Raw genomic sequence first — 115,343 nt, forward strand, 5'->3', positions numbered from 1 at the left:
GCCGAGCGCGGCCCCCAGGTGCTGGTTGATGTCGGCGTCCACCGCGACGACCGGCGACCCCGAGGCGGCGAGGTGACGGATGAAGAGGGAGGACAGGGTCGTCTTGCCGCTGCCGCCCTTTCCGACGAAAGCAATTTTCATGTTCACCAAGAGTAGTCGGATGATTGCTCTGGGTGTCCTGCTTACGTGAAGAAGACCACTCCTTCGTGGGGTGGGCCGTAGGGGTGCGTAATGTCGTACTCATGAGTACGACAGGCGCGACCGCCGATCCGCTCGCGGCCCTGGGTTCGCTTCCCGGAGTGGCCGAATCCGTGGAGTCCGTCCGCAAGGCTGTGGACCGGGTCTACGGCCACCGGATCATGCGGCGCCGTAGCAACGAGATCACGTCCGAGGCGGCGCTGCGCGGCGCGCGCGGTTCCGCGGCGCTGTCCGGTGCCGACTGGGCCCTCGAAGAGGTGCGCCGCCGCACCGATTTCAGCGGCGACGACGAGGCCCGTACGGTCGGCGCGGCCCTGCGGCTGACCGCGGAGGCGGGCCAACTCCTCTCCATCTGGCGGCAGTCGCCGCTTCGGGTACTGGCCCGGCTGCATCTGGTGGCGGCCGCGGACAAGGGCGACGAGGTCGGCCGGCCGCGGCTGAACGGCGAACCGGTCGACGAGCCCCTCGTCGAGCTGCCCCTGCCGGACGCGAACGAGGTGGCCGGCCGCCTCGAGGGCCTCTCGCAGCTGATCATCGCGGGAGGTTCGGCCCCCGCGCTGGTGACGGCGGCCGTCGTCCACGGCGAACTGCTCGCCCTGCGTCCCTTCGGCTCCCACAACGGCCTGGTCGCGCGCGCGGCCGAACGCATTGTTCTCATCGGCAGTGGACTCGACCCGAAGTCGATCTGTCCGGCGGAGGTCGGTCACGCCGAACTCGGCCGCGCGGCCTACGTGGCTGCCCTGGAGGGCTATGCCTCCGGCACTCCGGAGGGCATGGCGGCCTGGATCGCCCACTGCGGTAAGGCGGTTGAGCTGGGGGCCAGGGAATCGGCGGCCGTCTGCGAGGCGCTTCAGCGCGGGGCGGCGTAAGGGGCTCGAAAATCGCCCCCCCCACAAGGAAATCGCCCTCTACCTAAGAGGGCGAAAAACTGCCTGAACAGGGTTGCGGCGGTACGAGGTCTCGTACCGCCGCTGGCATGCTCACCGCGTTACCAAGCGTCCTCGAAATTTGCCCATCAGGTCGGGAACTGCTGCCCGTAACCTGGTGCGGCTGGCCCGTAATCGACGGGTCGACGTCGCGTGGGTGCCCAGTGTTCATGCTCGGTCCGTGGGGCCTTGGTTGCGGTTAAAGGTGATCCTCTCGGATGTCCTTGGTCTCGCGGGCCGTTAACTTCTTTGTACTCCAGGTCCGGAGGAAGCGGAACCCCTGACTGCACTTCTTTACTTTTAGGTTCAAACGTGAACCAACCGGGCGGAGGTGCGCCGCACACACAGGTGTGACGTGATCAGATCACCGCCGCGCGCCGCCGACTCGCGTACCAGACGAGCCCCGCCGTGGCCGCCGCCGCCCCTATCGCGGCCGCCGCGACGAGCGCCGGCCGGGGCGGTACCGACAGTGCGGGCAGCCGCTGCTTGAGCCGGACCGGGCGGTGGAAGTCCAGAATCGGCCACGAGCGGGCGAGTGCCTCGCGGCGCAGCGCGCGGTCCGGATTCACCGCGTGGGGGTACCCGACGGACTCCAGCATCGGCAGGTCGGTCGCCGAGTCGCTGTAGGCGTAGCAGCGCGAGAGGTCGTACCCCTCGGACGCGGCCAGCTCCTTGATCGCTTCCGCTTTCGTCGGCCCGTACGCGTAGTACTCCACTTCGCCCGTGAAGCAGCCGTCCTCGCCCACGATCATGCGGGTCGCCACCACGCGGTCCGCGCCGAGCAGTTCGCCGATCGGCTCGACCACCTCGGCTCCGGACGTGGACACGATCACGACGTCGCGCCCGGCGGTGTGGTGCTTCTCGATGAGGGATGCGGCCTCGTCGTAGATGATCGGGTCGATCAGATCGTGCAGCGTCTCGGCGACGATCTCCTTGACCTGCTGGACGTTCCAGCCGCGGCACATCGCGGACAGGTACTTGCGCATCCGCTCCATCTGGTCATGGTCGGCGCCGCCCGCCAGGAACACGAACTGGGCATATGCGGTACGCAAGGCGGCCCTGCGGTTGATCAGCCCGCCTTGGTAGAACGACTTGCTGAACGTGAGCGTGCTCGACTTCGCAATGACCGTCTTGTCCAGGTCAAAGAAGGCTGCTGTGCGAGGCAAGGAGTGGTTTTCCACGTGCCCGAGCATAGGCGGACACCATTCGGGCTAGTGTGGGGCGTGTGGGTTTGCCTGAGAGGGCTCTCGGGTACACCATGGAAGTCACGGATCGTTCGCGACCGTGCTAACCCGGTCTGGCTCCTCCCCCCCCGAGTCGGACCGTGGGGACGACCCCCGCTCTCCCCCCCGGCGGGGGTCGTCGCATGTCCGGATGGGTTTTTCCCCCCTCTTGCGCGGCCTCGGGGCCTCCTTGTCACCGCTGTGGCCGCCTTCTTCGCATACCCATGATCCGTCACTGTGTGTAGCCGTAGGGCTGCTCTGTGGAAGTCGCACAGGGGTCACCGGGATGAGTGAAGGCGATATTCACAACCACTGAGTTGTCCACAGTTATCGACCAAGATCCACACGATTTCCGGGTTCGCTGCACCGTGATTCCAGCGCGCTCCGCTCGCGGCGAGTTCCTCGCGGCAAGTTCATGGCCGGTTCCGTTTGTCGAGCGCGTTTGGCCGGTTCGTATCGGCCGTTCATATGGAGGCCGGTTGCCGGTTCTTCACACGAGCGGGAATCGCGGGTCCGCAGAGGACCCTGCGGGCCCCGCGCAGGAAGCAGCGAAGGGGGCTGGAGATCGTGGCGGGAGCCATCACGCATGACCGTCCGCCCGCCGCCGAGGGGCGGCAGGGCGGACCATTGATCGTCACGGAGGACGCCGAACTGCTGGACGACCTGCTGCGCCTGTGCGCGGCGGCGGGCGCCAGGCCGGAGGTCCACCACGGGGTGCCGGAGCGCAGGGGTAGCTGGGAGGCCGCACCTCTCGTACTGGTCGGCGACGATGCCGCGCGCCGTGTGCGCGGAGCCGCGCGCCGACGCGGAGTGGTGCTGGTTGGCCGGGATCAGGACGATTCCGGTGTCTGGCGGCGGGCCGTCGAGATCGGTGCCGACCATGTCCTGATGCTGCCCGACGGCGAGCAATGGCTGGTCGACCGCATCGCCGACGTGGCCGAAGGGGTCGGCAGGCCCGCCCTCACCGTCGGCGTGCTCGGCGGCCGTGGCGGGTCCGGAGCCTCCACGCTGGCCTGCGCGCTCGCCGTCACCTCGGCGCGCGAGGGACGGCGCACCCTGCTCGTGGACGCGGATCCGCTGGGTGGCGGACTCGACGTACTCCTCGGCGGAGAGGCGGCCGAAGGCCTGCGCTGGCCGGCGTTCGCCGCGTCCCGCGGCCGGGTCGGCGGCGGCGCCCTGGAGGAGTCCCTGCCCGAACTGCACGCGCTGCGGGTCCTGAGCTGGGATCGCGGTGACTCGGTCACCATTCCTCCGCAAGCCGTACGAGCGGTCCTGGCCGCCGCCAGACGACGCGGCGGCGCGGTGGTGGTGGACCTGCCCCGCCGCATCGACGAAGGCGTCGCCGAGGCCCTCGCCCAGCTCGACCTCGGACTTCTGGTGGTCCCCGCCGACCTGCGCTCGATCGCGGCCGCCGGACGGGTGGCGTCCGCGGTCGGCATGGTCCTGCGCGATCTCCGGGTCGCGGTGCGCGGCCCCTACGCGCCGGGACTCGACGACCGTGAGGTGGCCCGCCTGCTCGGGCTGCCCCTGGTGGGCGAAGTGCCCGCCGAACGCCCGCTGTTGGACGGTGGCCCGCCGCCCGGAGGAGCGGCGCGGGGGCCGCTCGCCCGGTTCTGCGCGGCGTTCTGGGAGCGGGTCCCGGTGGAAGGCGGGGGCGTATGAGCTGGGATCCCGCTACGGGGACGGACTGCGGCGCGGGGCTGGGAGGACGTACAGGTTCGTGGGACGCGCACGCGGGCTCGCCGGACGGGCCGACCGGACTGCTGGACGGCGTACGGCAATGGCTCGCCGAGAGCGGCTCCGAACCGACCCCCGCGCGCGTGGCGCAGGCTTTGCGCGAGCAGGGGCGCGTGCTCGGGGACGCCGAAGTCCTCGGTGCGGCCGAGCGGTTGCGCTCCGAGCTGGTCGGCAGCGGCCCGCTGGAACCGCTGCTCGCCGACCCTTGCGTGACCGATGTGCTGGTGTCCGCGCCGGACCGGGTGTGGGTGGACCGGGGCGGTGGCCTGGAGCTGACTGCCGTCTCCTTTCCGGACGCGGCAGCCGTACGACGCCTCGCGCAGCGCCTCGCCGCCGTGGCCGGACGACGGCTCGACGACGCCCGCCCCTGGGTGGACGCGCGGCTTCCGGACGGGACACGCCTGCACGCGGTGCTGCCCCCTGTCGCCGTCGGCTCCACCTGCCTGTCGCTGCGGGTCGTACGGCCGCGTGCGTTCACGCTCGACGAGTTGGTGGCGGCGGGGACGGTGCCGCCAGGCGGGGACCGGGTGCTGCGAGCCCTGCTGGACGCCCGGCTGTCCTTCCTGATCAGCGGGGGCACGGGCTCCGGCAAGACGACGCTGCTGAGTGCGTTGCTGGGGCTGGTCGGTCCCGGGGAGCGGATCGTGCTCGCCGAGGACTCGGCGGAACTGCGGCCGGACCATCCCCATGTGGTGCGCCTGGAGGGGCGCCCGGCCAATCAGGAGGGAGTCGGGCTGGTCGCGTTGCAGGACCTCGTCCGTCAGGCCCTGCGGATGAGACCGGACCGGCTGGTCGTCGGAGAGGTGCGCGGGCCGGAGGTCGTGTCCCTGCTGGCCGCGCTGAACACCGGCCATGAGGGCGGCTGCGGCACGGTGCACGCGAACGCGGCAGCGCAGGTCCCGGCCCGCCTGGAAGCACTGGGCACCGCCGCCGGGCTCGACCGGGCCGCCCTGCACAGCCAGTTGGCAGCGGCGTTGTCCGTGGTCCTGCATCTCGTACGCGACCGGGCGGGGCGGCGGCGGATCGCCGAGGTGCACGTGCTGGAGCGCGACCCGTCGGGGCTCGTGGTCACGGTGCCGGCGCTGCGGTGGGGCGCGGAGGCCTTCGCGTACGAGCGGGGATGGGAGCGGCTGCGGGGACTGCTTCGGGACGGGACCGAGGGAGGCCGGGGGCTGTGACGGGGATCGGACGGCGGGATGGAAACGGGGAGTGGCATGGCGATCGGTGAGATGTCTCAGATGCCGGTGGGGGCGGCCGTGGTGTGTGCCGGGATGGCCGCTTGGTGGCTGGGCGGCGGGGATTCGGGGGTACGCAGGGCGCGGTTGCTGTGCGCGGGCGGCGGGGTGGAGGCGAACGGTCCGCCGTCGTGGGAGCGGGCGCTCGTCGGCTGGCGGCGGGTGCGCGGGCGGCTGCGGGCCGAAGGGTGGTCTGTGGTCGCCGGGTTGGTGATCGCGCTGCTGGGTGCGTCCGTGGTGCCGCTGCTTCTAGGGGTGGCGGGAGTGCCGCTGTTCGGTCGGGTGCGGCGGGCCGGAGAGGCGCGGCGCGGACGGGAGCGCCGGGGCGATGCGGTGATCGCCCTGTGCGGAGCCCTGGCCGGGGAGGTGCGGGCCGGTCGGCAGCCCGGCGAGGCGCTGCTCAGGGCCGCGCGCGACTCGGGCGGGCTCGGCGAGGCACAGGCGGTGGTGCTCGCGGCGGCGAGGTTCGGCGGCGATGTGCCGGGCGCGCTCACCGAGGCGGCACGGCAGCCGGGGGCCGACGGACTGGTGGGACTCGCCGCGTGCTGGCGCGTGGCGGTGGACCGGGGTGCCGGGCTGGCGGCGGGACTCGACCGGCTGGAGGGGGCGTTGCGCGCGGAGCGCGACCAAAGAGCTGATCTGCGCGCCCAGTTGGCCGGATCACGGTCGACGGCGGTGATGCTCGCGGGCCTGCCGGTCCTGGGGCTGCTGCTCGGCACCGCGCTGGGCGCCGATCCGCTGCACGTGCTGCTGCACACCGGCGCCGGCCTGGGCTGTCTGCTGGTCGGCGGGGTGCTGGAGGGCATCGGGCTGTGGTGGGCGCTGCGGATCGTGCGGGGAGCGGAGGCGGCATGAGCGCCGAGGTTGTCCACAGGCTGGGGGCGGTGGTGTGCGGGGCGCTGGCGCTCGGGTGGCTGGTCCAGTCGCTCGGCGCGGTGCGGCGCGAGCGGCAGGCGCGCAGAAGGCTGGCGGAACTGCTGGCCTTGGAGGCGAGGCGTTCGGAGCGACGGCGCTTCGAGGTCCGGAGCGTGGTGCGGCGGTGGCTGCCGGTGGCGGGTGCGGGGTGCGCCGGCTGGGTGCTGGTCGGCGGTCCTGCCGGGGTTCTGGTGGGGGCGGCGGCCGGGTTCGGGGTCTGGCTGTGGCGCCGGCGGCGATCCACGCCGGTGGAGGAGTACGACACCGCGAGGGCCGCGCGGCAACTCCCGCTCGCCGCCGACCTGGTGGCCGCCTGTATCGCGGCCGGGGCGGGTCCCGTGGTGGCGGCCCGGGCCGTGGGCGAGGCCCTGGGCGGGCCGGTGGGAGAGCGGCTGGCGCGGGGCGCGGCGGAGGTGCGGCTCGGCGGTGAACCGGCCGAGGCGTGGCGGAGGTTGGCGTCGATACCGGGTGCGCGGGCGCTGGCGCGGCTGCTGGAGCGGGCGGGCGAGTCGGGCGTACCGGCGGCCGTGCCGGTCGGGCGGCTCGCCGCGGAGGCCCGCGCCGAGTGGGGGCGCACCGCGACGGCGCGGGCACGCCGCGCGGCCGTCATGGTCACCGCGCCCGTGGGGCTGTGTTTTCTGCCCGCCTTCATCGCGATCGGCGTACTGCCCGTGGTGATCGGGCTGGCGGACGGGTTGCTGGCGGGAGGAAGCGGATGACGGGCGACGGCGACGGCATGTGGTGAACGACAAGTGATCAACAGGGTTGAACCTTACGGGGGTTGAAATGCGCAGGACGGTACGAAGTGTGGTGCGAGGGCGTGCACGGACGCGGGCGTGGATGCTCGGTCTGGCGGCGCGGAGGGACGCGGGAATGGTCACCTCCGAGTACGCGGTGGGGGTCCTCGCGGCGGTGGCCTTCGCGGCCGCGCTCTACAAGGTGGTGACGAGCGGGCAGGTCGGCGAGGAGCTGCAGGGCATTGTCGGGCGGGCGCTCGATGTCCAGATGTGAACGGGCGCCCCGGCGCGAGGCTGCCTGTCGGGACCGTGGGTTCGTGACCGCCGAGGCCGCCGTGGTGCTGCCCTCGCTGGTGCTCGTCGGAATGGCGCTGGTCTGGGCCCTGCTCGCCGCGTCCGCGCAGATCCAGTGCGTGGACGCGGCGAGGGCGGGCGCCCGCGCGGCGGCACGCCAGGATCCGCCCGACACGGTCCTGGCGACGACCCGCCGGGCGGCACCGCGCGGCGCGAGGGTCACCGTGAGCCGGGAGGACGACCTGGTCCGGGTGACGGTCACCGCGCATGCGCCGGGCCCCGACGCGCTCTCCATGAAGCTGAGCGACGAGGCCGTCGCGCTGGCGGAGGAGACGGTGGGGGTGGTCGGCGGATGACGGGCTGGAGGCGCGGGCGCCTTGCGTGGAGGGCTCATTGGGGCAGGTGGCGTACCAGGCGGAACCTGTCCTCGGAAAGAGGTTCGGCGACCGTCTGGACCGTCGGGGCGATCGCCGTGCTGTGTGTCGTGTTCGGGGCGGTCCTGGCCATGGGGCAGGCGGTCGTGATCCGCCATCGCGCGGCGGGCGCGGCCGACTTGGCGGCACTCGCCGCGGCGGACCACTGGACGGACGGCGCGACCGCGGCCTGCGCCGAGGCGGACCGGGTGGCACGGGCCCAGCGCGCGCGGCTCGTGCGGTGCGCGGTCGAGGGCGAGATCTCGGACGTGACGGCGGCGTCTGGCAGGGGGCCGTTGGCCGCCGAGGTCAGGTCGAGGGCGGGACCTGCGGGGCCGGTCGAACCCGGCGGGACGGGAGTTACCGGTGCGGGAGCTACCGGGTCGGTCGATCCCAGCTCGGCGGGACTTACGGGTCCGCTTGAGGCCGGCTCGGCGGGACTTACGGATCCGGTTGATCCCGGCCCGCCCGCCGGTCCACCGTGGGCGGTCCCGGAGCCGCCATGAGCGCTCAGCTCACGGTGGCCGGACCAGGAGCCGTCATCAGCGCTCGGTCCACCGTGGGTGGACCCGGAGCCTGCACCGGCCTCAGTCCTCTGGCGCGGCCCGTAGCAACTCCGTGAGCAGCCGTACGGCTCCCCGCTTGTGCAACGGATCGTTCCCGTTGCCGCACTTGGGGGACTGGATGCAGGACGGGCAGCCGGCGTCGCACTCGCAGGAGGCGATGGCCTGACGGGTGGCGGTGAGCCAGGCGCGGGCGGTGTGGAAGGCGCGTTCGGCGAATCCGGCGCCGCCCGGGTGGCCGTCGTACACGAAGACGGTGGGCAGGAGCGTGTCCGGGTGGAGGGGGATGGAGACGCCGCCGATGTCCCAGCGGTCGCAGGTGGCGAAGAGCGGCAGCATGCCGATCGACGCATGCTCGGCGGCGTGCAGGGCGCCGCCGAGGATCTCCGGGTTGATCCGGGCCGCGTCCAGCTGGTCCTCGGTGACCGTCCACCACACGGCGCGCGTACGGAGCGTACGAGGAGGGAGGTCGAGTTTCGTCTCGCCCAGTACTTCACCGGTGATGACACGTCGACGCAGGAAGGAGACGACTTGGTTGGTGACTTCGACGGAGCCGTAGCACAACCGGCCCTCGCCCCAGGGGACTTCGGTGTCGGTCTCCAGGATGGAGATGGACGTCGTGTCGCGGGCGACCGTCGAATAGGGCGGGTTGGCCTCCTCGACCAGCGCGACCGAGTCCTCCAGGTCCAGGTGCCTCACCAGGTACGTACGGCCTTGATGCAGGTGGACCGCGCCCTCGTGGACCGTCGTGTGCGCGGCGCCGGCGTCGACCGTGCCGAGCAGCCGCCCGGTCCCGTCCTCGACGATCTGCACCGGGCTGCCGCCCTCGCCGCGGATGTCGGTCAGGTCGGCGGCCCGCTCCCGGCGCGTCCAGTGCCAGGCCTTCGTCCGGCGGCGCAGCAGCTTCGCGGCCTCCAGCTGCGGCAGCAGACCGGCGGTGGCCGGGCCGAAGAGCTCCAGGTCGTCGTCCGTGAGCGGGATCTCGGCGGCGGCGGCGCACAGGTGCGGGGCGAGGACGTACGGGTTGTCGGGGTCGAGGACGGTGGATTCCACCGGCTGGTCGAACAGGGCCTCGGGGTGGTGGACGAGGAACGTGTCCAGCGGGTCGTCGCGGGCGACGAGGATCGCCAGCGCGCCCTGCCCGGAGCGTCCCGCGCGGCCCGCCTGCTGCCACAGGGACGCGCGGGTGCCCGGGTAGCCGGCGATGACGACGGCGTCCAGCCCGGAGATGTCGACGCCGAGTTCGAGGGCGGTGGTGGCGGCGAGGCCGAGGAGTTCACCGGAGTGCAGGGCGCGTTCCAGAGCGCGGCGTTCCTCGGGGAGGTAGCCGCCGCGGTACGCGGCCACGCGCCGGGCCAGTGAGCGGTCGACCTCGGCGAGGCGTTCCTGGGCGATCACCGCGATGAGCTCGGCGCCGCGGCGGGACCGTACGAAGGCGATCGAGCGCATGCCCTGGACGGTCAGGTCGGTCAGCAGGTCGGCCGTCTCGGCGGTGGCGGTACGCCGAACGGGTGCACCCTTCTCGCCGTGCAGCTCGGTGAGTGGGGGCTCCCAGAGGGCGAACACCAGTTCCCCGCGTGGGGAGGCGTCGTCCGCGACCTCGACGACCGGGAGACCGGTCAGCCGGCGCGCGGCGACCGAGGGCTCGGCGGCGGTCGCGGAGGCCAGCAGGAAGACCGGGGAGGCGCCGTAGCGGGCGCACAGGCGGCGCAGACGGCGCAGCACCTGGGCGACGTGGGAGCCGAAGACACCGCGGTAGGTGTGGCACTCGTCGATGACGACGTACTTCAGGGCACGGAGGAAGGAGGACCAGCGGGGGTGGGAGGGCAATATCCCGCGGTGCAGCATGTCGGGGTTGGTCAGGACGTAGTTGGCGTACTGACGTACCCATTCGCGTTCCTCGAAGGGAGTGTCCCCGTCGTACACGGCTGGGCGTACGGCATTGCCCAGAGGTTGTGAAAGTTCCTTCACGGAGCGGCACTGGTCGGCTGCGAGGGCCTTTGTGGGGGCCAGGTACAGCGCGGTGGCCCCCCGGCCGTTCGCGGCCTCGGAGCCGTCCAGGAGGGCTGTCAGGACCGGGACGAGGTATGCCAGGGACTTGCCGGAGGCCGTGCCCGTGGCGACGACCACCGACTCGCCGTCCAGGGCGTGCTCGGCGGCCAGTGCCTGGTGGGCCCAGGGGTGCTCGATTCCCGCGGCCTGCACCGCGGCGATGACCTCCGGACGGATCCGGTCGGGCCACACGGCATGGCGACCCTCTCGCGGGGGCAAGTGCTCCGTATGAGTGATGCGCGAAGCCCGGCTCGGTCCCGAGGCGAGCCGGTCCAGGACCGTGCCCGGCGAGGGGCGGGAAGCGGTGTCCGTCGAGGGTCGATCGGATCGGTGATTCTTGGCCATCGGCATCGAGTGTGTCACTGGCGTGACGGACAATGGGCCCAAGGCGTCGTGCACGCCTGCCGGTAAGTGATTGAATGCCATCGCGGCTGGCGAACCGTCCAGGGGGCTCTGCCGAGGTGTCCCATGGGGCGACCGCTCGATAGCAAGGTGCTGGAGGATCCGTGGACCTGTCCCTGTCGACTCGCAATGTGTCTGGCCCTAACGGCGACCGTACGGTCGTCGAGGTCGGCGGCGAAATCGATGTATATACCGCGCCCAAGCTGCGCGAGCAGCTGGTCGAGCTGGTGAACGACGGCAGTTTCCACCTTGTCGTCGACATGGAGGGCGTGGACTTCCTCGACTCCACCGGGCTCGGCGTACTTGTGGGCGGCCTGAAGCGTGTACGTGCCCATGAGGGCTCGCTGCGACTGGTCTGCAACCAGGAGCGCATTCTGAAGATCTTCCGTATTACCGGTCTCACCAAGGTGTTCCCGATCCACACCTCGGTGGAGGAGGCGGTCAACGCCACCGACTGACCACCAGTCTCCCCGGGCCGTGGGCCCGGGTTCGCAGAAGTTGGGGGGACTGGGCTCACGGCCCGGTCCCCTGACAGCACGCCCGTTGTCTGAGGGGGATGCATGGCCACCGTTGAGCTCCGCTTCAGCGCGCTGCCCGAGCACGTCAGGACCGCCCGACTGGTGGCGGCGGCGGTGGCGCGCAGGGCCGGAGTGGACGAGGCCGTACTCGACGAGGTCAGACTCGCTGTCGGTGAGGCCTGCAGTCGTGCCGTCGGACTTCACCAGAGCAGCGGCACCTCGGCGCCGGTGCGGGTGACGCTGACCGAGGAGGAGAAGCAGTTCTCCATCGAGGTCGGCGACGAGGCGCCGCGAACGGCGCCGGGTGAGACGGTGTCCGGTTCCTCCCGAGGCGATTCGGACGCGGAGACCGAAGAGGACGAGATGGGCCTTGCGGTCATCAGCGGCCTCGTCGACGACGTGGAAGTCACGGCCGGGGAGAACGGCGGACTGATCAGGATGAGCTGGCCGACCACGCCGCCGGCCACGCTCGCTCCCTGACCGCGTCCCGACCTCATCCTCGCGAAAAACCAAAAGGGCCCTGCTCAGCAGGGCCCTTTTTGTGTGCGCCGCCCACGCGTCCGCCCTTTCGTGAATTGATTCACGATCAATCACGCGATTATTTGATCATGCGTCAACGCTTTTGGGGCATTACTTCTTTTGGGTTCCATGGACACCCGTCGATCATTTGCTGAAGAGCATGTGAAGGCTAATTCCGTTTACCGCGCACTGTTTTGATCAGGTTCCGGTACCTACAATCCGTCCACATCTTGAGCTCAGCACAGGCGTCAAGGAGGACGAATGGCGGGGCTTTCTACCCCTCATCAGTTTGACCAACCCACAACCTTCGCAGCCGCAGTACTGACGGACGACAACCGTCTCATCATCATGGTCATCGGAGTCGTCGCGCTGGCCGCGCTCGTGGTCGCCGGGGTCCTGGTGCGCCAGGTCCTCGCGGCGGGCGAGGGCACCGACAGCATGAAGAAGATCGCGACGGCGATCCAGGAGGGCGCGAATGCCTACCTGGGACGGCAGATGCGCACGCTCGCCGCATTCGCCGCCGTGGTGTTCTTCCTGCTCCTGCTGCTCCCCGCGGACGACTGGAATCAGCGCGCCGGCCGATCGATCTTCTTCTTGATCGGCGCGGTGTTCTCGGCGACCACCGGCTATATCGGTATGTGGCTCGCCGTACGCAGCAATGTCCGCGTGGCCGCCGCGGCACGGGAAGCGACCCCGGCGGAGGGTGAGCCCGAAAAGGATCTCACCGCCGTCTCGCACAAAGCCATGAAGATCGCTTTCCGCACGGGCGGCGTCGTCGGCATGTTCACGGTGGGGCTCGGTCTGCTGGGCGCCTCCTGTGTGGTGCTGGTGTACGCGGCCAACGCGCCGAAGGTCCTGGAGGGCTTCGGTCTCGGCGCCGCGCTGATCGCCATGTTCATGCGTGTCGGCGGCGGCATCTTCACCAAGGCCGCCGACGTCGGCGCCGACCTGGTCGGCAAGGTCGAGCAGGGCATTCCGGAAGACGATCCGCGCAATGCCGCGACCATCGCCGACAACGTGGGCGACAACGTCGGCGACTGCGCGGGCATGGCGGCCGACCTCTTCGAGTCGTACGCCGTCACGCTCGTCGCCGCGCTGATCCTCGGCAAGGCGGCGTTCGGCGACTCCGGGCTCGCGTTCCCGCTGATCGTGCCCGCGATCGGCGTACTCACCGCGATGGTCGGCATCTTCGCGGTGGCGCCCCGGCGCTCCGACCGCAGCGGCATGTCCGCGATCAACCGCGGTTTCTTCATCTCCGCGGTGATCTCGCTGGCACTGGTGGCCGCGGCCGTCTACATCTACCTCCCGGCGACGTACGCCGATCTGGACGGTGTCACGGACGCGGCGATCAAGGCCAAGGACGGCGACCCGCGGATCCTCGCGTTGGTCGCTGTCGCGATCGGCATCGTGCTGGCCGCGCTGATCCAGCAGCTGACCGGCTATTTCACCGAGACCACCCGCCGTCCCGTACGGGACATCGGCAAGACCTCGCTCACCGGTGCGGCCACCGTCATCCTCGCCGGTATCTCCGTGGGTCTCGAATCGGCCGTCTACACCGCCCTGTTGATCGGCCTCGGCGTGTACGGGGCGTTTCTGCTCGGCGGTACGTCGATCATGCTGGCGCTCTTCGCGGTCGCCCTGGCCGGTACCGGCCTGCTCACCACGGTCGGTGTCATCGTCGCCATGGACACCTTCGGTCCGGTCTCCGACAACGCGCAGGGCATCGCGGAGATGTCCGGCGACGTCACGGGCGCGGGCGCTCAGGTCCTCACCGACCTGGACGCCGTCGGCAACACCACCAAGGCCATCACCAAGGGCATCGCCATCGCCACGGCCGTCCTCGCGGCCTCGGCGCTCTTCGGCTCGTACCGTGACGCGATCACCACGGCCGCGGACGACGTGGGCGAGAAGCTCTCCGGGGCGGGCGCGCCGATGAACCTGATGATGGACATCTCACAGCCCAACAACCTGGTGGGTCTCATCGCGGGCGCCGCGGTCGTCTTCCTCTTCTCAGGGCTCGCGATCAACGCGGTCTCGCGGTCCGCCGGGGCCGTGGTCTACGAGGTGCGGCGGCAGTTCCGCGAGCACCCCGGGATCATGGACTACACCGAGAAGCCCGAATACGGGCGCGTCGTCGACATCTGCACCAAGGACGCGCTGCGCGAACTCGCCACGCCCGGCCTGCTCGCCGTTCTCACCCCGATCGCGATCGGGTTCACGCTCGGGGTCGGCGCGCTCGGCTCGTTCCTCGCGGGTGCGATCGGCACCGGCACGCTGATGGCGGTCTTCCTCGCCAACTCCGGTGGCGCGTGGGACAACGCGAAGAAACTCGTCGAGGACGGCCACCATGGCGGCAAGGGCAGCGAGGCCCACGCCGCGACGGTGATCGGCGACACGGTCGGTGACCCGTTCAAGGACACCGCGGGACCCGCCATCAACCCGCTGCTGAAGGTGATGAACCTGGTGTCGTTGCTGATCGCGCCGGCGATCGTCAAGTTCTCGTACGGCGACGACAAGAACGTCGGTCTACGGGTGGTCATCGCCGTCCTCGCGATCCTCGTGATCGTGGGCGCGGTGTACATCTCCAAGCGGCGCGGGATCGCCGTGGGTGACGAGGACAACGCGGAAAGGGTGGCCAAGTCGGCTGACCCTGCGGTGGTTTCGTAGCTCTCGGGTTCCATGGCCGGCCAGGTGCCGGTCAACGGGCGGGCGTACGGCGTGTATTGATGCGTCGTGCGCCCGCCCTGTGTGTGTTCACACCCTCTTCGTGAGCCTTCTCTCGCTTGGTGCAAATGGCTTCAATAGTGGTCTTAATGGACATTCGGAATGCGGATGTCGCCCACTTGGCGTGTATGTTCCGGGGCCGAGAGCCATGGAAGGGACCAATCCGGTGAACAAGAAGCTCGCGGCCGCACTGTCCGGCGGTGCGGTACTGGTACTGGCGCTGTCGGGATGCAGCAGCGACAACGGCAACAGCGACAAGCTGAACTCCTGGGCCAAGGAGGTCTGCGGCGCGGTGCAGCCGCAGGCCAAGAAGATCGAGGCCGCCAACGCCGCGATCCAGAAGGAGACCTCGGACAACAGCACGCCGGAAGCCGTCCAGAAGACGGACGCACAGGCCTTTCAGGACATGTCCGACGCCTACAAGGCGATCGGCTCCGCCGTCGACAAGGCGGGCGCCCCGGACGTCACCGACGGCGAGACGAAGCAGACCAACGCGGTCAAGGAGCTCAACGACATCTCCGCGTCGTACGCCGACCTGAAGAAGCAGGTCGACGAGCTCGACACCAAGGACCAGGCCAAGTTCGCGGACGGCCTGAAGGGCATCGCGACCCAGCTCGACAAGCTGAGCCAGAGCGGGAACGACGCCCTGAAGAAGCTTGAGGAGGGGGATGTGGGCCAGGCTATGGCCCAGCAGGAGAGCTGCAAGTCCACGTCCAGTTCTCCGTCGGCCACCCAGGGTTGAGCCCTGGGAGAGCGATCCTTCGGCCAGCCGAAAAGGGCCCGGTACACGCGCGTGCCGGGCCCTCGGCGTTGCGCCGGAGGTGTGGCACGGCTCGCGGCGCGCGCCGTCCACAGGTGGCGGCCCTGTCCACAGGTGCACGTCGCTTTCGGCGGGAGCGGACACAATGGGAAGCGTGAGTCACACCAGCCTGTCACCGTTGCCCTCGTCCGACCGCGTCGACGTCGCCGCTCGGCTGCGGGACGCCCTGCTCGGCGCCTCCTTCACCGCCGACGGACTGCTCGATTTGCTCGGCGCCCCCGCGTACGCGGCGCTGGCGCGCAGTGAGACCGTGCCCGCGCTCCGGGCGACCCGCGGGGACACGCCGCTGGAGACGCTCGTACGGCTGTTCCTGCTCCAGCAGCCCGTGCCGCACGCGCGCGTGGTGGACGTGCTGCCGGTCGAGGACTGTCTGGCGGGCGGCTGGCTGACCCGGGTGGGCGAGGACGAGGTCGCCGCGACCGCGGACGTCCGGCCGTACGGCGGGCCCGGCGGCGAGGACTGGTTCATCGTGTCCGACCTGGGGTGCGCCGTCGGCGGCGCGGGCGGTATCGGCAGCCGGGAGGAAGGCGTCGTCCTCGGGGTGGGCGGGGCCTCCATGACCCTCGCCGGCATCACCGTCCGTACGCCCGTCTCCTCCGCCCTCGACCTCGGCACCGGCTCCGGGATCCAGGCCCTGCACGCCGCGCAGCACGCCACACGGGTGACCGCGACCGACCTGAACCCCCGCGCGCTGCACATCACCGCGCTCACCCTCGCGCTCTCCGGCGCCCCGGCCGCCGACCTGCGGGAGGGCTCCCTCTTCGAGCCGGTCGCGGACGACGAGACGTACGACCTGATCGTCTCGAACCCGCCCTTCGTGATCTCTCCCGGCGCCCGGCTCACCTACCGCGACGGCGGAATGGGCGGGGACGATCTGTGCCGCACGCTCGTTCAGGAGGCGGGGGACCGGCTGAACGAAGGGGGATACGCGCAGTTCCTGGCCAACTGGCAGCACGTGGAGGGCGAGGACTGGCAGGACCGGCTGCGCTCCTGGGTGCCGCGCGGCTGCGACGCGTGGATCGTGCAGCGCGAGGTCCAGGACGTCACGCAGTACGCCGAGTTGTGGCTGCGTGACGCGGGTGACCACCGCGACGACCCGGCGGCCTACCAGGCGCGGTACGACGCGTGGCTGGACGAGTTCGAGGCGCGCAAGGTGAAGGCGGTCGGCTTCGGCTGGATCACCCTGCGCAAGGCGGCGGCCGACCGGCCCTCGATCACGGTCGAGGAGTGGCCGCACCCCGTCGAGCAGCCGCTCGGCGAGACCGTGAGCGCGCACTTCGACCGCGTCGACTTTCTGCGGGCGCACGACGACGCGGCCCTGCTCGCCGGACACTTCAAGCTCGTGGCGGAGGTCGTCCAGGAGCAGGTCGGGCTGCCCGGCGCGGAGGACCCGGAGCACGTGGTGCTGCGCCAGAACCGCGGGATGCGCCGGGCCACCAAGGTGGACACGGTCGGCGCGGGCTTCGCGGGCGTGTGCGACGGCACGCTGAGCGCGGGCCGGATTCTCGACGCCATCGCCCAACTGGTCGGCGAGGATCCGGTGTTGCTGCGCGACCGGACGCCCGCGCAGATCCGCCTGCTGGTGGAGCAGGGGTTCCTCGAGCCCGCGGAATGAGGGGGGCGGGACCGGAGCGCTTGGACCGGGAGCGTGCGGGCGCCCCGGGGCCGTCCTGACGGCGTAGCTCCTGAGGCGTATCCGTACCGCTGAGCCGCATGTGCCCGTTCTGGCGGGATTGGAAAGGATTGCTCCGCAAAAGGGCTCCTGTCAGTGGCAGGTGCGAAGCTACCTTCAAGAGACAAGTTCCACGCGTCCTCGGGGGAGGCGCGCTGTCTCGGGGGAGGCGTGATGGCGGGGGAGACGCCGGATCAGGGCGAGGGCAGGCTCATCAGTGGCCGATATCGGCTGCTGCGGACGCTCGGCGCGGGCGGCATGGGGCGCGTATGGCTCGCGTACGACGAGGAGTTGGCCTGCGAGGTCTCCATGAAGGAGGTCGCGCTGCCGGACACGCCGATGGACGCCGGAGAGACGGCGCAGCGCATCGCGCGGGCACGCAGCGAAGCCCGGCACGCGGCGCGCTTACGGGGACATCCCCATGTGGCCACCGTGCACGACGTGGTGGTGCACGAGGGGCTGCCGTGGATCGTCATGGAGTATGTGCCGGACGCGGTCGACCTCCAGGCGGTCGTACGGCGGTCGGGGCCGCTGTCGCCCGCGGGGACCGCCCGGATCGGCCTCGCCGTCCTCGACGCGCTCACCGCGGGACACCGGATCGGCATCCTCCACAGGGATGTGAAACCGGCCAACATCCTTCTGGCGCCGGACGCTTCGGGCGACCCCTACGCGCGCGTGCTGCTCACCGACTACGGCATCGCGCTCCAGCCCGAGTCCCGCGAGCCACGCCTCACCGCCACCGCCGGCATCCTCGGCACACCCGGCTATCTCGCCCCCGAGCGCGCCCGCGGCGAGCCGCCCACCCCCGCCGCCGACCTCTTCTCCCTGGGCGCCACGCTGTACGCCGCGGTGGAGGGCCGCGGCCCCTTCGACCGCCACGGCAGCTACGCGACGCTGACGGCCCTGCTCGGCGAAGAGCCCACACCGCCGGTCCGCGCCGGCGAACTGGCGCCCGTGCTGCACGGGTTGCTCGTCAAAGACCCCGTCCGCCGGTTCTCGCCGGAGGCGGTCGCGCGGGGGCTGGAGCAGGTGGTGCGGGGAGCGGCAGGCGCGGGGTCCGGGTCACCGCCGGGATGGGGGGCCTCGCCCGCGCAGGGTTCGGCACCGGGCGGATTCGGGCCGCCACCGGGCGCGTTCGGGGCGACGCCCGCCGGATTCGGTCCGGCGCCGGAGGGCTTCGGGGCCGTACCCGGCGGCCCGTCCGCGAGCGTGCCCTCGGACGAGGTCGCGGGGGCACCTCCGGGCTATGTGGCAGGCGCGCCTCCCGGGTATGCCGCGGGCCCGCCCCCGGGACAGGCGGGGACTCCGTCGCAGGGGCCGTACGGCGGCCCGTACGCGGACCGGGCCGGCGGATCGACGCCGGGCACCCCACAGCGGCCGGGCACCCCACAGACCCCTGGCGCGCCTCCCACTCCGAACACCCCGCACACGCCGGGCGGTCCGGCCACCCCGAGGACGGGCGCCGCGGCCGACACCCCCGCAGCGGGCGGCCCCGCCACACCGGCCGCCGGTCCCCCGTCGCCGTACGCCCCATGGGGTTCAGCGGCCCCACAGAGTGCGTACGATTTCCGCAACCCCTACGCGAGCGCCCCGGACTCGCCCTACGCGGCGAGCGGCGCGCCGCCGCCCCACGAGGGTGGTCCGCCCCTGCCGACCCACCCGTACGTGGGCAGCCCATCCGTGCCGCTGCCGTACACGGGCGGTCCGCCCGGACCGCCACCCCCGCCCACGAGCGGCAAGAGGCGCGGTGCCGTGATCGCCCTCGTCGTGGCCGTCGTCCTGGTGATCGCCGGCGGTGCCTGGGCCGCCGTCTCGCTGTCGTCCGGTGGTGACGGCGGCAAGAAGGACAACGCGGCGAAGAAGTCGCCGTCGGCCTCGGCGAGTACGCCGACGGCGGCGGAGCCGACGGGGCCTGTGTATCCGTACGGCGAGCAGGCGGGCCTCAGCAACCCGTTGCAGGCGGGCGACTGCGTGAAGGCGGTCTGGTCGGGCACCCCCTTCAAGTCGGTGCCGAACCTCGGTGTCGTGGACTGCGCCGACGACTGGCCGGACGGCCAGGTGGTGGCCGTCGATACGGCGACCGACTACGCCGACGCCCAGGCCCGGGGCGCGCAGCGCTGCGCGCGGCAGGCCGAGCCGATGGCGACCGCCCTGCCCGACGCGGGCGCCTACGCCCTTCTCCCGACGAAGGCGGGGTTCGACGCGGCCTCCGGCGGTACGGCATGTCTCGTACTGGGACGGCATGTTCCCATCGGGGGCGAGGTGGGATGGCTCCGGGACAAGGGCATGGACCTGTACGCCGCGCAGATGGCCGTGGGCGACTGCTGGACGTACGTCGACAAGGGGGGCGACTCGTTCCAGTCCCTGCTGACCGATTGCTCCAAACCGCACACCGACCAGGTCGTCGGCTTCGCCGCCGCGCCCGGGAGCATGGACTACAAGAAGGGGATCGACAACGGAGGAAAGCTCTGCAGCAACAAATTCGAGTCGAGTTGGGCGCCCGGATCGGAGCTGAAGACCTACGGCTGGCTGGGCGACAGGGAAGACTGGAACGACGGATTCACCACAGTCGTGTGCACGGTGGGCCACACCGACAACAGCAGAACGACCGGGAAGATACCGACGCCCGGCACGGTCTGAGTGCCCCCACGGTGTGCCGGTTGCCTCGTGTTCACCGCAGGTTCGCATGTGCGCTTCCGGGGCGTGCCAGCCTCCCGACCCTGAGGACTCGGGGCGGAAGGACACACCCATGGAAAGCGGACCGGCGATCTTTGTGGGGACGGTGTTCGCCCTGTTCGGAGGCGGACTGCTGGCCTGGACCGCGGTCCGGCTGCGGCAGGGCGAGCCCGTCGCCCACGGTGTGAGCCGCGTCGCATCGGCGACGGTCGCGAGCGTCGCCGGAACTGGTGCGCTGGTACTCGGGATGTGGTGTTTCACGCGCGCGTGAAGGCCGGTACTCCGGTAACTGGGAGGTCACGCTCCGGATAGACCCGAAAAAGGGCTGGTGGGTACTCCGGGCGGCAGGAATGGCGGTAGTCGGGTTACCGTTCGAGTGGCCGTTGCGGGCTTTTCCCGTTTGACACGGGGGCGGGATGTACCGTCACACTCCGCAGCGTCAGCACGACCCGACCCCCGGGACCAAGGCCCGTGGGGAGATCCCCGCGTCGACCGGAGAGAAGAGCGAAGTTGTCCCCGACCAGCGACACCGCACACGGCGGCCGCCGACTCGTCATCGTCGAGTCGCCTGCCAAGGCGAAGACGATCAAGGGCTATCTCGGCCCCGGCTATGTCGTCGAAGCGAGCGTCGGGCACATCCGCGACCTCCCCAACGGCGCCGCGGAGGTGCCCGAGAAGTACACCGGCGAGGTGCGCCGCCTCGGCGTGGACGTCGAGCACGACTTCCAGCCGATCTACGTGGTCAACGCTGACAAGAGGGCCCAGGTCAAGAAGCTCAAGGACCTGCTGAAGGACTCCGACGAACTCTTCCTCGCCACCGATGAGGACCGCGAGGGCGAGGCCATCGCGTGGCACCTCCTGGAGGTCCTCAAGCCCAAGGTTCCCGTCCACCGGATGGTCTTCCACGAGATCACCAAGGAGGCGATCCGCGAGGCTGTCGCCAACCCGCGCGAGCTCAACACGCGCATGGTCGACGCCCAGGAGACCCGCCGCATCCTCGACCGCCTCTACGGCTACGAGGTCTCGCCGGTCCTGTGGAAGAAGGTCATGCCGCGGCTGTCGGCGGGCCGCGTGCAGTCCGTGGCGACCCGCCTCGTCGTCGAGCGGGAGCGCGAGCGCATCGCCTTCCGCTCCGCCGAGTACTGGGACCTGACCGGCACCTTCGGCACCGGCCGCGCCGGTGACAACAGCGACCCGTCCAACCTGGTCGCCCGCCTCACCGCGGTCGACGGCAAGCGCGTCGCCCAGGGCCGCGACTTCGACTCGCTGGGCCAGATCAAGGGCGCCAACACGCTCCACCTGGACGAGGCGAACGCCCGCGCGCTCGCCGCCGCCCTGGAGAACACGAACTTCTCGGTCCGCTCGGTCGAGTCCAAGCCGTACCGCCGCTCGCCGTACGCGCCGTTCCGTACGACGACGCTCCAGCAGGAGGCCTCGCGCAAGCTCGGCTTCGGTGCGAAGGCGACCATGCAGGTGGCACAGAAGCTGTACGAGAACGGCTTCATCACCTACATGCGTACGGACTCCACGACCCTGTCGGACACGGCGATCACCGCCGCCCGCGCCCAGGTCACGCAGCTGTACGGCGCCGACTACCTGCCGGACAAGCCGCGCGTGTACGCCGGGAGGGTCAAGAACGCGCAGGAGGCGCACGAGGCGATCCGCCCCTCGGGTGATCGTTTCCGCACCCCGGCCGAGACGGGTCTGACCGGCGACCAGTTCAAGCTCTACGAGCTGATCTGGAAGCGGACCGTCGCCTCCCAGATGAAGGACGCGGTCGGAAACTCCGTCACCGTGAAGATCGCCGGTGCGGCCGCCGACGGCCGTGACGCCGAGTTCAGCGCCTCCGGCAAGACGATCACCTTCCACGGCTTCCTGAAGGCGTACGTCGAGGGCGCGGACGACCCGAACGCCGAGCTCGACGACCGCGAGCGCCGTCTCCCGCAGGTCGGCGAGGGCGACCCGCTGTCCGCCGAGGAGATCACCGTCGACGGGCACGCCACCAAGCCCCCGGCCCGCTACACCGAGGCCAGCCTGGTCAAGGAGCTCGAAGAGCGCGAGATCGGCCGCCCGTCGACGTACGCGTCGATCATCGGCACGATCCTCGACCGCGGCTATGTCTTCAAGAAGGGCACGGCACTCGTCCCGTCCTTCCTGTCCTTCGCCGTGGTCAACCTCCTGGAGAAGCACTTCGGCCGGCTCGTCGACTACGACTTCACCGCCAAGATGGAGGACGACCTCGACCGCATCGCGCGGGGCGAGGCGCAGGCCGTGCCGTGGCTGAAGCGGTTCTACTTCGGCGAGGGCGAGGCGACCGGTGCCGCCGAGGCCGGCAACGGCGACGGCGACCACCTGGGCGGCCTCAAGGAGCTCGTCACCGACCTGGGCGCCATCGACGCCCGCGAGGTGTCGTCCTTCCCGGTCGGCAACGACATCGTGCTCCGCGTGGGCCGCTACGGCCCCTACGTCGAGCGCGGCGAGAAGGACGCCGAGAACCACCAGCGCGCCGACGTGCCCGAGGACCTGGCCCCGGACGAGCTGACGGTCGACCTCGCGGAGGAACTGCTCGCCAAGCCGAGCGGTGACTTCGAGCTCGGCGCCGACCCGGCGACGGGCCACCAGATCATCGCCAGGGACGGCCGCTACGGCCCCTACGTCACCGAGGTGCTCCCCGAGGGCACCCCGAAGACGGGCAAGAACGCCGTCAAGCCGCGTACGGCCTCGCTGTTCAAGTCGATGTCGCTCGACACGGTGACCCTTGAGGACGCCCTCAAGCTGATGTCCCTGCCGCGCGTCGTCGGCAAGGACGCCGAGGGCGTGGAGATCACCGCGCAGAACGGGCGCTACGGGCCGTACCTGAAGAAGGGCACGGACTCGCGATCGCTCACCGCCGAGGACCAGCTCTTCACCATCACGCTCGAAGAGGCGCTGGAGATCTACTCGCAGCCCAAGCAGCGTGGCCGTGCGGCCGCCAAGCCGCCGCTGAAGGAGCTGGGCACCGACCCGGTCAGCGAGAAGCCTGTCGTCGTCAAGGACGGCCGTTTCGGGCCGTACGTGACCGACGGCGAGACCAACGCGACCCTGCGCTCCGGCGACAGCGTCGAGGACATCACCCCCGAGCGCGGCTACGAGCTGCTCGCCGAGAAGCGCGCCAAGGCACCGGCCAAGAAGACCGCGAAGAAGGCTGTGGCCAAGAAGGCACCCGCCAAGAAGGCCCCGGCCAAGAAAACGGCCGCAAAGAAGACGACGACTTCGAAGACGGCCGCCAAGAAGGCACCCGCCAAGAAGACCGCCGCCAAGAAGACGGCGGCTTCGGAGGGCTGAGGCCGCAGGACGACGGCCGCTTCCGAGGGCCGGATCCCGTGTGCCTGAGCGTGTGCCTGAGGTGCCCGGCACGTGTACGCCCCTACACCTTTTGGTGTGGGGGCGTCCGTATGTTCGGCCACCCCTTCGGGGAGTCAGTGGGTCCGGATAGGCTTGCAGGATGACGCGAGCCGAGCAGCCAACGGCCCACACCCCGGCCCCCGACGACGCCCTGGTCGCAGATTCCCGCGAGCGTGCCGTCCGCGCTCTGCTGCGCCAGCCGCAATTGAAGCGGCTGTGGAGCGCACAGCTCGTGGGGGGTGTCGCCGACGCGCTGGCTTTGCTCGTGCTGGTCGTCCTCGCCCTCCAGGCGGCGATCTTCGAGGGTTCCTTCGGCGGTGGCTACCGCGGAGTGGCCTTCGCCGTGGCCACTGTCTTCGGGGCACGCGTCTTCGCGACGCTGCTCTTCGGAGCCGTACTCCTCGGGCCGCTCACGTCGCTGACGTCCCAGGAGGGGCCGCTCGACCGGCGCTGGACCATGGTCGGGGCCGACGGTCTGCGGGCCGCGCTCCTCATCGTCGCGCCCCTGTGGATCGACTGGACCCCGGACAATGCGCTCGCCGTCCTCCTGGTCACCGCCTTCGTCGCCGGCGTCGCCGAGCGGTTCTGGACGGTGTGCCGGGAGAGCGCGGCGCCCGCGCTGCTGCCCGCGCCGCCCCTGGAGGGCGCCACGGTGCGCCCGCTTCCGGACCACATGGACGCGCTGCGGCGCCTGTCGCTGCGTACGGCGTTCATGGCGGTGCCGCTCGCCGCCGCCACGCTCGTCGTGGTGTCGCTCGTCAACAATCTGCTGGGCGCCGGGATCGCCTGGTTCGACCTGCACCAGGCGGCGCTCGCCTCGTACGTCGCTGCCGGACTGTTCGCCGCCTCGCTGTCGGTGCTCACGTTCCTCGAACTGCCCGACGCACGCACCCCGCGCGCGCGGTCGCCCCTTGAAGGACTGCGCCGCCCCAAGACGGGCACCGGCGTCGACAAGGGCCGTACCGGCGCGATTCCGCTGCTGGTCCTCGCCTGCGCGGCGGTCGCCGGGGCGATCTCCGCCGCCGTCGCCGTCTCCGTGCTGCACGCCAAGGACCTGGGCGGCGGACCGGTGACGTACGGGCTGCTGGTGCTGGCCCTCACCGGGGGCGTCGTCATCGGTATCCGTACGGCCCCCTCGGTGCTGCCGTCGCTGTCGCGGCGCAGGCTGCTCTCGCTGGCCATCGCCTTCACCGGGGTCGCGCTGCTGGCCGCCGGGCTGGTCCCGGACGTCACCACCGTGCTGCTGATCGTCGCCCTCGCGGGCATCGGCGCGGGCGTCGCCGCGAACACCGGGCACGCGCTGCTCGACCAGGAGACCGAGGAATACCGGCGGGCGCGTACGACCGAACACCTGCACGCGGTCGTACGGGTCTCCGTGGCGCTCGGCGCGCTGGTGGCGCCGGTGGTGGCCGCCGCGATCGGTCCGCACCGGCTGGAAAACGGCAAGTTCGTCTTCGCGCACGGAGGCGCCGCTTTCACACTGATGCTGGTCGGCGCGCTGCTCCTGCCGGTCGCCGCGCTGGTGCTCGCCAAGGCCGACGACCGCTCCGGCGTACCGCTGCGGCACGACCTGCTGGACGCGCTGCGCGGCGGCGACGACCCCGTGCAGACCTCCGCCTCCAGCGGCTTCTTCATCGCCCTGGAGGGCGGCGACGGGGCCGGCAAGTCCACCCAGGCGACGGCGCTCGCCGAGTGGATCCGCGGCAAGGGCCACGAGGTCGTGGTGACCCGGGAGCCGGGCGCCACGCCGGTCGGCAAGCGGCTGCGGTCGATCCTGCTGGACGTGTCCTCGGCAGGGCTCTCGCACCGCGCGGAGGCGCTGCTGTACGCCGCCGACCGCGCGGAGCACGTGGACACGGTGGTGCGGCCCGCGCTGGAGCGGGGTGCGGTCGTCATCTCCGACCGGTACATCGACTCCTCGGTGGCCTACCAGGGCGCGGGCCGTGACCTGTCCCCGACGGAGATCGCCCGCATCAACCGCTGGGCTACAGATGGCCTCGTACCGCACCTGACGGTCTTGCTGGACGTGTCGCCCGAGGCCGCCCGTGAGCGGTTCACGGAGGCGCCCGACCGGCTGGAGTCGGAGCCCGTCGAGTTCCACACGCGCGTGCGGTCCGGTTTCCTGACGCTGGCCGCCGCCGACCCGGGCCGGTACCTGGTCGTCGACGCCGCGCAGGAACCCGAGGCGGTCACCACGGTCGTCCGGCACCGGCTCGACGTGATGCTGCCCCTCTCCGAGGCCGAGGTGAAGGCCCAGGAGGAGGCGCGCAAGGCGGCTGAGGAGGAGGCCCGGCGCAAGGCCGAGGAAGAGGCCGCCCGCAAGGCCGAGGAGGAGCGGCTGGAGCGCGAGCGCCAGGAGCAGCTCGCGAAGCTCCGTGCCGAGGAGGAGGAGCGCAAGCAGCGCGAGCTGGAGGAGGCCCAGCGTCGCGAGGCCGAGCGCCAGGCGGAGGAGGCCCGGCAGCGCGCCGAGGAGGCCCGCCGCCGCGCCGAGGAGGAGCGGGTCAGGCGTCTCGCCGAGGAGAAGGCGCGGGCCGCCGAGGAGGAGCGCCGGCGCAAGCAGGCCGAGGAGGAGGCGCGGCTGCGGGCCGAGGCCGAGGAGCGCCGCCTGGAGAAGCAGCGGAAGGCCGAGGAAGCGTTGCTGCGGGCCGAGGAGGCTCGACGGGCGGCCGCGGAGGCCGCGGCGGCGTCGGCGGCTGCGGTGGCTTCCGCTGAGGCCGCGGTGTCGACTGCGTCGGCGACGACGCCGCCGACGACGCCGCCGACGACGACGGCGGCGAGTGCGGCTGGGACTGGGGCCCCGACTGCGAGGGTTTCCGCGCCCGACAACGAGACGACGGTGCCTACGCCGGTTGTGACGCCGTCGAACGCGTCGGGTGGGCGGGCCGTGGACGAGACGGCGGTGTTGCCGCCGGTGCGCGCGGACGAGGGCCTTGCCGGTTCTCGGCCCGGCTCCCGTTCCCGTTCCCGTTCCGAGTCCCGGACCGACGTGGAGGAGACGGCGAAGCTGCCGAAGCCGCCGGTGCCGGGGGCGGCGGACGAGACGGCTGTGCTGCCGCCGGTGGTTTCTGGTGCGGCCGATGAGACGGCGGTGCTTCCTCCGGTACGGGATGGGGGCGCGGGTGCTCCCACGCAAGGAGCTTCCGCGGGTGATCCGGCGGACCGGGTGCCGCCGGGCTTCTTCCGGGACGAGCGGTCGGCGCCGCAGCAGGACGGTCCCAGCGACCGTACGCGCGAGCTGCCCCAGGTCGATGACACCGGCGCCCCGCGGCGTCGGCCCCGCTCCGACTGGGCCGAGGAGACTCCGCTGGACGACCTCCCGACCCTGGCGGACGAACTGCTGGGCCCGCGCGAGGACGATGACTGGGACGAGGGGCGGGGCCGCCGCCGCTGAATTCTGGCGGCGATGCCGCTGATCCTGGTGGCTGTGGCTGTGGCTGTGGCTGTGGCTGTGGTTTGCGGTTGCTGGGATCGGCGGCCGGAGCTGTTGGAACGGCGGCGGAAGGCGCTGGAACGGCGGCCGGCGCCGATTGTCAGTGGCGGCCCGCACAATGGACGCGGCAAGGCAAAGTGCGACGAAAGGGCGGTGCCCCATGCCCGTGTGGGACGACCTGGTGGGCCAGGAGAAGGTGAGCGAGCAGCTCGCCGCCGCTGCCCGGGACGCTGACGCCCTCGTCACGGCGGTCGCGGCGGACACCCCGCTCCCCGAGGCGTCCAAGATGACGCACGCATGGCTGTTCACGGGCCCGCCCGGCTCGGGCCGTTCCACCGCGGCGCGGGCGTTCGCGGCGGCGCTCCAGTGCGTGAGCCCCGACCGGGCCCTCGGCGGAGTCCCCGGCTGCGGCTTCTGCGACGGCTGTCATACGAGCCTGGTGGGCACCCACGCCGATGTGCAGATCGTCCGCACCGACCTCCTCAGCATCGGCGTGAAGGAGACCCGTGACCTGGTCCGCCGCGCCCAGTTGTCCCCGGCGACCGGACGCTGGCAGGTCATCGTCCTGGAGGACGCCGACCGCCTCACGGAGGGCGCGGGCAACGTCCTGCTGAAGGCCGTCGAGGAACCGGCCCCCCGCACGGTCTGGCTCCTGTGCGCCCCGTCCATCGAGGACGTTCTGCCCACCATCCGCTCCCGCTGCCGCCTCCTCACCCTCCGCACCCCGCCCGTGGACGCGGTCGCCGACATCCTCGTACGCCGTGACGGCATCGAGCCCGGCGTCGCGGCGGCCGCCGCCCGCGCGACGCAGGGGCACATCGGCCGGGCCCTGCGCCTCGCCACGGACCCGCGTGCTCGTGAGCGCCGGGCCGCCGTCCTCAAGCTCCCGCTGCGGGTCGACGACATCGGCGGCTGCCTCAAGGCGGCCCAGGAGCTGATCGACACGGCCTCCGAGGACGCCAAGCAGCTCGCCGAGGAAGTCGACGTGAAGGAGACCGAGGACCTGAAGGCGGCCCTCGGCGCGGTTCAGGGCGGCCGGATGCCGCGCGGCACCGCGGGTGTCATGAAGGAGCTGGAGGACCGGCAGAAGCGCCGAAGAACGCGTACGCAGCGCGACAGCCTGGACCTGGCCCTGATCGACCTCACCGGGTTCTACCGCGACGTCCTCGCCCTCCAGCTCGGTTCCCGTCTGGCCATCGCCAACATGGAGGCCGAGGACACCCTGGAGCGGCTGGCCCGCGGCAGCTCACCCGAGGCGACCCTGCGCCGCATCGACGCCATCGCCGCGTGCCGCGAGGCCCTCGATCGCAATGTGGCACCGCTGCTCGCGGTCGAGGCGATGACGATGGCGCTGCGGGCGGGCTGACCGGCGTCCGGCGCGCGTAACGTCGTTGGTGACGTCGTGCGCGACGCCGACGTCGTACGTGACGGGGTGCGTGACATCGACGTCGTACGTGAAGGGGTGCGCGACGCAGGGCGCGAGGAGTTGACCGAGTCACTCGTACGAGGGCGCATAGGCGACTGAAGGTGATCAAGTGATCGCGCAAGGTTACGCTCGCCAGATGCACATCAGGCGTCCCCTTCGGCCGACCCGGCCCCTCCGTACGAGTGGCGTGCTGCTGGCCGCCGCCGTGCTGCTCATCTCGGCCTGCTCCGCCGGGAGTTCGTCGTCCACGACGACGTCCACGACGACGTCCACGGCGACGTCCATGGCGGACGCCGCGCTGGCCGCGCTGCCGCGCTCCACGCCGTCGACGCTGTCGCCGTACTACGGGCAGAAGCTGAACTGGCGCACCTGCGGGGTCCCCAGCTTCGAGTGCGCCACGATGAAGGCGCCGCTCGACTACGCGAAGCCGGGCTCCGGCGACATCAGGCTGGCGGTCGCCCGCAAGAAGGCGACGGGGTCGGGCAAGCGCCTGGGCTCGCTGCTGGTCAACCCGGGCGGACCGGGCGGATCGGCGGTCGGCTATCTGCAGGCGTACGCCGGCATCGGCTACCCGGCGGAGGTCCGCGCCCGCTACGACATGGTCGCCGTCGACCCCCGCGGGGTGGCCCGCAGCGAGCCGGTCGAGTGCCTCACCGGCCGCCAGATGGACACGTACACGCAGACGGACACGACGCCGGACGACACGAAGGAGAGGGGGCAACTGGTCGACTCGTACAAGAAGTTCGCCGAGGGCTGCGGCCGGCGCTCGCCCGAGCTGCTGAGGCATGTCTCCACGGTCGAGGCGGCCCGTGACATGGACATCCTGCGCGCGGTGCTGGGCGACCAGAAACTGTCGTATGTCGGGGCGTCGTACGGGACGTTCCTGGGGGCGACGTACGCCGGTCTCTTCCCGGAGCGGGTGGGCCGACTGGTCCTGGACGGAGCGATGGACCCGTCCCTGTCCGCCCGCAAGCTGAACGAGGATCAGACGGCGGGCTTCGAGACGGCCTTCCAGTCCTTCGCGAAGGACTGCGTGCAGCAGAGCGACTGCCCGCTGGGCGGCGCGGGCACGAGCACGGAGCAGGTGGGCAAGAACCTGAAGGCGTTCTTCCAGCAGCTGGACCGGGCGCCCATCCCGGCCGGCGACGCGGACGGCCGCAAACTCGGCGAGGCGCTCGCGACGACGGGGGTGATCGCGGCGATGTACGACGAGGCGTCCTGGTCACAGCTGCGGGAGGCGCTCACCTCGGCGATGAAGGAGAAGGACGGCGCGGGTCTGCTCGCCCTGTCCGACAGCTACTACGAGCGTGACGCCGACGGCAGGTACGCGAACCTGATGTACGCCAACGCTGCCGTGAACTGCCTCGACCTCCCGGCCGCCTTCTCCACCCCCGACCAGGTGGAGAAAGCCCTCCCCGCCTTCGAGAAGGCGTCCCCCGTCTTCGGCGAGGGCCTCGCCTGGGCCTCCCTGAACTGCGCGTACTGGCCCGTACGGCCCACCGGCGAAGCCCACCGCATCGAGGCGAAGGGCGCGGCCCCGATCCTCGTGGTCGGCACCACCCGCGACCCTGCGACCCCGTACCCCTGGGCCCAGGCCCTCGCCTCCCAGCTCTCCTCCGCCCGCCTCCTCACCTACGTCGGCGACGGCCACACCGCCTACGGCCGCGGCAGCGACTGCATCGACTCCACGATCGACCGCTACCTCCTCCAGGGCACCCCTCCGACCAAGGAAAAGCGCTGCCCATAGCCCTGCCGCACGCCCCGGGAGCGGGTGCCCCGGGGTGTGTACGGAGCACCCCCGGAAACTGTGTAGACTTACCGACGTTGCTGATCGCACCATAGTGCGGACAGCGCGCCGCCTTAGCTCAGATGGCCAGAGCAACGCACTCGTAATGCGTAGGTCTCGGGTTCGAATCCCGAAGGCGGCTCTGTGGAAGCCCCAGAACTCACTCGCCGTGATCTGGGGCTTTTGCTTTTTTCGGAAGGCATCTCCCGCGCGGAGGATCTCCATGATGGTCGGCATGTCTACGCCCGGCTCATTCAGGATCGAGCCTGCGGTGTGCCGACTGCCGTCGTAGAGACGGCGGTCGTCGATGCCCGCCTCGGCAAGCGGTTCCCGTCAGCGCTTCTTACGACATGTCCCCGCTACGCGGCTTCGGCTCCGCGTGGAACGTCTGAGGCACCAGCCTGTGTGACGGCCAACCTCGCGGCCCGCGCCAGAACCTCGACCAGGTGCTCGGCCAGCAGCCCGACGTGGGGATCAGGCTGAACAAGGGCTGGTGGGCAGGTTTCCCGGCGATCTCGCCCCTGCCCCTCCTCCGAGCCCTCGAAGTCAGTGCGCGCAGGTACGGAAATCGCGCAGCTGCGTCCCCGCAGCCGCATTGGCGCAGGAAGGCAAGGATGCCGCCGCGGCGCACATCACGGCCGCTCGGCTCCATGCGCTGCCCGCACTGTACAAAGGCCGCCACCGACGGCCTGCCCACCCTGGCGGACGCACACTCGGCGAGCACACCGCCGCCGAGCTGAAAGAACGCCGGCCCCCTACGCGCCTCGTTCCGGCGTCCCCGTCGGCTGTGGGGCTGTCCAGCTGGTGAGGAGTTGCAAGGCTCGGGTGGTGTCGGAGGCGGGTTCGACGTTGTAGACGCACAGCGTCTGGTCCGTGTCGCCAGGCACTTGGAAGGACTCGTAGGAGAAGTGCAGTTCGCCGACCAGGGGGTGATGGTAGTGCTTGGCGCCGTGGGTCCGGCGCAGCACCCTGTGATCGTTCCACCATGTGGAGAACTCCGGTGACTTCAGCGTGAGTTCGCCGACGAGATCGGCGAGCTGGCGGTCATGGGGGCTTCGGCCGGCTTCCAGCCGGAGGATGGCGACGGTTTCGGCGGCGATCTGTTCCCAGTCGCCGACCCGTTCACGGGCGTCGGGGTCCAGGAGGTAGTAGCGGGCCAGGTTTCGGCGGGGTGCGGGCAGTGCGTCGAAGTCGGTGAGAACCTCGCGGGCCAGGCGGTTGGAGGCCAGGACGTCGGTGCGTCGGCCGAGGATGAACGCGGGCACGTGGTCGAGGGTCTGCAGCATCAGGTGGAGTCCGGGGCGCACGCGCTGGGGGCTGGTCGGAGCTCGGCGGGCCGGTGCTGGACGTGCCAGGAGGTCGGTGAGGTGCTCGCGCTCGGAGGGGTCCAGCCTCAGCGTGCCGGCGAGGGCTTCGAGGACTTCGGGGGAGGGGTTCTGTGCCCGGCCCTGCTCGATGCGGGTGTAGTACTCGGTACTGACTCCGGCCAGTCTGGCGACCTCGTCGCGGCGCAAGCCGGGCACGCGGCGGGCCCGGCCGTCCTCGGGCAGCCCTGCTTGGTCGGGGGTGACCCGGGCACGGCGGGTGCGCAGGAAGTCAGCGAGCTCGTTACTGCGGTCATCCATATCCCCCAGTGTGGCGGGCGAGAGGGGGACATGTCCCGGGCCGGGTGGTACTGCCAGTACCTTCCTTGTGGATACCTGCCTGGTCAGGGCCTTTTCCGGCGCCCCGTGAGGCGTCCGTGGGTGGTGTCCTTGTGGAGGAGCCGATGGCGACAGGCCGCGGCCCCAGGCCCCTCATCTCACTCACCTTGAAAGGTGTGTCTCATGACCACGCAGACTTCCGCCCGTCCCCTCTCTGGCCGCGTCGCGGTCGTCACCGGTGCCTCCAGTGGTATCGGCGAGGCGTCGGCCGAGCACCTGGCCGGACTCGGTGCTCGTGTCGTCGTCCTGGCCCGGCGTGCGGACCGGCTGGAGCAGTTGGTGGTCCGGATCGGGAAGAACGGCGGTCAGGCCCTGGCCCTGGCTGCCGACGTGACCGACGCGGCGGCGGTACGGGCGGCGGCGGACCGGGTCGCGGCCGAGTTCGGCGGTGCCGACCTGCTGCTCAACAACGCGGGCGTCATGCTTCCCGCCCCGATCGAGGAGTTGGCCGCCGAGCAGTGGCAGCACCAGATCGACCTCAACATCACCGGCCTGATGAACGTCATCGGCGCGTTCACGCCGCAGCTGGTGAAGGCCGCTGAGGAGCGCGGTGTCGCGGACCTGATCAACACGTCGTCGATCGCGGCGCAGAACATCTTCCCGAACTTCGCTGTCTACTCCGCGACGAAGGCATACGTCACCCATCTCTCCCGGCACCTGCGGGTCGAGCTGGGTGCGAAGAAGGTGCGTGTCTCGGCGATCGAGCCCGGCATCGTCGGTACCGAGCTGCAGAGCCACGTCACCGACGAAGGCGCTCGTGCGTGGCTGGAGGGATCGAAGGAAGCCATGGAGTGGCTCGCGCCCGAGGACATCGCGCAGACCGTCGGGTTCGTCGCGTCCCTCCCGCCGCGGGTCAACCTCCAGCAGGTCACCATCATGCCGACCGCCCAGGCCAGTTGACCATTCGCTGCTGGACCTGCTGAGGGTCGAGGTCCGACGCCATCAACTGGCTTCGTTCAGCGTCTCGTCCGGATCGGTGAGCGCCGCCGGCCCGACCGGGCCGGCGGCGCTCACCGAGTTCTTCGCCTGCATCGAGACCTTCCGCGACCGCAGGCGTCTACGGAAGCAACCCAGCCGGGGCTGTCTCACCTCGTTGCAGATGCGGCAGCGACACGAACAAGGACACGCCCTCGCGGCGCAGGCGTCGAGTTTCGTGAGGGGAGAACTTCACACTACCGAGGTTGGTCGGTCGCGGCGGGCGTGGGTGCGGGGTTTGGCTGCGATCGGCTTTCGGCGCGGGTCTTGAGGGCCTGGTTGAGGGCGGCGAAGTTCTGCAGGGTGGCGGAGATGGTCTTGGCGGTGAAGGGGACGAGAAGGCCGGAGAACTTCTCGGCTTGCAGGAGCTCGGTGCCGCCGGTCGCGGTGGTGGTGAGCGTGAAGCGGTGCTCGCCGTCGAAGATGCCGGGCAGGACGAAGTGGCCGATCCAGCGCAGCTCCACGCCGGGGTCGGCAGCCAGGACGCGCGGGCGGAACGTCATCGGCTTCCCGTCGGCGGGGAACATCCTCAGCGTGAGCCGCCGGCCGACTGTGACGTCGCCGGATGCCTCGCGGATGAAGGGATTCCAGTCCGAGTAGGCGGTCAGGTCAGTGAGCACCTTCCAGACTTCTGCGGCCGGAGCGTTGATCTCGATCGAGTGGGAGATCGTCTTCATCGTGCGCCTTCCTTGCGAGAATTGGAGGCAATATATTTTCTTCTGATCCGATATATTGAGTGTCGGGAAGGGTGATGTCAATGGAGGATCCAGCGGAGATCGTGGGCCGGACACTGGCCGCGAACCTGCGGGCGATGCGACGGTTGAGGGGCTGGCGGCTGGATGACCTGGCTTCACGATCGGGGGTCAGCCGGGGGATGTTGCAGCAGATCGAGACCTGCCGCACCAACCCCAGCGTCGCCACGCTCGCCCGGATCAGCGCCACTCTGGGTACCTCGATCGGCCGTCTCGTCGAGCCGCCCGAGGAACTCGGCCAGGTGGTGCGTGCGGCCGACGCCGAGGTTCACCGCGCTGGACAGCACAGTGTGGGGCGGCTGCTCATCAACGACGGCCAGGCCCCGTTCATCGAGTTCTGGGACTTTCTCATCGCCGAGCACGACGAGATGGGCTCCCCCGCGCATCCGCCAGGAACACGGGAACTGCTCCACCTCTACGAGGGGCGGCTCGAGGTCGAGGTCGGCGGCGCCGACTTCACCCTCGAAGCAGGCGACGCCCTGCGCATGCGCGGCGATCGCGACCACGTCTACCGCAACGCGGGCCCCGGTCCCGCCCGGCTGACCATGGCCGTCACCTACTCCGGCGACCGCGACCCCCGCTACGCGCCCCCTCCAGCCCCATGACCGCAAGCCAGTCCGGGGTGTGTGGGGCGGGATGAAGCTGTCGGCCCAGTAGTCCGGTGCCCCGGCGTCGGAAGGGAGGAAGTCGCCGAGCATCTCCGACGGAGCTGGTCACGTTCTCGCGCCGCGCTCCGTCATCGAGTTGAAAGCCCACCCATCGAGTTGAAAGCCCACCATCGGAACTGTCCACGGAAGGTAGCCATCATGCAGAAGTCCACCAGGATCGCCGTCGTCGGAGCGACGGGCCGTGTCGGCAGGCACGTTGCGCAGGTGCTTGAGGAACGCGACCAGCAAGTCGTGCCCATCTCACGATCCTTGGGCGTGGACGTGGTCACCGGGGAGGGCCTGGCCGAAGCCCTGCACGGCGTCGAAGTGATCATTGACGTGTCCAGCACACCCTCGCCCGAGCAGGCGGCGGCCACCGAGTTCTTCACCACCACCGCTCGCAACCTGCACCAGGCCGGACACAAGACCGGTGTCCGCCGGATGGTGGTGGTGTCGATCATCGGCATCGACGGCTCCGCCACCGGCTACAACGCAGCCAAACTGGCCCACGAGCAAGCAGCGCTGGCCGGCCCGCTCCCCACCCGGATCGTGCGGGCCGCGCAGTTCCACGAGTTCGTTGAACAACTGCTCGGTTGGGGCACCCAGGGCGAGGTCGCCTATGTGCCCAACATGCGCACCCAACTCGTCGCCGCCCGCACCGTCGCCGAGAAACTGGTCGAGGTCGCCACCGATGCGGATCCGGCGCCCACAGGCGCGCCGTACCCGGAGATCGCCGGCCCCCGAGCCGAGAACCTGGCCGACGCGGCACGCCTGCTGGCCGCTCGGCGGGGCAGCCCGTCCCGCATCGAGGAAGTGAGTGACCCGGCCAACCCCGACCGGGACCTGTTCGAGAACGGCGGCCTGCTCCCCGGCCCGCACGCGACCCTTGCCGGACCGACTTACGCGGACTGGCTCGACCAACCCACCCCCTGAAGCGCAGCCCAGGAAGTTGCCCCCTGCGACTGGTTTGTCGATGTCCGACAACTGCCATGTGTTCGGCATGAGTTACGCGTGCTCAACATGGGGCATGTGGTCTGAGCAGGCACGATGGCATGCGGTGTCATGAGCCGTCACGAGGCGACATGATCGCTCGTGTTCTCGGAATGCATAGGTCAGAGGTTTCACTGTCTGTGTTCAGTCATGCGTCTCTGATGCCGTGTATCGGTGCTGGCCTGCTGTTTCTTAGGGGGCGGCTGATGCGCGAGTCAGTCTGGGCGAGACGTGGGGTGGTCAAGGGGTGGCCATCTGTGCATCGGTCGTGCACGGAAGCAGGCTGCGGAGCTGCGTGATTCGTCCGCTCGTATCGCTTGAAAGTGATCCCGGAGACAGCGGTCGACGACGACCTCCTTCGCAGTCCGTGCCAAAACCGACGGCGTCGACGAGGAGGAGGCCGACAAGCGTCCCACCGCCACCGTCGAGCAGCGGATCTGCCGTGATTGACAACTGTCGCTGCTTTCATGACGCACGTCACCAGATCCCGAGCGCCACTCCTGCCGGGCATGGACTCAGCCATACGGTCAGGCATGCCCGGCAGCGCGGAGGCCGGCAAGTGAAGCAGGCAGGGAGGAGCAACGTGAGGGAACTGGAGCGACCTCGATGACGGCGGTTGTTGTGGAAGGTCTGCAGAAGACCTATGGAAGCCACGAGGTGTTGCGCGGAATCGACTTCACTGTGATGGAGGGGGAGATCTTCGCCCTGCTGGGACCCAATGGCGCGGGCAAGACGACGACGCTGGAGATCCTCGAGGGTTTCCGCGGCCGGGACAAGGGCCGGGTAGAGGTGCTCGGCCTGGACCCCGGGGTACCCGGCGACAGTCGTCAGTTGCGCGAACGGGTGGGTCTGGTCCTGCAGGACATAGCGGTGGAGCCGTATCTGTCCGTGCGCGAGACGATCGCACGCAACGCGGGCTATTACCGGGCTCCCCGCGATGTCGACGAGGTCATCGAACTCGTCGGTCTGCGCGAGAAGCGGGCCGCAAAGGTCAAGGACCTGTCAGGCGGGCAGAAGCGCCGTCTGGACCTGGCACTGGGGGTTGTCGGAGATCCTCGTCTGCTCTTTCTCGACGAGCCCACCACGGGCTTCGATCCCAGTGCCCGCCGCAGTGCCTGGGAGGTGGTGCAGGACCTAAGGGCTTCCGGCACCACTATCGTGCTGACGACCCATTACATGGACGAAGTGCAGGCGCTCGCCGACTCCGTGGCCGTCATCGCGGACGGACGGATCGTCGAGTCGGGCACACCGGCCACGCTCGGCGGGAGAGACAGCGCGTTCGCCAGGATTCGCTTTGAACTGCCGCCGGGGACGGAGGTGTCGGATCTGCCGGTGCGGGCGAGTACCGCCACCGAGGGTGCCCTGGTCACCATCGAGGTGGAGGAGCCGACAGCGGTGTTGCGCTCCCTCACCGACTGGGCCCTGCGCCGTGGCACGACGCTTCAGCGACTGACCGTCGAGCGGCCCTCCCTCGAGGACGTCTACCTCGAGATCACCCGTTCCTTCGAACGCGAGCCGTCCCAGCAGTCCGTCACCGCACGAGGGCATCGACCGCATCGGAGCCGTTCATGACCGCCTTGTCCCCGGCGTCCACGGCCGACGCGCCGCACACGTCACCGGATCAGGAGCGCGGCCTCCGTCGTGGCGACTCTCCCAGTCGTGGCCGTGTCGGCCTCTTGATCCATCAGATCCGCTACGAGCAACTCTCCTTCTGGCGCAACCCGCAAGCCGTGGTCTTCACCTTTCTTCTGCCCGTAGTCGTCGTCACGATCTTCGGAGCGGTCTTCGGGGGTGACAAGAAGCAGGACTTCTTCTTCGGAATGTCCAGCATGCAGTACTACACGCCGACGATCGCCGCGGTATCCGTACTCGGCGCCTGCTACGGCCAGTTGGCGATCGTGCTGTCGACACGGCGTCAGACCGGCCTGCTCAAGCGGCTGCGTGCGACTCCCTTGCCTGCCTGGGTCTACTTCGTCGGCCTGTTGGCGCACTGCGTGCTGGTCAGCCTCATCGACGTCGTCTTGGTCATCGGTGTGGGAACGCTCTACGGGGTGGCACTGCCCACTCACTGGACGGCGCTTGCGCTGACGCTGGTACTGGGTGCTGCGAGCTTCTGCGCCCTCGGCGCCGGCGTCGCGTCGTTGGTCAGAAGCGCCGAAGCAGCCCCCGCGCTCGTGCAGTTCATCCAGTTTCCGCTGGTGTTCATCTCCGGCAGCTACTTCCCCATACATGCCGGCGTGCTGAACACCATCGCGGGTCTGCTTCCGGTCAAGCCCTTCAACGAGGCCATGATGGCTCCCTTCACGCACGGGGGCGGGTACCAGTGGAAGGAGCTGGGGGTGCTGGCTGCCTGGGGCGTCCTCGGCGCAGTGGTGGCTGTCCGACGTTTCCGCTGGGACCCCAGGCCCGAATAACTGCCTCCCCGAACAACGGCCTTTGGATTGACATGGCGCGGGGCGGGATCGCAATTACGCGATCCCGCCCCGCGCTCGGCCGTACCGGAGGGTCAGCAGTCAGTGCCCGGTCAGAGCGTTGATCGACCGCATGGCGTCTCCGTAGAGCCAGTCGAGGTGTGCGAGATCCCGCTGTTCCGCCAGCGCGGCATCGCGTTCGGCCTGAAGCGGTCCGTCCGAGAGGTGGAAGGTGCGGGAGCGCAGCCGTGACTGCCGGTGGACCTCGGTCGTACGGGGCATCCGGATCGCTTCATATCTGCCCAGCGCACCCGGCACGTCGGTCATGTACTCGGTGAGGCTGTCCGCCAGTACGACGGCATCCTCCAGCGCCTGGCTCGCCCCTTGCGACAGGAAGGGAAGCATGGGGTGAGCGGCGTCACCGACCAGAGCCACGCGACCAGTGCGGTACCGGTCGGACAGGTTCCGGTCGAACAGTCCCCAGCGGGTCACCGATCCTGCTGCGCGCACGACCTGCATGACGTCTTCGTGCCAGCCGTCGAACTCCGCCAACAGGCCCCTGACGTCGGCGGGCGAGCTGCGCGGAGCGGTGCCCGAGGACGGATCGGCACACACCGCACTGAAATGGACCGTCCGTCCGGACGAGACGGGGTAGTAGGTGACATGACGGCCGGGGCCGAACCAGAACATCACCCGCGGATCGTCCTCGAAGGACGGCACGGCGGAGGCCGGTACCAGCCCCCGATACACCGAATACCCCGAGAACACCGGCCTGTCGTCCACCACCGCAGTGCGCAGGGCGGAGTGCACACCGTCCGCACCGATCACCACGTCAGCCGTCGCCGAGCCACCGTCGGAGAAGCGCAGCTCCACCCGGTCGTCGTGCTCCACCACACCGCTCACCGCCCGCCCGAGATGTATTTGCCCCGGCGGCAGCAGGTCGACGAGACAGGCCTGCAGATCGGCACGGTGAACTAGGTAGTAGGGCGCCCGAAACCGGTCCTCGCAGACGTTTCCGTGCGCGACACGGGACAGGAGCGTTCCGTCGTTCCAGCGTCGCGTCTCGATCGCGCGCGCTGTGCTGCCCCTTCGGCGAATGGACGGCTCGGCACCGAGTTCATGGAGAATGCGAGCACCGTTGGGAGACAGCTGGATTCCCGCGCCCACCGTGCCGAGCGCGTCCGACTTCTCGTACACGTCGCAGCGCACACCGCGTCGGCGCAGCAGGATGGCGACGGCGAGTCCCGACACCCCCGCTCCGACCACGGCCACACGCATGCCGGCGGCTGTCATGACACCACTCCCGTTCCTGCCTGGTCCGTACGACGTTGCGCCCCCGCTTCATGGCCGTAGAGCCATGCGCGCTCGCGCAGTCCGGCCAGACCGGCGGCCCTGCGCATCGCCCGGTCCCGTTCGCGTTGCTGCGGGCCGTCGGCCAGATGCATGGTGTTCGCATGACCTCGTGAGCCCTGCTGGATGGCTGCCGTACGCGGTGCGCGGGCCTTCTCGTACTTGGCGAGCAGCTCGGGCACCTCGTCGCGACAGGCACCGGCCAGCAGCGAGGCCAGTTCCACCGCGTCCTCGACGGCCTGGTTCGCGCCCTGCGCCATGAAGGGAAGCATCGGGTGCGCTGCATCGCCGAGCACCGTGAGCCGGTCGGCAGACCAGGTACGCAGCTCAGGCCGGTCGTACAGGGCCCAGCGGCGCACCATGTCGGTGGCGTGGGTGATGTCCGAGACCAGTCCGTGCCAGCCGTCGAAGGCCGCCACCAGTTCTGCGGGGTCGCCGGCCGCCGACCAGGACTCCGCCCCGGCTTCGGCGAGCGGGGCGATCGCGGCGAAGCTCATCAGCCGTCCACCGGCCACCGGGTAACACACGAAGTGCCGACCCGGACCCAGCCACATTCTGATCAGCGGTTCGCGTGCCGGGGCCGGCAACCGGCCGACCGGAACGAGGCCCCGGAAGACGCCGAGACCGGAGAACACCGGTGCGTCGCGGACGAGGGCCTCCCGGACCACGGAGTGAATGCCGTCGGCCCCCACGACGAGGTCCGCGCGATGCGTGGTTCCGCCCGCGAAGGTGAGCACCATGTCCTCGCCGTCCCGGGAGACGCCCTGCAGTTTGTGCCCGAGCCGCAGCGGTTCCGGCCCGACCAGCCGGAGCAGAGCCCCTTGAAGGTCCGCGCGGTGTACGGCGTAGTAGGGCGCCCCGTACAGCTTCTCGCACGCGACTCCGAACGGAGTGCCGGCGATCAGTCCGCCCGCCCAGCGGTACACGCGCATCTCCTCGATGGCCACGGCCCGCTCCCGCAGCGCGGGCTGGAGCCCGAGCCGGCGAAGGTGGCGGGCGGCGTTCGGGGCGAGTTGTACCCCCGCTCCGATCTCCGCCATGGAGCGGGTCTGTTCGAACACCTCGCACCGTGTGCCCGACGCGGCGAGGGCCGCCGCCAGGGTCAGTCCTCCGATGCCTGAACCGATCACGGCGATACGCGGTTGGTCGGTCATCAGCGGGCTCCGTGAGCCGGTTCGGAGGCCGGGAAGGCGTCCGCCAGCCAGGCGTAGGTGCGCAGTTCGTCGAAGAGGGTCCGGCCGAGGCGGTTGTGGAGCATGTGCACGTGTGAGACGAGGATCTGTCCGGGGACGGTCGTGGTGGTGGTGCGGATCTCCCCGACAAGCTCCGACAGGGCCGCGTGCCAGGCGTCGAAGGGGCCGTGCTGCGCGGGATCGAGCGGCTTCGCGGTCGTCCTGGTGATACGGCACAGCTGGTCCAACTGCTCCTGGGTGCAGCCGAATCCGGCCGCCCAGGAACGCCAGGCCAGCAGACTGTTGGCATAGAAAGCGGCCTGCTCCGCCTCGTCGCCGAGCGCGGCGGCCGCGGAGACCGTGGCGCGCAGGGCCAGGACGGAACGCGCCTGGGGAGTCGACACATGCGGCAGCAGAGCCAGCACCAGCTCGCTCGACATCTGGAACAGCCGCTCCGTGCGCGACATCAGCTGCGGGCCGCCGTAGCGTGCGGTCTCCGGCTCGTAGACGGCGCGGTGCACGCCCGGAGCGTGAAGTGCCGCCACGTCCGCGTCGTCGCCGTACTCGCTGCGCGCGAGGAGGCGTGCCTCGGTCCGGTACGCGTCCTCGCCGAACGGACTCTCTCCGGTAGCCGGTTGTCCCGCGCTCTCCAGCCGCTCCCGCAGCAGCCCTTCCACCCGGTCGAATTCCGCCGGGCTCAAGTTGCCCACGCGCAGCCTGAGATGGGGGCCGCCCTGCCAGTAGCGGATGAAGAACCAGGGTGCGCCGTCGAGCGATTGCACTGTCGGCGCGACGACGTCGTTCACCACCCGGTCCAGCAGCGACTGTGCGTTGGAGGCCAGATGTAGATGCCATGAACTCCACTGCGTACGCGACGTCGTGTCGCCGTCGGACTCCAGGTGGCCGGGCGCTGTCTGCTGTATCAAGGCGTTCTCCTCCATCAGACTCTGATGTCCAGCAGCTCGTGGGTCGCGTGCCTGGGGGCGCCGGCCACCGCGGCCAGGGCGACCATCTCGTCCGGTTCCAGCCCGAGGATGCGCTGCGTGGGTATCTCGTTGAAGGCGCGGACCGGGCGGGCGAACATCCCGTGCGCCGTGGCGGACAGGCACAGGCCGTGCAGGGCCCAGCCGCAGTAGTACTGCGCCGCGCTCCACCCGCCCGGCCCGAAGCGGGTGAACAGCTCGCGCGGTTTCACCGACAGGAACCAGATCGCCGCGGCGTTGCGGATGTCGCAGCCGGCGTCCGTGCTGAGGCCGTACCCGTACTCCGCCTCCAGCCGGGCCGCCGCGGTCCGGTCCGCGGACAGCAGGACCGCCTCGCTGTCGCGGGCGCGGTGGATGCCGTCCTCGTGGCCTTCGACGTCCTGGACCACGGCGGTGACCGTCACCAGCTCGGACACGGCCCGCAGGGTCGGTCCGGGCGGCGGTACGCCGAGCCAGCGGATCGCGTCCCGCACGGAGCCGGCGGGCATCCGGGTGCGCCGGCCGCTCATGCCGAGCAGACCGCGCGGCATACGGCCGGAGTTGCGCTGCCACATCAGTTCCGCCCAGTCCTCGGACGCTCCGGGCGCGGACGGGAGACGCGCCGGAACGGCCGGGGTGACGGGGGTCGCGGGGTCGGTGAACGCCTGGGCGCGATTGACGCGCACCAGATCCCTGAGCGCCGCGTCCTGTGGGCGGTCCTCGGGCACCCCGGACGGCTCCGGCTCGTCAGCGGACCGGGCGGCATCGTCCGGCCCGAGCTCGATCACGAGGGGCAGCGACCATTCCCAGCTCGGCGTCAGCCCGAGTTCGTCCAGCAGGTCTGCCGAGCCCTCGTGCGGCAGCACCAGCCGGCCCGACAGCCCGAACAGTTCGAGGGCCAGCGCCAGGGAGCGCAGGGTGATGCCGAGTTCCAGGTTCACCAGCGAGCCGCGGAACCACTTGTAGCCGCGGGGGATACGCGTGTACCTCCCGGTCAGCGCGATCCGCCGGTGCCGCCCGCGGTGGCGGCCCGAGGTGAGCGCGGTGAGCGCGTGCCGCTCGGGTTCGAGCAGGTGCCAGCGCTCACCGTCGTCGACGAAGACCTGCACCGGGTAGAGGCAGCGCGGTGAGGCGTAGCCGCGGTGCGGGTTGTAGACGTTCTCCGGGTCGGACCACTGCACCCCGAAGGCCGCGACGAGCGCATGGGCCAGGGCCTCGTCCGGGTCGGACGGGGCCGCCCGGCCGTGCGGGAAGGGCAGCGTGCCGAGCAACTCCGCGGTGCCCCGGGGCAGTTCCGTACGCCGTCCACCTCGGACGCACGCGGGCGGGGGCGGGGCCACGTGCGACGTCATGGGCGGCTCCGGCACCCAGGTCCAGGATGGTACGGATGGTTCATCGCAGCCGGCGCCGAACTCGTACCATAGGGGCTCGCGTTCGATGTTGTTGTCGCCGAACGGCGGCGGCAGGTCCACGGGGGCCCGCCGGACCGTACCGGTCGTCGTCTCGCTCATGCGTCTCTCCTCGGGACGCGACCGCACGTCGGGCCGCTCACGGGAACGGGTGCGGGTCATAGGGGATTTCCCGGTTCTCCTCCGGCGTCCCGGCCAGCGCGGCCGTCAGACGCGGGAGGTTCTTCAGACGCTGCTGCGCGTGGCCGAAGCACATCGGGAGGATGCCGGGGACGACGGCCTTGGCGACCGCGACGCCGACGTCGGCGTGCTCGCGGGTGGTCTGGTTCACCAGCACGATCCGGTCGAGCCCGGCGTCCGCGTACAGCCCGCGCACATGGTCCAGGGCGCCGCGCACCGTGCCGCCGGAGGCCCGGCGCAGGGCGTCCGGCCAGCCGGGGAAGGCCTCCCGCAGGGTGATCTCCGGGCCGCCGAGGACCTCGGTGACCCGGGACAGCTTCTCGGGGAGGGTGTACAGCTGCGGATGTTGTTCGAGCTCCACCAGCTTCCAGGGGTCGTCGAGCATCCCCTCGGCCTCCTCGCGGTTCCACTGCACCTTGTTGGTGACGAGCTGGGCGACCTCGCGCAGTGCGCCGCGGATCGCGGTGTCCGGGTTGGCTCCCGAGCCTCCGGACGAGTACGTGGCGGGGAACGGGTTCCGGCGGTTCACGACGAGCACCCAGACGATCGGCAGGTCGATGTCCTGCCGCGCCACGAGAACGTGCACGTCGAAGCCGCGGGTCTGGATCAGGTCGATGAGGCTCCGGTTCTCCGGGTCCGTGATCGACTCGTTCGTGATGCGGGGCAGCGGTGTCCGGCGGTGCCAGGACAGCAGGAAGGCGTCGCGTTCGGCGAGTTCGAGCAGGGAGTGCAGGGCGGCCTCTTCGAGGCTCGCTCCGGCCGCGCAGCCGCTCGAAGAGTCGTGGAAGTACTTGCGCAGGGTGCCAGGTTCGGGCGTACGGCCCTCCGCGCGTGCCTGCCGTGCGGTCACGCGCGCCGCCCGGGCCGCGTGCCGGGCGAGCTTGAACCGCTGCTCGTACTGGTAGAAACCGGCCTCGGCGGGGACCAGTTGAGGCGCGCCGGAGGCCAGGTCGTGACCCCACACCCAGTCCATGGGCGTGTCCGCCGTGTGCGGAAGCACCTGGCAGCTCGGGTGGGTCAGCTGCTGCTCGGTGTGCTCGCCCAGGGTGGCCGGATCCAGGGCGTGCTCGGACACCTCGCGATAGCTGCGCTCCAGCAGGAGCGGGGTGTCGAAGGGAAAGCTGCCGAGCCGCTCGTAGGTTTCGATGATCCCGACCGGGTCGGCCTCGGCGAACGTTCCCGCACGGCCGTGCCCCGGAGCGGCGGCGTCGGGGGCCAGGCACATGCTCATGGCGAAGGGGACGTTCGATTCGCGCATGACGACCTGGATCGGCCCGTAGCGGGCGTCGAGCAGACGGTCGCGCAGGGCGCCGGGCTCCACCAGACGCGCGCCACCGGTCCCGCGCGTCGGGTCGTGGGGGGAGAGGGGTTCGGCGCGAAGCGTCAGGGGGGCGGGCTGCCAGTCGTCGTCGAGCACCCTTCCGGGTGCGGCGCACGCCTGGCAGAAGAAGCTGCGCGGGATGCGGTGCCGTCGCACGTACTGACTGCCGACCGCGTACAACTCGCCCGGCTGCAGGGGGTGATCGGCCAGGTTCTCCAGGGCGGCGTCGAGCAGATCGGGCAGCAGGGGCCGGGACGCGCGCGGAACGACGCGCGGTGCTTGCAGGGTGTCCGCCAGGGGATGCTCGGCGGTGTTGCGTTCCCGCACCTCGGCGCAGCCCGCGCAGCCGGAGTCCGTGCCGGGCACCCACCGCGGACCGACGATCACCTCGTCGTCGTAGACCCGGACCGAGACGAGTTCCTCGCCGTTCGCGGCGCTCTTCTCCCACTGCGCCCGCTCCCAGGCCAGGTCCCAGCCGCGGTTCAGCGCGACCACGGCGCCCACCGCGCCGCCGATCCGCCGCAGCGTCTCCTCCCAGGAGGTGTCGCGGAGCGCCGTCATGCCGGGGCCGTACTGCTGTTCATCGCGCATGGCGGAGCTCCTGGGTGAGCTGACGGGCGCGGACAGGGCCGGCCCAGAAGGGGATCTCGCCGAGCGCGAGGTCCGCCCGCAGGGGACGCCCCGTGTAGCGGACGCCCCGTGCCGCGGCGAGCCGGCCGGCCTGCTCGCGCAGCGAGCGGATCTCTTCCTCGTCCGCGGAGTTGACGGAGTCCGTGCGCAGCGCGGGCACACCAGCCCCGGCGCCACGGGTGGCGTTCACCTGGGCCCGGGCCAGGGCCGTACTCAGCGCCTCGCGCACCGCGGTGTCGCCATCGGGGGCCCAGGCCGCTCCCAAATCCGCGCCGTCGGCGGTGAGTTCGACGCGGGCCAGCCGCCAGTCGAGGCCGGGAACGTGCAGCAGGCGTACGGTGAGCGGCTCCGGCTGCCGGTCCTGCAGGATCCGCCGGATACGGGCCGTCTCCTCGCTCTCCACGGGAGCCGTGTGCGAGGCCTCCGCCTCGTCGGCGAGCAGCCGCAACACCCCGTCCAGGAGCCAGCGTTCCACCGTCTGCCCGGCGGCAGCCGCTTCACCCTCGGCCGTCGTGCCGGAGCGCCGCAGCGCCTCGAGGGCGGCCCCTACCGTCGCGGACCGCTGGTCGGGCGCCCATACGGTGACCTGCCCCGGGGTATCGGACCGCAACTCCATCTCCCGTACAGCCAAGGGCATTTGAGGGAGAATCTGCTCCGCGCGCGCCGGAGTGAACAGGCCCTTCCACCGAGCAGTGAGGGCGTTGACCCGCTCGATCGCCTGGTCGGGGTCGGGGAGCGGTTCGGCGGGTGCGTCATCGAGCGTCCGGGGCTCTTCGTCCACCATGTCGGCGGCGCCGAGGAGGACGCGTTCCGCGACGAGTTCGGCGCCGTGCACCACGTGTGTCGCGCCGCCCTCCTCGATCCCCGCCAGGACATCGAACATCAGCTGGCCGGCGATCGCGCCGATCATCGCGTCCGCGACAGGCCGGGCGGCCGGCCCGAGCCCCTCGCCCCGCGCCCATCCGAGCACCCTGCCGCGGACAGCCGACAACACCGGATACCCGTCGGCGTCCCGGACGACCGGGCCCGCCTGCAGCACACGGTCGTCGAGCACGACCGGTACGACCGGCACGCCGTCCGGTATCCGCCCGGCACCGTGGATCCCGAACCCTCCGGCCCGCAGCTCCTCGTCGGTGCCGCACCACAGCACGGCGTCCACCTCGCCGAACTCGGCGACGTCCGGCGTGAGCACCTGGCCGACCCCAGCACGAGCGAGGCCCCGGGAAGCCGGACGTACCGCGTCCGACGGTCCGAACAGGGCGACCCGAGCGGCGCGGACCCCGGCGAAGACCGCATACGGATCGGCGCACACCGATTCCAGATAGGCGAGCGAGCCCGCGTACCGCTCCCGGTCCTCGGCGCTTGGTCCGGCCCCGCTCAGGACGTCCTCGTCCAGCAGCATGCCGTGCGCGCGCAGCCCGCCCGTCAGTCGGCGCACCACGGGCCGCGCCCGTTCCGTGCCCAGCGCCGCCACCAACTCGTCCTCGGTCGTGCCCCGTTCGAGCAGCGGGACACACACGTCCGCGACCTTGAACAGCCCGTCCCAGCCCTTGAGGACGAACTGGGCCCGCGCGCCACTGAAGTACACCCCGCCCGGCACCGGGGCGCAGTGCAGATACGGCCTTGCTCTCATCCTCATCGGTTGTCTCCTTCGTACTGGAACAGGCCGCCCGGGGTGCGTCCGATCTCCACCACCCACTCCTGCGCGTGCGTCCCGTCGACCACCGAAGGCAGCGCCTCCTCCAGGTAGTTGACGGCCTCTTCCTCCGTTGCCCGGCGGTCCAGCATCTTCGGCAGCACCCGGGTGCTCAGCGCACTGGAGAAGTCCACGTACTGCGGCTTGTGCTGGAGCCGGCGGGGCAGTACGTCGGCCGGGTCGAGAGTCCGGGGCGAGTCCTGCCCGAACGCCGTCTTGACGACGACCTCTTCGGGAACGCCGTGGTGTGCGCGCCAGGCGGTCAGCGCCAGCAGCCGCTCGTGCTCCGCGGGCCCGGCGCCCACGGCTGAGGCCAACTCCCCGCCGCCGTACCAGCGGCGCCTGGCCAGGACGACCTCGCCGATCGAGATCCTGGGGCACATCAGCGTGTGCCGCCGGTCGCGGGGCTGTGCCCGGTGCCAGCCGTCGAGCAGGTCGTTGTTGAGCCGGCCCCCGGTGGACAGGGACGTGGCCAGGGACAGCGGTGGCGGGAAGAGCCCCGGGTGGCCTGTGCCCAGCGGAAGCACGCGGATGCGCCGTCCGTCGGCGTCCTCGACAGCGAGCGTGTCGGACTCCGTGTCGTGCACCAGGCGCAGTGAGAACCAGTCGTCGGGCCGCAGCCCCTCCGGCAGGATGCTTGGATGGGCGTTCACGTTGAGGCGGTGCAGCCCGAGGTCCTCCACCACGCGGGCGCCGTCCCACGCGTACCGGTCGAGGAGCCGCCGCGCCAGGTGGGGGAGGGAATCGCCGCCCAGCTTCCGGTCGGCGTCCAGGAACCGGGCGTACAGCATGCCGTGTCCGGGCAGCCCGTCGTTGAACACCAGCCGCTCGCCCGCGGCCTGCACCATGACCCCGTAGCTCATCGGATCCTGGCGGATGCGCCGCGGCAGGTCTGCGGTCAGTTCGACGGCCTCCTGCGCGGACAGCGCGATGTCGGGCTCACCGCCGTCCACTGCCTTCGTGATGCGGGACTGGGTCTCCTCGATCACCCGGCGGCGCAGGGCGAACAGCTGCTCCAGGCTGCCGTCCGCGGTACCGAGACCGCGCAGCGCGTCGGCGTCGCCCCGGGCGTACGACTCGCCCATCACGGCCGCCCGCCGGGAGACCTCCTGGACCAGGGACTCGGCGTGCTCGGTGAGTGGTACGGACGCTCCGGCACCGAAGCGCTGTACGAACGTGGCCGTCGTGATCACGCGGACATCGTGCAGCCAGTCGAACACCGACAACAGCTCCACCGTCGCGCCGACGTCGGCCAGCGGACGCCGCCAGCGGCTGGAGTCGACGGTGAGCGGGGACAGGACGTAGTCCTCCTCGACCGTGACCCGTGCGGGCCGCCGGGCCTGTTGGCTGAGCTGCTCGAAGTCCCCCTCGATCGCCCGGAGTTCGGCCCTGCGGTCCGCGGCGGGCCCGGTCGCGAAGCGCGGCAGCCGGGACCTGACGTCGTCCAGCAGCGCGGAGCCCGGGGTCCCGGGCCGGGTGAGCAGCGCCGACAGCTCGGCGGCCCCGTCCTCCGGCTCGTCGTAGCTGCACAGGATGCCCTGGTGGACCGCCTGCAGTACGGCCTTCGCGGCGTCCTGCGCCGCACACCCCGTCTGCGCGGAGATGTGCGCCACCACCGAGCGCACCGGCCTGGGGCCCATGACGGTCGCGTCGACCAGCGCCCGTACTACGCCCTTGACCGGGGCCGACAGCCGCTGGAAGCCGGATTCGGTGGGCCGCAGGAAGTACAGCGTGTCCCGGCCCTCGTTGAGGGCGGAGGTGGGGGACAGGGCCACCCAGGCGTTCAGCAGCGCGGCGCCGGTGGCCGGGCTGAGGCCGCCGAGGACGTAGGCCAGCATGACGCGGTCCAGGCCTGGAAAGGCGGTGGCGCCTTCGAAGCGCACCTCGCCTGGGTCGACTCCGCCGGGCCCGGGCCGGGCGATGCCGACGGCGGTGAAGCGGGCGAGCGGGCTGGTGCGCACCATGGCCCGCGTGACGTACTGGATCAGTCCCCGCTCCGACTTGCGGCTGCGCGCGGAGAGTCGGTCCGGACCCGCGACCGCGGCGCGGTAGCGCTCCGACTCCTCGTACACCTCGGGGGAGACGAGGGCCAGCGACCGTCGCAGGTGCTCGTCGCCGAGTAGCTTCGCGAGCGTCCGGCGCTCCCGGTCCGCCGCCTGCTCGTAGCGGCGGGCCACCTCCTCGCGCAGTCCGCGACGCAGCTCCGTGGCGCGCAGCCAGCCGGACACCGAGGGCGCCGTCGGCGGGACGTCCTTGACGGGCCGGTCGTTGTGGACGGCACGGCGTACGGCGATGAGCCGACCGCGCTCGCCGTCGTCGGCCGTGATGCCGATGAGGGCGTAGAGCTCCTCGGAGCACTGTTCGGCTGCCGACCGCACCGCGCGTTCGGCCTCCGCGAGCCGGGCCAGGAGGTCCCTGAGGTCGGGATCCCCGAGACGGCTGCGGAGCAGCGGGTTGATGCGCAGGAGCCACAGGGGCTCCTGGTGCGGGGCCGGTCGGGCCGGCTGCGGTGCGGTGACGGCGGGCGTCTCGAGTGCGGTCATCGGGTGGCCTCCTGGGCCCTTGCCCACCGCACCTGCCCCTTGGCCAGCCGCTCCTGCCAGGTCTCGCCGACGACCTCGTCGATCGTCTCGGCGAGGGCGTAGCACATGTAGTACCGCTGGATCGGGGAGACGGTGAGCAGGGGCAGCTGCTGGTAGAAGAGGTTGATCAGCATGCGGTACGCGGCGAACCACGGGGGCGGGTTGTCGATCACCCCGGATTCGACGGTGGCCCGGTGGAAAGCGGTGTCGGGGTGCTTGCCCTGGGGGACCACCTCGGGCGCGGTGGGCGGGCCCATGGCTGTGTTGTCCACGGAGGCGGTGACCGCGTCCAGCATCGCGGGCGTCAGCCGGCCCTCCGTCACCGCGCTGTCCAGGGCACCCGTGGAGTAGGCGAAGGCGGTACGCCACTCGGCCGCAGCCGGGCCGACCTCCCCCGCGAGCCGCTGCTCCACCACGGTGCGCAACAGGGGCGCCTCCGTGGCCAGGCGCGCGGCGAACACCGGGCGCACGTCCTTGCTGGGGGCCGCCCAGGCGAGGAAGGCCTCGGCGTGCGAGCGGAACGAGAAGGCGCCGTGGGCCAGCCCCAGGAAGTAGGAGTCGCCCAGCGCGACGAAGGCCTCGGCGAGACGGGTGGTGGCCAGGGACGGATCCCGGGTCAGTTCCTCGATCGTGTTCATCAGCGGCGGGCACAGCACACCGTGCACGACCTCGGCCTCCCGCAGGCCGTGCAGCAGCGGGTCGCCCGGGGCCACGTCGTCCGAGCCGAGGAATTCGACCTCCCCGTGCTCGCGCATCGGAAGATACGGCGGCGGCACCGCTTCCAGCCGGCCGAACTCCCGTGCCTGCGCGAGATAGGTTTCCTCGTCCAGCGCCCGGTCCCCGGGCAGGGGACCGGCGTCCAGCTGCCGTGCGAGGCTCTCCCAGGGGAGTTCCTGACCCAGCGCACCCCGGCCGATGATGTCCACGTGCGGGCCGTGCAGCCATCCCCGGCGCAGCCGTACGACGACGCCCCCGCTGTCGCGCACGGCGCGGGCGAGGGGCACCACGGACCTGGAGAGCCACCCCAGCGTCACCGGCGCTCTGGTGAAGAGCCGGACTCCTGCGGGGTGGTCTTCTGGCGCATTGGCACTCATGGGCACTCATCTTTCAAGAATCGAATGCGATCAGAAAAGGACTGCCGATTACTTCCTGACAAGCGTCATATGCTTCATGACACCTGTACTGCATTTCGGGATGAAGCGCTGCGGTAGGCTGGGCCGGTGATCAATGAATCCGGCAGCCGAAAATTGAGCGAAAACCGGCCCGTGCAAGGCGCGGTCATCATGTCCGTTTTCGCATCGATGTGGGAAATCCTGGGGGTGTCCGGACTGATACCTCGGGTGTCCGCGCCGGCGTTGTTCTGCATAGTCGCGCTGGCGGCGGCCGTGGCGGTCACGGCGGTGACCCTCGCCATCCGGTTCGGCGCGCTGCCGGGCCAAAGGCGTATGCGCCGGGTGGCGCCGAACAGCTTCCGGGTTTTCGGCCAGGTGAATATCGGTCAGACCGTGGCGGTCGTCGCGGCGATCCTGCTCCTCGGCCGGCTCGGCCTGTGGCCCTACGTTCCCGCCGCGGTGTGCCTGATCGTCGGGCTGCACTTCCTCCCGCTCGCGCGGTCCTTTGCGCAGCCGCAGTACTGGTGGACCGGTGCGCTGCTCATGGCCCTGGCGCTGGCCGCGGTCCTGATGCTGGCCGGCGGCATCGACGCCGCGAACGTCCGTGTCCTGCTGGGATTCGGGGCCGCCGCCGTCCTGTGGGTCACCGCGCTGCACGTCGCCCGCCGGGGCTGATCCACGGGCCCGGTCCCGGACGGACGGCGGTGTTCACCCCCTCGGGGGTGAACACCGCCGTCCGTCTCACCGGATCAGACGATCGGCCTTCGTCAGCAGGTGGACGAAGAGCAGGTCGACGAGGACGACGACGTGCCGCCGCTGCCGCCGGAGGCGCCCATCTCGGGCAGGGCCACGCCCTGCGAGACCTCCAGGACCTCCAGTTCGGTCACGTCGAACGAGGCGAAGACCTGCTCGATGTCGGCAGAGTTGACCGAGACGGTGTTCATTGAGAACTCCTCAACAGTGTCCTTGTACGACCGGACGGCCGCACAAGGAAACTATTTCGAATTTCCTGGCCGGAAACCAGTGTGTGGCGCCTTCGATTGACACTTGTCACGTGCGCGATTACTGATATCACGAGAAGGTAAGTGGAATTTCGAGTTCCGTCGAATGGAAAAGTGAATACCCCCACCTATTCGGTGGGGGCTCAATTCTTGATGTCTTTCCGTGTGCTCAGTCCCGGCGCAGCTCCGAGCCGGCCCATGCAGCCCACTCCGGGTCGTTGACCCACTCCCAGCCCTGTTCCCGGTCCCAGATGCCGGGGTCGCCCGGCGGCCGGCTGCCCAGGATGAAATCGCCCACGGACGACTCCTGCAGATAGTCGAGGCCGAGGACACGCGCCGACATGTCGGCGTTCCCGATGCCCAGACCGCACGGCGCCATCCCCATCGCCGTCGCCACCAGGTACATGGTTTGGTACAGCACGCCGGTGTGCCGCAGGGTCGTCGCGTAGGCCATACCGCTGTACTTCCAGGACAGCCGCTGGAAACGGGAGGTCATCGTGAGCAGGACGTCAGGGTCGGCCTCCCTGGACGTCGCCGCGGACGCCACTTCCAGCATCGCCCTGCGGTCGAGGGGATCGTCGTTCACCAGGACGAGCCGGTGCCCGACCGGGTCGTAGTAGTAGATGCCCTCATCGATGCCCGTACACCGCTGGATGGTCAGGTACAGCTCCAGCTCGAAGGCCGAGCCGCCGGTGGGATAAGGGCGCGAGACGATCTCGCCGCCCGGTTCGTCGCCCTCGGACGGGACGAAGTGGGTCCTGACCCGGCCCACCCGGTAAAGGAACTCGCCGATCTGCTCGGCGGTGAGCGGCTGTTCGCCGTAGCTGCGGAACGACCTGCGGCCTTCCAGCGCCGCGGTCAGGCCGGGGTCGCGCCGGGTGACGTCTTCCAGCGAGGGGCGGTGCAGTGCGATCGAGGGCCCGTCGGGCGGCGGCTTGACCGCGGGGCGCGGGGCGAGCTTCCCCTTGTGCGGGAACACGCCGCCCAGCGGTTCGTCGAACCGTCCGCTGCGGATGCGCGAGTGGAACAGCAGGTCGTGGAAGTCCCATTGCCGCAGGGTCGGGTCCTCCTCCCGGTCGAAGCCCTCCTCGAAGTCCCCGCCGAACTCCTCGCCGGGTGAAAGGACTTCGACGAATCCGGCGCCGACCAGCAGGCCCAGCAGTGCGCCCGCCTCATCCGCCGTCAGGTCGCCGCCGGCCGACTCGGCGAGATCGCCGACGCGCGCAGCGGCCGCGAGCGACGCGACGAGCGCCCGGGCGGCCCGGTGGACCAGCAGCACCCTGACCTTGGCCAGCGGCGACTCCAGCACCAACGTCCCGGACCTGGTGCGGCACAAGGCGAACCGGGACAACCTCACCAGGCTGTCCGGTCGTACGTCCGCGGCCTCGGGAGCGGCGTCGTACGCGGTGTGCTCGAGTCGGATCAGCTCTCGCCCATCGATCCGTACGCCCCGCACGAGCAGACGTCCGATACGGCCCAACAGGCGCTGGAACTGGACGCGTTCGGCGGGACCGAGTTCGTCGAGGGCCTTGTCCATGGGGACGAGGTCACCGGCGAGCCGGGCGAGGGCGTCCCGGACGCCCCCCTCGGGGAGCCGGACGGCGAAGGTGTTCACGGGTGTGGCGAGGCTGACCGACGTGGCGTCGAACCCGACCCGGACGTCGTCCCGGAAGCCTACGAGGTACTCGACTTCGGGCCACGGGTTACCAGGTCGCATACTGACCTCCGAAATCGTGGATACGGATCTCCTATGGTCGTGCGGCGGCCATCACCCGTGGCAAGAGACCGATGACGAGGATCAGTTGGTCCATGACATTGGTCATGGGGCCGCCAGAATTGCTTCAAGTGGCCGTCGAATTACCTTTGTTTCACGGCTGATGATGATTGTCATCCGCCTCGGCGGGACGCTTGCGCGTGCCGTCCCGCCCTTCCAGGATTGTTGCTGATCACTCGATGTGCCGCGACGGAAGATGGGACGGGAATGTCTACGGGGCAGACGCTGAACAGCCACACGACACAGACCCGGCACTATGTTCTGCGCATTCTGGAGTGGCTGGAGAAGGACCCGGAGAGAATCGCCGTGCATTCCTGGAACGGCGACGTCACCGCCGCCGATTTCCACCGGTCCGTGGCGAGCGCCGCGACTTCCCTCGCACGGGCCGGAATCGGCCCCGGCGACACGGTGGCCGTCCTCACCGAGCCGAACTGCGCGGCCATGCTCGCCGCGCGCTACGGCGTCCACTTGCTCGGCGCCGCCGTGACCCATATCCGCTCCATGAACGCCCGGTCCGACGCGGACGAACTGCCGGCGGCCGAGCAGGCCCGGCTGCTGCGGGCCACCGGCGCGCGAGCGCTGGTGGTCGACGGCCCCAACGTCCGCCGTGGCCGCGCTCTGTGCGAGAACCGTGACGGCACCGCACTCGTCACGCTCACCGGTGACGACGCCGTACCGGGCACCGTGGACCTGCCCCCGGCCGCCCGCTACGCGCCGGACGACCCCGCGGTCGTGGATCTGACCAGCGGCACCACCGGCCGGCCCAAGCTCGTGCGCCGCTCCTTCGGGGCGCGGGGCCGGCTCGTCGACCTGTCCTTCGGCGTCTCCGCACCGGACCACCGGCCCACACTCCTGTCGGTCACGCCGGTCAGCCACGCCACGGCGACGATGGCGGACGCGGCGCTCGCCGCGGGCGGCACGGTGGTGCTGCACAACGGCTTCGACGTCGACGACGTGCTGCACGCGCTGACCGAGCAGCAGGTGACCGACGTGTACCTCGCGGTGCCCCACCTCTACCGGCTCATCGAGCAGCCCGGCATCGAGGACGCCGTCTTCCCGGCGCTGCGCCAGGTCCTCTACAGCGGTACGGCCGCCGCCCCGTCCCGCATCGCCCGGGCGGCACGCGTCTTCGGACCGGCTCTGGCCCAGCTCTACGGCAGCACCGAGGCCGGCGGCATGTGCACCCTGACTCCGCTGGACCACTGCGAACCAGAACTCCTGTCCAGCGTCGGCCGCCCCTTTCCCTGGGTGGAGATGGAAATCCGAGACCTCGACTCCGACGCGGCGGTCGAGCGCGGAGCGACCGGCGAAATATGCGTCAGGTCGCCCACCCTCATGGACGGTTACGTCGGCGAGGAGGAACTCGTCGGCCCCGCGATGCGTGACGGCTGGCTCCGCACCGGAGATCTCGGCCACTGGGACAAGTACGGATACCTCCATCTGCTCGGCCGAATCGGCAGTGTCGTCAAGGCGAACGGGATAAAGATCCATCCGTTGTCGGTCCAGGACGTCCTGCTCCGGCATGCCGACGTGGCGAATGCCGTGGTGTACGGAATCCGTAACACGGAGTACGCCGAGCACCTGGAAGCCGCCGTACAACTCCGCGCCGGTGCCCGCGGGAGCATCGACGAGCTGCGTGCCCATGTCGCCGCCTCGCTGTCGGCGGCCCACGTTCCGGAGAAATTCTCCTGGTGGGCGGAGATACCCCTCAATCTCTCAGGAAAGCCCGACTACGCAGTACTTGAAGGCCGAAAGGACGCGCAATGATTCCTCACGGGCATTTCGCGCGGTCGTTGCGCTTGCGGCGGCTGCACCACCACACCACGTCCGGGCTGATGATCACGCCCCTGGACCACTCGATCAGTGACGGTCCCGTAGTGCCGAGGAACAGCTCCATCGATCTGCTCGCGGGTCAGCTCGCGGCGGGCGGCGTCGACGCGATCGTGGTGCACAAGGGCAGTGTCCGGCACATCCGCCCGGAGCGGTTCGCGGACATGTCGCTGATCATCCATCTCAACGCGAGCACCGGACAGGCCCCGGACCCGGACGCCAAGTACGTCGTCACGGAGGTCGAGGAGGCCCTGCGCCTGGGCGCGGACGCGGTGAGCGTGCACGTCAACCTGGGCTGCGACGACGAGCGCCGGCAGATCGCCGACCTCGGCCGGATCTCCGACGCCTGCGACCGCTGGAACCTGCCGCTCATGGCCATGGTGTATCCGCGCGGACCGCGCATCGCCGACCCGCAGGACCCCGCGCTCGTGGCCCACGCGGTGACGATCGCGGCCGATCTGGGGGTCGACCTGATCAAGACGTCCTTCCCGGGCTCCCTGCCCGACCTGATGGCGCTCACCGAGGCCTGCCCGGTCCCGGTCCTCATTGCCGGCGGCCCTCCGCGGGCCACGGAGGACGGCGTCCTCGACTTCGTCGGCGAGGTTCTCGCGGGCGGTGCGCTGGGCGTCGCGATGGGGCGCAACATCTTCCAGTCCGGCGACCCGCAGCGTACAGCCGCGCGGGTGGCGCGGCTCGTGCACCGGCGGACGGCCGGCGAACCGGCAGCAGAATTCGACGACATGACGAGGGGACACCAGCGTGACGGACAGCAAGCTGTGCTGGCTTGACATACGCAAGGTCGGCGATCTTGCACCGGCGGTACTCGAAGAGGCGGTGCACCAGCGCATCGACGCCGTCGTCGCCGACGACGTGACGATGCTGGCCGATCTTCCCCCGACGGTCCGCAGGGTCCTCGTGCACGACGGCGGCGCGCCGGCGGACGGCTTCGCGGGCGCCGACCTGGTCCTGGTCTCCGGCAGCGCCGATGACCGCGCCAAGCTCGCCGAGGCGTACCCGGCAATCGAGTTCGGCCGCTACGTCGAGATCGTGGACGCGGACAGCCTGGAGACGGCCTGTCTGTCGGCCCGGACCGAGCGGTGGAGCCTCCTCGACTTCCGCGATCCCACGAAGATCCCGCTGGAGATCGTCATCGCGGCCGCGGCCGGGTGCGACGGGACCGTCGTGACGATGGCCGCCGACGTGGAGGAGGCCCGGATCATCTTCGGCGTGCTCGAACTGGGCTCCGACGGGGTGCTCATGCCCGCGCGGTCCGTCGGTGACGCCACCGCGCTGAAGCAGGCCGCCGGGACCACCACGGGGGAGATCCCGCTCGTCGAACTGGAGGTCACGGCGACCGCCCACATCGGCATGGGCGAGCGCGCCTGCGTCGACACCTGCAGCTACCTCGGCAAGGACGAGGGGATCCTGGTCGGTTCGCACTCGAAGGGCATGGTCCTCTGCGTCAGTGAGACCCATCCCCTTCCCTACATGCCGACGAGGCCGTTCCGGGTCAACGCGGGCGCGATCCACTCGTACACTGTCTCGCACCACGGCCGTACCCATTACCTCAGCGAACTCGTCGCAGGCAGCAAGGTGTTGGCTGTCGACACGAAGGGGCGCACCCGCGTGGTCAGCGTGGGACGAGTGAAGATCGAGACACGGCCTCTGATCTCCGTCGACGCGGTGGCGCCCAACGGGCAGACCGTGAACCTCATCCTCCAGGACGACTGGCACGTCAGAGTCCTCGGTCTGGGGGGTGCCGTGCTCAACAGCACGGAGCTTCGCCCCGGAGACAAGATCCTCGGCCATCTGCCGACGGCCGATCGCCATGTCGGCTATCCCATCGACGAGTTCTGTCGCGAGCAGTGACGCCCGTGCTGGTTCCCGGAGGCAGACTCGCCCCCGGGAACCAGCACATGTCTCTGCTGGTCAGCTGGTCAGATCCAACATCGTTCGCTCGCTATGCGCACAGCGTCGTAGCGGTTGCGCGCGTCGAGTTTTTTGATCGCTGCCGAGGCCAGGTTGCGGATCGTTCCCGCCGACAGATAGAGCTCCCCGGTCATCTCCTTGACCGACGCTCCCGACGCCGTGAGCCGCAGCACGTCCGCCTCGCGGTCGGTCAACGGGCCACCCTGTCCGCCCGCTGCAGGCAGCAGCCGCGGATCCATGATCACCTGTCCTGATGCGACGCCACGCACCGACTCGATCAGTCTCCGCAGTCCGGCGCTCTTGGGGACGATACTCAGTACTCCGGCTCTGAGAGCCCGGTCCACGAAGGCCCGCGTCGGAGCGTCCACGGTCAGCGCCACCCCACAAGCGGGACGCGCCTTGTGTATCTCGACGGCCGCAGTCACGCAGTCCCCGTCGACCCTGTCCGGGTCTATCAGCGCAACCTCCGCATCCGTGCGCTCAACGGCTTCGATCAGCTTGTGGTATTCGCTTACGACGGTCACCACATCAAGACCCTCTTCTCGGTTGAGCGACTCAGCCATCAGCTCGACGGTGAGAAGGGATCTGCCCACAATGACAACGCGACTTGCCATACCGCTCCCCGTTTTATCCCATGTGGCCTGTGTGGTCTCGCCGAAAGGCGCACAGGCCACTTGTGCATCACTCTAGAAAACACCTGTGCGACACGGCTGGACGTCTGAGGAAGATTTGAGCAAGACGTTCGGGTTTCTTGCCGTCCTCTTACTTCGCAACAGCAGCGCGTGGCCGCCATGGAGAGGCTGCCCGGGCGCCCCGCAAGTGGTCGACCCGTGTAGCTGGGGTTGTCGAGCAGTTACCAGGCCGATGGCCGGAAGTGCCATCGCGTTCACAACAGCCTGGGGTCCCTCATCGTGATCGGGTCCGCTGCCACTGCAACCATCGCCGCCCTGGACACCGGCAAAGAGCCGACCTGGCAGAGCGCTGCTCCGTAGGCGGGTCGGCGGCCGGCGGTTGCCCCCTCGGGCAGCCCTGTGCAGGTCCGACAACTGCTGTGTGTAGGTGCTGACGTGCAGCGCAGATGGCCCGAGGTGGCCAAGGGGTGGCCGGACGCCTTTGGACGGTGCAGCACGAGGTACCGGCGCTCAGCATGGCGCAGGTGGTTTGATCAGGCAAAACGGCATCCCGCAGCATCAGCCGTCACGCGACAACACGATCACTCGTGGCCTCGTAATGCGTAGGTCTCGGGTTCGAATCCCGAAGGCGGCTCTGTGGAAGCCCCAGAACTCACTCGCCGTGATCTGGGGCTTTGGCTTTTGCCGGACGCGACGATGGCGCCGTGCGCGTGCCGCCTCGCTGTGTCCGTGGCGGATCAGCGGTTCTGCCCTCCAGGGAATGGAGCGGAGCGCATGGTGGCGTGTCCTGGCCCGTGGGTTTCGCCGAGCTTCTGGTGTTGGTTCAGGTGGTCCCGTCCTGGCGTGTGTCGGGACAGTGAGGTGAAGGACACGAGGAGCAGTGTGGCGCAGAGCGGGATGAAGTCCTTGTTCGCCATCGGGAGGAGCAGGTCGCACAGGACGAGGAAGGGCGTCCATGCCTTAATGCGGCGCATCGCGGCGAGTTGGACCACGAGCGCGAGCATCCCTCCGCAGAAGAGGAAGGGGCCGGCCTGGTAGACGATCGGGGAGACCGCCGGTACCGCCGAAATCCGGGCGATGGCCTCGCTCATCATGTGATGGTCGCCGGTCAGTGCGCCGGCGACGACGTCGATGGTGAACTGTGCGATCAGGCACAGGGCTCCGGCCGTGGCGATTGCCGACAACGCGGTGGCGAGCCGGCCGTTCCCTGCCATGCGGCACAGCTGCCCGAACGCGACGGTGAACAGCGCCATGGCTGCGATGAAGGCCAGATGCCCGGTGGTCCAGGCGGTACCTGGGCCGCGTACCCCGTCGAGGCCGTCGACGATCCGGATCACTCCGTAGGTGAAGGTCAGCAGCGGGGCGCCGAGGAAGGCGGTGCGGGGGTTCACGGCAGGGGCTCCTTGAATGGTTCGGCGGAGTGCGTGGACGAGTCGGTTCGGCGCGGACGCCGGCCGGATGGGAACGTCGGCCATCCTGGTTCTGCGCTGCCCCGAAGTGATCGTCAGCGGGAGCGATCTTCCGCCTCGCTCGGGCGGGGTACGCCGGGGATCTACCTCGCGAGAGTGAGGACGATGATCACTCCGGTGAGCGATGTGGTGGACGGGTGTGGTCGGGGAGCCTGTGGTGGCGCTGGAAACCGGAAGTCCCGGGCGGCGCGGAGGAGGAGCGCCATGAAGCGCCGGTACGTGGTCGGGCTCGCCACCGCTTGTGTTCTGACCCTGGGGGCGGTGGGCGCGGGCTGGGCCGTCGGAGAGGTCGTGGCCCGGCAGCAGGGTCCTTGGCCGTGCGGGGAGTCCGGAGTGCTGGGCGGGTCGGACCGGCTGACGGCCGACCCTGTGAGCGATCCCGACAAGTTCCTGGAGCAGGCGAGGGATCTCTCGAAGGAGATCAAGAGGATGGCCGAGAAGACAGAGGATCGGGAGGTGAAGGAGGGGCTTGAGGAGACGTCCGCCGACTACGACCGGATGATCCGCCGGTTCGAGGGGGACGGCCTGGAGCTGTCCGACGTGTCCGCCCTGACGGGAGACATGACGCGGCTCGACAAGGACTCCCGAACCCTGGACGACGCCTGCGGTGTGTGAGCCACGACGCCTGAGGTGTGTGAGCCGACGCCCGCCACGTGCACGCCCGGCGAACACGGCCCCCGTACCGGATGGTTGCGTCGGATGATCTTCATCGGCCACGCTTCCCCCAGCTCAGCCGCCAGGAGGCCGTGACTTGTCCCCGTTCCCGCATGCGTCCGTGGCGTCCGTGGCATGGATCCGGTCGTTGTACCGGATCGCCACCAGCAACCCCTATCTGCTCGACACCGCATTGGCACTGACCGCGGCGACCGTGTCGGTGAGGCTGCTGATCGCCAGTCGGCAGCCCTCCGGTTCCCCGTGGCCATGGTGGATGTATCCGCTCGCGGTCGCGACAGCCGCGCCGCTGCCCTGGCGCCGCAGGGCCCCCGTCCTGTGCATGGTGCTGGTCTGGGCGGCCCTGGGCCCGTACAGCCATCTCGCCCACGCCATCCAGCCGCAGTTCCAGTTCGCCGCGCTGATCGCGCTCTACACCGCGGCCGCCCACACCATGCCCCGGACCCGGGCGGTGATCTCGGCGGCCACCGTGGTCATCGCCGTCCTGGGGACCCGGTCGCTGGGCGGCGCCTTCAGCAGCATCCTGACCTTCGGCTGCGCACTGATGCTCGGCTCGCTGGTCTGGACGCAGCGGCGTCTCAGCGAGGAACTCATGCGTAGGGCCGAGCAGTTGGAGCGTGAGCAGGAGGCCGAGGCGGAGATCGCTGCCGCCCTGGTGGTCAGCGAGCACACCGTGAAAACCCATGTGCGCAACCTGCTGGCCAAGTTGCAGCTGCGCGACCGGATCCACGCGGTGGTATTCGCGTACGAGACCGGACTCGTCTCGCCCGGCTGAGCCGTGCCGCGCGCAGGCGTGGCCGAAAAGGGCTCTCGCTCGCATCGGGCACGAACATTTGACCTAATGTCAAAGGTGCCTGCGCCGATGCCTGTTGTGCGGTCGCAGTGGCCGCGGGCGGGAGCGCCGAGGGGGATACGGTGCCTTGGACCGATCCGTACGTGAGGAACGACGGTGCACAACTCCGGGGGCAGTGGTGAGCCGCCGGCCGCCGGTGCGGCGGACTCGTAGGTCTCCAAAGCGTGTCCCGACCTTGACGAAGCCCAGCGGGCCCCGGCCGTTGGTGCTCGCCATAGCGGCTGCCGCGGGCGTCGGGCTCTGCGTCGCCGCGGGGCAGTGGCTGCTGCTGGACAACTGGTGGCTGCTGGCCGTGCTCGCCGCCGTCGTGGGTGGGGCCGGCGGTCTCTGGCTCACGCAGTGGGCGGTGAGCGCGCGCTGGGAGCGGGTGCACGTGCGGAGGTTGAGGTACAAGCTCCCCCAGCTCGACGGGCTCCACCACGAGGACTTCGAGTTCGCGGTACGGGACCTGATGTGCCGTGACGGCTGTGCGGATGCCGTACAGGTGGGCGGGGCCGGAGACAACGGCGCGGATGTGACAGCGACCGATCCGCTCGGCAGGCGCTGGGTGATTCAGTGCAAGCACCGGCAGGACGGGGCCTCGGGATCGCCGGTGGGTACCCCGGATCTGCATGTCCTCAACGGCACCGGCCGCCAGCTGCATGGCGGGGACGTGGTGGTTCTGGTGACGAACGGACGCTTCACCTCGGGGTGTGCGCCGCTGGCGAAGTCCCAGAAGCTGCATCTGGTCGACCGCGGAATGCTGGGGGAGTGGGCGGCGGGCTCACGGCCGCTCTGGGAGCTGCTTCAGCGGCTGCCCCCGCCGGGTAAGCGGTCGGCGTTGTCCTGATCCCGTTGTCGTACTGATCACGGGCCGGCGCCCGCCTCGGCGTACCCCTCCCGCAGCTCACCCAGTCCGCACCGTCAGCCGGAGGAGTACGCTCGGGACACCGAGGGTATTTCGCGCACCGGCCTCCATGCCGGTGTCGTTTTCGGCGATTGATGACGCCGGGCCGGTTGCGACCGGTCCGGAGCAGGGTTCGCATCATGACTGCGACCGTTTCGTACGCGCCGACACCTGAGGACCATCCCTCCGCTCCGTCTCTCCGTATGTCGTCGGCTCCCACTGGTGAACTGGGGCCGGAACGTCCCTCGTTGAGAGCCGTGCTCGATCCGTTGCCCAGCCCTTCCGACTGACTGGCGATACCAGCAGCGTCCGCACCGCTGAGTCCGCACCGCTGAGTCCGCACCGCACCGCTCAGCGATGCGCGCAACCCGCAGCATGCCGTGTGTTTCCCGGACCGCTCGGGTTTCGGGGACACCGTCGACGTAAGGAATGTGAGAACCATGGGTGTTCTGATCACTGTGCTGGTGGTGTGCGCCGCGGCCGGACTGGTCCTGCTCGCCATGAGCCTGCGCAGCGTCCAGCAGTACGAGAAGGGCGTGGTGTTCCGCTTCGGGAGGCTGCTGCCGGACATCCGTGGGCCCGGCCTGCGCGTCATCCGGCCGATCGGGGACCGGATGCAGAAGGTGTCCGTCCAGACCGAGGTCCTCGGCATCCCGCCGCAGGGATCCATCACCGCCGACAACGTGACGCTCACCGTCGACGCGGTCGTCTACTTCAAGGTCATCGACCCGGTCAAGGCTCTGGTGAACGTCCGCAACTACCCCAGCGCCGTCTCCCAGATCGCCCAGACCTCGCTGCGCGCGGTCATCGGCAGGGCTGACCTGGACACGCTTCTCTCCGACCGCGACCACATCAACGCGGAGCTCAAGAAGGTGATGGACGCCCCCACCGAGGAACCCTGGGGACTGCGCATCGAACGCGTGGAGATCAAGGACATCGCCCTTCCGGAGTCGATGATGCGCTCCATGTCCAAGCAGGCCGAGGCGGAGCGTGAGCGCCGTGCCCGGGTCATCGCCGCCGACGGTGAGTTCCAGGCGTCCCAGCGGCTGAGTGACGCCGCGGCGACCATGGCAGATACTCCGGGCGCGCTCCAACTGCGCCTGCTGCAGACCGTGGTGGACGTCTCCGCGGAGAAGAACAGCACCCTGGTCATGCCGTTCCCGGTGGAGATGCTCCGCTTCTTCGAGCACCAGAGCCGGGAAACCGATGGCGAGTCCGCGCGCCGGAGCATCCCGCGCCCCACGCCCCCCGAGCTCCCGGAACTCCCCGAACTCCCCGAACTGACCATCCCTGCACCGCCCACCGCGCCCGCCTTCTCTCTGAGCGGAGAACGGGTCGGCTCCGGCGGAGAGCGGATCGGCAGTCGTACGGCGGTGGCGCGGGAACGGCGGGACAACTGGCCGGCACGGGCGGATTCCGACCTCGGCGCGTCACATGACGGCGGCTGATCCCCGCCCGGTCCCGGGCGGTCGGTTCGGATGTGCCGCCGCCTGGCGCACGGTCTGGGCGGGGAGCCGGCGGATCTGTACGTGGTGGAGTCACGCGATACGCCACCCCGGGGGGCATGCCTCCGTCCCGGCTGCCGGCACTCTCCGAACCGTCCAGCTTCCGACATGCGTCGGCCGGGGTTCGCCATGGTTGCCCCTCGGCGCCACGATGACGTGGTGGCCCGGGTGAGGTCCAACGGCCGGTCGGCCCGTGTCCGGGTGCTGGTCGCCGAGCAGGCGGTCCGACGCGGTGGCCGGGTCGGCGTGCTGGACGTGTGCACCGCGGCCGTGGCCGCGCTCCCGGTCGGCGGGGCCGGGCTGTCCGCGATGTCCAAGGCCGCGGCGAGCCATCCGCTGTGCAGCACCGACGACATCAGCGGGCAGTTGGAGGAGCTGCAACTCACCCTGGGCGAGGGGCCCTGCGTGGACGCCTTCACGCAGGGCTCGGCCGTCCTGACACCCGATCTGCTGACCGGTGAACTGCAGGACCACTGGGCCGTGTTCGCCGATGCGGCCCTGGAAGCCGGGGCACGCGCCGTCTTCGCGCTGCCCCTGCAGATAGGGGCGATCAGCCTGGGGGTCCTGGATCTGTACGCCAACGTGCCGACCGTGCTGGACGCCGGGGAACTGGCCGACGCGCTGGCGTTCGCCGATCTCGCGACGCTGCTCCTGCTCGATACAGAGGTCGACGAGACGGGCCCGCCGGCCGGCGGACCGCTGCCGGACCGCGGCTTCGAGGACCTGGGCGCCTACCGGGCGGAGATCGACCAGGCCACCGGCATCCTCACCGTCCAACTCGGTGTCGGCATCGAAGAAGCCTTCGTCCGGCTCCGTGCCCACGCCTACATGCGGGGACGTCGGCTCGCCGACGTGGCCGCCGACGTGGTGGCCCACCGGCTCCGCTTCTCCCCGGACACGGAACCCACACGGACCGACGAGGAAACCTGACGCACCGGCGCCGACCGACGAACTGGCTGCACTTCCCTCCCCCTCCCGGCGGGAATAGTCTCAATCGAGGGTGACACGATGAATCAGCAGCTCCTGGCCAAGACCTTCGTCGAGCTGGCGGACAACCTGGTCGCCGACTTCGACCTGATCGACTTTCTGCGTCTGCTCACCGACCGCTGTGTAGGGATGCTCGGCGCCGACGCGGCCGGAGTACTGCTCGCGGACCGGGACGGCGAACTGCGCGTGATGGCCGCCTCCGACGAACGGGTGCGGCTGCTGGAACTCTTCCAGCTCCAGAGTGATGAAGGCCCCTGCCTGGAGTGCTGCCGCACCGGCACACCCGTGATCGTCGCCGACCTGACCCGGGAGATCGGCCGCTGGCCGCGCTTCGCCACGGCGGCCCACCGCAGCGGGTTCGGGGCGGTTCAGGCGCTGCCCATGTGCCTGCGGGACGAGGTCGTCGGCGCCCTGAACCTCTTCCGCGCCGCCCCCGGCCCCTTCGACCCGGCGGGCACACTCATCGCCCAGGCCCTGGCCGACGTCGCCACCATCAGCCTCCTGCAACAACGCTCCACCCACCGCAGCACGATCCTCAACGAGCAACTGCAGACCGCGTTGAACAGCCGCGTGCTGATCGAACAGGCCAAAGGCAAACTCGCCGAACGCCGAGGCATCGACATGGAACAGGCCTTCACCGCCCTGCGCGCCCATGCACGTTCCCACAACCGGCGGCTGTCCGATGTGGCCCGCGCCTTCATCGACGACTCCGAACCCCTCCCCGGACTGGGCGCCTGACCACCAGCCCCACCCCCTCAACCGTGGTCTACGGCCGCGGCCTTTCGGCGCCGTCCTCGAGCAAACGGCTGTGGAGTTCCGTGGTCATGGCGTGGATCGCACGGGTCAGCTCGGTGTTGGTCTTGAGTTCCAACTCCTGCTCGACGAAGTCGTGATCGGCCTTGATCTGCTGGAAGGCGGCCTGACGATTCTGGCCGATCATGACGAACGTCGACAGGAAGATCGCCTCCAGTGACACCACCAGCGTCAGTGTGGGCCAGGGGGCGGCCTCGAAGAACAGCATCCACAACGCGAAGGAGACCGCGTGGATGTAGACGAACGGCATCGAACCGGCGAACTTGGTGATCGCGTCGGCGATACGCAGTTGGACGTCCGCGGCACGGCTCTGGTGGTGCGCAACCACCGCGGGATGGTGCATGGCCTGGTTGTCCTGCTTGCTCATCGCAGCGTGCCTCTCGCAGATCGGAGTGCCCCCGGGACGTCATCATGACGCCTTGCTCAGATCACGGGCGTCGGACATCACCTGGTCGCGCAGGCGGGCACAGGTACGGGTGATCAGACGGGAGACGTGCATCTGAGAGACCCCGAACTGCAAGCCGATGCGGGCCTGCGTCATCCCGCAGAAGAACCTCAAGTACAGGATCTGGCGCTCGCGTTCGGGCAGTGCCCGCAGCAGAGGCCGGAGCGCCTCACGGTTGACGACCCGCTCGAAGCCGGGCTCCGTGCCACCGAGGGTGTCGGTCAGCGGGTAGCTGTCCGCGGAGCTGCCGGGCATGGCGTCCAAGGACCGGGCGGTGAAGCTCTCCAGCGCCCCTTGGCCCAGCCGTACCTCGGCCTCGGTCAGCCCGGTGTGTGCGGCGATCTCGTGGACCGCGGGTATCGCTCCGCCCAGCGAAACACTCAGCTCATGGTCGGCGGAGCGGACCTGGCCACGCAGCTCCTGTACGCGCCGCGGCACATGCACGACCCAGAGTTCGTCACGGAAGTGCCGCTTCACCTCGCCCAGGATCGTCGGTATGGCAAAGGCCGGGAAGGCGGTGCCGAAACCCGGGTCGAAGCGGGACACCGCCTTGACCAGGCCCAGTTGGGCGACCTGTTTGAGGTCCTCGAAGGTCTCACCGCGATGGCGGAAGCGCCGGGCCAGCCGTACGGCCATCGGCATCCAGGCGCACACCACCTCCTGGCGCAGCGCGGACCTCTCCGGGCCGTCCGGCAGAGCGGCGATACGGCGGAACGCCGCGTCGGTGTCCGGTGCGTCGTCGTAGGGGCGTGCGCTGCGTGGATGCTGCGTGCGTTCGGCCGGCATGGGCACGTGTCTCCCTGATCGGTGGCGTCACTCACCGTGGGAGCCGGCAGACCGCAGCACACAGGGGAGCAGCGAAAACCGCTCCCACGGGTGTGCCTCCGGTCCGAAGCACATCGGACGGCTTCCCGGACAGCCCGCTTTCAAACCCTCGACAAGCCGGCCGGCACACTCACCGGTCGGCTGCCTTCGCCACAGTGGCCCCGTGCCCCCAACGGGCCCCGGCGCGGCGCCGATCCGGGGCTATGCTGCTGTACAGACGTCCCGGACCCAGGCGCCGCACCGCCCATCGGCCACGATGGCACGCCCGTACATCTCCCGGTCTCCTGAACCGAGGCGCCCCATGCACACCCCGCGGCAACCGCATGAACCCGAAGGCCCAGAGCGTCCCGTCCTGGACACGGTGCGTCTGCGCCGACTGAACCGCTGGCAGGCCGAGGGCCTGCGGGAGGACCTGGCGGATCTGTACGTGGAGTCGTCCGCCGCCTCGCCCGGTGAGGAGTTCCACGACCGGCAGAAGTTCCTGCAGCGCCTGGCGGGCGACGTACAGCTGCCGGGATTCGACATGCTGGTCGCCGAGGCGGAGGCTCTGACCGGCTGTGTCTCAGGGTTCCCCGTGCCGCGCGACGGCTCCTGGTGGCAGGGGTTCGACGGACCGCTGCCGCAGAACCTGGAGCAACTCACCGCGTCCGGGCATGTCTTCGCGATCCTCGAAACCGTCGTCCATCCGCACCAGCACGCCCGTGGGCTCGCCCGCCGGCTCCAGGAGCGTCTGCTCGCCGACCACCAGTCCTCGCTCGGCGTCACGTTGGTGGACCAGTTGGCCCGTTCGGCCTGTGCCGCCTTCAAGGACTGGGGCTGGCAGGAGGCGGGGCAGATCCACCGCCTGCCCGGCCAGGCGGCCCTGCGGGTACTGGTTCTTCCTCTTGGCGAGCGCACGGAGGACCATCCGGACGGCCTGGCCCACAACGACCGGACCCAGCGGCCCGAATAGCCGCCCACAACGACCGGACCCAACGGCCCGAACAGCCGCCCGCACCGGCCGGACACGGCGCGTGCGGAGGCGTGGAGGAGCGGGTGGAGCTGTCTCCGGAGCAGGAGGCGCGGCGGATCGCGGCAGTGCGTCGTTACGACATCCTGGACACTCCGCCCGACGGGGCCTTCGACCGGATCGCCGCACTGGCCGCCCGCCTGTTCCACGCGCCGGCCGCGACGGTGACGATCGTGGACGCCGACCGGGTCTGGTTCAAGGCCGCGTACGGTCTGGCGGGGGTCACGCAGATCGGCCGGGACCCGGGGCTGTGCACCTCGGCGATCCTCACCGGCAGTCCTCTGGTCGTCCCCGACACCCTCGACGACCCGGTCGCCCGCGACCACTCCCTGGTGACCGGTCCGGCTCGGGTGCGCTTCTACGCCGCCGCCCCGATCACCACCAGCGACGGTCACCGCCTGGGCACCGTGGACGTCCTGGACACCAAGCCGCGCCGGATCACACCGGACCAGGCCACCGCCCTGACCGATCTGGCCGCGCTCGTGATGGACGAACTCGAACTGCGGCTGTCCGCCCTGCGCATGCTCCGTGTGGAACGGGAACTGGTGGAGGTCGAGCACGCGGCACGGGAGCGCGCCGAGCGGGACAGGTCGGAGATCGCCGCGTACGCCTCCACCCTGCAGCGCACCCTGCTGCCCCCGGCACTGCCGGAAGTGCCGGGCCTGGACGCCGCCTGCCACTACACCACCGCTTCGGTCCACGACGTCGGCGGCGACTTCTACGACGTCTTCCCGCTCGGCGCCGGGCGGTGGGCGTTCTTTCTCGGCGACGTCAGCGGCCGGGGCGCACCCGCCGCCGCTCTCACCTCCCTGATCCGCTACACCTTGCGCTCCACCGCCCTGCTGGAGCACGACCCGTGTGCCGTACTGCGGGCGCTGAACTCCGCTCTACTGTCGGCATCGTCCGACGGCAGCGGCTTCTGCACCCTGGTCTTCGGCACCCTCGCCCCCGAGCCCGCGGGCGGTTTCGCCCTCACCCTGGCCGGAGGCGGCCATCTCCCGGCCCACCATCTGCGACCCGCCCGCCGCGACGGGCCCGACCGGGCGGTCGCCCGGACCGAGCCGGTGAGCCTCGCCGGAGGAATGCTCGTCGGCGCCCTGCGCCACGCGGACTTCGTCTCCCGGGCCGTTCAACTCCTGCCCGGCGAGGCGCTCTTCCTCTACAGCAACGGACTCACCGAGGCCCGTACCTCCCAAGGCGCCCGGTTCGGCGAGAGTGGACTGGCCGCTCACCTCACCCACCATGCCGCCACCGGCCGGGCCCTCGGGGCCGCCGCGATCATCAGCGACCTCACCTCGCTGCTGGACACCTTCCCCGCAGGACCCGCCGACGACGTCGCGCTCCTCGCACTCAGCGCGACCTCGGCGACACCCGCCACGGCACCCTCCGGCGCCTCGGGCACCGCGCACACCAGCCTGCCCTTCCCACCCCCCGACAGCACGTGACCTGGCCGAACGGGCGAAGGGGCGAGGGCGGGTGTTTAGGTTCCACGAGGCGGGCTACACAGCAAAGGCGTCCGACGGCCGTCCTGGACGAAGGCACCGGAGGGTTGAGCTCACAGCTCCCGGTGCCGTCCGACGGGCGCGCACTCGGTCACCCCCGGTCCGCAGCGTGAAGGCGCCGCAGCGCCCGGCGCAGTTCCCGCTGTATCGGTTCCGGGAGCGTCTCGTTCTCCGTCGTGGCGACCAGGGCCGTAGCCACGTCCCGGAGCTTGATATTGCAGTTCTGCGACACACACACCAGCAGATCCCACGCCCTCTCGCTGGAACACGGGGCCAGGACCATCACCATGCCGCGCGCCTGATCGATCACCGCGCGGGTCGCCAGCGCCCGCCCCAACTGCTCGCTCCTGGCCCGCAGTTCGACGACCTCGGCCAGCAGAGCCGCATGGCCGGCCGAGGGCACAGCCGTCAACAGCGGCCGCTCTTCACATGCCGGTGCCGCGTGGGCAGCCCGGTCCGAACGGTGGCCATGGCCGGCTCATCAGTGGTGGTGTCCACATAGACCGCCTCCAGCACACCGATCTTGTGCGACTCGCTGTCGACGACGTCGCGTTCGCGCCACTCCCGGAGATAGGCAGCGTGAATCATGACCTTCCCCTTCCGGATGTCATCCGGCGGGCGTGCACCACACCCCCCGGTCTTCGCCTCACCTGCCGTGTTCGCGGTCCCGCCGGTCCTCGCGCCGCCAGCGTGCCCGGTGCTGGCGGCTGTAGCGACGGTCCCAGCGTTCCTGACGATCCCGGCGCTCTTGGTAGTCCCGGTACTGCCCCAGATCGGAGCTGCGGCCGCGGCCCCCGCCACCATCGCGGCCGTACCGCGCGGTTCCGAAGACCAACACGGCTGCGACCACCCACCAGATGGGGTTGAGGAAGCCGAATCCGAACAGGAACAAGGTGAGGATGAGAAGCAGGGCGAACACCACGGGCCTCCCCGGGAGCTGGACACAGCATCGATACCGGGGACTGGGGCCTCGCTCAACAGCGTAGCCCTACCCAGAGGTTGCGGATACCGGCCGGCGTAGGCGCTTACCGTCCTGCCCGGCTCCCGGAACTCGCCAATGCCGACAGTGCGTTGACACAGGCGGCTGCCGGGCGTTGACTGAGCGAAGGCGTGGGGCTGAACCGCTCCGGGAATCTCCGGGCGAGGCCTTCCACCTTCCGCTTCGCCCGGACCCCGCGGAACGCAGGCACTGTCCCTGTGACCGTGTGGAGGCCCGGCCGTGCTCTGGATTCCTCTCCTTCTGCTGATCAGCCGCAGGCAGTTCACACCGGCCCCGATCCCTCCCGCGGGAACGGCGATCACGCGCCGGGGCCCACTCAGCAGACAAGTAGGAGGCCGGCCATGAGCGTCGGACAGACGATCAAGCACAAGACGCAGGCACTCAAGGGCCTGGTCACCGAACGCATAGGCCGGACCACCCGCAACAGGCGATTGCAGCGGCAAGGCAGGACCGACCGGGTCTCCGGAAACCTGAAGCAGGCCGGCGACAAGGTCAAGGGTGCCTTCAGGCACTGACCACAACACGCCCCGGGTGGTGCTCACGTCGTGTGGTTGCCACCCGGCCGGCCGCCTGACCCGCACGACACGCCCCGGCCGGAGGGGGAGCCCGGTTGCGTCGTGCTACGGGGAACCCCAGGTCAGGATTGACTGACCTGGGGTTCTCGGTGTTCTTGGTGGCTGGTTCCCGTGGGCGTGAGGACGGCATGGTCCTGCCCGGAGATCACGCCTCGTCGTTCACCCACGACATGAGCTTGCGGAGCTCCTTGCCGGTGGTCTCCAGGAGGCTCTTCTCGTCCTGGCTCTTGTACTCGTTGTACTTCTTCAGACCGCCGTGGTACTCGGCCATCCACTCACGGGCGAACGTCCCGTCCTGGATCTCGGCGAGGACCTTCTTCATCTCGGCCTTGGTGGCGTCCGTGATGATCCGCGGGCCCGTGACGTAGTCGCCCCACTCGGCGGTCTCGGAGACCGACCAGCGCATCTTCTCCAGGCCGCCCTCGTACATGAGGTCGACGATGAGCTTCAGCTCGTGGAGGCACTCGAAGTACGCGATCTCCGGCTGGTAGCCGGCCTCGGTCAGCGTCTCGAAGCCCGCCTTGACCAGCGCGGCCGTACCACCACAGAGGACGGCCTGCTCACCGAACAGGTCGGTCTCGGTCTCCTCGGTGAACGTCGTCTTGATGACGCCGGCACGGGTGCCGCCGATGCCCTTCGCGTACGACAGCGCCAGCGGGAACGCGGAACCGGTCGCGTCCTGCTCGACGGCCGCGATGCACGGAACGCCGCGGCCCTCCTCGTACTGGCGGCGGACCAGGTGACCCGGGCCCTTCGGGGCGACCATGCAGACGTCGATGCCGGCCGGGGGCTTGATGAAGCCGAAGCGGATGTTCAGGCCGTGGCCGAAGAACAGCGCGTCGCCGTCGTTGAGGTGCGGGGCGATGTGCTCCTCGTAGACCTGGGCCTGGATCGGGTCCGGGACGAGGATCATGATGACGTCGGCCTCGGCGGCGGCCTCCGACGGTGTCACCACGCGCAGGCCCTGTTCCTCGGCTTTCGCCTTGGACTTGGAGCCCTCGTGCAGACCGACGCGGACATCGGCGCCCGAGTCGCGCAGCGACAGCGCGTGGGCGTGGCCCTGGCTGCCGTAGCCGATGACCGCGACCTTGCGGCCCTGGATGATGGACAGGTCGGCGTCGGCGTCGTAGAACAGCTCGGCGGGCATGAGGGTTTCTCCTTGTAATCGGTAACTGGGTTGCTGGTAGCTGCTGTTATTGAGGGTCGGTCACTTCTGAGGAAGCTCGCGTTACGCGCTTTGTGCCTGCGACGCGGATGCGGATGTGGACGCGGATGTGGATGTGGACGCATTCGCCGTCGCCGTCAGGCGGAACGGGCGGGTGTCCCGTACGCCGCGTTCGGCCAGGGAGCGGGAGCCGCGGCCGATGGCTATCGCGCCGGACTGGACGAGTTCCTTGATGCCGAAGGGGGCCAGCATCCGGAGCATCGCGTCGAGTTTGTCGGCGGCGCCGGTGGCTTCCAGGGTGACGGCCTCGGGGGAGACGTCGACCGTCTTGGCGCGGAACAGTTCGGCGATCTGGACGATCTGGGAGCGGGTCTCGTTGCCGGCGCGGACCTTCACCAGGACCAGTTCGCGCTGGACCGCCGCGTCCGCCTCCAGCTCGACGACCTTGAGGACGTTGATGAGCTTGTTGAGCTGCTTGGTCACCTGCTCCAGGGACAGCGCGTCGTCGACCCTGACCACGATGGTGACGCGGGAGAGGTCGGGGTGCTCGGTGGTGCCGACCGCGAGCGAGTCGATGTTGAAGCCGCGGCGCGAGAACAGGGCGGCGATCCGGGCGAGGATGCCCGGGGTGTTCTCGACCAGGACGGAGAGTGTGTGCTTTGACATGTCAGTGGGTCCTCTCAGTCGTCCGCGGAGTCGCCGAAGTCGGGGCGGACGTCGCGGGCGGCCATGATGTCGTCGTTGGAAGTGCCGGCAGGGACCATCGGCCACACCATCGCGTCCTCGTGGACGATGAAGTCCACCACCACAGGGCGGTCGTTGATCGAGTTGGCCTTGTCGATGACCGCGTCCAGTTCCTCCGGGGTCTCGCAGCGCAGGCCCACGCAGCCCATCGCCTCGGAGAGCAGGACGAAGTCCGGGACGCGGGTGCCGCGGTTGGCGGCGGAGCCCAGGCCCCGCGTCGAACCGGTCTCGGCGTTGGTCGCGCCGTCGTGCAGCACGGTGTTGGAGAACCGGGCGCCGTAGAAGAGGTTCTGCCACTGGCGGACCATGCCGAGGGCGCCGTTGTTGATGATGGCGACCTTGATGGGGATGTTGTTCAGGGCGCAGGTGGTGAGTTCCTGGTTGGTCATCTGGAAGCAGCCGTCGCCGTCGATCGCCCAGACGGTCCGGTCCGGGCGGCCGGCCTTGGCGCCCATCGCGGCCGGCACCGAGTAGCCCATCGTTCCGGCGCCGCCCGAGTTGAACCAGGTGCCCGGCTCCTCGTGCGGGAGGAACTGCGCCGCCCACATCTGGTGCTGCCCGACCCCGGACGCGAACAGCGTGCCCTCGGGGGCGAGTTGGCCGATGCGCTCGATGACCAGCTGCGGGGAGAGGGTGCCGTCCGAGGGCAGGTCGTAGCCGCGCGGGTAGGTGGTGCGCCAGCGGTTGAGGTCCCGCCACCAGTTCGCGTAGTCACCCCGGTGGCCGTCCTCGTGCTCGGCGCGCACCGCTGCCGTCAGCGCGGCGATGACCTCGCGCGCGTCTCCGACGATCGGCACGTTCGCGAACCGGTTCTTGCCTATCTCGGCCGGGTCGATGTCGGCGTGCACGACCTTGGCGTACGGGGCGAAGGTGTCCAGCTTGCCGGTGACACGGTCGTCGAAGCGGGCGCCGAGGGCGACGATCAGATCGGCCTTCTGCAGTGCGGTGACGGCGGCCACGTCGCCGTGCATGCCCGGCATGCCCACGTGCTGCGGGTGGCTGCCGGGGAACGCGCCGAGCGCCATCAGGGTGGTGACGACGGGGGCGCCGGTCAGCTCGGCGAGGATCCGCAGCTCGTCGGTGGCCTTGGCCTTGAGGACGCCGCCGCCGACGTAGAGCACGGGGCGCTCGGACTGGTTCAGCAGCTTGGCCGCCTCGGCGATCCGGCGGGGATGCGGCCGGGTCACCGGGCGGTAGCCGGGCAGGTCCGCCCGGGGCGGCCAGCTGAAGGTGGTCTTTTCCTGGAGGGCGTCCTTGGTGATGTCGACCAGGACCGGGCCGGGGCGTCCCGTGGCGGCGATGTGGAAGGCCTCCGCGATCGTCTTCGGGATGTCCTCGGCCCTGGTGATGAGGAAGTTGTGCTTGGTGATCGGCATGGTGATGCCGACGATGTCCGCCTCCTGGAAGGCGTCCGTACCGATCGACTTGGAGGGAACCTGCCCGGTGATCGCCACGAGCGGCACCGAGTCCATGTGGGCGTCGGCGATCGGCGTCACCAGGTTGGTGGCACCCGGTCCCGAGGTCGCCATGCAGACGCCGACCTTGCCGGTGGCCTGCGCGTAGCCCGTGGCCGCGTGACCCGCGCCCTGCTCGTGCCGGACGAGCACATGCCGTACCCGCTCGGAGTCCATCAGCGGGTCGTACGCCGGCAGGATGCAGCCGCCGGGAATGCCGAACACGGTGTCCGCGCCCACCTCTTCGAGCGAGCGGACGAGAGACTGCGCGCCCGTGACGTGCTCGACGGCGACGGAGGAACGCTCGGTGGTGCGGGTCCGCACCTGCGGGAGGCGGGCCGCGGGGGCCTCTTGCACAGCGTTTGACATCGTCAGTTCCCAAGGGATGTAGGGGTGTTGGGGTTTTTCGGGAAACGTCCTTGTGATCAGTGGCCGCCCGGCGGCGGCCGAGTGGCGCGTGCCCTCGGCCGGCCGGGTGATCACCAAGTCGGTGCACCCGGTCGGCCCCGGGGCGGATCAGGGCGGGGTCCTTGCCGTCTGGAGGGCGTCGTGCGGCGTTCGTACGACGTCCGGACCGGAGGGCAGTTCCAGACCGGAGAGTTCGGTCGTGTACTCCACGACGTCCAGGACGGAGAGCCTGCTGACGGTGGGAGCGGTGACGTTCAGTTCACCGCGCACCGCCACCGCCGCCGCGTAGCCCCGGTCCACCGGAACGTCCAGCAGGGTCCAGCCGGATGGCGGATACGGGCCCTGCGGGCCCCCCGAGCCGACATAGTCGAGCGAGGGGTCGCGGCCCAGACCCGAGCCGAGGCCCTTGAGGTAGGCCTCTTTGCGGGTCCACAGGCGGGCCAGCGCGCGCGGGCGCAATTCCGGTTCCAGCGCGTCCAGTTCCGCCTGTTCGTCCACGTGCAGCATCGAGGCCAGTTCGGCGGTGGCCGTCTGGTCCGACACCAGGTCCACGTCGACTCCGATCGGAGCGACGGCCGTACCGACGAGCGCCAGGTCGCCCCGGTGGGACAGCGAGAAGAACAACTCGCGGCCCGCGCCGAGAACGGTCGGGCGGCCGTGCGGTCCGCCGCAGCAGGGACAGGTGTCCCGGCCGAAGTGGATCTCCTCGGGACGCAGACCCAAATACGTTCCGAGCAGCCGACGTAGTGCGACATGCGCGGCCGTGAACCGGGTTCGGTCGGCCGCGTGCATGAGGGCGGCGGCGCGCTGACGCTCGGTCGCGTCGAGCACCGCCTCGTCCAGGATGCCGGCGGGGACATCCGAGACCCTCAGGAGCCAGAGGTCCAGTGAGCCAGGGGGTGGCAGCTCACGAACGACCCACGGCAGGGTTGTTTCCACGGGGTCTCTCCTGTTCTTACTCAGGTGACAAGCCGGTCGGGCCTCATGCTGCGCGGGGCTCGACCGTCAGGTCGCGTCCGCCCGACGGGTCGGGTGCGGAAGGCAGGTCGCGCCTGCCGCGCATCGGCCCGATCAGGAGAATCAGGGGGGTCACCGCCAGGCCGGCGGTCAGCATCCACAGCGTCGGCCTGAGGCCGAGCGCGGTGCCGAGTGCGCCGCCGAGCAGTGAACCGAAGGGGATGGCACCGAAGTTGGCCACCGATATGCAGGAAGTGACACGGCCGAGGAGCTGCGGCGGGCAGTAGCGCTGCCGGAAGGCTCCCTGGATCACGTTGGCCAGCACCACGCCCAGGGCGAGGAGCGCGCTGCCAATCGCCAGGGTCACCAGCTGCCAGCCCTCCCCCGCCATGGGAATGAGCAGGCCGAAGGGAGCGGTGAACACCGTGGCGAGCTGGAGTCCGCGCGCGGTTCCGTGCCGGTCGGCGATGCGTTTGGCGAGGGTGGCGCCCAGGAGTCCGCCGATGCTGCTGGAGGCCAGCAGCCAGCCGACCGCGCCTTCCGCCACCATCAGCTGCCGGATCATGAAGACCGGAAGGATGGCCTGGTACGCCGTCAGGAGCAGGTTGGTGACGGTGCCGTACCCCGTCAGGATGCGCAGGTAGGGGTCCTTCACCGTGTACTGGAGGCCCTCCTTGATGTCCTGGCGCAGCGGGGTGCGCTCCTTGGGCTGCTCGGGTCGGGGTTCCTCGGCGCGGATGCGGGACAGGCACAGGGCCGAGAAGAGGAAGGTCAGCGCGTTGACCAGCAGTCCGGAAGCGGCGCCGAACGCCCCGGCGAGGAGGCCGCCGCCGCCAAGGCCGGCGACCTGCGCCACCGACTCGCTGCCCTGAAGCTTGGCGTTGGCCTCCTGGAGGTCCTTCCGCTCGACTATCGAGGGCACGTACACCTTGTAGGAGATGCCGAAGAACACCGCCGCCAGGCCGTTGAGCAGGGCGACGATCAGCATCTGGGTCATGGTGAGGACGTCGAGCCAGGCGGCTATGGGCACGCTGGCCAGGAGGAGCAGCGAGCCCACGTTGCAGGCCAGCATGAGGGGTCTGCGCCGCATGCGGTCCACCCAGGCGCCGGCCGGCAGGCCGATCAGCAGCCAGGGCAGCCAGGGCGCGGCGGCCAGCACACTCACGGCGAATGTGCTGGCGTTGAGCGTCACCACCGCCACCAGCGGCATTGCGACGGTGGTGATGTTGATGCCGACACGGTTGGTTGTCTCGCCGAGCCACAGCAGACGGAAGTCGCGCTGGTGCAGCAGGCCGCCGCGTTTGGGTTTCACGGTGATCTCCGGGGGTGGTTCGAGCGTCGGGGCAGTCATGTGTGTACCGCCTTCTGAACTGCTTCGGTGAGAAGCGATTCGGCGCCCGACCAGCGGATCCGCCGGGCGACCAACTCAGTGTGAAGCACACCGAGTTGCGTGGTGAGGGGCGGTAGCCCATCGCTGCCCGGTCCGCCGCCGTGGGCGCAGTCCCGGGCGACCCGGTCCGGGGCGAGATCGCCCGCGAAGTCGGCGGTGTCCGCGAGCGACCGGCCGGAGTCCAGCGCCGCGAGGACGGTCTCGCCCACCTGGTGGTGCGCCGCCCGGAACGGCGTGCCCTCCAGGACCAGTCGTTCCGCCAGGTATGTCGCCGAGGTGAACCCGTCCACGGCGCGCTGCTCCATCCGCTCCCGCTCCGGCTCGGTGCCCGCCACGACCAGGCGCAGCAGCGTGACCGCGTCGGTGGTGTCGCTCAGGCCCGGCCAGAGGTGGCGTACGGCCTCGGTGCCGACCGCGATGGCGTTGGTGTAGCCGCCGGTGGTCATCGCGGAGGCCGCGCTCATGAACGCGCCCAGGCTCGCGGTGGACCGGCCCTGGATGTGCTCCAGCAGGAACGGGTTGCGCTTCTGCGGCATCATCGAGCTCGAACCCACCAGCGTGTCGCCCACGCGCAGCAGCCCGGACTCCTCCGACGTCCAGGTGCTCAGATCGCGCGCGATACGGGCCAGCGCCACGCCGAGCACGGCGGACGCGGACAGCAGCTGGAGGACGAAGTCCCGGGAGGCCACGGCGTCCACCGAGTTGGGCGCGGCCGAGGTGAAGCCGAGGAGTTCTGCCGTGCGGGCGGGGTCGATCGGCACGGAGGTGCCGCCGATGGCGCCCGCGCCGAGCGGGTTGACGTCGATCTGGCGGCCCGCGTCGAGGAGCCCGCCGTACCCGCGCAGCACCGCGCCGGCGACACCCGCCAGGTAGTGCCCGTAGGTGATCGGCACGGCGGGCTGGCCGTGCGTGTACGCCGGCATCGTCACGTCCGCGTACTCCTCGGCCTTCGCCAGGAGCACCGCGGCGAGGGTGTCCACCGCGTCCAGCAGCGCCAGATAGGGGGTGCGGACCTTCAGCCGGGTGGTGGTGGCGTTGAGGTCGTTGCGGGAGCGGCCGGTGTGCAGGATGCCGCCGGTCTCGTCGCCCAACTGCTCGATGAGATGGCCCTCGTACGCCAGGTACAGGCCGCGCGGCATCGGCCTGCCGCGCACCGGCCCGAAGTTCTGCTTGCGCAACTCCTCGATCGCCCGCAGCAGTTGTGCGGCACGGGCGGCGTCCACGATGCCGCGCTCGGTCAGCATGACCAGATGCGCCCGGTCCACCTCGCTGATGCACCGCAGCTCCGCGCCGAGCCCGTCGTCCGCCCCGTCGTCCGGCAGGTATGAGGCGTAGACGATGCGGTGCGCCTCGGCGTCGAGGGCTGCCTTGAGCCGCCCGGTGTCGACACCCGATGCTGTCGCGGTGCTCATGCGAGGGCCTCCGTCGCGCTCAGGTGTGTGTACGACACGGCCTCGGCGAGCAGGGCGGCTCCCCGGTCGGCGGCCTCGGCGGCCGGGGCGGGGTGGTCGGCGACGGCGATGGTGTGGCCGATGCGGCCGCGGAAGTCCTCGGCGGGGCCCACGGGTTCGCCCGGGACGCGGTAGACGACGGCTTCCACGACGTTCGGGACGGCGCGGGCGCGGGCGATGGTCTCGTCGAGCGCGCCGGCGTGGGTGAGGATGCCGTCGCGCTCGGCGGTCAGGAAGCGGATCGAGGCGCGGGCGTAGACGCCGCGCTCCAGTTCGGGAGTCTCGCCGAGCGCGGACTGGACCTGGGCGAGGACCAGGTCGATACCGCAGGCCCTGCGCACGAGTTCGGGGATCATGCCGCCGGCGAGCCGCGGGTTGACCTCGATGACCTTGGCGCCGGTGCTCTCCAGACGCAGCTCCACATGGGCCGCGCCCCAGCCGAGCCCGAGCGCTTCCACGGCGCGCACAGCGGTCTCCCGCAGCGCGCGTTCCGCCTCGGCCGGCAGCGATGCCGGGACGTCGTGGCCGACCTCCACGAAGACGGGGAGCGGACCGACGTGCTTGGCGACCGTCACCACCGCCTGGGTGCCGAACACCTCGACGGAGAACTCCGGTCCGCTCAGGTACTCCTCGACCAGGATCCGGCGCGGTGCCGCGACACCCCGCTCGTTGACGGTGGCCGCCAGCAGCGTCCGGGCGTGCTCGGCCACCTCGCCGGCGTCCGCGCACAGCCGCACGCCGAGGCTCCCGGAGCCCTGCACCGGCTTCACCACCACCGGAAGTCGGCACGCCTCCGCGGCGGCCACGGCGCCGGCGACCTCGTCGACGACCGCGAAGCCCGGTACCCCGACGCCCGCCCCGGCGAGGATCCGCCGCTGCTCGGCCTTGTCGCGGCAGGCCCGTACAGCCTCGGCCGCAGGGCCCGGCAGACTGAGCCGCGCGGCGAGCGCGGCAGCGGTGGGGACGTAGTACTCGGAGCTGGTCAGCACGCCCGCGATGGGCGCCTCGCCGGCCAGTTCGGAGACCGCCGTCCACAGCGCGGCCTCGTCCGCGGTGTCCACGGTGACGGTCCGCAGCCCGTCCACGGCGGCGTACGGATAGCGGCCCGGGTCCGCGCACAGCAGGACCGGCTCCACTCCGCGCTGGGCAGCGCGGCGGGCGAACAGCCGCCCCGTTCCCGTGGTGTTGCTCTCGATCAGGAGCAGCAGCCGCCCGCTCATGAGTCGACCTCCGGCATGACCACGTCGTCGAAGCCGCGGCGCGCCCACAGCAGCCGGGACCAGGCGGCGGTCGCGTCCAGCGGGTGCTCGACGGTGACCGGGCCGCCCGGGGCGGGCGCCGGGACGATGCCCTGGTCGCTCAGCCAGGCGTCGTTGTAGACCGTGGACTGGTAGCGGTAGCCCTCGTCCGGCAGCACCATCACCACGGTGCTCCCCGGGTTGTGCTCCGCCCACCAGGACGCCACCTGGAAGGAGGCACCGCTGGTCGGTCCCATGAACAGGCCGTGCGCGCGGTAGAGCTCGTGCGTCGCGTGGAACGCCTCGGGGGCCGTCACCCAGTGGACCTCGTCGTACGCCGCGTGCTTGACGTTGCCCGGGTGGATGCTGCTGCCGAGTCCGCGCAGCGTCCGGGGCCCGTCGGGGGTGCCGAAGATGATGCTGCCGTGCGTGTCCACGCCGACCAGGTGCAGCGCCGGGTTCCCGGGCCGCAGCGACGCGGCGAGCCCGCCCGTCGAACCGCCCGAACCCACCGGGCCCACCAGGCAGTCGACGGAGCCGACGGTGTCGCCGATCAGGTCGGCGACGATGCTGTAGGCGCCCGGGTTGTCGGGGTTGTCGTACTGGCCGGGGACGAAGGCGTCGGGCTGGAGGCGGCGCAGCTCCTCCACCCGGGCCAGGCGTGCGCCCTGGATGCCGCCGGGCTGGCCGGTGTGCTCGACGATCTCCACCGTCGTGCCGAGCATTTCGAGGCGGGTGCGCAGATCCCGGTCGATGGCCGAGTCGCCGACGATGGTCAGCGGATAGCCGCGCAGCCCGCAGACCATGGCCAGGCCCAGGGCGAACGTCCCGGACGAGGTCTCGATGACCGGGGTGCCCGGGGAGAGCAGCCCGTCGGCCTCGGCGCGGTCGATGATGTGGCGGGCGGGCAGCAGCTTCATCAGGCTGAAGGCCGCCGCGTAGAGGTTGTCGCTCACCTTGATGATGCGTGGGAGCTCGGTGGCCTCCACGATCGAGGAGTGAGCCTTCGGCAGAGTCGTCGTCGTCATGTCAGTCACCCGTCAGTCACCGGTCGTGTAGTTCCACTGCTCGTCGATACCGATCTCTTGCAGGAGGCGCTGGGCCAGCGCGGCGCGGGCGTCGACGTCCGGGTCGTCCCGGTCGAAGAGGAGGCCCGCGATGTCTCCGCTGTGCGCCGCCTGCACGCCCAGCGCGCCGGAGGTCCGGGCGATGTCCCGGATCCGGTCGAGCCCGGGTATCGGCAGATGACGCTGGTTGATCTCCGTACTCGCCGTCGCCACCGAACCCAGCAGCGCGACGTCCTTCATCTGGATGGCCTCCCGGAGCATGTCCCGCAGCCGGGCGAAGAGGTCGATCTCCTCCTGGCCGTAGCTCGCCGGCGCGAACGCCAGCGTGTCCACGCCCCGCCCGCCGCCCTCGGGGCGGGAGCCGAAGCCCAGCACCCGGACCGGCGGCATCCGGTAGCCGAAGTCCTCGATCACCGCGCCCTCGCGCTGGGCGAACAGCACAGTGGACTCCTCGAACATCAGGGAGTCGGAGGCGGTCTCGGCGCGCACGGCCAGCCGGGCCACCTCCTGCGGCGGCAACGGGCTGACGAACGCGTCCTTCACCGCCCAGATGGCGGCCAGCACATCGCTCGTCGACGAGCCGAACCCGCGGCACAGCGGCACATCCCCGGTCAGTTCGAGATGGCCGCCCCAAGGCCCGGCGTCCGGCGGCGTCACGGCCCGGACGGCGAGTTCCGCCGCGCGCCGCGCCTTGCCCTTCCACTCGGGTGAGACGGTGACCTCGGGACCGGGGGCGGGGATGAAGGTGGCTCTGGTCGTGTGGATGGTGCAGGGAAGGGTGACGAGACCCCTGGTGAGTCCTCCCTCACCGGTGAACACGCCTTGCAGAATCTCGCCGTGATGGACGGGGGCCGAAGCGACCCCGACACGCCAGTCGGAATGATCCACCATCATGTCCTTGACCTTCTGTTGCCGGTGAAGCCGTGACCTGCGGACAACATCACGCTATGCAGGCCGGAACCCGTAGCCCGGCGGCAAGAGCGGCAGGCTGCGGGCAATTGCCCAGGCGGACCGGCGAGGGGAACACGTCAGAGCGCCCGGGCCCACCCTTGTGAGGTGGACCCGGGCGCCCAGGTGGCCCGGTGGTGCCAGACGCTAGTGGTGGACCGCCCGCAGGTGCTCGGACACGACCTTGCCGATCTCCCTCAGGGGCTCGGCGCCGGTCATGTCCCAGTGCTCGCAGTCGATGTCGTGCTCCTCGACATGGCCGAGAACATACGGTGCCCAGGACTCGGCGCCGGTCATGGCGGCGGGTGTGCGGCGCGCGTTGAAGAACACCATGTCGCCGCTGAACTGCCGCCCTGGAACGTACCGGTAGCGCATCTCCAGGTTCCCCGCGGTGGCCTCGACGACCGCGGCGGCCTGCGCCGGCTCCAGCGCACCCAGGATCGGGTCCTCGGCGCGCAGCACCTCCGCCAGTTCGGCGGCATCCGGCGCACTGTCCGCGCACGCCACGGCAAGTTCGGCGCCGCGGGTGCCGAGCAGCGCGGTCAGCACCTCGTGCCCGGTGATGGCGGGCGCCTCGAAGCCGTCGGGCAGCGGATAGGAGTCGAGCAGTCCGAGCAGGGCCACTTGCTCGCCCAGCTCCTCCAGGCGGGCGGCGACGGCGTGGGCGATCAGACCGCCGAACGACCAGCCCAGCAGGTGGTACGGGCCGTGCGGCTGGGCGGAGCGGATTTCGGCCACGTACGTGTCGGCCATCTCCTCCATGGAGGCGGGCCGCCCCGAGGGGTCCGTCAACTCCCGTGCCTGCAAGCCGATCAGCGGCCGCTCGTCGCCGATGTGCCGCAGCAGCCCGGCGTAGGACCAGCTCATCCCCGAGATGGGGTGCACACAGAACAGCGGGGCTTCCCCGCCCTCGCTCGCGGAGCGGATCGGCAGCAGGGTCTCCAGCGGGTTCCCGCCCGAGCCGGCGGCGATGTGCTCGCCGAGCAGCGCGGGTGTCGGGTACTGGAACAAGTCCCGGATGGTGACCGGGGTGTCCCAGACGGCACGGATGCGGCCGATGAGCCGGGTGGCGAGCAGGGAGTGCCCGCCCAGGTGGAAGAAGTGGTCGTCGATGGTGACCGACGGCAGTCCGAGCGTCGCCGCGTACAGCCCGCACAGGACTTCCTCGGCCGGGGTGCGCGGTGCGCGCCCGCCGGTCCGGCCGGCCTGCGGCGGCTCGGGCAGCGCCCGCCGGTCGAGCTTGCCGTTCACCGTCAGCGGCAGCGCGTCCAGCGGCACGATGGCGGCGGGCACCATGTACTCGGGCAGCGCCGCCACCGCGTGCCGGCGCAGCTCCGGGATGTCCGGCGCACCGCCGTCCACGGTCACCACGTACGCCACCAGACGCTTGTCGCCGGGCCGGTCCTCACGGATCATCACGGCGGCCTGCGCGACGGAGGCGTGCCGCAGCATCGCCGACTCGATCTCACCCGGCTCTATGCGAAAGCCGCGCAGCTTGATCTGCTGGTCGGCCCGGCCGAAATACTCCAGCGCACCGTCCTGGCTCCAGCGGGCCAGGTCCCCGGTCCGGTACATCCGCGAGCCGGGCGCCCCGTGCGGGTCGGCGACGAACCGCTCGGCGCTGAGCCCGGGCTGCCCGATGTAGCCGTGCGCGAGCCCGTGCCCGGCGACGTACAGCTCGCCGGGGACGCCCGGCGGCAGCAGACGCAGGTTCTCGTCGAGGACGTAGGCGTGCTTGCCGGTGATGGGCCGCCCGATGGGGATGGCCGGCGCGGGGGCGCTGATGGTGTGGGCGGTGGTGAACCCCATGCTCTCCGCGGGTCCGTAGCCGTTGACCAGGTGCAGATGGGGGTGGTCGGCCAGCGCCTTGGCGGCGTGCGCGGGCGAGGCCGCCTCACCGGCCGTCATGGCCTCCCGGAGCCGGGAGAACACCGCCGGGTGCTCGTCGAGCATGTGGTTGAACAGGCTCGCCGACATCTGGAGCGTGGTGATCCCGTGCCGCTCGACCAGCTCCGCGATCTGGTGCGGGTCGGTGTGCTGGCCGGGCTGAAGGACGCAGACCCCGCCGTGCAGCAGCGGTCCGAAGACCTCCAGGGCGAAGGCGTCCCACGACACGGGCGAGCTCTGCAGATACGTCTGCTCAGGGCCGAAGTGCAGATAGTCCGGGCCGATGAAGGTGGCCGCCAGCGCCCGGTGCGAGGCCGCGACGCCCTTGGGCACCCCGGTCGAGCCGGAGGTGAACATCACGCACGCCGTCGTCTCCGGGTGCCCGCCCGTCTCCACCGGCGCCCCCGGGAGACCGCTGATCGCGGGGGTGTCGACGGTCAGGTCGACCAGGGTGGCCGAGGTCGGCAGGGCCGTGAGGTGGCTCTGGGTGACCAGCGCCGACGGGTTGGTCTGCCCGAGGACGGTGGTCAGCCGGTCGGCCGGGAACTGCGGGTCCAGCAGCGTGTATCCGGCGCCGGCCTTCAGCGCCGCGAGCAGGGACGCGATCAGATGCGGCGAGCGCTCCAGGTGGATGGCCACGATGCTGCCGGGCTCGACGCCCCGCGAGGTCAGGTGCCGGGCCAGCCGGTTGGACCAGACGTCCAGCTCGGCGTACGTCACCTGCTGGTCCTCGAAGACCAGCGCCACCGAGTCCGGTGTCCGGGCCGCCTGCCCGGTGAACAGCCCGTCCAGACCGAGGACCGGCGCCGGCGCCTGGGGGCCGCTCCAGTCCCGTACCCGTACGCGCTCGTCGTCGGAGAGCAACTCGATGTCGCCGACAGGGAGTTCGGGGTGGTTGACGGCAGTGGTGAGGAGGCGGACGAGGCGGTCGGCGGTGGCCTGGATGGTGCGGGCGTCGTAGAGGTCGGTGGCGTACTCGATGGTGATGTCGAGGCCGCCGGGCTGTCCGTCCGCCGTCCGGTGCTCCGCGAACGCGAAGGTCAGGTCGAACTTGGCGATGGAGGCGGAGGGGAACGCGAACTCGCTCTCCAGGCCCGGGAGTTCGGGTGCCCGGGTGCTGGTGTCGCCGACGGTGAGCATGACCTGGAAGAGGGGGTGCCGGGCGGCGGTGCGCTCGGGGTTGAGGGCTTCGACGAGCCGGTCGAAGGGCAGGTCCTCGTGGGCCCAGGCGGAGAGGTCGGTCTCCCGGACGCGGGTGAGGAGGTCGCGGAAGGTCGGGTTGCCCGACAGATCCGTGCGCAGGACAAGGGTGTTGACGAAGAAGCCGATGAGGTCGTCGAGCTTCTGGTCGGTGCGGCCGGCGACGGGGGAGCCGAGCGGGATGTCGAACCCGGCGCCGGAGCGGGCGAGGAGGGTGGACACGGCCGCCTGGGCGACCATGAAGAAGGTGGTGCCGGTGTCCTGGGCCAGCGAGGTCAGCGAGCCGTGCAGCTCGGCGGGGCAGTGGACGGTGTGGGTGGTGCCCTGGTTGGAGGCGGTGGCGGGGCGGGCGCGGTCGGTGGGAAGGGTCGCTTCCTCCGGGAGCTCGGCCAGAGCCTCGCGCCAGTAGTCGAGTTGGCGGTCCTCGCTGTCCTGGAGCAGCCTCTGCTGCCACAGGGCGTAGTCGGCGTACTGGACCGGCAGCGGCTCCCATTCCGGGGTCTCGCCCTGGACGCGGGCCTCGTAGGCGGCGGCCAGATCGCGGAAGAGGGGTCCGTTGGACCAGCCGTCGGAGGCGATGTGGTGGACGACCAGCATCAGGACGTGGTCCTCGGCGCCGAGCCGGAAAAGGCTGGCGCGGAAGGGGCGTTCGCCCGCCAGGTCGAAGGCGTGTCCGGCCTCGGCGCCCAGCAGCCCGTCGAGGGTGTCCTCGGTCGCGGGGATGATGGCCAGTGCGGTGGTGGCCGCGGGAAGGACGGCCTGGTAGGCCTTGTTCTCGTGGGTCGGGTAGACCGTGCGCAGGCTCTCGTGGCGGGTGACGAGGTCGGTGAGGGCGAGCTGGAGTGCGTCGGGGTCGAGGGTTCCCTTCAGGCGCAGGGCCATCGGGATGTTGTACGTAGCCGACGGGCCTTCCATCTGGTCGAGGAACCACAGCCGTTGCTGGGCCGACGACAGCGGCACCCGCTCCGGACGCTCCTCGGGCAGCAGCGCCGGACGCTGTTCCCCGCTGCTCTCGGCCGTGAGCCGCTCGGAGAGCAGCGCGACCGTCGCGTACTGGAACAGGTCCCGGATGGTGATCTGGGTGTCCCACACGGCGCGGATGCGGCTGATGAGCCGGGTGGCGAGCAGGGAGTGCCCGCCGCGGTGGAAGAAGTGGTCGTCGATGGTGACCGACGGCAGTCCGAGCACGGCGGCGAACAGACCGCAGAGCACTTCCTCGGCGGGGGTGCGGGGTGCGCGCCCGCCGGTGTCGCCGGTGTTCTGGGGCGCGGGCAGGGCACGCCGGTCGATCTTGCCGTTGGTGGTCAGCGGGATCGCGTCGAGGGTGACGAAGGCGGACGGGACCATGTACTCGGGCAGCGAGCCGGAGACCTCGCGCTGGACCGCCTTGGTGTCGAGCCGTGTGCCGTCGGCGGCGACGAGGTAGGCGACGAGACGCTTGTCGCCGGGCCGGTCCTCACGGATGACCACGGTCGCCTGGGCGACGGAGTCGCAGGCCGCGAGCGCGGTCTCGATCTCGCCGAGTTCGATGCGGAAGCCGCGCAGCTTGACCTGCTGGTCGGCCCGGCCGAGGTATTCGAGTGAGCCCTCGTGGTTCCAGGCGGCGAGGTCACCGGTGCGGTACATGCGGGTGCCGGCGGGACCGTACGGGTCGGCGACGAACCGCTCGGCCGTCATGCCCGGCCGGTTGAGGTAGCCCTGGGCGAGACCGGTTCCGGCGATGTAGAGCTCGCCCGGGGTGCCGGGCGCGACGAGCTGGAGGTGGTGGTCCAGGACGTAGAGGCGGTGGTTGTCGAGGGGCTCGCCGATCGGGACGGAGCCCGGGTAGTCGAGCGGGCGGTGGATGTGGTGGGTGGTGGCGAAGGTGGTGGTCTCGGTCGGGCCGTAGCCGTTGACGACGGTGGTGTCCGGGCAGTGCTCGTGGATCCGGCGTACGGCCTCCGGCGGTACGACGTCACCGCCGGCCCACACCTCGCGGACGCCCGCGAACGCGGCCGGTGCCTCCTCGGCCATGACCCGGAACAGGCCCGCCGTCATCCACAGGCTGGTGATCGACTGCTCGGCCAGCAGCCGCCCGTAGGCCGTGGGGTCGAGGTGGCCGGGGGGTGCGACGACGACGGTGCCGCCGTTCAGCCAGGGCACCCATATCTCGTAGGTGGACGCGTCGAACGCGGCCGGTGAGTGGAACAGGACCCGGCTGTGGTTGCCGTTCGCGTACATCGTCTGGGCGGCCAGGTCGGCCACATTGCGGTGGGTGACCGCCACGCCCTTCGGGACGCCGGTGGAGCCCGAGGTGAACATCGCGTACAGCGGCTGGTCGGGGTGGATCGTGCGCGCCGGTGCCGTGGCCGGCAGGTGGTCGAGCCCGGTGGTGCCGTCGAGGACGACGACTTGGGCGGTGGTCTCCGCGACGAGCGGGTGGTCGGACAGGGCCGCGTCGGTCAGCAGGACCGGAGCCCCGGTGTCGGCCAGGATCTGGGTGAGGCGGGAGTCCGGGTCGGTGGTGTTCAGCGGGGCGTACACCGCTCCGGCCTTGGTCACCGACAGCAGCGCGGTGAGCAGGTCGGCCGAGCGCTCCATCAGGACGGCGACCACGTCGTGCTGCTGGACACCGAGGTTGATGAGGTGGTGGGCCGCACGGTTGGTGGCCTCGTCGAGCTCGGCGTAGGTGACCTCGTGGACGTCGTCGACCAGGGCGATCGCGTCCGGGGTACGGGCGGCCTGCGCCGCGAACAGCTCGGCGAGACTCGCCTCGGGCGCCCCGGTGACCGCGCCGCTCCACTCCTCCAGGAGCAGCCGGCGCTCGTGCTCGCCGAGCAGGTCCAGCACGGACAGCGGGGTGTCGGGCGAGGTGAGCACCGCTTCCAGGAGCCGCCGCAGCCGGGCCATGAGCGCGTCGATCGTACGGGCGTCGTACAGGTCGGTGGCGTACTCGATGGTGATGTCCAGGCCGTTCGGCCGGCCGTCCCGGGTGCGGTGCTCGGCGAAGCCGAAGGTCAGGTCGAACTTGGCGATCTGCAGCGCGCTGTACTCGGTCCGGGCGTCGAGCCCAGGGAAGCCGACGGCGTTCGAACCGGCCTCACCCATGGTGAGCATCACCTGGAACAGCGGGTGCCGGGAGGCGGAGCGCTCCGGGTTGAGCACCTCCACCAGCCGGTCGAAGGGCAGGTCCTGCTGGCCCCACGCCGCCAGGTCCGTCTTACGGACCCGGCCGAGCAAGTCCCGGAAGCTCGGGTCGCCCGTCAGATCCGTCCGCAGCACCAGCGTGTTGACGAAGAAGCCGACCAGCCCGTCGAGGGCCTCGTCGATACGTCCGGAGACCGGCGAGCCGACCGGGATGTCGAGGCCCGCCCCGGAGCGGGACAGCACGGTCGCGACCGCCGCCTGAACCGCCATGAACAGGGTCGCCCCCGACTCCCGCGCCAGGTGCGTCAGTCCGGCGTGCACGTCCGCGGGAAGGTGCGCGTCGCAGGTGGCGCCGTGGTACGAGGCGGTGGCCGGGCGCGGCCGGTCGGCCGGCAGGGTCGCCTCCTCCGGCAGCTCCGCCAACGTCTCGCGCCAGAACTCCAGTTGACGCGACCCGGCGCTCTCCGGATCGTCCGCCTCGCCGAGCAGCTCCTGCTGCCACAGCGTGTAGTCGCCGTACTGCACCGGAAGCGGCTCCCACTCGGGGGCCTGCCCCTGAACCCGGGCGCCGTAGGCGGTCGCCAGGTCCTGGAGCAGCGGGGCCGTCGAGCCGCCGTCCGACACGATGTGGTGCATCACCACGAGCAGGACGTGCTCCTGCTCGGCGAGCGCGATCAGCCGCGCCCGGACCGGCAGGTCCACCGCCAGGTGGAAGACCTGCGCGGACTCCTCGGCGAGCACCGCCTCCAGCGTCCCGGCCGTGGCCGGCACGACGGGCAGTTCGAACTCCACTTCCTCCTCTTCGAGGATGTGCTGGTACGGGGTGCCGTCCTGGTCCGGGAAGATCGTCCGCAGACTCTCGTGCCGGCCGATGACGTCGGCGAGAGCCGACCGCAGGGCGGCCCGGTCGAGTTCACCGGTGAGCCGCACTGCCAGCGGGATGTTGTACGTGGTCGACGGCCCTTCCATCTGGGCGATGAACCACAGCCGCTGCTGGGCGTAGGACAAGGGGATCACTTGGTCGCTCCCATCCGGCGCATCGGCCGCAGTTTGGGCCTTGCGGCCTCGGCGCCGTCGAGCTTCTCGACGAGCGTTGCCACGATCGGGTTTTCGAAGAGGGTCGCCACGGACAGCTCGACCCCGAGTACGGTGCGGATCCGGCCCACGAGCCGGGTGGCGAGCAGGGAGTGCCCGCCCAGGTGGAAGAAGTGGTCGTCGATGGTGACCGACGGCAGTCCGAGCATCTCCGCGAACAGCCCACAGAGGACTTCTTCCTTGGGGGTGCGGGGCGCGCGCCCCGCGGTGTCGTGCGTGACCTGCGGCTCGGGCAGGGCCTTGCGGTCCACCTTGCCGTTCACGGTCAGCGGGATCGCGTCCAGCGTCACGAACGCCGACGGAACCATGTACTCGGGCAGCAGCCCCGACATCCGCCGCCGCACGTCCTCGTCGTCGATCCGCGCCCCGTCCTGCGCGGTCAGATAGGCGACGAGACGCTTGTCGCCGGGCCGGTCCTCGCGGACGATGACGGTCGCCTGGGCGATGGCGTCCTGGGCGGCCAACACGGTCTCGATCTCGCCGAGTTCGATGCGGAAGCCGCGCAGCTTGACCTGTTCGTCGGCCCGGCCCAGGTATTCGAGCGAGCCTTCCTGGTTCCAGCGGACGAGGTCGCCGGTGCGGTACATCCGGGTGCCTGCGGGACCGTACGGGTCGGCGACGAAGCGGTCGGCGGTCTGTCCCGGGCGGTCCAGGTAGCCCTGGGCGAGGCCGGTTCCGGCGATGTAGAGCTCGCCGGGGGTGCCGGGGGCGACCAGGCCGAGGTGTTCGTCGAGGACGTAGAGGCGGTGGTTGTCGAGGGGCTCGCCGATGGGGACGGTGCCGGGGTAGTCGAAGGGTCGGCGGATGTGGTGGGTGGCGGCGAAGGTGGTGGTCTCGGTCGGGCCGTAGCCGTTGACGACGGTGATCTGCGGGTTGTGGTCCATCACCCGTCGTACGGCCTCCGGCGGGACGACATCGCCACCCGCCCACACTTCGCGTACGCCGTTGAAGGCGGCCGGGGCTTCCTCGGCGATGAGGCGGAACAGGCCCGCCGTCATCCACAGGCTGGTGATGCGGTGCTCGGACAACAGCTGCTGGTAGGCGGCGGTGTCGAGATGTCCGGCGGGCGCGACGACCAGCGTGCCGCCGTTCAGCCACGGCACCCACATCTCGTAGGTGGAGGCGTCGAAGGCCATCGGGGAGTGGAACAGAACCCGGCTGTGGTTGCCGTTGGCGTACATCGTCTGGGCGGCCAGGTCGGCCACATTGCGGTGGGTGACCGCGACGCCCTTCGGGACTCCGGTGGAGCCCGAGGTGAACATGGCGTACACGGCCTGGTCGGGGTGGACCGGCACGTGCGGGTCGCTCGCGTCGCCCTCGGACGGGGCTGCCACGGAGATCGCCCGTGCGCCGGACGGGATTTGGAGGCTTTCGGGGCCGCGGTCGGTGAGGAAGACCTTGACCGCCGACTGTTCGACGATGAGCTGGACGCGCTCCATCGGGTAGCGGGTGTCGAGCGGGACGTAGACCGCTCCCGCCTTGACCACGGCGAGGGTGGCGATCACGGCGTCGAGCGAGCGCTCCTGGAAGAGCGCCACCCGGCTGTCGGGCTCCACACCTTCCGCGATCAGGTGGTGGGCGAGGCGGTTGGCGCGCTCGTCCAGTTCGCGGTACGTCAGTTCCTGGGTGGCGTGGACGACGGCCACCGCGTCCGGCGTGCGGGCCACCTGCGCGGCGAAGAGCTGCGCGAGCCCGGCGTCGGCGCTTCCGGTGACGGACCCGGCCCGCGACTCCAGCAGCAGGGCCCGCTCATCGGAGGAGAGCAACTCCAGCTCTGCGACGGGAAGTTCAGGAGCGGCGACGGCTGCCTCCAGCAGTCGTACGAGACGAGTCGCGACGCTCTCGATGGTGCTCGCGTCATACAGGTCGGTCGCGTACTCGACGGTGATGTCCAGACCGCCGGGCTCTCCGTCCGCACCCCGATGCTCCGCGAAGCCGAAGGTGAGGTCGAACTTGGCGATCGCCACCTGCGAGAACTCGTACGCCGTGTCCAGGCCGGGCAGTTCGGGCGCCTCGGCCGAGGTGTCGCCCAGGGTGAGCATGACCTGGAAGAGCGGGTGGCGGGCGGGTGTGCGCTCGGGGTTGAGGATTTCCACGAGCCGGTCGAAGGGCAGGTCCTGGTGGTTCCAGGCGGCCAGGTCGGTCTCGCGGACCCGGTGCAGCAGGTCGCGGAAGCTCGGGGCGCCGGTCAGGTCGGTGCGCAGGACCAGGGTGTTGACGAAGAACCCGACCAGGTCGTCGAGTTGCTGGTCCGTGCGGCCTGCGACCGGTGAGCCGAGCGGGATGTCGTACCCGGCGCCGGAGCGGGCGAGGAGGGTGGAGACGGCCGCCTGGGCGACCATGAAGAAGGTGGTGCCGGTGTCCTGGGCCAGCGAGGTCAGCGAACCGTGCAGCTCGGCGGCGCAGTGGACGGTGTGCGTGCTGCCCCGGTTGGAGGCGGTTGCCGGGCGGGCTCGGTCGGCCGGGAGGGTGGCCTCCTCCGGCAGGTCGGCCAATGTCTTTTGCCAGAAGCCGAGTTGGCGCTCCTCGTCCTCCTCCATCAGCTGCTGCTGCCACAGCGCGTAGTCGGCGTACTGGACGGGCAGCGGCTCCCACTGCGGTGCCTGCCCCTCGGCGCGGGCCGCGTAGGCGGCGGCCAGGTCGCGGAAGAGGGGGGCGTTGGACCAGCCGTCGGAGGCGATGTGGTGGATCACCAGGAGCAGGACGTGCTCCTGGTCGCCGAGGGCCAGCAGGTGGGCGCGGAGCGGGATGCCGGAGGCCAGGTCGAAGGGGATGGCGGAGAGGCCGGCCAGGCGGGCGGCGAGCGTGTCGTCCGTGACCGGGACGACGGGCAGCTCGACCGGCTCGGGGGCCAGCACCGACTGGTAGGCCTTGCCCTCGTGGGTGGGGTAGACGGTGCGCAGGCTCTCGTGGCGGGTGACCAGGTCGGTGAGGGCCTGCCGCACGGCCTCGACGTCCACCGCGCCGGTGAGGCGCAGCGCCATCGGGATGTTGTACGTCGCCGACGGGCCCTCCATCTGGTCCAGGAACCAGAGCCGTTGCTGGGCGGAGGACAGCGGCACGCGCTCGGGGCGCTCCTGTGCGCGGGTCAGCGCGGCCCGGGGAAGTTCACCGCTGCCCTCCGTGACCCGCTCGGACAGCGCGACCACGGTCGGGGACCGGAACAGGTCCCGGACGCCGAGCTGGACGCCGAAGGCCTGGCGGATGCGGCTGATGAGGCGGGTGGCGAGCAGGGAGTGGCCGCCCCGGTGGAAGAAGTTGTCGTCGATGGTGGCCGACGGGAGCCCGAGGACCGCCGCGAACAGGCCGCACAGGACCTCTTCCTGGGGGGTGCGCGGGGCACGTCCGGTGACATCGTGGGTGACCTGCGGGGTGGGCAGCGCGCGCCGGTCTATCTTGCCGTTGGCGGTCAGCGGGATCGCGTCGACGAGCACGAAGGCCGACGGGACCATGTACTCGGGGAGCGCCGAAGTGGCGTGCCGGCGCAGGTCGTTCAGGTCGATGCCGCCCTCGGCGGTCACGAGGTAGGCGACGAGCCGCTTGTCCCCGGGCCGGTCCTCGCGGACGATCACCGTGGCCTGGGCGACGCTTTCATGGGCCGTCAACACGGTCTCGATCTCGCCGAGTTCGATGCGGAAGCCGCGCAGCTTGACCTGCTGGTCGGCCCGGCCGAGGTACTCCAGCGAGCCCTCGTGGTTCCACCGCACCAGGTCCCCGGTGCGGTACATCCGGGTGCCTGCGGGACCGTACGGGTCGGCGACGAACCGCTCGGCGGTGAGCGACGGGCGGCCCACATAGCCGCGCGCCAGACCGGCCCCGGCGATGTACAGCTCGCCGGGCGCACCGGCCGGAACGAGCCGGAGCGCGGAGTCGAGGACGTAGAGGCGGTGGTTGTCGAGGGCCTCGCCGATCGGAATCGTGCCCGGGTAGTCGAGCGGACGGTGGATGCGGTGGGTGGTGGCGAAGGTGGTGGTCTCGGTCGGCCCGTAGCCGTTGACGACGGTCGTGTCCGGGCAGTGCTCGTGGATCTGGCGGACGGCCTCGGGCGGTACGACGTCGCCGCCCGCCCACACCTCCCGGAGCCCCGCGAAGGCCTCCGGCGCCTCCTCGGCCATGACTCGGAACAGGCCCGCCGTCAGCCACAGACTCGTGATCGAGTACCCGGTGATCAGCTCGCTCAGCGTGCCGGTCTCCAGGTGGCCCCGGGGCGCCACGACGACCGTGCCGCCGGTCAGCCACGGCACCCAGATCTCGTAGGTGGAGGCGTCGAAGGTGTGCGGGGAGTGGAAGAGGACCCGCTGGTGGGCGCCGCCCGTGTACATCCGCTGGCGGGCCAGGTCGGCCACGTTGCGGTGGGTGACGGCGACACCCTTCGGGACGCCGGTCGAGCCCGAGGTGAACATGACGTACAGCCACTGGTCGGGGTGGGTGGGGGCGGTGGACCTCGTCGCGGGACGGCCGTCGAGGTCCTTGGCCTCGACGACGAGGTCACGGGCCTGCGCCCGGGTGACCAGCGGATGGTCGGCCAGCGCCCGGTCGGTGATCAGGACCGGCGCGTCGAGTTCATCGAGGATCTGGGTGTGGCGGGTGTCCGGGTCGGCCGGGTTGAGGGGCGCGTAGGCGCCGCCGGCCTTCACGACCGCGAGCATGGCGACCAGGAGGTCGGCCGAGCGCTCCATCATCAGGGCGACGACGGATTCGGGGCCGACCCCGAGGCCGATGATCCGCTGCGCGAACCGGTCGGACTCGGCGTCGAGTTCGGCGTAGGTGAAGGACCGCTCCTCGGACGCCACAGCGACCGCGTCCGGCGTACGGGCCACCTGCGCGGCGAACAGCTCCGCGAGGCCCGCGTCCGGCAAGTCGCCCTCGGTGACCGGACCCGCGCCCAGCGCCAGCAGCCGCTCCCGCTCCTCGGGGCCGGTGAACTCCAGCTCCCCGACGGGCAGTTCCGGCGCGGCGACGGCCGATTCCAGCAGTCGTACGAGACGGTCCGCGAGCCCCTCGACGGTGCGGGCGTCGTACAGGTCGGTGGCGTACTCGACCCTGATGTCCAGGCCGCCCGGCTGCCCATCGGCCGTGCGGTGCTCGTGGAAGGAGAAGGTCAGGTCGAACTTGGCGATCTCCAGCGGGGTGAAGCCCGACTCGGTCTCCACACCCGGGAGTTCCAGGCTCGGCGTGACCGCTTCCTGAAGGGTCAGGGCCACCTGGAACAGCGGGTGGCGGGAGGTGGAGCGGGCCGGGTTGAGCAGCTCGACCAGCCGGTCGAAGGGCAGGTCCTGGTGGGACCAGGCGGCCAGATCGGTGTCCCGGACCCGGCCGAGCAGCTCCTGGAAGCTTGGGTCGCCCTCCACGTCCGTACGGAGCACCAGGGTGTTGACGAAGAAGCCGACCAGCCCGTCGAGCGCCTCGTCCGTACGGCCCGCGATCGGGGCGCCGATCGGGATGTCCGTGCCCGCTCCCGAGCGGGACAGGGCGGTGGCGACCGCGGCCTGGGCGACCATGAACATCGTGGTGCCGGTCTCCCGGGCCAGCCGGGTCAGCGCCTGGTGCAGCTCGGGCGGGCAGTGGACGCCGTGGGTCCGGCCCTGGTAGGTGGCGGCGGCCGGGCGCGGCCGGTCGGCCGGCAGGGTGGCCTCGTCCGGCAGCCCGTCCAGGGTGTGGCTCCAGAACTCCGCCTGGCGCTCGCCGTCCGCCGCGAGCAGCTCCTGCTGCCACAGCGTGTAGTCGGCGTACTGCACCGGCAGGGGCTCCCAGCCGGGGGTCTCGCCCTGCGCACGGGCCTCGTAGGCGGCGGCGAGGTCACGCAGCAGCGGGGTGGTGGACCAGCCGTCGGAGGCGATGTGGTGGATGACCACCATCAGCACCTGGTCCCGCTCGCCCAGGTCGAACAGGGCGGCGCGGAGCGGGAGTCCGGCCGCCAGGTCGAAGGTGCGCGCGGCCTCGGCGCCGAGCAGGTCCGCCAGGGAGTCCTCGTCCGCCGGCGTGACCGGCAGCTCGACCCGGACCCCGTCCGCGGGCAGCACCAGCTGGTGGAAGTCGCCGTCGGCCACCGCGAACACCGTGCGCAGGGTCTCGTGCCGGACCACCAGGTCGGTCAGCGCGAGACGCAGCGCCTCCCGGTCCAGCTCGCCCTTGAGGCGCAGCGCGAGCGGGATGTTGTACGTGGAGGACGGGCCCTCCAACTGGTCGAGGAACCACAGCCGTTGCTGGGCCGACGACAGCGGCACCCGCTCCGGACGTGCCATCTCCCGCAGGGCGGGCCGACGCACACCGTCCCCTCCGGCGTCGACGAACTCCGCGAGCGCCGCGGGCGTCGGCCCCTGGAAGAGGTCCTTGACGGTGATCTGGACCCCGAACGCCTGCCGCATGCGGCTGATCAGCCGGGTGGCGAGCAGGGAGTGCCCGCCCCGGTGGAAGAAGTGGTCGTCGATGGTCACCGACGGCAGCCCGAGGATCTCCGCGAAGAGCCCGCAGAGGACTTCCTCGACCGGGTTCCGCGCGGCACGCCCGCCGGTGTCGTGGCTGACCTGCGGCGCGGGCAAGGCCTTGCGGTCTACCTTGCCGTTCACGGTCAGCGGGATCGCGTCCAGCGTCACGAACGCCGACGGAACCATGTACTCGGGCAGCGAACCGGAGATCTCCCGGTGAATCGCCTTTGCGTCGGCCTTCCGGCCCTCGGCGGCGACGAGGTAGGCGACCAGGCGCTTGTCGCCGGGCCGGTCCTCGCGGACGATGACGGTCGCCTGGGCGATGGCGTCCTGGGCGGCCAACGCGGTCTCGATCTCACCGAGTTCGATACGGAAGCCGCGCAGCTTGACCTGCTGGTCGGCGCGGCCGAGGTATTCGAGTGAGCCTTCCTGGTTCCAGCGGACGAGGTCGCCGGTGCGGTACATCCGGGTGCCCGGCTTGTCGCCGTAGGGGTCGGCGACGAACCGTTCTGCCGTCATGCCCGGACGGTCCAGGTAACCCTGGGCCAGACCCGCGCCCGCGACGTAGAGCTCGCCGGGGGTTCCGGGTGCGACAAGGCCGAGGTGCTCGTCGAGGACGTAGAGGCGGTGGTTGTCGAGGGGTTCGCCGATGGGGACGGTGCCGGGGTAGTCGAAGGGTCGGCGGATGTGGTGGGTGGCGGCGAAGGTGGTGGTCTCGGTCGGGCCGTAGCCGTTGACGACGGTGATCTGCGGGTTGTGGTCCATGACGCGGCGCACGGCCTCGGGCGGTACGACGTCACCGCCGGCCCATATCTCGCGTACGCCGGTGAAGGCGGCCGGTGCTTCTTCGGCGATGAGGCGGAACAGGCCTGCCGTCATCCACAGGCTGGTGATGCGGTGCTCGGACAGCAGCTGCTGGTAGGCGGCGGTGTCGAGGTGGCCGGCGGGCGCGACGACGAGGGTGCCGCCGTTCAGCCACGGCACCCACATCTCGTACGTCGAGGCGTCGAAGGCCATCGGGGAGTGGAACAGCACCCGGGTGTGGTTGCCGTTGGCGTACATGGTCTGGGCGGCGAGGTCGGCGACGTTGCGGTGGGTTACGGCCACGCCCTTCGGGACACCGGTGGAGCCCGAGGTGAACATGGCGTACACGGCCTGGTCGGGGTGGACCGGTACCTGCGGGTCGCTCGTGTCGCCGTCCGACGGAGCCTGCACGGAAAGTGCCCTGGCTCCGGCGGGGAGTTGGAGTTCCCCGGCGTCGCGGTCGGTGAGGAGGATCTCGACGGCCGACTGCTCGACGATGAGCTGGACGCGTTCCATCGGGTAGCGGGTGTCGAGCGGGACGTAGATGGCGCCTGCCTTGACCACGGCGAGGGTGGCGATCACGGCGTTCAGCGAGCGCTCCTGGAAGAGCGCCACCCGGCTGCCGGGCCGCACTCCTTCGGCGATCAGGTGGTGGGCGAGGCGGTTGGCGCGCTCGTCCAGCTCGGCGTAGGTCAGGTCGCTTGCCGAGTCGATCAGGGCGACCGCGTCCGGGGTGCGGGCCACCTGCGCGGCGAACAGGGTGCCGAGACCGGCCTCCAGGGCCGCCGTGACCTCCCCGCTCCACTCCTCCAGGAGCAGTCCGCGCTCCTGGCCGGAGAGCAACTCCAGCTCCCCGACGGGCAGTTCGGGGTGGGTCGCCGCCTCCGACAGCAGCCGGACCAGGCGCCCGGCGGCCGCCTCGACGGTGCGGGCGTCGTACAGGTCGGTGGCGTACTCGACGGTGATGTCGAGGCCGCCGGGCTCCCCGTCCGCCGTGCGGTGCTCGGCGAAGGAGAACGTCAGGTCGAACTTGGCGGCCCGCAGCCAGGTGAACTCCGACTCCGTCTCCAGACCCTCGGCGACGAGCGTCGGCGTGGCCGCGTCCGTCAGCGTCAGCATGACCTGGAAGAGCGGGTGCCGGGCCGCCGAACGGTCCGGGTTGACGGCCTCGACGAGCCGGTCGAAGGGGAGATCCTGGTGGCCCCAGGCCGCAAGGTCGGTCTCCCGGACGCGGGTGAGGAGTTCACGGAAACTCGGGTTGCCCGACAGGTCGGTGCGCAGGACGAGCGTGTTGACGAAGAAGCCGACGAGGTCGTCGAGCGCCTGGTCGGTGCGGCCGGCGATCGGCGAACCGAGCGGGATGTCGTGGCCCGCGCCGGAACGGGCGAGCAGCGTCGACACCGCCGCCTGGGCCACCATGAACACCGACGCCCCCGACTCACGGGCAAGCGCCGCGAGGGCCGCGTGCACCGCCGGCGGGCAGTGCACGGTGCGGGTGGCGCCCCGGTAGGAGGAGACGGCCGGGCGCTGCCGGTCGGCGGGGAGGGTGACCTCCTCCGGGAGGTCCGCCAACGCGTCCCGCCAGTAGGAGAGTTGGCTGGACTCGACGCTTTCCGCGTCCGCCGGGTCGCCGAGCAGCGCGCGGTGCCAGAGGGCGTAGTCGGCGTACTGGACGGGCAGCGGCTCCCAGGCCGGGCGCTGTCCGCGCGAGCGGGTCGCGTAGGCGGTGCTCAGGTCGCGCATCAGCGGCTGGTACGACCAGCCGTCCGACACGATGTGGTGCATCACCACCAGCAGCACGTGGTCCTGCTCGCCGGTCCTCAGCAGCCGGGCCCGTACGGGCAGATCGGCTGCGAGGTCGAAGGCCCGCTCGGACTCCTCGGCCAGCAGCCCGGCGAGCGTGGCCTCGTCCGCCGGTGTGACCGGCAGCTCTATCCGTACGTCGTCCGCGGGCAGCACCCGCTGGTAGGTCCGCCCCTCGGCCGTGCCGAAGACCGTGCGCAGGCTCTCGTGCCGGCCCAGCACATCGGTGAACGCCGACTCCAGTGCCGCGACGTTCAGTTCACCGCGTACCCGGACGGCGAGCGGAATGTTGTACGTGGCTGACGGGCCCTCCATCTGGTCGAGGAACCACAGCCGCTGCTGGGCCGACGACAGCGGGAGCAGCTCGGGCCGCTCCTCGGCCGCCGTCAGGGCCGGGCGGGCGGACTCGCCGCCGTCCGCGGCGATGTACTCGGCGAGGAGTGCCACCGTCGGGCAGGTGAAGAACTCCCGCAGTGTCAGCTGGACGTCCAGGGTGGTGCGGATCCGACTGACCAGGCGGGTGGCGAGCAGCGAGTGGCCGCCGATCGTGAAGAAGTCGTCGTCGATCCCGACGGACGGCAGCCCCAGCGCGTAGGCGAACAGCCCGGCCAGGACCTCCTCGACGGGGTTGCGGGGGGCCCGGCCGTTCGCGGTGCCGCCGAGCTTGGGGGCGGGCAGTGCGCGCCGGTCCAGCTTGCCGTTCGCGGTCAGCGGCAGCGAGCCCAGCGGGACGACCGCCGAGGGGACCATGTACTCGACCAGCTCCGCGCCGGCGTACCGGAGCAGCTCCGCGCCGTCGAGGACCCCTTCCACGGCGGGCACCACGTAGGCCACCAGGCGCTTGTCGCCGGGCCGGTCCTCGCGGACGATCACCGCGGCCTGGGCCACGGACGGGTGGCGGACCAGGACGGTCTCGATCTCGCCGAGCTCGATGCGGTTGCCGCGCAGCTTGACCTGCTGGTCGGCGCGGCCCAGGAACACGACCTCGCCGTGTTCGTTCCAGGCGGCGAGGTCGCCGGTGCGGTACATGCGGGTACCGGCGGGGCCGTACGGGTCGGCGGTGAAACGCTCGGCGGACAGGGCGGGCAGCCGCGCGTAACCCTGCGCCAAGTGGGGCCCCGCCACATAGAGTTCACCGGTCTCGCCGGGGGCGGTGTGGCGCAGCTCGGCATCCAGGATGTACATCGCGGTGTTCGCCATCGGGATGCCCAGGTGGAGCCGCTCCAGCGTGCGGACGTCCGGCGTGAACGCCTGGTAGCTGCAGAAGACGGTGGCTTCGGTGGGGCCGTAGACGTGCACGACCGTGGTGTCGGGGCAGTGGTCGAGCACCCGCTGCAGGGCGGTGGCGGACAGTACGTCGCCGCCGGTCCAGATCTCCTTCAGCCGGGCCAGGCCCTCGATCGCCTCGCTGGCCATCGCGTCGAACAGCGCGGTCGTGAAGTATGCGGCGGTCGCGTCGTAGCGGGCGATGGCCTCGCCCAGCTCACCTATGTCGATCTTCGGCGCGGGCAGCACCACGGCCAGACCGCCGCGCAGCAGCGGCACCCACAGCTCGTACGTCGAGGAGTCGAAGGGCAGCGGCGAGTAGGCGAGGACCCGCTGGTGCGCCTCGGTGCCGAAGCCGGGGTCCAGGGCCAGTTCCACCACATTGCGGTGGGTGTTGACGACGCCCTTGGGGGTGCCGCTGGAGCCGGAGGTGAACATCACGTACAGCGGCTGGTCCGGGTGGACGGCCACCTCGGGGGCGCCGGCCGGCTCCTGCGCCGTCGCGGTCTCCTCGGTCAGCCGCAGGGCGGGCAGCTCGCCCGCGAAGGCGGTCTCCTCCTCGGTCGCGCGGTCCGTGACCAGCAGGACGGCCTCGGTGTTGCCGAGGATCCAGCCGAGGCGCTCGGCGGGCTGGCGCGGGTCGAGGGGAACGTACACACCGCCGCTCTTGAGAACGGCGAGCACGGTGATCACATAGGCGAGCGACCGGTCGAAGAGGAGCCCGACCGAGTCGCCCGGCCGTACACCGGCGGCGATCAGCCGGTGCGCGAGGGCGTTGGCCGCCCCATCGAGCTCCCGGTAGGTGAGCCGGCGGTCCTCGCGGACCAGGGCGACGGCGTCCGGGGTGCGGGCGGCCTGCGCGGCGAAGAGCTCGTGCAGCGCGCCCTCGGGCAGTTCCACCGTCGTGTCGTTGTACGCGGCGACGCCATCGGGCACGCCGACGCCGAGGGGGAGCAGGGGTTCGGCTTGCGGCTGGGACATCTCGACACCTTCTTGGAAGCTCGGTTCTGGTGGTCTCGCGGCGTGCCGGGAGACCGACGGAGCCACGACGGGGAAACGCGCGGGTGGTGCGAAGTCGTAGGGGGCTACTGGCTGGTGGGCAGCAACACGTCCTCGTCCGCGAGGGCGTTCACGTGGTACTTGCCGACGGAGCTGATCAGCAGCCGTAGTTCCAGGGCGATGCTTTCCACGAGGCGCACCAGACCGTGGTCGGTGTCCTCGTCGACGGCCAGCAGAGCGGCCCGGCCGAGCCCGACGGCGCGTGCGCCGAGCGCGAGGGCCTTGACGGCCCGGCTGCCCTCCCAGATGCGTCCGCTGGCGAGCAGACAGTGGTCGGTGCGGCCGATGCGGGTCAGGCAGTCGCCGAGCGGCAGACCCACCTGGCCGAGGAAGGCGTTCGGGGCCCAGGCGGTGCCGCCCTCCGCGCCGTCCACCGTCACGGAGTCCGCGCCGGCCGCCCAGGCGGTGGCCGCCGCGAGCGCCACGTCCCGGCCCGGGTGGAGCTTCACCCACACCTTCACGCGGGGGAAGTTGTTGCGCATCAGCCGGATCTGCTGGCGCAGGATCTCCTCGGTGAACGTGCCCGGGCTGCTGATCCGCAGGACGGAGTCGCTGTCGGCGCCGAACACCTGGTCGGTGGCGTACTGTTCGGCGACCCGGCCCGCGGCCTCGCGGCCCAGGACGGTGAGGCCGCCGAGGCCCGGCTTGGCGCCCTGGCCGACCTTCAGCTCGAAGGCGAGCCGGCCGGTGGCGAGCAGCGGCTCGGACGCCGGGTCGCTGTAGACGAGGTTCCACACCTCGGCGTCCGCGTCCTCGGTGGACTGCTGGACGACCACACCGCCGTGCTCGTCGTCGGCCGCGTCGGCGTAGGCGGCGATCCGGCCGATCAGCGGGGAGGCCTCGGCGTCGGACGCGGCGCGGTAGCCGTTGACGGGCACCACGTTCTCGCCGATCACCATCGGGATGCCGAGCCGGGCGGCCTGCCGTCCGGCGGCCTCGCCGAGGTCGTGGCTGGCGACCTGGGTGGAGCCGAACGCCGACACGTACAGCGGCAGCCGGGAGGTGAACCCGCCCACCACGGTGTCGAGTTCGACATCCGTGTACAGCGGTTCGCGCGCCAGGTCGATGAGCTTCTTCAGCCGCTCCGGCATGAACACCGGAGGCACGATCCGGGCCCGCTCCAGCAGGTCACCGGAGTCGGCGCCGGCCGGTATCGCGCCCAGCAGGCTGCTGCCGTACGCGTCGAGGGCGGGGAAGACGCTCGCGGCGCCGTGCCGGGCCCGGTGGCGCACCTGTTCCTCGGGGAAACCGGCGGCTGTCAGTACGGCGCTCATGCCGAGACCACTCCCGGAAGCTTGGGGTAGGCGCTGGCCTCCCAGACGGCGGTGCGGCCGGTGACGTACCGCGTGAAGCGCTCCAGGCCGATACCGAAACCGGAGCTGGCGGGGATGCCCCGACGCGCCAGGTCCAGGTACCAGCCGTACTTGGCGGGGTTCTCGCCGGTCTCCCGCATCCGCGTGACCAGGGCCGCGTAGTCGTGCTCCCGCTCGCTGCCGCTGGCCAGTTCGCCGTAGCCCTCCGGGGCGATCAGGTCGAAGTTGCGCAGGACGCCCGGCTGCTCGGGGTCCTCGCGGTCGTAGAAACCGCGCGAGCCCTTGGGGTAGTCGGCGACGAAGAACGGGCGGCTGGTCTTGGCGGAGAGGATCTCCTCGCCCTCCCAGTCGATCTCGGCGCCCGGGTCCTGCGGATGCCCGAGCGCGATCAGGTCCGCGGTCGCCTCCTTGTGGGTGGTCCGGGCGAACGCCCCGGTCACCACCTCCCGGAAGGCGTCCTTGTCCCGGCCGAGCAGCTCCAGGTCGGCGGGCAGCTCACGGACCACCTCGTCGACCACGTACGCCACCAGGCGCTCGGCGAGCTCCATCGCGTCCTCGCGCCGGGCGTCGCGGATCTCCACGTCGATCTGGTGGAACTCGGCGAGATGGCGGTGAGTGACGGCCGTTTCCAGCGGCTCCAGGCGCACGTTGGGCGCGATGTAGAAGATCTTGTCGAAGGCCAGCAGGGAGGCCTGCTTGTAGAGGATCGCACTGGTCATCAGCTTGTACTTGTGGCCGTAGAAGTCGACGTCGACCTGCTTGGAGCCGCGGATGCCGGGATCGGTGACCGGCCCGATGACCGGCGGCAGCAGCTCCTGGAAGCCCTGCCCGGTCAGGAACGCGCGGGTCGCGGCGAGCATGCGGCTCTGCACACGGAGGGTGGCCCGGGTGCTCTCGGCCATCAGGTGCTGGTCGGGCGAGGACGGGAACGCGGGCGGGATGCGGACGTCGAGCTCGGCGGACGTGCTGGTCATGGTGCTACCTCCTGGGTGTGCTGCCGATGGACCGAAGGGCGACGGGCCGCCGAGGGAAGAGAGGTCCGGGGAACGGTCGGGAAAGCGGTGCGGTCGTGCCGGCGCTGCACGAACGACAGGGCGTCGTAGAGCCCCGCCGCCGTCAGCCGCCGGCCCTTCTCGGAGACATGGCCGATGGGCATCGCCCCGATCTCGGACCAGGTGAGCCGGCCGGACCGGTCGATGTGACTGCGGGTCCGGCCCGCGTTGTCGGGGTGCAGGCAGTAGGGGACGTCGAGGTATCCGCGGGCGAAGGCCTTCAGGAGCGCCTGGCCCAGGTCGTCGTCCAGATTGAGTACGGCGTCGACGAGGGCGCGGGCCTCGGCGTAGACGGGGTTGTCGGCGAAGTCGGTGTGCTGGGCGAGGTCGGTGTGCTCGGGTCGCGGGGTGAGCCGTGCCCGGTGCCGGGCGGCGGCGCTGGAGGCGACCCGCAGGGCCTCGACGTTCTCCGCGATGGTGGGGATGCGGTGCGACTCGGCCGTCGTCTTCACGATCAGCCGGGCCGCCCCCGTCTCCACCGCCAGCTCCGCCGAACGCTCCAGGAGGTCCAGGGAGCCGCGCCGGGTCCGCGGGTACAGGCCCATGTACGTGTAGAGGACGATGTGCCAGTCGGTGTCCGGCAGCAGTTCGCCGGCCAGCCGCCGCAGTGCGTGCACCGCCTCCCGGTCCTGCGCCGCGTTGGTCTGCTGGGCGTAGCTGAGCGAGATGCTGCGCAGTCCCGCCCGGTGGAAGAAGAGGGCCTCCAGCGCGCTGATCGCCACCAGCAGCCCGGGCGGGCACAGCTGGCCGAGCATGCAGCCGCCGAAGGTCTCCAGGTGCGGTTCCGTACCCATGGCGCGCAGCCCGGCCAGGAAGTCGCAGCTCTCCTGCCAGTTGCGCACGGAGTCGAGCAGCGGTGTGCGCCCGTACGGCAGGCAGTACGACACCGGGCCGCCCTCCGTGGCGTCCAGGCCGAGCAGGGCCAGGGCGGCGACGATGCCCTGGGGGCGGGCCGATCCGTGCCGGATCTGGACCGGGAAGCCGGCGTCGCGTACGCCGTCCAGGATCCAGCGCGAGGTGTGCGGGCTGTAGGAGGTGATCGGGAACCCGTTCAGCGGGACCCCGTTGTTCAGCGCCCGCACGGCCGACGGCTCGTCACTGACCCGGGTGTAGCTGTCGATGGTGACGGTGCCGACGACCGGGTCCGCCGCGGTCTTGGTGGCCAGCAGGCCCGCCCGCATCAGCGCGGGGTCGGAGAAGCCCATCCGCGGCTGGACCACGAGGGCGCCACGGGCCTGCGCGTCGGCGACGAAACGGCCGAAGGGCAAGGGGCGTTGGGTCAGGGTGGTCACCGTTTCGCCTTTCCGCTCAGGGCCCCGGCGCGGGACGTGCGCCGGGGCGCGGGCCCGGCACTCGCGAGGGCGGAGTCCGCGGGGGCGGGAGATGCAGCCCCGGTCAGCGAGCCGACGAAGGACTCGAAGACCGCGAGGCCGACGCCCTCCTGGAAGACCGCGTCGAAGCCGGCCGCCATCAGCTCGCCCGCCTGCTCCGCCTGGTCATCGCCACCGACACCGAGCTTTCCGCCGATGACGGCGGGCAGCCCGGCCAGCTCCCAGCGCGACCGGATCGCTCCGATCAGCGGCCGGGCATCGTTGAAGCCGTGCCCGTTGACGCTGCTGACGACCAGCAGGTCGGGCTGGAACTTGCAGCAGGACTCGACGATCTCGTCCTCGGGAACACAGGGACCCAGGTTCACCACCTTGTGGCCGAGGTCTTCGAGCAACAGTTGGATGAATACGAGATTCCAGGTGTGCGCGTCGGAGGGGAGTCCGGTGACGACGACATCCAGCGGCCCGGATCGATGACGAGCCGCCCATTCCGCAGGCTTCATTGTTCGCTTCGTCCACATCATTGGATGACAGGGGAGAAGGAGGGTCCTGGCTTGCCGGAACTTCCTTTCGGCCACCACCGTAGATTCGCGCCGGACTCATTTACGGCGTCCCCGGCGGCAACCGGGCGGCAGGAAAGGAGCAGTTGCCCAACTGCCGTGTTCCGGACGCCATTCGGGGCGCGACACTGGGCGGACCGCACACAGCGGACATCGCGCCCCGACCGAGGAGTCATGACATGACACACACCGGCGAAAGCGTCCTTGAGGCGGACGCGCTTGAGGACGTCCTGGCCACGGCACTGCGGCGGGTCGACCGGCGCGAGGCGCTCGGCGAGGCCCAAGTCGCGGTCCTGGAGGCCGCGGTGAACATCGTACGGGCGGGCCGGCCCCAACTCGCCCAGCTGCCCCTGGAGCGTACAGAGCTGCTGCGTGAGGCGCTCGGCGCGGTGCGCGCGGCCACCGTGGCGACCGGCGTCGCCCTCACCTACGCGCACCAGACGTCCCGCCAGCTCTCCTGATCCGGCCTGCCCGGATGCCGCCGGTCTGCCGGAGGTTCTGCCCCGATCGGCGGCCCGGGAGTTCTAGCGTCGACGGCAGGAGTTCACCGCTTACCTTCTCGTCAAACCGAGGTGGAGATCATGGCAACCAACCCGTTCGAGGATTCCGAGGGCCGCTATGTCGTGCTGGCCAACGAAGAGGGCCAGCACTCGCTCTGGCCGTCCCGCATTCAGCAGCCGGCGGGCTGGGAACTGCTGAAGGGCGAGGGCAGCAAGCAGGAATGCATCGAATTCATCGAGGCGAACTGGACGGACATGCGACCGCGTTCGGTCGTCGCAGCGATGGCCGGCTGACTCGGGTCAGCCCTCTTTCGAAACGAAAAACCCGGTGCCGCCGGAATGATCCGGCGGAACCGGGTTTTCGCGTTGTTGTTCTCGAGTTGTTCCGGCTGCGCCGGATTTCCTGACAAACGAGAGTCCCGGGGCGGGAACCCCGGGACGGCCACACCTCGGTCAGCCCTGGGCGGAGCCCACGACACACCACTCCAGTACCGCCATCGCGGCCGTCATCTTGTGGTGGGCCTGCCGCCATGCCACGCTCCGCTCCCCGTCCAGCACCTCGTCCGTGACCTCCTGGCCGCGCACGGCGGGCAGGTCGTGGAGGAAGACGGTACGAGGGCCGCCGAAGCGGTCGAGGAACGCGCTGTTGATCTGGAAGCCGTCGAAGTCGCTGAGCCAGTCCGGGTTCGCCTTGGGCACGCCCATCGTCTGCCACCGGCTGGTGTAGACGGCGTCGACCGGCCCCTCGACCTCGTCCGGGGACACGATCTGGCTCACCAGGGCCTTGCCGCCGCTGAGTTCGGCCACCAGGTCCAGGGTGTCCTTGGGCACCTCGTACCCGCTCGGGCACAGCAGGGTCACCCGCAGACCGGGCGTGAGCGCCGCGGCCAGCGCGAGCGCGGCGCCGGAGCTGTTGCCCTCACCCACGGCCAGCAGATGCAGGCCGTCCAGGGAACCGAAGTGCTCGGTGAGCGTGGCCAGGTCGGCGATCGCCTGGGTGGGATGCTCGTCCAGGCTCAGGGCGTTGACGACGGCCAGGTCCGGGCTGCTGCCGAGCCTCCGTATCTCGTCCACGTCCCCGTTGGTGCGTACGACGAGCGCGTCGAGATACTGCCCCAGCACCCGGGCGGTGTCCTCGACCGTCTCCCCTGTCGTGAGCTGGAGTTCGTTCGGCCCGAACGTGATGACGTCGGCGCCCAGGCGAGTGGCGCCGCTCCAGAACGACGTACGGGTACGGGTCGAGGACTTGCGGAAGTAGATGCCGACCTGCCGGCCGGAGAGCGACCTGCGGTCCGCGCCGCCGCGGCCGAATTCGACGGCCCGCCCGACGATGTGGGCGAGTTCGGCGGGGGTGAGGTCGGCGAGGGAGATCAGGTTGCGCATGGATGCGGTGCCTTTCTGGCGGGTGACAGGTGAGGAGTGAGGAGCGAGGAGTGAGGAGCGAGGGGCGGACTAGAAGGCCAGGGCCTCCACGGCCTCGTTGATGTCGTTGCCCTCGTTGATCTCGTCGGCCCCGACGCGCCCCGCCCCCAGCAGCTCCCGCACCAGGTTGAGCACGGTGAAGCCGACGGGTCCGCCGGGCTCGGACGGGTGCTGGCGGATCAGGCCGCGCAGCAGCAGGGCGTGCACGTCCCGGGCCGTCTCGGCGAGCGCGGTGCCCGCGGCGCGGGCGGCGTCGTCCACCGTCCAGGGCTCGGGCAGCGCGGCCAGCGTGTCGAGGAGTGCGGTCGCGTGCGGGTTGAGGCCGGTGACGACGGCGCTCAGCTGGTCGCCCAGGGTGGCACCGCTCGCGGAGTCGGCGGGGGTGACTCCGTCGACGAGGACCAGCGGAGTCGTCCGGGCGACGTCGAGAAGCTGCTCGGGCGAGTACAGCAGCAGCCAGGACGCGGCGGCCTCCAGTGCCTGCGGTATGCCGTCCAGGGCATGGCAGATGTCGGCCATGGTGGTGGTGAGGGCGTCCGTGGGCAGGACGTCGGGGCGCATGTGGCTGACGTACGACAGCATGAGCTCGACCGCGGGCCGGTCCGTGACGAGGGAGTCGCCCGGCAGTGTGCCGGCCGGGACGGCGGGGACCGGGACGGGAAGCGGGGCCAGCGGCAGCAGCCGTCCCCCGGGGGGCTGCACAGGGCGGCGGCTGGTGATGAGGATCTTGAGGCGCTCGCAGGAACGCAGCAGGTTCAGCACGGGCGGGCTGACGACCGGTGACGCGTCGTGACCGTCCAGCACGATCAGGGTGGGCTTGGACCCTATGACGGCGGCCAGTTCGTCGTACTTCTCGCCGTCGCGCACCAGTGACCGTACCCAGCCGACCATGGTCGACTGCGGGCTGCGGTCCGCCGTGTCGGCGTTCTCGTCCGGCCGGTCCATGGGCACCCACAGCACCGGCACCTGGTCCCGGGCGTGGATCCGCAGCGTGGCCTCCTGGGCGAGCCGGGACTTGCCCACACCGGGCAGGCCCACCAGGGTCAGCAGCCGCTCGTGCTCGGTGCTCAACCGGAAGGTCAGCGCCTCCAGTTCGGGCACCCGGCCGACCAGCGGACGCAGCGGGGTGGGCGGGGCGGCGAGCTCGGCGCCGTAACTGTCCTGGAAGACGCGCCCCACCGAGTGGGCGTCGACCGCGAGTTCGAGTTCGATGCGCCGTGCGTCGCTCAGCCGCATGGCGCCGGCCAGCAGCCGCAGAGTTTCTTTACGAGGATGTTGCACGCGGCCCTGTTCGAGGTCGCGGATGGCTCGCACGCTGACAGTGGAAAGTCCGGCGAGTTGTTCCTGAGTCAGTCCGGATCGCCTGCGGGCATTCTGCAGCAGGGCGTCCAGCCCGGGCGTCGGCGCCTGGGAATTCATCATTGTCTCCTTGGTCCCCAAATGCGGTGGCAATGGTGTGGCCCGGTTCCCCGATCTCCCAGGATTGTCCGGAACGCGTACGTCCGGACTGGGGTTTCTCCGGTCTGCTCACGCTCTGTTCTCCTTGGCGGCCTTGTTGGTCCGCTGATGGTGAACAGCATCCGGTGCGCCATTCCCGAACCCTTCCCGGTGCGGTACCGCCCGTTTCCGGCGACGACTACCATCACCTGCGACCAGGCACTACTGGGCGGTCTTAGGACCGAGGGGGAAGGACTGGCCGTGACGGCAGCGGCAGGGGAACAGCTGCGGTTCAACATTCTTGGCCCGATCGAGGGGTGGGCGAACGGGACGCGGCTCCGGCTGGGCGGAGTGATTCAAGAACGAGTACTGGCTACGTTGTTGCTGGAGGCCGGAAGAGTTCTCCCGGTATCCCGTCTCGTCGAGGCGGCCTGGGACGAGGATCCGCCGACGACGGCATCCCACCAAGTACGCAAGGCCATTGCGGACCTGCGGCGACGTATCCCGGGTGGCGCGGAAGTGCTCCTCACCGACGGCCCCGGCTATCGCGTCGCGATAGATGAAATCGAAATCGATTTGGCCGAATTCGGTCTGTTGGCGCGTGAGGCGAAGAGCGCGGCGGCCGCCGGCCGTCTCGCCGAAGCCGCAGAGACACTGCGCGGGGCGCTCGCGCTGTGGCGCGGTTCCGTCCTCGCCGGGAGCGGCGGTCCGGTGATCGAGGCCGCGGCGACCGCCATCGAGGAACGCCGGCTGACCGCGTCGGAGCAGCTCTTCGACCTGCGGCTCGCGCTCGGCGAGGCATCCGAACTCGTCGTGGACCTCCGGGAACTGACCAACCAGCATCCGCTGCGCGAGACCCTGCGCGGACAACTGATGCTGGCCCTCTACCGCTCGGGACGCCAGGCGGAGGCGCTGGAGGAGTACGGCCGGGTCCGTGAACTCCTCGTCGAGGAGCTCGGTATCGATCCCGGCTCGCAGCTCACCAAGATCTACGAGGGCATCCTGCGGGAGAGTCCGGAACTGGCCGGACCTCCGCCGCCGGCACCGCCGGCCGCTCCCGTCGCGCTGCCGGCGGAACCGCCCTGCACTCTCCCGAACGACTTGGCGGATTTCACCGGGCGGGACCGGGAATTGGCCGAACTCCTGCGCTGCGCCCAGGAGAGCGGCGAGCAGGGGCCGCAGATCGTGGCCCTCGACGGCATGGGCGGCTGCGGCAAGACCTCGCTGGCGGTACGGGCCGCGCACCGGCTCGCGAAGGCCTACCCCGACGGCCAGCTCCATCTGGACCTGCGCGGCCACACCCCCGGCGACCAGCCCGTGACCGCCGGCACCGCACTCGACAGTCTGCTGCGGGCGCTGGGCATACCGGGTGACCGAATACCCGACGACGTGCTGGGCCGCACCGCTCTGTGGCGCGCCACGCTCGTGGGGAAACGATTGCTCATCCTCCTCGACAACGCCGCCGACGCGGCCGGTATCGGCCCGCTGCTGCCCGCTTCCTCCGGCTGCCTGGTGCTGGTCACCAGCCGGGCCCGGCTGGTGGACCTCGACGGCGCGCAGTGGATCTCCATCGGGGTGATGTCGGCCGAGGAGAGCACGACCCTGATGGCCGAGACCCTCGGCGCGCAGCGTGTCGCCGCGGAACCCGAAGCCGCGGCGGAACTGGCCCAGTTGTGCGGCCATCTCCCGCTCGCCCTGCGGATCGCCACCGCCCGGCTGCGCAATCGCCCGCGCTGGACCCTGCGTTACCTGGCTGAGCGTCTGAGCGACGAAACGCGCAGGCTCGACGAGCTCAGCGCCGGTGCCCGCAGCGTCTCCGCCACCCTCCGACTGTCGTACCAGGCCTTGGACGAGGAGTGCCGCACCGCGTTCCGGATCCTGGCGCTGCATCCGGGCGGGGACATCAACGTCCACGCAGCGGGCGCGCTGCTCGGCACGGGCATCTGGGAGGCGGAGGACCTCCTGGAAACGCTGCTCGACGTGCATCTCGTACAGCAGCCGGAGATCGGCCTCTACACCTTCCACGACCTGGTACGGAGCTTTGCGCAGAGCCTGCTCGGCGAGTCGACCGAGGGCGAGGACGCGGTGGCGGTGGAGCGGCTGCTCGGCTACTACCTGACGGCCACCGAGGAGGCGTGCTACATCCTCTATCCCGGCCGGAAGAAACGTCCCACCGGAATCCCGCCGTCCCCGGCGAAGCTGCCGGACCTCGGGGACGCGGACCGGGCGCAGGAGTGGTTCACCCGCGAGCAGACCGCGCTGATCTCCGCCGTCACGCTGGCCGAGCGGCGCGGGCACGACCGGTACGCGGTCTGCCTGGTCCGCAACCTGGTCTTCCAGCTCAACGCGCGTGGACAGATGGAGGAGTTCGGCGATCTGGGCCGCGTCGCGGTGGCCGCGGCCCGCCGGCTCGGCGACCTGGGGCTGCTGGGGGTGAGCCTGTCCAACCTGGGCGTCGCCTGCTGGCGGCTCGGCCGCTTTTCCGAGGGCCTGGAGGCGGCCCGGGAGGGGCGGGACGTCGCGGTCCGCCTCGGGGACCGGCACACCGAGGCCCACAGCGAGACGACGCTCGGGCAGCTCAGCAGCCTGCTCGGCCGCTTTTCCGAGGCCCTGGTCCACCTGGAGAACTCGATCGCCCAGGAGCGGGAACTGAACATCCCGCGGGCGGAGGCCGAGACACTGACGGTCCTCAGCACGCTCTTCGAGCAATGGGGCCGGTACGAGGAAGCCCGGGACGCGGCCCGGCGGGCGGTCGACCTCAGGGACGAACTGGGCCAGCACGAGCACCAGTTCGGAGCGATCACCGATCTGGCCCTGGCGCATGTCGGCCTCCGCGAGTACGAGGAGGCGGCCCGCCTGCTGGAAAAGGCGCGCGAGCTGTGCGCCGATTTCGGCGACCCGGGGGACGTCGCTCTGGTCCTGGCCGTGTCGGCCGATGTCGATGAGCGGCTCGGCCGGCCCGCGGGCACCCCGGACCTCGCGGAGAGCGCACTCGATCTCGTGCGGGCGAACGTACTGCCGGTGCGCCGCGCCAAGGTGGAGAACACCGTGGGCAGGCTGCGGTACCGGCAGGGGGACACGGAGACTGCACTCGCCCTGCACACGCACGCGTACCAGATCGCGACGAACACCAACTACCGCGTCGAGCAGGCGTACGCGCTGGTGGGTATGGCCGATGCCCTCGGTGATGCCGGGGACGCCGCCGCGCACCGGGCGGCGGCCGAGTCCCTCTTCGCCGAGATGGGGGTACCCGCGGACCGCCGCCGCTGACTGTCCGGACAAGACTGTGCCCCGCACCGGAACTCCGGTGCGGGGCACAGTCGTAGGGGCGGCTGGTCAGACGCCGATGCTCGTCGGGCCGGTGCTCTCCGCAAGCACGTGCTGCGAACCCTGCTGACCCTGCGAGTGACCCGCCTCGACCGTGGCACCGAAGCCGAAGGCCAGCGTCGCCGCGAGGATCCCGAAGATTCCAGCAAGCTTGCGTCCCATTTTTCCGCCCCTTTGTGATGTCTGCGGGTTTTGCGGTGGTTTCCGCTTCCCGACATCACTGACTTTCCTGGGGGGCGTTCCCGGTCCGTTCCCGGTCCGTTACCGCCCCGGGGAACCGTCGCGGGAACGGTTCGTGACCAGGGCTTCTTCGCCGAGCAGGCAGGCCACGACGCGTGGTCCGCCGGGGGCCAGCACCACATGGGTACGGGCCGGTCCCGACTCGTGGCCCGCCAGGTCGAGCAGGGACCTGACCAGAGAGCGCAGCGCGGCGCGCGAGGCGTCGTCGAGCTCCGCGGGTGCCGAGTCCCCGTGCGGCGGCCAGTCGGTGATCGCGGCCACGCTGTGCATGCCCTCCACCGTCTCGGTGTCGACGCTGAACTCGGGTCCCTCCAGAGTCTCCGGAGAGGTGTACGGCTCGGGCCGGCCGCCGGCCGACACACGCTCCGCCCAGCGCTCCACGGTGGACAGGTCCTGGAGGGCGTGCCGCAGCTCCGCCCCGTCCGGCGAACGATCCCGGGGGTCCTTCACTGGAGTACTCCTTCTGCAGACAGCTTCAGCCGGACCCTCGCCCGTGCGGATCCCGATTCTCTCCCGGAACGTTCCCTTCCGATTCCCGTTCCGATGTTCGCGATGGGAACGCATAGGTAATCGCCGCCCCCATGCTGTGGGCTGTTCAATTCAGGCGCGATCCATGGTGATCCGCAGGGGAATCCGAATTCCTGGGGGATTGAGGCGTGGTAAGCACTCCGCTCGAAGACAGGCCGGCGTATCCGCCATCGCGCCCGTCGCTTCTGTGCAACGGGTACGGCTCCTGACATGGGCGCCCGGAAAACTGCGGACATTCCCGGACGCTTCACGGGGATGGGGCCGCTCATGCTCGTCTGGTCAGGCCAGACGGTCTCCCTCCTGGGAAGCGCGGCGGTCAGGTTCGCGTTCATTATCGAGGTCTGGTCCGCCGGTGGACATGCCACTGCGGTCACTGCTCTCTCACTCTGCGCGATGCTGCCACAAGCGGTATTCAGCCCCATTGCGGGTGCAATCGTCGACCGGATCACCAAACGGGCCGCACTGCAAATAGCGGACACGGGCGGACTGCTGGTCGTCGGTGTACTCGCCCTCCTCCACTACCTCGGGGAACTGCAGTACTGGCAGATCTATCCCGCCACCCTGCTGCTCGGGATCTGCGCGTCCTTCCAGTTCCCGGCGCTGTCCTCCGCAGTCCCGCTCCTCGTCCGCAAGGACCAGTTCGGCCGCGCCAACGGGCTGCTGGCGGGCGCCAAGAGCGCCGCCGGGATCGGCGGACCGGCCCTGGGCGGTGTCCTGATCGCCCTCTTCGGCATGGGCCCCACCCTCCTCATCGACCTGGCGAGTTACGCCTTCGCGCTGGTCGGCGTGCGCATCGTGCGCCTGCGCGAAGACAAAACCGCCCTGGCCGCCAAGGCCGCCGAGAAGACCGGCGGAGCGCGCCCCAGGATCACGGCCGAGGCCGTCGCCGGGCTGCGCTACCTGTTCCGGGTACCCGGCCTGCGCGCCCTGATCGGCAACTTCTGTGTCGTCAACCTGGTGATGGTCTTCGGCTTCGCGGTCATCCAGCCCATGGTCCTGCTGCGGGCGGGCAACGACGCGCTCGCCGTCGTGAACAGCGCGACCGGCGTCGGCGGGGTCCTCGGCGGTCTGCTGATGGCCGCCTGGGGCGGACCGAAGAACCGGGGCCGGGGCATGATGCTCGGCGTCGTCGGCATGTGCCTGTCCGCCCTGGTGGTGATGGCGCTCGTGGACGGCGTCGTCGGCTGGAGCCTGGCCATCCTGGTCGGCGCGCTGCTCATGACGACCGTCAACTCCTCGATGCAGGCCATCGTGCAGAGCAAGGTCCCCCAGGAATGGCAGGGCCGGGTCTTCGGCGCGGTGATGTTCCTTTCGCAGATCTCCGTCCCGCTGGCCATGGCGCTCTCCGGTCCGCTCGCCGACCACTTCTTCGAGCCGCAGGCCGCCGCGGGCTCCGGCCTCTTCACGGTCCTGGGCCCCCTGCTGGGCGACGCCCCCGGCACCGGCATGGCGGCCATGCTGCTCCTCGCCGGCGTCGCCGGGACCGTCGTCTCGCTGTGGGGCCTGGCCAGCCGCTCGATCAGGAACATCGACGTACTGCTTCCCGACATCGACGTACCGGCCGACGACATCGACGCACCGGCCGACGAGACCGACGTACCGGCCAGTGAGACCGACACCCACACCCCGGCCGACCGGAGCGACATACCGGCCGCTGAGACCACCGAGAGCCGGGAAAAGCGAGGTGAGCGCCATGAAGTGCGTACATGAGCTGTTCGAGGAACAGGCGGAGCGGGCCCCGGAGGCCACCGCGCTGATCCATGGCGACGAGCGGCTGAGCTACGCCGAACTCGACGCGTGGGCCGACCGGATGGCGGGCCTGCTCGCCGGACACGGAGTGCGGCGCGGCGACACCGTCGGCGTGTATCTGGAGCGCTCGGCCGAACTGGTCGTGGCGGTGCTCGGCGTCCTCAAGGCCGGCGCCGGATACGTGATGCTCGACCCGGACTTCCCGGACGAGCGGCTGCGCGCGATGGCGGCGGACGCGGGCGCCGTGGTGGTGGTCGCGTCCCGGGACACGGACCCCGCGGCCGCCCCGCCGGCGGGCTCCGGCGCCCGGCCCGTGCACGTCGAAGACGCCGTACAGGCAAGCCCGTTGGCACGCGGAACGGTTTCCGTGGGGCCGGACGACATCGCCTGCGTGATGTTCACCTCCGGTTCGACCGGGCGGCCCAAGGGCATCGCCGCACCGCATCACGCCGTGACGTCCACCCTGACCGGGCAGGACTTCGCCTCCTTCGGCCCCGGAGCCGTCTGGCTCCAGTGCGCGCCGCTGTCCTGGGACGCGTTCGCCCTGGAGCTGTGGGGTCCGTTGATGAACGGCGGCACGTGCGTCCTGCACCTGGGGCACCGGCCCGAACCCTTCGTGATGGCGCGGCTCGTCGCCGAGCACGGCATCACCTCCATGTATCTGTCGGCGTCCCTCTTCAACGTGATCGTCGACGAGTACCCGAAGGCGATCGAGGGCCTGCGTGAACTCGTCGTCGGCGGCGAGGCCCTCTCGGCCCCGCATGTGGCCCGCGCCCTGGAACGCCGTCCCGCGCTGCGGCTGAGCAACGGCTACGGACCCGTCGAGTGCATGGTCTTCCTCACCGTCCACCCCGTCACCCCCGAGGACGTGGCGGACGGCGGCCCCGTGCCCATCGGCCGCCCGCTGGCCGGCAAACGGCTGTACGTCCTCGACGAGCGGCTCGCCCCGGTCCCCGACGGCACGACGGGCGAGCTGTACGCCGCCGGTGCGGGCGTCGCCCGTGACTACCGCGGTCAGCCCGCTCTGACCGCCGAACGCTTCGTCGCCGCCCCCGACGGCGAGCGCGTCTACCGCACCGGCGACCTCGTGCGGCGCCGCCCGGACGGGGTACTGGAATACCTGGGCCGGGCCGACAGCCAGCTGAAGATACGCGGCTTCCGGGTCGAGCCCGGCGAGATCGAGAGCGTGCTGGTCCGGCACCCCGACATCGAGCGGGCGGCCGTCGTCGCCCACGAGCACCCGGCCGGGGACCGGCAGCTGACCGCCTACGTCGTACCGCGCCAGGGTCGCGAACAAGCTCTGGACGAAGGCAAGTTGCGTACCTTCGCCGGCACGGTCCTGGCCGAGTACCTGGTCCCCGCCGCGTTCGTCCCGCTGGACGCGCTCCCCCTGACCCCCAGCGGAAAACTGGACCGGGCGGCCCTGCCGGCCCCCGTGCCCGCTTCCGGCGGGCCGGGTACGGACGTTGCGCCCGCCTCCGGCGCCGGACCCACCGCGGCGGACGAGACCGTACGGACCCTGTGCGCACTCTTCGCCCAGATCCTGCGCGTGGACGCGGTCGGCCCCGACGACGACTTCTTCGCGCTCGGCGGCCACTCCCTGTTGGCGGCCCGGCTGCTGGGCCGCGTCCACGCGGTGCTCGGCGCCGAGACGGACATCGTCACGCTCTTCAAGGCCCGCACCCCGGCACAGCTGGCACCGCACGTGGAGGCGGATCGTCTGAGTACCCCGGCGGCCGCCCCCAGGGCGGTAACGGCTCCCGTCCCCGGGACCTCCACCGGCGCCCTCCCCGTCTCCCACGCCCAGCACCGCCTGTGGTTCCTCGACCGGATCGGCGCCGGGAACGCGTACAACCTGCCGATGCTGCTGCGGCTGCGCGGCGACATCGACGTGGCCGCCCTCGGCGACGCGCTGAACCTCGTCGCCGACCGCCACGACGTGCTCCGCACCGTCTTCGACGAGGAGGACGGCGCCCCCGTGCGGCGCGTGCTGACGGGGGAGGAGGCGCGGCCGCCGCTCACCCACGTGCACGTTCCCGAGAGCGAGCTGGACGGCCACATCGCCGAGGAGGCCCGGCTCCTCTTCGATCTGCGGACCGAACTCCCGCTGCGCGCCACCCTGTTCACGACACGGGAACGTCCGGACGAGCACGCGCTGCTGGTGCTGATCCACCACATCGCCGGCGACGGCTGGTCGCTGCGCCCGCTGTTCCGTGACCTGTCGCGCGCCTACCGGGCCCGGGTGCGGGGCGACGACGGCGCCGCCCCGCGCCCGCTCGCCGTGCCGTACGCCGAACACGCCCGCCGCCTGCTCGAACGGCTCGGCTCCCCGGCCGACCCGCACTCCCTGGAGGTGCGCCAACTCACCTACTGGCGCAAGGAACTGGCCGGACTGCCGGTCGACGGACCGCTGCTGCCCCGCCGCCGGGACCGGCCCGCCGTACCGGGACAGGCCGCCGGCGTCGTCGTACGCAGGCTGGACGCCGCGGCCCATGCCCGCCTCGTCGACTCCGCCCGCGACCAGGGCGCCACCCTCTTCATGGCGCTGCACGCCGCCCTGGTCACCGCGCTGGTGCGGGCGGGCTCCGAAGAGGACACGGCGGTCGGCGCGCCGGTCGCCGCGCGCGCCGGGGACGGCAGCGTCGAGGACGTCGTCGGGTTCTTCGTCAACATGCTGGTGCTGCGTACCGACGTCTCCGGCGATCCCACCGCGGGCGAGCTGCTGGCCCGGGTCCGGGACACCGACCTGGCGGCCTTCACCCACCAGGACGTGCCGTTCGAGCACGTGGTCGGCGCGCTCAACCCGGCGCGGACCCCGGGGCGGCAGCCGTTCACGGACGTGGTGCTCGCGCTCCAGAACAACGCCCGTGCCGAGGTCGACCTGCCCGGCGCCGACACCGGAGTCGAGGTCGTGCGCACCGGGGCCGCCCGGTTCGAGCTGCTGGTCGACGTCACCGACGAGACCGGCCCCGGCGGCGCCCCGGACGGCCTGACCCTGACCTTCGAGTACCGCACCGACTCCCTGGAGCGGGAGTTCGTCGACTGGCTCGCCGACGCGCTCGTGCACGCCCTTGAGACGGCGGCGGCCGCCCCCGGGACCCGTATCTCACGGCTCGGCCTCGCCGAACCGCCCCGCCGCGCCGACGAG

Annotated in this window: 81 protein-coding genes, 1 tRNA gene and 3 pseudogenes (2 of these 85 cut by a window edge); 44 read left to right on the forward strand and 41 right to left on the reverse strand. The window is 70.8% G+C overall.

The window, feature by feature from the left end:
• On the reverse strand, nt 1-141 hold the start of the coding sequence (locus tag OG975_RS26010) for an ATP-binding protein (protein WP_406331779.1). The gene continues 852 nt to the left of window position 1, outside the view; the window shows 141 of its 993 coding nt (coding positions 1-141); its start codon is at nt 139-141; its stop codon lies beyond the left edge, outside the window.
• A 101-nt stretch (nt 142-242) separates the two neighbouring features.
• Here OG975_RS26010 and OG975_RS26015 point away from each other — a divergent pair, with 101 nt between their 5' ends.
• A complete protein-coding gene (locus tag OG975_RS26015) occupies nt 243-1,067 on the forward strand; it encodes an oxidoreductase (RefSeq protein WP_330306160.1) in 825 nt (274 codons plus the stop codon).
• A 416-nt stretch (nt 1,068-1,483) separates the two neighbouring features.
• Here OG975_RS26015 and OG975_RS26020 read toward each other — a convergent pair whose 3' ends face one another.
• Complete coding sequence (locus OG975_RS26020) at nt 1,484-2,317, reverse strand: HAD family hydrolase (RefSeq protein WP_406331780.1); 834 nt, start codon at nt 2,315-2,317, stop codon at nt 1,484-1,486.
• A 597-nt stretch (nt 2,318-2,914) separates the two neighbouring features.
• Here OG975_RS26020 and ssd point away from each other — a divergent pair.
• The 7 genes and pseudogenes from ssd to OG975_RS26055 all read left to right on the forward strand — a co-directional run.
• Entirely contained in the window at nt 2,915-4,009 is a 1,095-nt protein-coding gene (ssd, locus tag OG975_RS26025) for a septum site-determining protein Ssd (protein WP_406331781.1), read from the forward strand.
• Nucleotides 4,006-5,262 (forward strand): TadA family conjugal transfer-associated ATPase, encoded by a 1,257-nt coding sequence (locus tag OG975_RS26030; RefSeq protein WP_406331782.1) that lies wholly within the window; start codon nt 4,006-4,008, stop codon nt 5,260-5,262. Before ssd ends, OG975_RS26030 begins: the two co-directional genes overlap by 4 nt.
• A gap of 36 nt (nt 5,263-5,298) precedes the next feature.
• The gene (locus tag OG975_RS26035) at nt 5,299-6,174 is read left to right on the forward strand and encodes a type II secretion system F family protein (RefSeq protein WP_406331783.1); all 876 of its coding nucleotides are present in this window, start codon (nt 5,299-5,301) and stop codon (nt 6,172-6,174) included.
• Complete coding sequence (locus OG975_RS26040; protein ID WP_406331784.1) at nt 6,171-6,953, forward strand: type II secretion system F family protein; 783 nt, start codon at nt 6,171-6,173, stop codon at nt 6,951-6,953. Before OG975_RS26035 ends, OG975_RS26040 begins: the two co-directional genes overlap by 4 nt.
• 121 nt (nt 6,954-7,074) lie before the next feature.
• Entirely contained in the window at nt 7,075-7,245 is a 171-nt protein-coding gene (locus tag OG975_RS26045; protein ID WP_406336466.1) for a DUF4244 domain-containing protein, read from the forward strand.
• Nucleotides 7,232-7,621, forward strand: coding sequence for a TadE family type IV pilus minor pilin (locus tag OG975_RS26050; protein ID WP_406331785.1), 390 nt, complete (start codon nt 7,232-7,234; stop codon nt 7,619-7,621). The genes OG975_RS26045 and OG975_RS26050 overlap by 14 nt, the downstream gene beginning before the upstream one ends.
• Nucleotides 7,618-8,025 (forward strand): annotated as a pseudogene (locus OG975_RS26055) (Rv3654c family TadE-like protein); the annotation flags it as partial. The gene OG975_RS26050 and the pseudogene OG975_RS26055, both read left to right, overlap by 4 nt.
• Nucleotides 8,026-8,265: 240 nt before the next feature.
• Here the strand turns inward: OG975_RS26055 and OG975_RS26060 are convergent.
• Complete coding sequence (locus tag OG975_RS26060; RefSeq protein ID WP_406331786.1) at nt 8,266-10,719, reverse strand: DEAD/DEAH box helicase; 2,454 nt, start codon at nt 10,717-10,719, stop codon at nt 8,266-8,268.
• A gap of 80 nt (nt 10,720-10,799) precedes the next feature.
• On the opposite strand from OG975_RS26060, the gene bldG reads away from it, so the two are divergent.
• The 13 genes from bldG (at nt 10,800) to OG975_RS26125 (ending at nt 29,792) form a co-directional block, all read left to right on the forward strand.
• Nucleotides 10,800-11,153, forward strand: a complete 354-nt coding sequence (gene bldG / locus OG975_RS26065; protein ID WP_028799135.1) for an anti-sigma factor antagonist BldG — start codon at nt 10,800-10,802, stop codon at nt 11,151-11,153.
• Between the two features lie 102 nt (nt 11,154-11,255).
• A complete protein-coding gene (locus OG975_RS26070; RefSeq protein ID WP_330306168.1) occupies nt 11,256-11,693 on the forward strand; it encodes an ATP-binding protein in 438 nt (145 codons plus the stop codon).
• 300 nt (nt 11,694-11,993) lie between these two features.
• On the forward strand, nt 11,994-14,399 hold the full coding sequence (locus OG975_RS26075) for a sodium-translocating pyrophosphatase (protein WP_406331787.1): 2,406 nt from the start codon (nt 11,994-11,996) through the stop codon (nt 14,397-14,399).
• A gap of 205 nt (nt 14,400-14,604) precedes the next feature.
• Nucleotides 14,605-15,198: a small secreted protein gene (locus tag OG975_RS26080; protein ID WP_406331788.1), complete on the forward strand. Its 594-nt coding sequence runs from the start codon at nt 14,605-14,607 to the stop codon at nt 15,196-15,198.
• A gap of 163 nt (nt 15,199-15,361) precedes the next feature.
• Nucleotides 15,362-16,891, forward strand: a complete 1,530-nt coding sequence (locus OG975_RS26085; protein WP_406331789.1) for a methyltransferase — start codon at nt 15,362-15,364, stop codon at nt 16,889-16,891.
• A gap of 231 nt (nt 16,892-17,122) precedes the next feature.
• Nucleotides 17,123-19,588, forward strand: coding sequence for a protein kinase domain-containing protein (locus OG975_RS26090; protein WP_406331790.1), 2,466 nt, complete (start codon nt 17,123-17,125; stop codon nt 19,586-19,588).
• 109 nt (nt 19,589-19,697) lie between these two features.
• A complete protein-coding gene (locus OG975_RS26095; RefSeq protein WP_406331791.1) occupies nt 19,698-19,895 on the forward strand; it encodes a hypothetical protein in 198 nt (65 codons plus the stop codon).
• 239 nt (nt 19,896-20,134) lie between these two features.
• Entirely contained in the window at nt 20,135-22,948 is a 2,814-nt protein-coding gene (gene topA, locus OG975_RS26100; protein ID WP_406331792.1) for a type I DNA topoisomerase, read from the forward strand.
• 160 nt (nt 22,949-23,108) lie between these two features.
• Entirely contained in the window at nt 23,109-26,399 is a 3,291-nt protein-coding gene (tmk, locus tag OG975_RS26105) for a dTMP kinase (RefSeq protein WP_406331793.1), read from the forward strand.
• A 199-nt stretch (nt 26,400-26,598) separates the two neighbouring features.
• Complete coding sequence (locus OG975_RS26110) at nt 26,599-27,804, forward strand: DNA polymerase III subunit delta' (RefSeq protein WP_330306176.1); 1,206 nt, start codon at nt 26,599-26,601, stop codon at nt 27,802-27,804.
• Between the two features lie 36 nt (nt 27,805-27,840).
• Nucleotides 27,841-27,963, forward strand: a complete 123-nt coding sequence (locus OG975_RS26115) for a hypothetical protein (RefSeq protein WP_406331795.1) — start codon at nt 27,841-27,843, stop codon at nt 27,961-27,963.
• Between the two features lie 37 nt (nt 27,964-28,000).
• Nucleotides 28,001-29,611, forward strand: a complete 1,611-nt coding sequence (locus OG975_RS26120; RefSeq protein WP_406331796.1) for an alpha/beta hydrolase — start codon at nt 28,001-28,003, stop codon at nt 29,609-29,611.
• Between the two features lie 107 nt (nt 29,612-29,718).
• A tRNA-Thr gene (locus OG975_RS26125) sits at nt 29,719-29,792 on the forward strand.
• A 613-nt stretch (nt 29,793-30,405) separates the two neighbouring features.
• On the opposite strand, the gene OG975_RS26130 is transcribed toward OG975_RS26125, so the two are convergent.
• The gene (locus tag OG975_RS26130; protein WP_406331798.1) at nt 30,406-31,275 is read right to left on the reverse strand and encodes a helix-turn-helix transcriptional regulator; all 870 of its coding nucleotides are present in this window, start codon (nt 31,273-31,275) and stop codon (nt 30,406-30,408) included.
• 201 nt (nt 31,276-31,476) lie between these two features.
• On the opposite strand from OG975_RS26130, the gene OG975_RS26135 reads away from it, so the two are divergent.
• The gene (locus OG975_RS26135) at nt 31,477-32,253 is read left to right on the forward strand and encodes an SDR family oxidoreductase (RefSeq protein WP_406331800.1); all 777 of its coding nucleotides are present in this window, start codon (nt 31,477-31,479) and stop codon (nt 32,251-32,253) included.
• A gap of 272 nt (nt 32,254-32,525) precedes the next feature.
• Here OG975_RS26135 and OG975_RS26140 read toward each other — a convergent pair whose 3' ends face one another.
• On the reverse strand, nt 32,526-33,005 hold the full coding sequence (locus OG975_RS26140; RefSeq protein WP_406331801.1) for an SRPBCC family protein: 480 nt from the start codon (nt 33,003-33,005) through the stop codon (nt 32,526-32,528).
• Nucleotides 33,006-33,085: 80 nt separating this feature from the next.
• Between OG975_RS26140 and OG975_RS26145 the strand changes: the two genes are divergently transcribed.
• From OG975_RS26145 to OG975_RS26160, 4 genes are all read left to right on the forward strand, one after another.
• Entirely contained in the window at nt 33,086-33,685 is a 600-nt protein-coding gene (locus OG975_RS26145; RefSeq protein ID WP_406331802.1) for a helix-turn-helix domain-containing protein, read from the forward strand.
• 201 nt (nt 33,686-33,886) lie between these two features.
• Nucleotides 33,887-34,660, forward strand: a complete 774-nt coding sequence (locus OG975_RS26150; RefSeq protein WP_406331804.1) for an SDR family oxidoreductase — start codon at nt 33,887-33,889, stop codon at nt 34,658-34,660.
• A 663-nt stretch (nt 34,661-35,323) separates the two neighbouring features.
• Entirely contained in the window at nt 35,324-36,289 is a 966-nt protein-coding gene (locus OG975_RS26155) for an ABC transporter ATP-binding protein (protein WP_406331805.1), read from the forward strand.
• Complete coding sequence (locus OG975_RS26160; protein ID WP_406331806.1) at nt 36,286-37,131, forward strand: ABC transporter permease; 846 nt, start codon at nt 36,286-36,288, stop codon at nt 37,129-37,131. The genes OG975_RS26155 and OG975_RS26160 overlap by 4 nt, the downstream gene beginning before the upstream one ends.
• A 99-nt stretch (nt 37,132-37,230) precedes the next feature.
• Here OG975_RS26160 and OG975_RS26165 read toward each other — a convergent pair whose 3' ends face one another.
• Genes OG975_RS26165 through OG975_RS26200 form a run of 8 tightly spaced genes read right to left on the reverse strand, consistent with a single transcriptional unit; the run spans nt 37,231 to nt 49,524 of the window.
• A complete protein-coding gene (locus OG975_RS26165) occupies nt 37,231-38,421 on the reverse strand; it encodes an FAD-dependent monooxygenase (RefSeq protein ID WP_406331807.1) in 1,191 nt (396 codons plus the stop codon).
• Nucleotides 38,418-39,632 (reverse strand): FAD-dependent monooxygenase, encoded by a 1,215-nt coding sequence (locus OG975_RS26170; protein ID WP_406331808.1) that lies wholly within the window; start codon nt 39,630-39,632, stop codon nt 38,418-38,420. Before OG975_RS26170 ends, OG975_RS26165 begins: the two co-directional genes overlap by 4 nt.
• Nucleotides 39,632-40,576, reverse strand: a complete 945-nt coding sequence (locus tag OG975_RS26175) for a thiopeptide-type bacteriocin biosynthesis protein (protein WP_406331809.1) — start codon at nt 40,574-40,576, stop codon at nt 39,632-39,634. The genes OG975_RS26170 and OG975_RS26175 overlap by 1 nt, the downstream gene beginning before the upstream one ends.
• Nucleotides 40,577-40,590: 14 nt before the next feature.
• The gene (locus OG975_RS26180) at nt 40,591-42,123 is read right to left on the reverse strand and encodes a hypothetical protein (protein WP_406331810.1); all 1,533 of its coding nucleotides are present in this window, start codon (nt 42,121-42,123) and stop codon (nt 40,591-40,593) included.
• 37 nt (nt 42,124-42,160) lie between these two features.
• Complete coding sequence (locus tag OG975_RS26185; RefSeq protein WP_406331811.1) at nt 42,161-44,113, reverse strand: TOMM precursor leader peptide-binding protein; 1,953 nt, start codon at nt 44,111-44,113, stop codon at nt 42,161-42,163.
• Nucleotides 44,103-45,791: a hypothetical protein gene (locus tag OG975_RS26190; RefSeq protein WP_406331812.1), complete on the reverse strand. Its 1,689-nt coding sequence runs from the start codon at nt 45,789-45,791 to the stop codon at nt 44,103-44,105. The genes OG975_RS26185 and OG975_RS26190 overlap by 11 nt, the downstream gene beginning before the upstream one ends.
• Nucleotides 45,788-48,391 carry a lantibiotic dehydratase gene (locus OG975_RS26195; protein WP_406331814.1) on the reverse strand — a complete coding sequence of 868 codons (2,604 nt, stop codon included), beginning with the start codon at nt 48,389-48,391 and terminating at the stop codon, nt 45,788-45,790. Before OG975_RS26195 ends, OG975_RS26190 begins: the two co-directional genes overlap by 4 nt.
• On the reverse strand, nt 48,388-49,524 hold the full coding sequence (locus OG975_RS26200; protein ID WP_406331815.1) for a hypothetical protein: 1,137 nt from the start codon (nt 49,522-49,524) through the stop codon (nt 48,388-48,390). The genes OG975_RS26195 and OG975_RS26200 overlap by 4 nt, the downstream gene beginning before the upstream one ends.
• Nucleotides 49,525-49,650: 126 nt before the next feature.
• Here OG975_RS26200 and OG975_RS26205 point away from each other — a divergent pair, with 126 nt between their 5' ends.
• A complete protein-coding gene (locus OG975_RS26205; RefSeq protein ID WP_406331816.1) occupies nt 49,651-50,217 on the forward strand; it encodes a hypothetical protein in 567 nt (188 codons plus the stop codon).
• A 92-nt stretch (nt 50,218-50,309) separates the two neighbouring features.
• Here OG975_RS26205 and OG975_RS26210 read toward each other — a convergent pair whose 3' ends face one another.
• Nucleotides 50,310-50,486 carry a thiazolylpeptide-type bacteriocin gene (locus OG975_RS26210; RefSeq protein ID WP_406331817.1) on the reverse strand — a complete coding sequence of 59 codons (177 nt, stop codon included), beginning with the start codon at nt 50,484-50,486 and terminating at the stop codon, nt 50,310-50,312.
• Nucleotides 50,487-50,712: 226 nt separating this feature from the next.
• Nucleotides 50,713-52,260 (reverse strand): SagB family peptide dehydrogenase, encoded by a 1,548-nt coding sequence (locus OG975_RS26215; protein ID WP_406331819.1) that lies wholly within the window; start codon nt 52,258-52,260, stop codon nt 50,713-50,715.
• A 264-nt stretch (nt 52,261-52,524) separates the two neighbouring features.
• Between OG975_RS26215 and OG975_RS26220 the strand changes: the two genes are divergently transcribed.
• From OG975_RS26220 to OG975_RS26230, 3 genes are read left to right on the forward strand one after another with little or no spacing between them, the layout of a single operon-like run.
• Nucleotides 52,525-54,084 (forward strand): class I adenylate-forming enzyme family protein, encoded by a 1,560-nt coding sequence (locus OG975_RS26220; protein WP_406331820.1) that lies wholly within the window; start codon nt 52,525-52,527, stop codon nt 54,082-54,084.
• A complete protein-coding gene (locus tag OG975_RS26225; RefSeq protein WP_406331821.1) occupies nt 54,081-54,935 on the forward strand; it encodes a 2-amino-3,7-dideoxy-D-threo-hept-6-ulosonate synthase in 855 nt (284 codons plus the stop codon). The genes OG975_RS26220 and OG975_RS26225 overlap by 4 nt, the downstream gene beginning before the upstream one ends.
• Nucleotides 54,907-56,016: a 3-dehydroquinate synthase II family protein gene (locus OG975_RS26230; protein WP_406331823.1), complete on the forward strand. Its 1,110-nt coding sequence runs from the start codon at nt 54,907-54,909 to the stop codon at nt 56,014-56,016. The genes OG975_RS26225 and OG975_RS26230 overlap by 29 nt, the downstream gene beginning before the upstream one ends.
• A gap of 68 nt (nt 56,017-56,084) precedes the next feature.
• Here OG975_RS26230 and OG975_RS26235 read toward each other — a convergent pair whose 3' ends face one another.
• Nucleotides 56,085-56,639: a DNA-binding response regulator gene (locus OG975_RS26235; RefSeq protein WP_406331824.1), complete on the reverse strand. Its 555-nt coding sequence runs from the start codon at nt 56,637-56,639 to the stop codon at nt 56,085-56,087.
• Nucleotides 56,640-57,445: 806 nt separating this feature from the next.
• Complete coding sequence (locus OG975_RS26240) at nt 57,446-58,099, reverse strand: hypothetical protein (RefSeq protein WP_406331826.1); 654 nt, start codon at nt 58,097-58,099, stop codon at nt 57,446-57,448.
• Between the two features lie 282 nt (nt 58,100-58,381).
• Between OG975_RS26240 and OG975_RS26245 the strand changes: the two genes are divergently transcribed.
• From OG975_RS26245 to OG975_RS26270, 6 genes are all read left to right on the forward strand, one after another.
• Nucleotides 58,382-58,792 carry a hypothetical protein gene (locus OG975_RS26245; protein WP_406331827.1) on the forward strand — a complete coding sequence of 137 codons (411 nt, stop codon included), beginning with the start codon at nt 58,382-58,384 and terminating at the stop codon, nt 58,790-58,792.
• Between the two features lie 136 nt (nt 58,793-58,928).
• On the forward strand, nt 58,929-59,624 hold the full coding sequence (locus OG975_RS26250; RefSeq protein ID WP_406331829.1) for a response regulator transcription factor: 696 nt from the start codon (nt 58,929-58,931) through the stop codon (nt 59,622-59,624).
• 253 nt (nt 59,625-59,877) lie between these two features.
• Nucleotides 59,878-60,531, forward strand: a complete 654-nt coding sequence (locus OG975_RS26255; protein WP_406331830.1) for a restriction endonuclease — start codon at nt 59,878-59,880, stop codon at nt 60,529-60,531.
• A 497-nt stretch (nt 60,532-61,028) separates the two neighbouring features.
• Nucleotides 61,029-62,036 carry an SPFH domain-containing protein gene (locus OG975_RS26260; RefSeq protein WP_406331831.1) on the forward strand — a complete coding sequence of 336 codons (1,008 nt, stop codon included), beginning with the start codon at nt 61,029-61,031 and terminating at the stop codon, nt 62,034-62,036.
• A gap of 216 nt (nt 62,037-62,252) precedes the next feature.
• Nucleotides 62,253-63,023 (forward strand): GAF and ANTAR domain-containing protein, encoded by a 771-nt coding sequence (locus OG975_RS26265; protein ID WP_406331833.1) that lies wholly within the window; start codon nt 62,253-62,255, stop codon nt 63,021-63,023.
• A 78-nt stretch (nt 63,024-63,101) separates the two neighbouring features.
• Nucleotides 63,102-63,818, forward strand: a complete 717-nt coding sequence (locus tag OG975_RS26270) for a GAF and ANTAR domain-containing protein (RefSeq protein ID WP_406331834.1) — start codon at nt 63,102-63,104, stop codon at nt 63,816-63,818.
• A 28-nt stretch (nt 63,819-63,846) separates the two neighbouring features.
• Here OG975_RS26270 and OG975_RS26275 read toward each other — a convergent pair whose 3' ends face one another.
• Entirely contained in the window at nt 63,847-64,260 is a 414-nt protein-coding gene (locus tag OG975_RS26275) for a DUF1003 domain-containing protein (RefSeq protein WP_381257957.1), read from the reverse strand.
• 42 nt (nt 64,261-64,302) lie between these two features.
• A complete protein-coding gene (locus OG975_RS26280) occupies nt 64,303-65,124 on the reverse strand; it encodes a SigB/SigF/SigG family RNA polymerase sigma factor (protein WP_406331836.1) in 822 nt (273 codons plus the stop codon).
• Between the two features lie 400 nt (nt 65,125-65,524).
• Between OG975_RS26280 and OG975_RS26285 the strand changes: the two genes are divergently transcribed.
• Nucleotides 65,525-66,115, forward strand: coding sequence for a hypothetical protein (locus tag OG975_RS26285; protein WP_406331837.1), 591 nt, complete (start codon nt 65,525-65,527; stop codon nt 66,113-66,115).
• A gap of 83 nt (nt 66,116-66,198) precedes the next feature.
• The gene (locus OG975_RS26290; RefSeq protein WP_406331838.1) at nt 66,199-67,617 is read left to right on the forward strand and encodes a PP2C family protein-serine/threonine phosphatase; all 1,419 of its coding nucleotides are present in this window, start codon (nt 66,199-66,201) and stop codon (nt 67,615-67,617) included.
• Nucleotides 67,618-67,765: 148 nt separating this feature from the next.
• On the opposite strand, the gene OG975_RS26295 is transcribed toward OG975_RS26290, so the two are convergent.
• From OG975_RS26295 to OG975_RS26305, 3 genes and pseudogenes are all read right to left on the reverse strand, one after another.
• Nucleotides 67,766-68,077 (reverse strand): ANTAR domain-containing protein, encoded by a 312-nt coding sequence (locus tag OG975_RS26295; RefSeq protein WP_406336468.1) that lies wholly within the window; start codon nt 68,075-68,077, stop codon nt 67,766-67,768.
• Nucleotides 68,078-68,100: 23 nt separating this feature from the next.
• Nucleotides 68,101-68,262: pseudogene (locus tag OG975_RS26300) on the reverse strand (PRC-barrel domain-containing protein); the annotation flags it as partial.
• A gap of 58 nt (nt 68,263-68,320) precedes the next feature.
• Nucleotides 68,321-68,593, reverse strand: coding sequence for a hypothetical protein (locus OG975_RS26305; RefSeq protein WP_406331839.1), 273 nt, complete (start codon nt 68,591-68,593; stop codon nt 68,321-68,323).
• Nucleotides 68,594-69,015: 422 nt separating this feature from the next.
• Between OG975_RS26305 and OG975_RS26310 the strand changes: the two genes are divergently transcribed.
• The gene (locus OG975_RS26310) at nt 69,016-69,189 is read left to right on the forward strand and encodes a CsbD family protein (RefSeq protein ID WP_327430524.1); all 174 of its coding nucleotides are present in this window, start codon (nt 69,016-69,018) and stop codon (nt 69,187-69,189) included.
• Between the two features lie 205 nt (nt 69,190-69,394).
• Here OG975_RS26310 and ilvC read toward each other — a convergent pair whose 3' ends face one another.
• The 15 genes and pseudogenes from ilvC to OG975_RS26385 form a co-directional block, all read right to left on the reverse strand.
• A complete protein-coding gene (gene ilvC, locus OG975_RS26315; protein WP_406331841.1) occupies nt 69,395-70,396 on the reverse strand; it encodes a ketol-acid reductoisomerase in 1,002 nt (333 codons plus the stop codon).
• 177 nt (nt 70,397-70,573) lie between these two features.
• Nucleotides 70,574-71,080 (reverse strand): annotated as a pseudogene (gene ilvN, locus OG975_RS26320) (acetolactate synthase small subunit); the annotation flags it as partial.
• Between the two features lie 14 nt (nt 71,081-71,094).
• Complete coding sequence (locus tag OG975_RS26325; RefSeq protein WP_406331842.1) at nt 71,095-72,981, reverse strand: acetolactate synthase large subunit; 1,887 nt, start codon at nt 72,979-72,981, stop codon at nt 71,095-71,097.
• A gap of 147 nt (nt 72,982-73,128) precedes the next feature.
• A complete protein-coding gene (locus tag OG975_RS26330) occupies nt 73,129-73,959 on the reverse strand; it encodes a 4'-phosphopantetheinyl transferase family protein (RefSeq protein ID WP_406331843.1) in 831 nt (276 codons plus the stop codon).
• Between the two features lie 43 nt (nt 73,960-74,002).
• Entirely contained in the window at nt 74,003-75,328 is a 1,326-nt protein-coding gene (locus OG975_RS26335; RefSeq protein WP_406331844.1) for an MFS transporter, read from the reverse strand.
• Complete coding sequence (gene argH / locus OG975_RS26340) at nt 75,325-76,779, reverse strand: argininosuccinate lyase (protein ID WP_406331845.1); 1,455 nt, start codon at nt 76,777-76,779, stop codon at nt 75,325-75,327. The genes OG975_RS26335 and argH overlap by 4 nt, the downstream gene beginning before the upstream one ends.
• Nucleotides 76,776-78,038 (reverse strand): ATP-grasp domain-containing protein, encoded by a 1,263-nt coding sequence (locus OG975_RS26345; RefSeq protein ID WP_406331847.1) that lies wholly within the window; start codon nt 78,036-78,038, stop codon nt 76,776-76,778. Before OG975_RS26345 ends, argH begins: the two co-directional genes overlap by 4 nt.
• Nucleotides 78,035-79,084, reverse strand: a complete 1,050-nt coding sequence (locus tag OG975_RS26350) for a PLP-dependent cysteine synthase family protein (protein ID WP_406331848.1) — start codon at nt 79,082-79,084, stop codon at nt 78,035-78,037. The genes OG975_RS26345 and OG975_RS26350 overlap by 4 nt, the downstream gene beginning before the upstream one ends.
• 12 nt (nt 79,085-79,096) lie before the next feature.
• The gene (locus tag OG975_RS26355) at nt 79,097-80,017 is read right to left on the reverse strand and encodes a kinase (protein WP_406331849.1); all 921 of its coding nucleotides are present in this window, start codon (nt 80,015-80,017) and stop codon (nt 79,097-79,099) included.
• A 201-nt stretch (nt 80,018-80,218) separates the two neighbouring features.
• Complete coding sequence (locus OG975_RS26360) at nt 80,219-87,301, reverse strand: amino acid adenylation domain-containing protein (RefSeq protein ID WP_406331850.1); 7,083 nt, start codon at nt 87,299-87,301, stop codon at nt 80,219-80,221.
• The gene (locus OG975_RS26365) at nt 87,298-98,661 is read right to left on the reverse strand and encodes an amino acid adenylation domain-containing protein (RefSeq protein ID WP_406331851.1); all 11,364 of its coding nucleotides are present in this window, start codon (nt 98,659-98,661) and stop codon (nt 87,298-87,300) included. The genes OG975_RS26360 and OG975_RS26365 overlap by 4 nt, the downstream gene beginning before the upstream one ends.
• Nucleotides 98,662-98,765: 104 nt before the next feature.
• Entirely contained in the window at nt 98,766-100,013 is a 1,248-nt protein-coding gene (locus tag OG975_RS26370; RefSeq protein WP_406331852.1) for a glutamate synthase-related protein, read from the reverse strand.
• Complete coding sequence (locus OG975_RS26375; RefSeq protein WP_406331853.1) at nt 100,010-101,026, reverse strand: asparagine synthetase A; 1,017 nt, start codon at nt 101,024-101,026, stop codon at nt 100,010-100,012. Before OG975_RS26375 ends, OG975_RS26370 begins: the two co-directional genes overlap by 4 nt.
• Nucleotides 101,023-102,396, reverse strand: a complete 1,374-nt coding sequence (locus OG975_RS26380) for a methylaspartate mutase (RefSeq protein WP_406331855.1) — start codon at nt 102,394-102,396, stop codon at nt 101,023-101,025. The genes OG975_RS26375 and OG975_RS26380 overlap by 4 nt, the downstream gene beginning before the upstream one ends.
• Entirely contained in the window at nt 102,393-102,935 is a 543-nt protein-coding gene (locus OG975_RS26385) for a cobalamin B12-binding domain-containing protein (RefSeq protein ID WP_406331856.1), read from the reverse strand. Before OG975_RS26385 ends, OG975_RS26380 begins: the two co-directional genes overlap by 4 nt.
• A gap of 236 nt (nt 102,936-103,171) precedes the next feature.
• Between OG975_RS26385 and OG975_RS26390 the strand changes: the two genes are divergently transcribed.
• Together OG975_RS26390 and OG975_RS26395 are read left to right on the forward strand one after the other, a co-directional pair.
• The gene (locus OG975_RS26390; protein WP_406331857.1) at nt 103,172-103,453 is read left to right on the forward strand and encodes a hypothetical protein; all 282 of its coding nucleotides are present in this window, start codon (nt 103,172-103,174) and stop codon (nt 103,451-103,453) included.
• 120 nt (nt 103,454-103,573) lie between these two features.
• A complete protein-coding gene (locus OG975_RS26395) occupies nt 103,574-103,786 on the forward strand; it encodes an MbtH family protein (protein WP_327430540.1) in 213 nt (70 codons plus the stop codon).
• Between the two features lie 159 nt (nt 103,787-103,945).
• Here the strand turns inward: OG975_RS26395 and OG975_RS26400 are convergent, their stop codons facing one another.
• On the reverse strand, nt 103,946-104,875 hold the full coding sequence (locus OG975_RS26400; RefSeq protein WP_406331858.1) for an ornithine carbamoyltransferase: 930 nt from the start codon (nt 104,873-104,875) through the stop codon (nt 103,946-103,948).
• Nucleotides 104,876-104,944: 69 nt separating this feature from the next.
• Nucleotides 104,945-106,336, reverse strand: coding sequence for a helix-turn-helix domain-containing protein (locus tag OG975_RS26405; RefSeq protein ID WP_406331859.1), 1,392 nt, complete (start codon nt 106,334-106,336; stop codon nt 104,945-104,947).
• Nucleotides 106,337-106,612: 276 nt separating this feature from the next.
• Between OG975_RS26405 and OG975_RS26410 the strand changes: the two genes are divergently transcribed.
• Nucleotides 106,613-109,621, forward strand: a complete 3,009-nt coding sequence (locus OG975_RS26410) for an AfsR/SARP family transcriptional regulator (RefSeq protein WP_406331861.1) — start codon at nt 106,613-106,615, stop codon at nt 109,619-109,621.
• A 66-nt stretch (nt 109,622-109,687) separates the two neighbouring features.
• On the opposite strand, the gene OG975_RS26415 is transcribed toward OG975_RS26410, so the two are convergent.
• The gene (locus tag OG975_RS26415; protein WP_330306326.1) at nt 109,688-109,840 is read right to left on the reverse strand and encodes a hypothetical protein; all 153 of its coding nucleotides are present in this window, start codon (nt 109,838-109,840) and stop codon (nt 109,688-109,690) included.
• Between the two features lie 99 nt (nt 109,841-109,939).
• Complete coding sequence (locus OG975_RS26420) at nt 109,940-110,368, reverse strand: hypothetical protein (protein ID WP_406331862.1); 429 nt, start codon at nt 110,366-110,368, stop codon at nt 109,940-109,942.
• 345 nt (nt 110,369-110,713) lie between these two features.
• On the opposite strand from OG975_RS26420, the gene OG975_RS26425 reads away from it, so the two are divergent.
• Together OG975_RS26425 and OG975_RS26430 are read left to right on the forward strand one after the other, a co-directional pair.
• A complete protein-coding gene (locus tag OG975_RS26425) occupies nt 110,714-112,156 on the forward strand; it encodes an MFS transporter (RefSeq protein WP_406331863.1) in 1,443 nt (480 codons plus the stop codon).
• Nucleotides 112,140-115,343: the 5' portion of an amino acid adenylation domain-containing protein gene (locus tag OG975_RS26430; RefSeq protein ID WP_406331864.1), read on the forward strand. It continues 387 nt past the right edge of the window; the window shows 3,204 of its 3,591 coding nt (coding positions 1-3,204); the start codon lies at nt 112,140-112,142; its stop codon lies beyond the right edge, outside the window. The genes OG975_RS26425 and OG975_RS26430 overlap by 17 nt, the downstream gene beginning before the upstream one ends.

It is taken from the genome of Streptomyces sp. NBC_00203 (genome assembly GCF_045206325.1).
Classification (GTDB): Bacteria; Actinomycetota; Actinomycetes; order Streptomycetales; family Streptomycetaceae; genus Streptomyces; species Streptomyces lutosisoli.

Excerpts from the sequence above, each read along its gene's own strand:
- OG975_RS26015 (WP_330306160.1), top strand. The coding sequence starts at position 243 with ATGAGTACGACAGGCGCGACCGCCGATCCGCTCGCGGCCCTGGGTTCG.
- OG975_RS26020 (WP_406331780.1), bottom strand. The coding sequence starts at position 2,317 with ATGCTCGGGCACGTGGAAAACCACTCCTTGCCTCGCACAGCAGCCTTC.
- OG975_RS26030 (WP_406331782.1), top strand. The coding sequence starts at position 4,006 with ATGAGCTGGGATCCCGCTACGGGGACGGACTGCGGCGCGGGGCTGGGA.
- OG975_RS26035 (WP_406331783.1), top strand. The coding sequence starts at position 5,299 with ATGGCGATCGGTGAGATGTCTCAGATGCCGGTGGGGGCGGCCGTGGTG.
- OG975_RS26040 (WP_406331784.1), top strand. The coding sequence starts at position 6,171 with ATGAGCGCCGAGGTTGTCCACAGGCTGGGGGCGGTGGTGTGCGGGGCG.
- OG975_RS26045 (WP_406336466.1), top strand. The coding sequence starts at position 7,075 with ATGCTCGGTCTGGCGGCGCGGAGGGACGCGGGAATGGTCACCTCCGAG.
- OG975_RS26050 (WP_406331785.1), top strand. The coding sequence starts at position 7,232 with ATGTCCAGATGTGAACGGGCGCCCCGGCGCGAGGCTGCCTGTCGGGAC.
- OG975_RS26060 (WP_406331786.1), bottom strand. The coding sequence starts at position 10,719 with ATGGCATTCAATCACTTACCGGCAGGCGTGCACGACGCCTTGGGCCCA.
- OG975_RS26070 (WP_330306168.1), top strand. The coding sequence starts at position 11,256 with ATGGCCACCGTTGAGCTCCGCTTCAGCGCGCTGCCCGAGCACGTCAGG.
- OG975_RS26075 (WP_406331787.1), top strand. The coding sequence starts at position 11,994 with ATGGCGGGGCTTTCTACCCCTCATCAGTTTGACCAACCCACAACCTTC.
- OG975_RS26080 (WP_406331788.1), top strand. The coding sequence starts at position 14,605 with ATGGAAGGGACCAATCCGGTGAACAAGAAGCTCGCGGCCGCACTGTCC.
- OG975_RS26085 (WP_406331789.1), top strand. The coding sequence starts at position 15,362 with ATGGGAAGCGTGAGTCACACCAGCCTGTCACCGTTGCCCTCGTCCGAC.
- OG975_RS26090 (WP_406331790.1), top strand. The coding sequence starts at position 17,123 with ATGGCGGGGGAGACGCCGGATCAGGGCGAGGGCAGGCTCATCAGTGGC.
- OG975_RS26095 (WP_406331791.1), top strand. The coding sequence starts at position 19,698 with ATGGAAAGCGGACCGGCGATCTTTGTGGGGACGGTGTTCGCCCTGTTC.
- tmk (WP_406331793.1), top strand. The coding sequence starts at position 23,109 with ATGACGCGAGCCGAGCAGCCAACGGCCCACACCCCGGCCCCCGACGAC.
- OG975_RS26110 (WP_330306176.1), top strand. The coding sequence starts at position 26,599 with ATGCCCGTGTGGGACGACCTGGTGGGCCAGGAGAAGGTGAGCGAGCAG.
- OG975_RS26120 (WP_406331796.1), top strand. The coding sequence starts at position 28,001 with ATGCACATCAGGCGTCCCCTTCGGCCGACCCGGCCCCTCCGTACGAGT.
- OG975_RS26130 (WP_406331798.1), bottom strand. The coding sequence starts at position 31,275 with ATGGATGACCGCAGTAACGAGCTCGCTGACTTCCTGCGCACCCGCCGT.
- OG975_RS26135 (WP_406331800.1), top strand. The coding sequence starts at position 31,477 with ATGACCACGCAGACTTCCGCCCGTCCCCTCTCTGGCCGCGTCGCGGTC.
- OG975_RS26140 (WP_406331801.1), bottom strand. The coding sequence starts at position 33,005 with ATGAAGACGATCTCCCACTCGATCGAGATCAACGCTCCGGCCGCAGAA.
- OG975_RS26145 (WP_406331802.1), top strand. The coding sequence starts at position 33,086 with ATGGAGGATCCAGCGGAGATCGTGGGCCGGACACTGGCCGCGAACCTG.
- OG975_RS26150 (WP_406331804.1), top strand. The coding sequence starts at position 33,887 with ATGCAGAAGTCCACCAGGATCGCCGTCGTCGGAGCGACGGGCCGTGTC.
- OG975_RS26155 (WP_406331805.1), top strand. The coding sequence starts at position 35,324 with ATGACGGCGGTTGTTGTGGAAGGTCTGCAGAAGACCTATGGAAGCCAC.
- OG975_RS26160 (WP_406331806.1), top strand. The coding sequence starts at position 36,286 with ATGACCGCCTTGTCCCCGGCGTCCACGGCCGACGCGCCGCACACGTCA.
- OG975_RS26165 (WP_406331807.1), bottom strand. The coding sequence starts at position 38,421 with ATGACAGCCGCCGGCATGCGTGTGGCCGTGGTCGGAGCGGGGGTGTCG.
- OG975_RS26170 (WP_406331808.1), bottom strand. The coding sequence starts at position 39,632 with ATGACCGACCAACCGCGTATCGCCGTGATCGGTTCAGGCATCGGAGGA.
- OG975_RS26180 (WP_406331810.1), bottom strand. The coding sequence starts at position 42,123 with ATGAGCGAGACGACGACCGGTACGGTCCGGCGGGCCCCCGTGGACCTG.
- OG975_RS26185 (WP_406331811.1), bottom strand. The coding sequence starts at position 44,113 with ATGCGCGATGAACAGCAGTACGGCCCCGGCATGACGGCGCTCCGCGAC.
- OG975_RS26190 (WP_406331812.1), bottom strand. The coding sequence starts at position 45,791 with ATGAGGATGAGAGCAAGGCCGTATCTGCACTGCGCCCCGGTGCCGGGC.
- OG975_RS26195 (WP_406331814.1), bottom strand. The coding sequence starts at position 48,391 with ATGACCGCACTCGAGACGCCCGCCGTCACCGCACCGCAGCCGGCCCGA.
- OG975_RS26200 (WP_406331815.1), bottom strand. The coding sequence starts at position 49,524 with ATGAGTGCCAATGCGCCAGAAGACCACCCCGCAGGAGTCCGGCTCTTC.
- OG975_RS26210 (WP_406331817.1), bottom strand. The coding sequence starts at position 50,486 with ATGAACACCGTCTCGGTCAACTCTGCCGACATCGAGCAGGTCTTCGCC.
- OG975_RS26215 (WP_406331819.1), bottom strand. The coding sequence starts at position 52,260 with ATGCGACCTGGTAACCCGTGGCCCGAAGTCGAGTACCTCGTAGGCTTC.
- OG975_RS26220 (WP_406331820.1), top strand. The coding sequence starts at position 52,525 with ATGTCTACGGGGCAGACGCTGAACAGCCACACGACACAGACCCGGCAC.
- OG975_RS26225 (WP_406331821.1), top strand. The coding sequence starts at position 54,081 with ATGATTCCTCACGGGCATTTCGCGCGGTCGTTGCGCTTGCGGCGGCTG.
- OG975_RS26235 (WP_406331824.1), bottom strand. The coding sequence starts at position 56,639 with ATGGCTGAGTCGCTCAACCGAGAAGAGGGTCTTGATGTGGTGACCGTC.
- OG975_RS26245 (WP_406331827.1), top strand. The coding sequence starts at position 58,382 with ATGAAGCGCCGGTACGTGGTCGGGCTCGCCACCGCTTGTGTTCTGACC.
- OG975_RS26260 (WP_406331831.1), top strand. The coding sequence starts at position 61,029 with ATGGGTGTTCTGATCACTGTGCTGGTGGTGTGCGCCGCGGCCGGACTG.
- OG975_RS26270 (WP_406331834.1), top strand. The coding sequence starts at position 63,102 with ATGAATCAGCAGCTCCTGGCCAAGACCTTCGTCGAGCTGGCGGACAAC.
- OG975_RS26275 (WP_381257957.1), bottom strand. The coding sequence starts at position 64,260 with ATGAGCAAGCAGGACAACCAGGCCATGCACCATCCCGCGGTGGTTGCG.
- OG975_RS26280 (WP_406331836.1), bottom strand. The coding sequence starts at position 65,124 with ATGCCGGCCGAACGCACGCAGCATCCACGCAGCGCACGCCCCTACGAC.
- OG975_RS26310 (WP_327430524.1), top strand. The coding sequence starts at position 69,016 with ATGAGCGTCGGACAGACGATCAAGCACAAGACGCAGGCACTCAAGGGC.
- ilvC (WP_406331841.1), bottom strand. The coding sequence starts at position 70,396 with ATGCCCGCCGAGCTGTTCTACGACGCCGACGCCGACCTGTCCATCATC.
- OG975_RS26325 (WP_406331842.1), bottom strand. The coding sequence starts at position 72,981 with ATGTCAAACGCTGTGCAAGAGGCCCCCGCGGCCCGCCTCCCGCAGGTG.
- OG975_RS26335 (WP_406331844.1), bottom strand. The coding sequence starts at position 75,328 with ATGACTGCCCCGACGCTCGAACCACCCCCGGAGATCACCGTGAAACCC.
- argH (WP_406331845.1), bottom strand. The coding sequence starts at position 76,779 with ATGAGCACCGCGACAGCATCGGGTGTCGACACCGGGCGGCTCAAGGCA.
- OG975_RS26345 (WP_406331847.1), bottom strand. The coding sequence starts at position 78,038 with ATGAGCGGGCGGCTGCTGCTCCTGATCGAGAGCAACACCACGGGAACG.
- OG975_RS26350 (WP_406331848.1), bottom strand. The coding sequence starts at position 79,084 with ATGACGACGACGACTCTGCCGAAGGCTCACTCCTCGATCGTGGAGGCC.
- OG975_RS26355 (WP_406331849.1), bottom strand. The coding sequence starts at position 80,017 with ATGATGGTGGATCATTCCGACTGGCGTGTCGGGGTCGCTTCGGCCCCC.
- OG975_RS26365 (WP_406331851.1), bottom strand. The coding sequence starts at position 98,661 with ATGTCCCAGCCGCAAGCCGAACCCCTGCTCCCCCTCGGCGTCGGCGTG.
- OG975_RS26370 (WP_406331852.1), bottom strand. The coding sequence starts at position 100,013 with ATGAGCGCCGTACTGACAGCCGCCGGTTTCCCCGAGGAACAGGTGCGC.
- OG975_RS26375 (WP_406331853.1), bottom strand. The coding sequence starts at position 101,026 with ATGACCAGCACGTCCGCCGAGCTCGACGTCCGCATCCCGCCCGCGTTC.
- OG975_RS26385 (WP_406331856.1), bottom strand. The coding sequence starts at position 102,935 with ATGAAGCCTGCGGAATGGGCGGCTCGTCATCGATCCGGGCCGCTGGAT.
- OG975_RS26390 (WP_406331857.1), top strand. The coding sequence starts at position 103,172 with ATGACACACACCGGCGAAAGCGTCCTTGAGGCGGACGCGCTTGAGGAC.
- OG975_RS26395 (WP_327430540.1), top strand. The coding sequence starts at position 103,574 with ATGGCAACCAACCCGTTCGAGGATTCCGAGGGCCGCTATGTCGTGCTG.
- OG975_RS26400 (WP_406331858.1), bottom strand. The coding sequence starts at position 104,875 with ATGCGCAACCTGATCTCCCTCGCCGACCTCACCCCCGCCGAACTCGCC.
- OG975_RS26405 (WP_406331859.1), bottom strand. The coding sequence starts at position 106,336 with ATGATGAATTCCCAGGCGCCGACGCCCGGGCTGGACGCCCTGCTGCAG.
- OG975_RS26415 (WP_330306326.1), bottom strand. The coding sequence starts at position 109,840 with ATGGGACGCAAGCTTGCTGGAATCTTCGGGATCCTCGCGGCGACGCTG.
- OG975_RS26425 (WP_406331863.1), top strand. The coding sequence starts at position 110,714 with ATGCTCGTCTGGTCAGGCCAGACGGTCTCCCTCCTGGGAAGCGCGGCG.